Raw genomic sequence first — 103,507 nt, forward strand, 5'->3', positions numbered from 1 at the left:
CACCCCGGCCGCCGCCGCGGTGACGGCCACCTCCGTCACCCTCGGCTGGACCGCGTCCACCGACAACGTCGGGGTCAGCGCCTACGACGTCGTACGGGTCGCGAGCGGCACCGAGACCCGGGTGGCCACCGCCACCACCAACACCGCCACGGTGTCCGGGCTCACCGCCGACACCGCGTACACCTTCGCCGTCTACGCCCGTGACGCGGCCGGCAACCGCTCGGCCCGCTCGGCCACGGTGACCGTCACCACCGCCAAGGCGCCGGTCCTCGCCTGCTCCGTCGGCTACCGGATCGTGGGGGAGTGGCCGGGCGGCTTCCAGGGCGAGATCACCATCGGCAACACCGGTGCCACCGCCATCAACGGCTGGACCCTCGCCTTCGCCTTCGCCGACGGCCAGACCGTCTCCACCATGTGGGGCGGCACGCCCAGCCAGAGCGGCGGTGCCGTCACCGTCACCCCCGCTTCCTACACGAGCAGCATCGCCGCCGGCGGCAAGGTCACGGTCGGCTTCATCGCCGCCAAGGGGTCCACGAACACCGCGCCGACCGCCTTCACCCTCAACGGCAGTACGTGCACGACGAGTTGACGCACCGGCTGCGCAGTGCCGGGCGCCTCACTCGGTGCTGCGCAGTGCCGTCCAGGTGCCGTGGTCCACCACGCCGTCGGCGTCCAGGCCCCGGGCGCTCTGGAAGTTCTCCACGGCGGCCTCCGTATCAGCGCCGAAGTAGCCGTCGACGCCCGAATCGCCCACGCTGTAGCCGCGTTCGGTCAGCATGCACTGGACCTGGAGCACGCGTTTGCCGCTGTCGCCCTCGCTGGTGCGGCCGTAACCGGGGTAGTAGGCGCACTCCGAGTTCCAGGGCGCGTCCCCGGGGGTGGCGGCGGGCGAATCGCTCGGCGACGGGCTCGCGGCGACGGTGGCGGGGGCGCTCGGGTCGGCGCCCGCGGCGGAGGCGGTGGCGGGCCGGCCGGCGCCGGTGCTGCCGGCGGCTTCGGTGCCGCCCGGGACGGCGGCACCCGAGGCGTTGCCGTCGACGCTCGTGCCGGACGCGGCCGACGCGCGGCCCGAGGCGCCGGGGGCCAGGGGGAGGACGGAGGTGCCGGACGTGGCGCCGGCCGTGGTCCGGGAGCCGGGGGGCGACGCGGTGGCGGGGGCGTCCTCGCGACCGAGTACGACGGTCCCGGCCACCACGCACACGACCACGCCGGCGGCGACGGCCAGCACCGGCTTCCTCCGCATCCACACCCGGGCGCCGCCGGCGGCCGAGGGCGCCGCCCCGCTGATCTCGTCCTCCTCGGATAAGTGCGCGGCGACGGGCTGTCGAGCCGCCGGTTCGTGGCCGGTGTCCGGCTCGCCGGTCGCCGGACCGCCCTGCCCGGGCTGCGGGCCGCCCTCCGCCCCTCGCGGCGCCCGCACCCGCTCCGGCGGCAGACTGCGCAGCACCTCGAACGCCCGCTCCCGTTCCGCCACCCGGGCGCGCAGCGCCGGGGGCCAGATGGCCGGACCGGTGTGCTCCGCGGCCGCGTTGACGAGGTCCTGCGCCGTGGGCCGCCGCTCGGGCTCCTTGGCCAGGCACGCCGACAGCAGCGCGCCCAGCTCCGTGTCGAGCGTCGCGACCTCGCCGAGGAGGTCCGCGTCGGGCTCCTCGAAGGCCACCCGGTGCATCACGTCCACGCCCGTGCCGTCGCCGAACGGGGCCCGGCCCGTCACCGCGTAGACCAGCGTTCCGGCCAGGGAGAACACGTCCGACGCCGTGGTGCACCGGCCCGTCCGCAGATGCTCCGGCGACATGTAGGCCGGTGTGCCCACCCGGTTGCCCGTGCCGGTCAGGGCGCTGGCGTCGACCGCCTTCGACAGACCGAAGTCGATCACGTAGGCGCCCCAGGGCGACAGCAGCACGTTGGACGGCTTCAGGTCCCGGTGCACGATCCCCGAGGCGCCCAGTTCCACGAGCGCCCGGCCCACGTCCGCCAGCAGCCGCCACGCCGCGGCCGGTTCGACCGCCCCGTCCTCGCGTACGGCCACCGCCAGATCGAGGCCGGGGACGTACTCGGTGGCCATCCACAGCAACTCGTCCTGGAATCCCGTGCCGCGCAGCTTCGGCGTGTGCGGCGTGCGCAGCCGGCCGTGCACCGACGCCTCGCGCTCGAAGCGGCGCCGGAACCCGGGGTCGTCGGCGTACTCCGGCCTGATCACCTTCACGGCGACCAGCAGCGGGCTGCCGTCGACGGGGCGCGCGAGATAGACCCGGCCCATGCCGCCGCTGCCGAGCAGCGCCAGCGCCGCGTACGGGCCGATGCGGCGCGGGTCGCCGTCGCGCAGGGGTGAGGCGCCGGTCTGCCGCAGCGCGGCGGCCTCACTGGCCGCCGAGTCCGCCGGTCCCGGCCGGTGTTCTGACACGGATCCCCCGAAGTTCTTTTCGTCGCACGCAAGTTCGCCAAAGGGGAAGACGAGGCTAACCCAGCGGCGGCCCGCGGTCACGATGTCCGGCACTTCCGTCGCACGCAGTAGGCGCCGACCCCGGCGGGACGGGCCCGGACGGGCCAATCGCAGGCCCGCACGGAACGGTCCGCGCCCCGGGAGCCGTCAGGCCGGCGGCGCGCCCGTGCTCGACCTGACCACCAGCCGCGTCGGCACCAGGTCCGTGCCCGGTCCGCAGCCGCCGCCCGTGCGGATCTGGTCGAGGGCCTTGCGCACGCAGCGGCGCCCCACCTCGGCGAAGTCCTGGTGGACGGTGGTCAGCGGCGGGACGAAGTACGCGGCGTCGGGGATGTCGTCGAAGCCGACCACGCTGACGTCGGCGGGGACGGAGCGGCCGCGTTCGTGGAAGGCCCGCAGCAGCCCCAGCGCCATCTGGTCGTTGGCGGCGAACACCGCCGTGCACCCGGGGACGCCGGCGAGCGTCAGGCCGGCCTCGTATCCCGACTCGGCCGACCAGTCGCCGTGCAGCGGCGCGGGCACCGGACGACCGGCCTCCTCGAGGACCCCGCGCCAGGCTTCCGTCCGGCGCTGGGCCGCGAACGACTCCTGGGGGCCGGTGACGTGCCACACCGTCCGGTGCCCCAGGTCGAGCAGGTGCCGCACGGCCGTGCGGGCGCCCTCGACCTGGTCGGTGTCGACCACGCCGTAACGGTCCCCGGCGTCGGAGTCCACGACCACCACGTGCACGCCGGGCGGCAGTTGGACCGTGCCGGTGTCGAGGAGGTGGATCTCCATGATGACGATGACGGCGTCCACGGCGAGTTCGCCCATGCGCGTGAAGGCGCCGAGCACGTTGTCCTGGGTCGGCACGTCGATCGGGATCAGCGTGATCGCGTACCCTTCGGCCGCCGCGTGGGTGGCGATCGCCTCCACGGTGCGGCTGTTGCCCGTGGAGGAGAGGCTGAACAGGATCACGCCGAGGGTGTTGAACTGCCCGTACCGCAGGGCGCGCGCCGCGCTGTTGGGCCGGTAGCCCAGCTCCCGCATCGCCGCGAGGACCTGCTGACGCGTCGAACCGACCACACCGGGACGGCCGTTGGACACCCGGGAGACCGTCTGCGAGGAGACCCCCGCGAGCCGGGCGACGTCCGCCATGGAGACGCGCTGCTTGCGGCGGTCGCCGGGCACGCCCGAACCGCCGCGCCGCGCACCGCCCTCGGGCGCGGAAAGCCCCTGCTCCCGGTCGTTCAGGTCCCTCACCCCCGGCGTCGTGCGACCGATGGTACGTGTGGAAAGCGTTGACGGGCGCCGGGGCGGATGCCACGATTCCGGCGCCTCGAAGTTTACGTAAACATCGCCCGGGGGCAGCGTCACAGCTCTGCGGGGCGGCCTCCGGACGCGGCGTCCGCGCGCCGCTTCATCCAGGGGATGTTTACGTAAACACGGCGACCGAGCCGCCATCTCCCGAAAGGCACAGCCGATGCGCAAGTCCCCGGTCAGCGTCCGCCCCGTCTCCCGTCTGCGCGCCGCCCTCGTGGCGGTCGCCGTCGCCGCGGTCGGCGGCGCCACCCTCGTCGGCAACCCGGCCTCCGCCGCGCCGGCCACCGACACCACCCAGTTCAGGGGCGTCAACTGGGCCGACCCGCGCGACAACTTCGCCGACGACGAGCTGCGGCTCTCCGGCCTGTCGACCTCCGACACCTACGCCCAGACCTACGCCAAGGCGAGCCGGATCATCTCCGCGTTCCGCGCGAACCTGGGCGCCAACACGGTGCGACTGCCGATCAACCCCTACACGGTCGACGGCGCGTACTGGAAGTCCTACCGCGGGGTGATAGACGCCGCGACGGACAAGGGCTTCAAGGTGATCGTCTCCTACTGGGAGGGCACCGGCGACCGCAAGGACGGCTTCATCGACGACGAGGCCACCTTCTGGCCGATGTGGGACACCGTGGTCAGGACCTACCACGGCAACCCCCGGGTCTACTTCGAGCCGATGAACGAACCCCACGGCTACACCGACACCGCGTGGGCCGACATCGCCGCCCGGTGGCTCGCCACCTACCCCGCCGTCCCCCGCGACCGCGTCTTCGTCAGCGGCGCCGGCTACAACGACCACGTCACCTCGGTCTGCGCCGACCCGCGCCTGAAGGGCACCTACCTGTCGCTGCACCACTACGGCTTCTGGAAGGACTACGCCTCCTACGACCAGTGGGTGTCCGACCTGAAGGAGCGCATCGGCACGTGCGCGAACCGGACCGTCATCGACGAGTTCGGGGCGCCGATGACCACCGGTCTCGACTACGACCACCCGGCGCCCGACAACAACTACGTCAACTTCATCCAGGCCGAGACCGACACCGCGCGCGAGCTGAGGATGGGCTCGGTCTACTGGCCGGGGCTGCGCACCGACGACACCTACTCGCTGCAGAAGCTGACCGGCACCGCCGACCGGCCCTGGCTGGCCACCACCAACCAGTCCGGCGCCGACCGGCTGGCCTGGGGCTGGGGCCGCGGGAAGCCCGTGCAGTCCTGACTGCGGGGCCCGGACCGAACGGCCGGCCGTGCTGCCCGCGGCACGGCCGGCCGTTCGCCGACCGCGTACGCCCGAACGCCTCGCCCCGCCCTGCAACGGTGTAAGCATGTAATCCAGGCGCAGGCAACGGCGAACGCCTCAGGCAACGGCGAAAGGTCGCCCCCGTGACCGAGACCCTCTCGGAGCCCGACCGCCCCGGCAAGGAGCAGGCCGCGCTCGACTCCTACTCCCAGATCGTCACCTCCGTCGCCGCCGAGCTCACCCCCAAGGTGGCCGCCCTGAACGTCTCGCACCGGCGCTCGGGAGGGCGCTTCGTGCGGGGCACCGGTTCGGCCGTGGTGTTCACCGGCGACGGCTTCCTGCTCACCAACGCGCACGTCGTCGGGCGCTCGGACGCCGGCACGGTGTCCTTCGCCGACGGCACGACGACCCCCTTCCACGTGATCGGCGCGGACGCGCTGTCCGACCTCGCGGTGGTCCGCGCCGACGGGCCGACACCGCCGCCCGTCCGGCTCGGCGAGGCCGGCGCGCTCCGGGTCGGCCAGCTGGTGGTCGCCGTCGGCAACCCGCTCGGGCTGGCCGGCAGCGTCACCGCCGGTGTCGTCAGTGCCCTCGGCCGGTCGCTGCCCACCAGTGCCGGCGCGGCGACCCGGGTGGTCGACGACGTGATCCAGACCGACGCCACCCTCCACCCCGGCAGTTCGGGCGGGGCGCTCGCCACCGCCGACGGCCGCGTGGTCGGCATCAGCACCGCCATCGCCGACGTCGGACTCGGCCTCGCCATCCCGGTCAACGGCACCAGCCGGCAGATCGTCGCCGCCCTCCTCTCCGACGGCCGGGTCCGCCGCGCCCACCTCGGCCTCGCCGGCATCCCCGCGCCGCTGCCGCCGCCCCTGCGCGACCGCACCGGCCAGGCCGTCGGCCTGCGGATCGTCGAGGTCGTGCCGTCCTCGCCGGCCGCTCGCGCCGGACTGCGCGCCGGCGACCTGCTGCTCACGGCCGGCGGCGAGCCGGTCACGGGCGCGCAGGCGCTGCAGCGGCTGATGCTGGAGGACGCCATCGGCCGTCCCCTGGCCATGACCGCCCTGCGCGGGGGCGCCCTGGTGGACGTGATCGCCGTTCCGGCGGAGCTGCGGGCCGAGGACTGAGACGGCCGGAAAACGTCGGAGCAAGCGCCGAAGCGGGCCGTGCAGCAAGGCTTTGCACGATCCCCCTACTTCGATATCCCTGCACAGGGGGTTGTCCTGACATTCCTCGGCCCCTAGGGTCACCTCGGAGAGCAAGCGCTTTCTCCATGTTCTTGGTCGCCGGCACCCCAGGAGGACCGCATGCCCCCACGTCCAGCCCGCCGCCGCGTCGCCGTCGTCGGCACCGGCGCCATCGTCAGCGGCAGCCATCTGCCCGCGCTCAGAGCCCACGCCGACCGCGTGGAACTGGTCGCCGCCGTCGACATCGACGAGGGCCGGCTCGCCGACTTCCGGCAGCTGGCGGGCGAGCAGGTCACCGGCCACACCTCCGTCGAGGCGATGCTGGACGCCGTACGCCCCGACCTGGTGCTCATCGGCACTCCGCCGTCCCTGCACCGGGAGCAGACGGTGGCCGCGCTGAAGGCGGGCGCGTGGGTGCTGTGCGAGAAGCCGCTGACCCTCTCCCTCGCCGAGTACGACGAGATCGCGGCGGCCGAGGAGGCCTCCGGCGCGTACGCGGCCGTGGTCTTCCAGCACCGCTACGGCTCCGGCGCCGTGCACGCCCGCGAGCTGATCGCGGGCGGCGAACTGGGCGCCCCCCTGGTCGCGCACTGCCAGACCACCTGGTACCGCAACGCCGCCTACTACGCCGTACCGTGGCGCGGCACCTGGGCCAGTGAGGGCGGCGGCCCCACCATGGGACACGGCATCCACCAGTACGACCTGCTGCTGCACCTGCTCGGCCCGTGGACGGAGATCCGGGCCATGGCGGCCCGCCTGGTCCACGACACCGAGAGCGAGGACGTGTCCACCGCCCTGGTGCGCTTCGCGAGCGGCGCGCTCGCCACCGTCGTCAACAGCGTGCTGTCCCCGCAGGAGGTCAGCCGCATCCGCGTCGACTGCGCGGACGCGACCGTGGAACTCACCCACCTGTACGGCCACCGCAACGAGGACTGGGTCTACACCCCGGCCCCGCACGTCCCGGCCGAGCGCGTGACCGCCTGGCGCACTCCCGCCTCCGACGTGCCCAGCTCGCACGCGGCGCAGCTCGGCGCCCTCCTCGACGCGTACGACGCCGGGGTACGGCCCCCGGGCAGCGGCCCGGACGCCCGCGCCACCCTCGAATTCGCCGCCGCGCTCTACAAGTCGGCGTTCACCGGGCAGCCCGTGCACGCGGGCGAGATCGGCCCCGGCGACCCGTTCTACGCGGCCATGCACGGCGACCACCCCCACTGGGCCCCCACCAAGGAGCGCGCATGAGCATCCGCGTCAGTCACGTCCACGGCGAGCACATCGCGGTCGAGACGGCGGACGGCACCGAGATCCTCCGCTACGTCTACCGCCCGGACCCGGAGGCGTTCGAGGCGCGCAAGCCCTATGCCCACCCGATCCGCACGCTCGCCGGACGTACGGTCACCGGCTACCGGCCCAGCGACCACCGCTGGCACAAGGGCCTGCAGATGACCGCCAGCCATCTGTCGGGGCAGAACTTCTGGGGCGGCAACTCCTATGTGCACGGCCAGGGTTACCTCGTCCTGCCCGAACGCGTCGGCTCCATGCGGCACGACGCGTTCGCCCGCTTCACCGTGGACGAGGACCGGCTCGCCGTCACCGAGGAGCTCACCTGGGTGGAGAACGGCGGCCAGGAGTGGGCGCGGGAGGAGCGCGGGCTGACCGTGCACTCCGTCGACGAGGACGCCGGCGCCTGGGCGCTGGACTGGTCGATCCGCCTCACCAACATCCGTGACGCGCCCCTGGTGTTCGGCTCCCCGACCACCGAGGGCCGCGAGATGGCCGGCTACACCGGCCTGCAGTGGCGCGGCCCGCGCGACTTCACCGGCGGCACCGTCTTCGCCCCAGGCACCGAGGCGGACGCCGGCAAGCTGATGGGCACACAGGGGCCCTGGTTGGCGTACACCACCGAACACGACGACGTCGACGGGCACTCCACGATCGTCTTCGCGCACGCGCCGGAGAACCTCGACGAGGAGCGGGCGATCCACGAGTCGCACTGGTTCGTGCGCGCCGAGCCGATCCCGACGGTCGCGTTCTCCTGGGCGTTCTTCGAGGAGTTCGAGCTGCCGCCGGGCGAGTCCTTCGGCTACCGCTACCGGATGGTCTTCGCCGACGGCGCCTGGGACGCCGACCGTGTCGCCGCCCACCTCGCGGGCCTGCCGTGGTGAGCGCGTCCGAGCCCGCCCTCCCGCACCCGCTGCCCGGCGCCGTCGGCCTGTCCCATCTCAGCGCCTACGACTGGGAGGCCGCCGACGGTGTGTGCGGCGGCAGCCCGCATCTGCACCTGGTGTGCACGGAGGCGTACATCGTCACCGGCGGCCGGGGCGCGGTGCAGACGCTCAGCCCGGACGGCTACCGGGACATCCCGCTTCAGGCCGGGTCCGTCGCCTGGTTCACGCCGGGGACCGTGCACCGGATGGTGCAGGGCGGCGACCTGCGCATCACCGTGCTGATGCAGAACAGCGGACTGCCCGAGGCCGGGGACGCGGTCTTCACCTTCCCGCCCGAGGTGCTCGCCGACCCCGAGCGGTACGCGGCCGCGGCCACGCTCCCGTCCGGTACGGGAGCCGAGGCGGAGCGTGCCGCGCGCCGGCGCCGGGACCTGGCCGTCGAGGGGTATCTGGCGCTGCGCGAGGCGCTCGTTGCCGGGGACGCCGGACCGTACCGGGAGTTCCAGCGCGCCGCCGCCCGGCTGGTGCGCGCGAAGGTGCCCGGCTGGCGGGAGCTGTGGCGGGCGGGGGCGCTGGCCACCGCGCAGCGCACGGGCGCCCAGCTGGAGGCGCTGGAGGCGGGCGCACCGGACTACCTCGGCGAGGCGACCGCGTACCAGGCCGCGCCGACCCGGCTCGGCGGCTTCGGCATGTGCGGCCGCCGCGACGAGTACGCGCTGCCGGGCACGACACTGCCGTACCAGGGGGAGTAGCCGCACCACCGCGAGGGGGGACCTCAACCCGACTCCGAGGAGAGACGAGGTGACCTCGGCATGCCCGGACACAGGACGAAGGGGTTCTGCGCGTCGGCCGTCGCGTTGGCGTTCTGCGCCATGCTGGCCGGCTGCGGCGGATCCGGGGAGACCGCCGGTGGCGGCAAGGTCGTGCTGCGCTACACGTGGTGGGGCAACCCCGACCGCGCGGCACGCACCGAGCAGGCCGTCGCCCTGTTCGAGAAACAGCACCCGAACGTGCGCGTGCAGACGTCGTTCTCCGGCTACGACGCCTACAAGCAGAAGCTCGCCATCCAGGCCACGGGCGGCGACGCGCCGGACGTGATGCAGCTCGACTACCGCCAGATCGACCAGTACGCCTCCGGTCACGTCCTGCTCGACCTCGCCAAGGTCAAGGGCGTGCTGCGCACCGGCGAGATCGACGCCGGACTGCTGGCGACCGGCCGGGTCGACGGCAGACAGTACGCGATCCCGCAGGGCCGCGGCACCGAGACGGTCGTCTACGACGTCAAGGCGTGGAAGGCCGCCGGCGTCCCGCTGCCCCGCCAGGGCTGGACCTGGAGCCAATGGGCCGACAGCATGCGGGCGTTGGCCAAGAAGACCGGCAAGCCCGGGGCCACCGATCCCGGCCAGAGCGAGGACGCCTTCGAGGTGTGGCTGCGCGGCCAGGGCAAGGCCCTCTACACCGAGTCCGGCGAACTCGGCTTCACCGCCGCCGACCTGACGCGCTGGTGGACCTTCACCGACCGGCTCCGGCGGGAGGGCACCGTCTCCCCGGCCGAGCAGACCACCCAGCTCGACGGCTCCGTCGAGAATACCCCGCTCGGCCGCGGCAAGGCCACCGCCGACTTCAACTGGGACGCCCCGTCCAGCGGTTACCTCGCCCTGGTCCCCACCGGAGTCGCCCTCGCGCCCATGCCGTCCGGCGCGGACGGCACACCCGGCCAGTACTTCAAACCGTCGATGTTCCTCGGCGTCGGCGCCCACACCGGGCACCCGAAGGAGGCCGCCGCGCTCGTCGACTTCATGATCAACGACCCGCGGGCGGCGAAGATCCTCGGCGCCACCCGCGGCATCCCCGTCAACGAGACCGTCCGCGAGCAGACCGCCGCCCAGCTCAAGGACTTCGACAAGACCGTCGCCGACTTCCAGTCCTCGCTCGAAGGCACGCTCAAGGATCCGCCGCAGGCCCCGCCCTCCGGCGACAACGCCCTGCAGACCACCTTCCAGCGCGACTACGACCAGGTGTCCTACCAGCGCATGTCGCCCCGCGAGGCGGCCGAGGACTATGTCACCGAGGCGAAGGCGGAGCTGAGGTCATGACGACGACACAGACCCCCGCCGCCCCGGCGCTCCCGGTGGCGGCCACCGCGGGGCGCCGCCCCGCACGCGAGCGCGAGGGCGCCGCCTGGGTGTTCCTCTCCCCATGGGTGCTCGGCGCCACGGTCCTGACCCTGCTGCCGATGGCCGTCTCGCTGTACCTGTCGTTCACCGACTACGACCTGTTCAACCCGCCCCACTGGGTGGGCCTGCGCAACTACACCCAGATGTTCACCCAGGACCCGCGGTACTGGCGCTCGGTGCTGACGACGCTGACGTACGTCGCCATCGCCGTACCCCTGCAGCTCGCGCTCGCCCTGGTCGTCGCCCTCGCCCTGAAGACCATGAAGCGGGGCAAGGGCTTCTACCGCTCCGCCTTCTACGCGCCCTCGCTGCTCGGCGCCTCCATGTCCATCGCCCTGGTGTGGCGGGCGCTGTTCAACGACGGCGGCACGGTCGACCACCTGACCGGCACCGGCGGCTGGATCAACAAGCCCGGCTGGGCGCTGCTCGCCGTCGCGCTGCTGACGGTGTGGCAGTTCGGCGCGCCGATGGTCATCTTCCTCGCCGGACTCCAGCAGATCCCCGGCGAGCTGTACGAGGCGGCGGCCGTCGACGGGGCCGGCAGATGGCGGCAGTTCGTGTCCGTCACCGTGCCGATGCTGTCGCCCGTCCTCTTCTTCAACCTCGTCCTGCAGACCATCCAGGCCTTCCAGGTGTTCACGCCCGCCTTCGCGGTCAGCGCCGGGAAGGGCGGCCCCGCCGACTCCACCCTCGTCTACACCCTCTACCTCTACGACCGGGGCTTCGTCGCCTCCCACATGGGCTACGCCTCCGCCATGGCCTGGGTGCTCCTCGTCGTCATCGGCGCCGTCACCGCGGTGCTGTTCCGCACCTCGCGCTCCTGGGTCTTCTACGCCTCCGAGGGGGACCGATGACCACCGCGTCGACCACCGCCGCCCGTAAGCCCGTTCGCTGGGGACGCGTCGGCGTGCACCTCGGCTGCCTGGCCGCCCTGCTGGTGATGCTCTACCCGCTGGCCTGGCTGCTCGCCACCTCCCTCAAACCGGCCAACGAGGTCATCGCCAGCCTTGACCTGCTGCCCAGCCACCTGGAGTGGTCGAACTACGAGACCGCCTTCGACGGCGTCAACGACGTGTCCGTCTGGCGGCTGCTCGGCAACTCGCTGCTGATCGCGGGCGGCGCCGTCCTCGGCAACGTCGTCAGCTGCTCGCTCGCCGCCTACGCCTTCGCCCGGCTCCGCTTCCGGATGCGCGGCCCGCTGTTCGCCTTCATGATCGCCACGATCATGCTGCCGCACCACGCGGTGCTCATCCCGCAGTACATCATCTTCAACAAGCTCGGCCTGGTGAACACCTACTGGCCGCTGATCCTGCCCAAGTTCCTCGCCACCGAGGCGTTCTTCGTCTTCCTCATCGTGCAGTTCATGCGCGGTCTGCCGCGCGAGCTGGAGGAGGCGGCCCGCATCGACGGCTGCGGCCCGTTCCGCAGCTTCTTCCGGGTGATCCTGCCGCTGACCCGTCCCGCGCTGATCACCACCGCCATCTTCACCTTCATCTGGACGTGGAACGACTTCTTCACCCAGCTCATCTACCTCTTCGACCCGGACAAGTTCACGCTCACCCTCGCCCTCAGGTCCTTCGTGGACGCCTCCAGTCAGTCGGCGTTCGGCCCGATGTTCGCCATGTCGGTCATCGCGCTGCTGCCGATCGTGCTGTTCTTCCTCGCCTTCCAGCGGTTCCTGGTGGAGGGCATGGCCAGTTCGGGACTGAAGGGGTGAGCGGGATGAGCGGGATGCGCACCCGGGAGGCGGGCGAGCTGTTCGGCCCGCGCATGACCCTCTTCGCCGACGTGCTCAGCATCGGCCTCGCCACCGCCGCGGCCTGTCTGCCGCTGGTGACCGCACCGGCCGCGCTGTCGACGGCCTGCGCGGTGCTGCGCGGCGCCGGCGAGGACCGACCGGCCACCGCGGGACGGTACGGGGCGCTGCTGCGGCGCCGCATGCGCACCGGCGACCTGACCGCGGGGGCGGTCGCCCTCGCCGGGACGCTGCTGCTCGCCGCCGACCTCGCGCTGGCCGGGGCCGGACTGCCGGGCGGGCCGCTGTTCGCCGCGCCGGCCGCGGCGATCGGGGCGACGGCCCTGGTGGTGGCGCTCAGGGCGTGCGCGCGCCCCGAGTCGCTCACCGACTGGCCGGCCGCCGTGCGCCAGGCCGCCCGCGACACCGTACGGGACGCGGGCGGCAGCGCCCTGGTGCTGCTCGCGGTGGCCACGGCCGCCCTGTGCGCCTGGATGCTGGTGCCCCTGGCGTTCCTGGCCCCGGGCCCGCTGGCCCTCGCCCTGACCGCCGTGGACGTACGCCACGCGCGGCGCTGAGTCAGCGCCGGTGCAGGGTCTCCAGGGCGGCGGCCAGCACATGCGGGTCGTGGTGCCCCTTGTACACCGCCGGCGGCCGCCGGTCGAGCCCGAGCAGCTCGGCCACGGCCGTCCAGGCGGTGCGCACGGAGTACTCGACGGTGAAGACGACGTCGTCGGGCACCTCCGCGAACTGCCCGATGAAGGCGAGGTTCACCGACCCCTCGGGCACCACGCGCGGCCGGTCCTCCCGGCGCCGGGCCAGGAACTGGCTGGTGATGTACGGCATCACGCAGGGCACGACCGTGGAGGTCTGCAGGACGCGGGCGGTGAGGGCCTCGTCGAAGTGCAGGTGCCCCAGCACCTCTTCGAGGATCTCCCGGCCCGAGCACATCGTCATCGGCTTGGGCGTGTGGTTGCCGGGCCGGGCGGGGAAGAGGCCGTAGCCCCACCAGACCGAGACGCCCTCGGGCTGGTCCCGGTAGACGGGCTGGCGGTTGGCGACGATGGTCAGCAGCCAGTTCGACTCGGTGAACGTCATCAGCCCGCCCCGGCCCGTCTCCCGGCCGCTGAACCGCGCGAGCGCGTCCAGGAAGGCCGGGTCCTTCGTGGTGACCGTGAAGGACTCCCACCGGGACTCCTTGACCCGCTTGTCGAAGGCGCCCGGATTGCCGAACTCCTCGCGCCCGCGGGCCAGTCGGTGCCACAGCAGCCACGCCTCGGAGCGGCCGCGCGACGGCGGCGGAGGGGAGGTGTGGGTGCCCAGGCTGGAGCCGTCCGTCATGGAGCCGTTGGTGACCAGGACCAGGTCCTCGGGCCTGACGGCGATCTTCTCGTCCCGCCCCCGCCGGTCGAGGTGGATCGACTCCACCGTGCCGCTGTGCAGCCCCGGCGTGAACCCGAGGTCGGTGACCCGGCAGCCGGTGTGCACGACGACCCCGCGGGCGCGCAGCCAGGCCACCAGCGGCCGCACGATCGAGTCGTACTGGTTGTAGCGCGTGCGGTGGATGCCCGACATGGAGGCGAACTCGGGGAAGAGATGGACGAAGCGGCGCAGGTAGCGGCGGAACTCGATCGCGCTGTGCCAGGGCTGGAAGGCGAACGTCGTGCACCACATGAACCAGAAGTTCGTGGTGAAGAAGTGCTCGCCGAAGCAGTCCGTGATCCGCTTGCCGTCCAGGTGGCCCTCGGGGGAGGCCAGACAGCGCACCAGCTCCAGCCGGTCGCGCTCGGAGAACCCCATCGACGTGGTGTCGACGATCTGCCCCTTGCCGTCGACCAGCCGCGCGATGTCGTCCCAGCCGGACTCCTCGTGCCCGGCGAGGATCTCCTGCGTCACCGAGACCGCCGGGTCGTCGAGCGAGGGGATGCCGGAGAGCAGGTCGTAGGTGCAGCGGAACTCGGCCTCGAACATCCGCCCGCCGCGCATGGTGTAGCCGGCCTCCGCCGAACCGCCCGCGTCCAGACTGCCGCCGAGCTGCCGCTGTTCCTCGAAGAGGTGGATGTCCGCCCCCTCGAAGCCGCCCTCGCGGATCAGGAACGCGGCCGCGGCCAGGGCGGCGATCCCCCCGCCCACCAGGTAGGCCCGGGCCATCACGCGGCTCCCTGCTCCTCGACGGTGCCCGGCAGCCACAGGTCGGGGCCGAACACCTCGTAGCGGATCCGGCGGGCGGGGATGCCGGCGTCGAGCAGCTGCCGGCGCGCCTCGCGCATGAAGGGCAGCGGACCGCACAGGAACACCGTGGCGTCGTGCGGGAGTTCCACGCCGGACAGGTCCATCAGGCCATCCCCGGCGTCCGGTTCCTCCGCGCCGGGGCGCTCGTACCAGAACTGGGCGCGGGCGCCTGCGAGTTCGCCGACCAGCGCCCGGGTCTCGGTGCGCAGCGCGTGGTCGGCGGGGGAGCGGTCGGCGTGCAGGACGAGCACCGGACGGGTCGAGGAGGTGGCCGCCAGGTGGGCCAGGATGCCCGTCATCGGGGTGCAGCCGATGCCCGCCGACACCAGCACCAGCGGGCCGGACTCGTGCGCCCTGCCGTCGAGGAAGACGTCACCGAAGGGCGCGGACAGCGTCAGCCGGTCGCCCACCCGGACCTGGCTGTGCAGCAGGTTGGAGACCTCGCCCTGCGGCGCGACGGCCGTGCCGGTGACCCGCTTGACGGTGATGCGGCGCAGCTCCCGGCCCGGGTCCGAGGAGAGCGTGTACTGCCGCAGCTGGTGCACCCCGTCGGGCATCCGCACCCGCACGCTCACGTACTGGCCCGCCCGGGCCCGCGGAGCCGGCCTGCCGTCCGCCGGGCGCAGCAGGAACGACACCGTGTCCGGCGTCTCGGCGCGCCGCTCGACGACCGTCCAGGGCCGCCACACCTCACCGGCCGCCACCCCCGCGTCCTGGTACAGGCGGGCCTCCCGGGCGATCAGCGCGCCCGCCATCAGCCAGTACACCTCGTCCCAGGCGGCCGCCACCTCCGGGGTGACCGCCTCGCCGAGCACCTCGGCTATCGCGCCGAACAGGTACTTGTGGACGATCGTGTACTGGTCGTCGGTGACCCCGACGGCCGCGTGCTTGTGCGCGATCCGCTCCAGCAGCGCGTCCGGCCGCACCTGCGGGTTGTCCAGCAGCGCGGTGGCGAACCCGGCGATCGACCCGGCGAGCGCGCGCCGCTGGGCGCCGCTGGCCTGGTTGCCCCGGTTGAACATCCCGTCGAGCAGCTCCGGGCGGTCGCGGAACATCGCGCCGTAGAAACACGTCGTGATCTCGTCGAGCGTGCCCGCAACGGCGGGCAGCGTGGCACGGACCACGGCGGCGGATTCTGCGGACAGCATGAGGCCTCCCGGGCAGGAACGAGGGGAAGAACGCCGCACCCAAAGCGCGCGGCGGACTTCTGTGTAGCAGTCCCCGCACCCGCTGTCCGCCCTGTTCAGGGGCCCTGGAGCCAAGAGGGGCCGGCCGGCCCGGGGATCGGGGCGCACCGGCCTCGCGGCCCGCCCGGTCCCAGGGCCGACCGGCCCCGCCGAGTCCCCCCTTACGGCCCTACGGCTTGATGCCCACAGCGGTCCACAGGCTGACCTCGGCGTCCGAGGCCACGGGCTCGCTGTCCGGCCGCCAGCGGTGGCCGACGGCCACGCCCGGGTCGAGCAGGTCGAGGCCGTCGAAGAAGCGCGCCACCTCGTCCTTGGAGCGGACCTGGACCTGGGTGCCGGAGTTGATGTAGATCTGGCACAGCTTCTGCCAGGTCTCCGGGTCGAAGTCGGGGGTGCAGTGGCTCAGCGCCAGCGCGCTGCCCGAGGGCAGGGCGTCGAGCAGCCGGGCAACGATGTCGTACGGGCCCCACGCGTCCGGGATGAAGTGCAGCAGGGCGTTGAGGGACAGCGCCACCGGCCGGTTCAGGTCCAGCGCCTCGGACAGCTCCGGGGCGTTCAGGATCGTCTCCGGCTCGGTGAAGTCCGCGTGGATGTACGTCGTGCGGCCCTCCTTCGAGCTGCGCATGAGACGCTCCGCGTACTTGAGCACCAGGGGGTCGTTGTCGGCGTACACCACCTTGGCGTCGGGCACCACGGACTGCGCCACCTGGTGCAGGTTCGGCTCGGTGGGAATGCCGGTGCCGATGTCCAGCCACTGCCGGATGCCGTACTCGCGGGCCAGGACCCGGGTGGCCCGGTGCATGAAGGCCCGGTTCTCCCGGGCGCACGTGAAGATGGCCGGGAACGTGGCGGCGACCTGCTCGCCGGCCCGCTCGTCGACCTCGAAGTGGTCCTTGCCGCCGAGGTAGTAGTCGTACATGCGGGCGGAGTGGGGCTTCGTGGTGTCGATGTCCCGTGAAGCGTGCGAGTTGGTCATCCTGTCCCTTTCGGTGGTCTGCGTGGGGGTGTCGGGCAGGTCGTGGCCAGGTCCGGCCCGGGGCCTTCCCGGTCGGAATCCTGGGTCAGCCGGTGGCGAGGTGGTCGGCGAGGCCGCGCTTGACGCCCGCGACGAACGCGGCGATCTCCTCCGGTGTGTAGATCAGCGCCGGGCCGGCGGGGTCGGTCGACTGCCGCAGCGCCACACGGCCGTCGGCCAGTTGCTTGGTCTGCACGCACTGGCCCCCGTTGGGGCCGCTCCACGGAGACTCCCAGCCCTGCTCGCCGAGGTCGGTGGCGGGCATGCCGTTGTAGACGTGACGACAGTCGATGGTGGTCATGAGTACTCCTTGCGCATGCGGTTCAGGAGTGCCCTGCTGTCCGCGTCCGAGGTCAGCAGGGACATGCGGTTGTGCGCCTCCAGGTGCGCCACGACGTCGGAGCGCTGGTCCAGGTACATCGCGCCGGACAGGACCTCGCTGTAGACGATGTCCGGCAGCTCGGGCTCCTCGAAGCGGAAGTAGGTGAAGGGGGCGCAGGCGCCGACATGGGCGCCCGCGGTGAAGGGCACGACGTCGACGCTGACGTGCTCCAGCTCCGAGACCTCGAGCAACCGCTCGATCTGCTCCCGCATCACCTCGGGGCCGCCCACCACCCGGTGCAGCACGGCCTCCTCCATCACCACCCACAGCGTGGGCGCGTCGGGTCTCTCCAGCAGGCTCTGCCGGCGCAGCCGCAGCTGCACGCGCCGTTCCAGGTCCTGGTCGGTGTCGTCGGGGAAGCCCCCGCTGAGGACCTCGCGCGCGTAGCGGTAGGTCTGCAGCAGTCCCGTCACGTAGTGCGGCTCGTACGTGCGCAGCGTCTTCGCGCCGGTCTCCAGACTCACGTACGGGCCGAACCAGTTGGGCACCACGTCGCGGTAGGTGTGCCACCAGCCGGGCTCGTTGGCGCGCTCCGCGAGGGCGACGAACTCCTCGATCTCCTGCCGGTCGGCCCCGTAGGTCTCCAGCAGCTTCTCGACGTAGAGGGGCTTGAGCGCGACCTCCGCCTTCTCCAGCCGGCGGATGGTCAGGGACTTCACCCGCAGCGCCCGCGCCGCGTCCTCCAACGAGGCGCCCGCCTCCTGCCGGCGCTCCTGCAGCCGCCGGCCGAGAACCATGCGCAGAACGGTGGGGGCACTCGTGGTGCCCGCTGCCGAACGGCCTTCGCTCACGCCCGTACCTCCTGAGGGACTGTCACCCGCATGAGTCTGACAGCGACTTGGCGACGCGACCAGACGGATACCGGCTCGCTGAAATTATCAGGAGGTCGGTTGCAAGTTGAACTTGGGTGCGAGCATAGTTACTTGCGTTATCCGTGTTCCCCGCCAGGCTGCCGCCCGCCCCCCACGGAAGGCCAACTTCGTGTACCCCCACACGGCTTCGCCCCCTCAGCTGTTAAACCTCGACGACCCCGAGCGCGCACACTGGCTCGAACTGCCCGCGCACCGCTCCAGCGTCGCCCTCGCCCGCCGCTCGCTGGGCGCCCGGCTGGCCGGCTGGCGCCTGCCGGCCGACCTGTGCGCGGACGCGGTGCTGCTCGTGTCGGAACTCGCCACCAACGCCGTGCGGCACACGCTCAGCGCGCGGTTCCTGTGCGGCATCGGTCTCGTCGCCGACGGCTGCCTCCGGCTGGAGGTGCACGACCACGACCACACGGGCCGGGAGCTGCCCCGCTGCGAAGCCGGCCCCGACGACGAGGGCGGGCGCGGACTGCTCCTCGTGGAGCACCTCGCGGACGCCTGGGGGGTCGACCGCTCCAACCTCACCGGCGGCAACGCCGTGTGGGCGACCCTGACGGTCTGAGGGGGGTGTCAGTGGCCGGCCGGAGTCAGCTCGGCGAGCAGCAGGGTGCGGTCGTCCGCGCCGGAGGGGGCGCCGAGCAGACTCCGGCACAGCGTGGGCAGCGGGTCGCGCCGGGCGGCGGCCGCGTCCAGCGTGCGGGCGAGCCGGGCGATCTCCTGGTCGATGTCGGCGTCGCGGGACTCCACCAGGCCGTCGCTGTAGAGGACCAGCAGGGACGGCTCCGGCACGCTCAGCACGGTGGGCTCGTAGGCGCCCGTGCCCAGGCCCAGGGGGAGGCCGGCGCCGGCCAGCGCGACGGGTGCGGTCGGGCCGTCCGGGCCGCGCAGCAGCGGGGGAGGGTGGCCGGCGCCGACCAGGGTGCAGGTGCGCTCGCGGGGGTCCCACTCGGCGTAGATGCAGGTCGCGAAGGAGGCGCCGGGGGTGTCGTTGGCGAGCGCGTCGAGCCGTTGCACGAGATCCACGGCCGGGATGTCGAGAGCCGCCAAGGTGCGTACGGCGGTGCGCAGTTGAATCATCGCCACGGCCGACTCCGGGCCGTGCCCCATGGCGTCCCCGACGATCAGGCTGACCCGGTCACCCGGCCGTCTGAGCACGTCGAACCAGTCCCCGCCGATGACGGTGCCCTGTCCGGCGGGCACCGAGCCGTGGGCGATGCGGCAGCCCTCGACCTCCTGCACGCTGCCCGGCAGCAGACTGCCCCGGATGGCCAGCGCCGTGCGGCGCTCGCGCTCGTAGCGCCGGGCGTTGTCGAGCGCGATCGAGGCCCGCGCGGCCAGCGACTCCACCGCCGCCACCTCCGCGGTCGAGAACGGCCCCCGCTCCGGCCCGCGCGAACAGGCGACGAAACCGATCGCGCCCCCGCGCAGCCGCAGCGGCACCACGAGGAACGAGCCCGCCTTCAGCAGCTCCTCGATGCGCGGATCGCCCTTGGCGGAGGCGAGCAGCCGCTCAATGGTGTGCGCGTCGAACGCGTCCAGCAGCTGCGCGTGCCCGTCCATCAGCGCCCGGGCGTACGGCGTCTCGCGTGGGAAGACCATCACCTCGCCCAGCGGCAGCACGGCCTCCCACTCCTCGGGCGCGTCCGTGCCCACGCGCACCGCCAGGCGGCGCGCCTCGATCTGGAACGGATCGGCGGTGACGTACGCCGTCTCCTCGCGGCGCCAGCGCTCCAGCAGGTGGACCGACGCCGCGTCACAGAAGTTGGGCGTCAGGGCGTGCACGACATGGCTGCCGGTCAGCCGGAGATCGAGTTCCGATCCGATGGCGTCGGCGGCGGGCGAGAAGACGGCGCGACGGGGCGGCAGCGGGACGACAGGGGTGGCGTCGGTCCGGCCGCGCGGTTCGTTGCGCAGGGTCCTGGTGCCTTTCCGGGTGGGGGTCCGGGCGCGCACGGCGAGGACAACGGATCACCGCGCATCGTCGGCAACTATATGATGAGGTGTCAAGTCCGCTGGTGGAAAGGGACGTTGTAGTGGCCGACAGCGAGGGCCTGCCGCCCGGAACCGATCCCGACAAAGCGAGCGTCGCGCGGATGTACGACGCGATGCTCGGCGGAGAGCACAACTTCGCCATCGACCGCGAGGCCGTGGCCGCCGTCACCGCCATCGACCCCCAGGTGCGCACGCTCGCCCGGGCCAACCGCGCCTTCCTCGGCAGGGCGGTGCGCTTCCTGGCCGGCGCCGGGGTGCGGCAGTTCGTCGACCTCGGCTCGGGCATCCCGACCCAGGGCAACGTGCACGAGGTGGCCCAGGCGGTGAGCCCCGGGGCCCGGGTGGTCTACGTGGACCGGGACCCGGTGGCCGTGGCCCACAGCGCCGCCCTGCTCGCCGACAACCCGGAGGCGGACATCGTCGACGCCGACATCCGGCGGCCCGAGGAGGTCCTGGCCTCGCCGAAGCTGCGCAAGCTGATCGACTTCGAGGAGCCGGTCGCCGTCCTGATGGTGGCGATCCTGCACTTCGTCACGCCCGAGGAGAACCCGGCCGGCATCGTCGCCGCCTTCCGCGACGCCCTGCCCGACGGCGGCTGGCTGGCGCTGACGCACGCCACGAACGACGACCGCCCGCAGACCGCCGACGCCGTGAGCCGGCTGTACAACGCCCGCTCCACCTCGTCCGTCGCGATCCGCTCCCGCGAGGAGATCCTCGGCTTCTTCGACGGCTTCGACCTGGTGGACCCGGGCCTGGTGCACGTACCGGTGTGGCGCCCGGATCCGGGCGAGACGGTCCCGGACAACCCCTCGGAGTACTGGGTGTACGCGGGAGTGGGCCGGAAGCAGGGCTGAGCCCGGCGGGGGACGCGCCGCCCACGGGCACGCGGCGGACGACCCACGTGCGACCGCGGCCCGGCCCGGCGGGCGTCCCCCTGGCGCGGACACCGGTTCCGGCGGGGGGACGGGGGAACCCCTCGCACAGGCCGTCGTCGGTGTCCGCGCCTGATCCAATGATCATCCGGCGCGGGCGGACCCGGCAGGGCCGAGCGGCCCGGGACCGGGTCCGCCCGGCCCCTTGCAGCATCGGTGTGCTCAGGCCAGCGCGGCCCTGAGGACGTCGAAGGCGGTCTTCGGGTCGGCGAGGGCCTGGTGGATGCCCGGGATCTCCAGGTCCAGGCCGAGCAGGCCGTACACGGCGTGCATGGCGCCGCGCACCGAGTACTCGACGGTGAAGACGACGTCGTCGGGGATCTCCGTGAACTGGCCCAGGAAGGCGAAGTTCGCGGCCCCGCGCGGCAGCACCGGCGGCCGGTCCTGGACGGTGCGCGGGGCGAACTGGCTGGTGATGTACGGCATCATCACCGGGATGACCGTCGTGGTCATCGCCACCCGCTGCTCGATGTCCGACATGCCGAGGTGGCCCAGGAGTTCGGTGAGGATCTCGCGGCCGGTCGCCTCGGCCATCGGCTTCGGGACGAAGTCCCCCTCGGCGTCGACGAACAGACCGTACCCCCACAGCGTGTACACGTCCTCGGGCTGCCCCGCGAAGTGCGGCGGGTGCGGAACGACCACGGACATCAGCCAGTGGGAGTCCTTGAAGGTCATCAGGGCGCCGGTGCCGGGCAGGTTGCCGGACAGCTCCTCGATGCGGTGCAGCAGCAGCGGGCTGCGCATGGTGAGGGTGAACGACTCCCACTTCGCCTCGTCCACGTTGCCGTGGAAGGCGGCGGGCCGGCCGAAGTCCGCTCCCTTGCCGGCGATCGCCTCCCACAACCGCCAGCCCCCGTCACGCCGTTCGCGGACCAGCTCCGGCGGCCGGTCGTCGCTGCCGTAGGCGGCGTCGGCGGTCATCGACCCGAGGGTGAGGAACGCCAGGTCGGCGTCGCCCAGTTCGTACGTGTCCGGCCGGCCGTCCCGCAGGAGGTGCAGCCGCCGCACCCGCCGGGCGCCCCGCCCGTCGGTGTCGAAGTCGGCGTCCACCACCCGCACCCCGTGCTCGAAGCGCACGCCCCGCGCCTCCAGCCAGGCCCGCAGCGGCCGGATGACCGAGTCGTACTGGTTGAGGCGGGTGCGGCGCACCCCCGACAGGGTGTGCATGCGCGGGAACTCCTGTAGGAAGCGCAGGAAGTAGCGCTTGAGCTCGATGGCGCTGTGCCAGTTCTGGAAGGCGAAGGTGGTGCGCCACATCGTCCAGAAGTTCGTCTCGAAGAAGTGCGGCGAGAAGAAGTCCTGGATGCGCCGGGCCCCGATGACCTGCTCGGGCAGCATCAGCAGCCGCGTCAGCTCCAGCCGGTCGCGGGCGTCCAGACCGTAGTCGGAGGCGTCCAGGACCGTCCCGCCCTTGCCGATCAGCCGGGCCTTGGCCTCGGTGGGCCACTTGGCGTTGAACGCGCGGATCTCCTCGCGCACCGACACCGACGCGTCGGTCAGCGTCGGGATCGTCTCCAGCAGGTTCCACAGACAGGTGTACGCCTCCTCCTCCAGCATCCGCCCGCCCCGGGTGACGTAGCCGGCCGGCTCGTCGCGGCCGTCCATGGAGCCGCCGGCCACCGGGAGTTCCTCCAGGACGCGGATGTTCTCGCCGGGCAGGTGGCCGTCGCGGACCAGGAAGGCGGCGGCCGCCAGCGAGGCGATGCCGGAGCCGACGAGGTAGGCGCGGGGGTGCAGCGGAGCGTCTGCCATGACGTCCCTCCGTTTCTCCGCCCGGGTGCGACGGGCGGTGACCGTGGTCGAGCGTGGGTGCCCGTGCCGTCAGCCAAGCCGGGCGACAGGAGGGACGGCAGGGGCCGGATGTCCCGGCCGGCGCGCCGACGGGCCCCGAAGGCCGGGTCAGCGCGGGCGCCGGCCCTCGGCCAGACGGCGCATCCTCTCCCGGTAGGCGTCGGCGTCGATCCCCCCGCGCAGCCGCCGCGCCACCAGCCGCCGCTCGGCCGCCTCCAACGCGGCACGGTGCCGGGCGCCGCGCTGCGCGGCCGGTGACATCAGACGGGCGGTGTCGTACCACGCGCCCGCGAGGATGAGCAGGTGCAGCAGCACGGCCACGGTGACCATCATCCGGCCTCGCTCCCGTCCACGGCCTTGAGGACGGGCAGCTCGGCACAGTCGGTGGGGCGCACCACGTACCGCAGCACGGCCCCGAACAGCCACGGCATGCCCCGGACACCGTCCGCGACGGGCACGAGCCGGGGTGTGCCCAACTCCAGCCACTCGCCCCCCAGCCGCATCCGGCACCGGCCCGCGGCCTCGATGTTCCGCAGCCAGTCCGTCTCCCGCCCGAAGTTCACCCCGACCACGACGGTGTCTCCCGTGCGGAAGGCGCGCAGCGGCGTGTGGCGCACCGCGCCCGTGCGGCGGCCCACGTGTTCGAGGTCGGCGAAGGCGAGGTGACCGGCCGACCGCAGGGCCGTCCGGTTGACGCGGCCGCGCAGCCGGCGGCCGAGCGATCGGGGAAAGGGCACGGGAACCACCGCCCGGGTTGTCGTGACGCCGCCTCGAAGGGGTTCTCCCCCTCGGTCTCGCCGGCTCTCGTCCCCAGTGCAGCGCGGCCGGCGCGGCGCGGCGAGGGACCGTCGGGGGCCGTTCGGGGACGTTCGGCCCTGGGCGCGGACACGGACGGCGCCACGCAGGTGGACATACCCCGGTGGGTACCGGTCCCGGGACCATCGGCCCCTGACCGCGCACCAGCTCCCGCACCACTGTGGAGCCATGGCCACACACATCGTGATTCTCGGCGGCGGAACCGCCGGCACCATGACCGCCAACCGGCTGCGCCGCGCGTACGACGAGAGCGAGCTGCGGATCACGGTCGTCGACCAGGACGACACCCACGTCTACCAACCCGGCCTGCTCTTCGTGCCGTTCGGCCTGGCGCAGCCGCACGCGCTGGTCCGCTCGCGTCCGCACCAGCTCCACCACGGCATCGACTACCGCCGCTGCCGCATCGACCGCGTCGACCTGGACGCGCGGACCGTGCACTTCGCGGTCGGCGGCTGGCTCGCCTACGACGTCCTGGTCGTCGCCACCGGTGCCCGGCTGCTGCCCGAGGAGACCGAGGGCCTCACCGGCCCCGGCTGGGACGAGTCGGTGTTCACCTTCTACGACCTGCCCGGAGCCATCGACCTCCAGCACGCGCTGGAGCACTTCGACGGCGGCCGGGTGGTGATCGACGTCGCGGACCTGCCCGTCAAGTGCCCGGTCGCGCCACTGGAGTTCGCCTTCCTCGCCGACTGGTACTTCCAGCGCTGCGGCATCCGCGACAAGGTCCGGCTGACCCTCGCCACCCCGCTCGACGCCGCCTTCACCCGGCCGGTCGCGGCCCGGACCCTGGGCGGGCTGCTGGAGCGCAAGGGCATCGAGCTGGTCACCGAGTTCACCCTCGGCAGCGTCGACGCCGACCGGCACGGCGGGCGGCTGGTGTCCTACGACGGGCGCGAGGTGCCCTTCGACCTGGCCGTGGTCGTGCCCCTGCACGGCGGCGCCGGGTACGTCGACCGCTCCGCGGGCCTCGGCGACGACCTCGGCTTCGTGCCCGTCGACCCGCACACCCTCCAACTCCCGGGCCGCCCCGAGGTGTTCGCGATCGGAGACGCGGCCGGCCTGCCCGCCTCCAAGGCCGGTTCGGTGGCCCACTTCGAGGGCGAGGTGCTGGTGCGCAACATCGGCCGCCACCTCGCCGGACAGCCCCTGGACGCCTCCTTCGACGGACACGCCAACTGTTTCGTGGAGACCGGCTTCCACAAGGCCCTGCTCATCGACTTCAACTACGACACCGAACCGCTGCCCGGCCACTTCCCCGGCAGCGTCGGCCTGCCGCTGCTGACGGAGTCCCGCGCCAACCACCTCGGCAAGCTCGCCTTCGAGTGGCTGTACTGGCACAGCCTCCTGCCCGGCCGCGACCTGCCCGGCGTCGGCTCGGCGATGCCCGAGCGCGGCAAGCACCCCACCCACGCCTGAAGGAGGCCGCACCATGACCACCGCCGTGTACGACGGCACGCCCGTCCCCGTCGACGAGGAGGGCTTCTTCACCGACCCGGCCCGCTGGAGGGAGGCGATGGCCTCGCAGATCGCCGCGGAGGCCGGCATCGACACGCTGACCGACCGGCACTGGACCGTCATCCGCTTCATGCGCGAGCAGTACGCGGCCAAGGGCACCGGACCCACCGTCCGCGTGCTCGGCAAGACCTCCGGCGTGAGCGTCAAGGAGCTGTACCAGCTCTTCCCCAAGGGACCGGCGAAGACCGCCGCGAAGATCGCCGGCATTCCCAAGCCCCGCGGCTGCATCTGAAGGAGCGCGAGCCGTCATGGCCGACACCGCCACCATCCAGAAGGTCTCGATCATCGTCTCCAAGGGGTCCCTGGAGGGGATCTACCCGGCCCTGATCATGGCCAACGGCGCCCGCGCCGAAGGCATCGAGGCCGATCTGTTCTTCACCTTCTTCGGGCTGGACGCGATCACCAAGAAGCGCTGGGAACACATCAAGCTCGCCACCGTCGGCAACCCCGGCCTGCACCTGCCGACCCTCCTGGGCGGCCTGCCCGGCGTCCCGGACCTGGTGACCCGGTACATGGAACGCAAGATGGAAGGGCTCGACATCCCGCCCATCCCCGAGTTCATCGAGATGATCGCCGACACCGGTGCCGGCATCTACGCCTGCAAGGCCTCCGTCGACCTCTTCGAACTCGCCAAGGACGACCTCGTCGACCAGGTCCAGGGCGTCATCACCGTCGGCGAGTTCTACGCGCACGCGGCCGGCGGGCAGATCATCTTCACCTGAACGCCGTGTGGTTGACCACGGCCGTGCTGTACCAGTCGGTCTTCCGGACCGCGGACCTGCCCCCGGGCGAGCGGTTCGAGGCGTGGACACAGCGGCTGGGCCGCGCCCACGCGCCGATGGAGCCGGCCGGCGACCGCGCCGCGGACCACCGCGGATCCGAGCGCGTCATCCAGCGGGGCGAGGCGACGGTGTGGCCCGCGGTCTCCGACCCCCTCGTCTTCCGCCGCACCCCCAAACCCGTCCGCCGCTCCGATCCCGAGGTCCACCACCTCTCGCTGCTCAGACAGGGCGAGGGAGCCGCCAACTGGCAGCGCTGCCAAGTCGTCTACGGCGCCGACGACATCCACACCAACAGCTGCTCGACGGAGTACGAGATCCGCACCGGCCGCGACCCGTTCGGCATCGTCGGAGTGGAGCTGCCGCGCACGCAGGTGGCCCTGCCCGCGCGGCGGGCCGACGAGGCCGTCGGGCGGGTCGTCTCGGGGCGCGAGGGCGTCGGCGCGCTGCTGGCGCAGTTCCCGATCCAGCCGGCGGCGGACGTCACGCCGTACCGGCCGCAGGACGCGGCCCGGCTGGGGACGGTCCGCCGACCTGGTCACGGCCGTCTTCGCGCACGCCGTGGAGGCCGGCCGGGGTGAGCCTCCCGCCGGAGACCCGGGCCCGCACCCTGACCGTGCGCGTCAAGGCGTACATCCGCCGCCACCTGGCCGACGACGAGCTCACCCCGGCCCGGATCGCCGCCGTCCACCACATCTCCCGCAGCCGGCTGTACCGCCGCTTCCAGGCCGAGGGCGTCACCGTCTCCGCGTACCTCCGCGAGCGGCGGCCGGCGGGCGCCCCGCCGCGACCTCGCCGACCCCGCGCTGCGCGCCACCCCCGGTCCACGCCATCGGCGGCCGATGGGGCTTCCCGCGCGCCGCGGAGTTCACCCGGGCCTTCCGCACGGTCTACGGCGAGCCCTTGGGCGAGTTCCGTGGCCGGTTGGCGAAGTAGTGGACGCTGTGCCAAGCAGCTGTGGACCCGTTGCCAACGACAACCCGGCGCCGCCTGCGCATTCTTGTGATCGCCGCTGGTCACACGCGAGCGGCCGAGGCCGGGCCAGGATCGCCGGGGAGTCCTGGCCCGGCCCCCACGACACGGCTGAACGCCCACAGCTCGGGACTGGGTGCAATCGAGCGGCCGGCACCTCCGTGACCGCCGTCCCGGAAATCCTCGCGCGTGAGGGCGATGGCCTCCGTGTCCACGTCGCTGACCGGGCGCGGTCTGACCCTCACAGGAACGGCGTACCCGGCTCCAGCCCCGACAGGACGCGCCCGTACAGCTCCAGGTTGGTCGTCGGATTGACGAAGGAGTGCAGGTTCAGGGCGTGCAGATCCCGCAGGGCCCGCTGCACGGGGACGTCCCGGTGCAGGGAGGAGGCCCCGGAGGCGGAGGCGAGCAGATCGACGGCCTCCTTGCACAGGCGGGCCGTGTAGCCGCTCTGCGCCCGGATTCTGGCCCGCACCTCCTGCGGGAACGGCCCGCCGGCCTCGATCCGGGCGACGAACTCCCGCGTCAGCCCCTCGGCGCAGGAGATCTTCATCGCCGCCTCGGCAGCCTGTAGATGCGTGACCGCCGCCTCGTGCTGGTGCTCGTGGAAGGTGTACGTGATCCCGCGCCGGTGGATGCGCTCGGTGAACTCCTCCAGCGCCGCCCGCGCCGGGCCGAGCGCGTTGGGCGCCGTCCACGCGCAGAACAGCATCAGCACCGGCATCCGGTAGAAGGGGTCGTCCGCGTTGGCCTTGGAGGGGAACTCCCCGGCCAGCAGCGGCCCCACCGGCAGCACCCGGTGCGCGGGCACGAAGACGTCCCGGGCGACGACACTGTTGCTGCCGCTGCCGGCCAGCCCCGACACGTACCAGTCGTCGAGGATGTCGAGGTCCTTCATGGGCACGGCGGTCCACAGCACCTCGGGCGGTCCGTCGCCGGAGGCGACCCGCGCCGTCAGCAGGTGCCAGTCGGCGTGCCGGCAGCCGGTGGCGAAGCGGCAGGTGCCGCTGACGAGATAGCCGCCGTCGGCCGCGACCGCGGTGGCGTCCGGGATCAGGGTGCCGCCGACGCGCACGTCGGGGCTGGTGAAGATCTCGTCCTGCGCCTCGTCGGGGAAGAGCGCGGCGATGAAGGAGCACCCGGCCTGGATCAGCGTCGCGAAGCCGGTCGAGCCGCACGCCGCGGCGATCTCGCTCAGCGCGTCGACCTGGGTGTGCAGCGCCGTCTGGTAACCGCCGTAGCGGCGCGGGACGTTCATCCGGTGGATGCCCGCCTCGGTCAGCGCCGCGACGACCTCGGCCACCACCTCCCGCTCCTGCTCGGTGCGCAGCGCGTGGGCGCGGACGAAGGGACCCAGCTCCCGTAAGCGGTCGACGAGATCCACATCGGTGGGCGGTGCTGACGACGCAGCCATGACGACCTCCGGTCACGACGGGTCCTCACCGTCACGCGGATCGCATGCCATGTCAACACCGCCCGGGGCGCCAGCAGTTGACGGCGCCGGCGGTTCAGGAGCGCCCCCGTCGGCGCCGTACCAGGTCGGCCGCCGCCCCCGCCCAGTCCGGCCGCCCGAACTCGAAGCCCGCCTCCAGCAGCCGGCCGGGCACCACCCGACGGCTCTTGAGCAGCAGTTCGGTGTCCGAGCGCAGGACGAAGGCGCCCAGCTCGGCCATCCACCGCGTCGCGGGCAGACCTGCCGGAACGCCCCAGGCCGCCCGCAGCCGTCGCATGAACACGCGCTGCGGCAGCGGGCCGGGCGCGGCGAGATTGACCGGTCCGGCGAGGTCCTCCCGCTCGATCAGGAACCGGACCGCGTCCGCGAAGTCGGCGTCGTGGATCCAGGACACGTACTGCCCGCCGCCCGCGACCGGACCGCCCAAGCCCAGGCGCGCCAGCCACGACAGGTAGTCGAAGACGCCCCCGCGGTCCGGACTCATCACCATGGCGGACCGCAGGGCCACCTTGCGGGTGTGCGGGGTGTCCGCCTTCTCCTGCTCCGCCTCCCAGTTCCGGGCGATCTCGACGCTGTAGGACCAGTAACCGGGCACCCCGGGCTCGTCGCCCCCGATCACGCCGGTGGCCTCGTCGTTGGGGGCGTCGAAGCGGTGGGCGTAGAGGGTGGCGGTGCTCATCTGCAGCCAGACGCGCGGCGGCCGGGCCGCCGCCGCGATCGCCTCGCCCACGACCCGGGCCGAGTGCACACGCGAGTCCATCATCGCCCGCAGGTTGTCCGGGGTGTAGCGGCAACTGACGCTGCGCCCGGCCAGGTTGATCACCACGTCGCTGCCGTCGACCACCTCCGCCCAGGCGCCCAGGCGCCCGCCGTCCCAGGCGATCTCGCCCGGCCGTGCCGGCCGTCTGCTCAGCACCACGACCTCGTGGCCGGCAGCGGCCAGCGCGCGCCGGAGCACCGTTCCCACCTGCCCGCTGCCCCCGGGAATCACGACCTTCATCGCGGCAGCCCCCCTTTCGGCTCGGGGCCACCCTACCGCGAAGTTGAACGCGTTCAAAAACAGTGGGGGGCGTGGTCCTAGGGGTGCGTCGGCGGGTGGTACGGCCTGGGCAGCCGCATCCCGCGGTCGGCCATGATCTGGCGTACGTGGTTGGGGTAGTTGGTGATGATGCCGTCGACGCCCATGTCCATCAGCGCCTCGACGGTGGCCGGGTCGTCGCAGGTCCACGGCACCACCTTCAGTCCCCTGGCGTGCGCCTCCTGGACCATCGCCCGGTCCGAGTAGAACCGGAAGCCGGGATCGCCGACCTTGCCGGCCTGCGGGAAGCCGTAGTTGGGGGAGAGCGCCCTGACGCCGGGGATGGTGGCGGCCGCCCTGACGAAGTCGCCGCCGTAGTCGTCGGCGTCGATCCCGCCCAGCCACGGGGAGGCGCCGGGCTGGCCGACCTGCAGGAAGTCGTAGTTGGTGAGGGCGACCAGCGGCCACTTCGGTGCCAGCCGGTGCATCACCTTCAGCGCCCCCCAGTCGAAGGACTCGATGGTGACCTGGTCCTCGATGCCGGAGCGGTGGATCTCCTCGTAGACGCGGCGCACGAACAGCTCGCGCGGCGCCGTCTGTTCGGGGGCGCCCGCCTCGACCTTCGTCTCGATGTTCAGCTTCAGCTGCCGGGCGTGATAGCTCTTGACCAGGTTCAGCACGTCCTTGAGCTCCACCATCCGGAAGCCGTGCACCACCTCCTGCTCGGGGAAGCCCGGCAGCTGCTGGTAGCCGCAGTCCATGGTCTTGATCTGGGCGAGCGTCAGATCCTTGATGTACTTGCCGACGTACGGGTACATCGGATCGCCCGGGGTGACCGGGCCGGTGTCCCTGCACTTGACGGAGCTGATCTGGCGGTCGTGGTTGACGACGACCTTCTCGTCCTTGGTGATCTGCGTGTCCAGTTCCAGCGTGGACACCCCGAGCCGCATCGCCTTGCCGAAGCCCTCCAGCGACTCCTCGGTGGTCATGCCGATGCCGCCGCGGTGGGCCTGGAGGTCGAAGCGGGCCTGGTGCGCCGGGACGCCGAAACCGGCGCCGGCCGCCGCGTGGGCCGTCGCCGGGAAGGCGAGCAGTGAAGCCAGCGTCAGGCCGGCGAGGGCATGTCTTGCGGACATAGGAACCTCACTCGTGTCGGATCGGACCGGCTCCCGACGCTAGTCCGGCCGGGCCCGCGCTCAACCGCCGCGACCTGACGGCGCCGTGAATGGTCCGAGAACGCCCCGGCGGTCGGCCGGAACGATTCGGTTGGTCCCGCCTGCGTCGTTCCGCTGCGAGTGGCACTCTTGACAACGTGCGTACTGTTTCGCGACGTTTGAGCCGCCGGGGGGTAGGTACATGGGTCGGCGGAACGCGGAAGCGGCGGGTGCACGAGCCGGGTCGGCAGGCGCGGACCGGCTCATACTGGAAAGACGTGGCAGGACGCGGACAGCGCGTCACGGGGGGAGCGGTCACTGATGGACGTCACGATCCACAGAGTCGACGAGCTGAGCCAGTCCCTGCGTGAGGCGTGGCACGCGGCGATGGACGCGTCGCCCGAGTACGCCAACCCCTTCCTGTCACCGGAGTTCGCCACCGGCGTGGGCCGGCACCGCGGCCGGGTGCGGGTGGCGGTCCTGCGCGAGCGCGGCGAACCCGTCGGCTTCCTCCCCTACGAGCGGAACGCCCTCGGCGTCGGCCGGGCCGTCGGCCTCGGCCTCTCCGACTGCCAGGCCCTGGTGCACCGGCCCGGCGTCACCTGGGACACGCAGGAACTGCTGCGCGCCTGCCGCCTGTCCGTCTTCGAGTTCGATCATCTCGTCCAGGAGCAGAGGCCGTTCGGCAGATACGTCACCGGCACCTTCGCCTCCCCGGTGATCGACCTCAAGCCCGGCGACGGCGACTACGCCGAGTGGCTGCGCGGCGCCTACCCGGGCCTCGCCAAGACGACCCTGAAGAAGGAACGCCGCCTGGGGCGCAACGTGGGCGAGATGCGCTTCGTCTACGACGAACGCGACCCCCGGGTGCTGCGCCAGCTCATGCGGTGGAAGTCCGCCCAGTACCGCAGGACGGGACGTATGGACCGGTTCTCGCGGCCGTGGATCGTCGCCCTGGTCGACCACCTCTTCCACGTCCGCGAGGAGCACTTCACCGGCGTGCTGTCGGTGGTGTACGCGGGCGACCGGCCGGTGGCCGCGCACTTCGGGCCGCGGTCGAGCACGGTGTTCGCGGCCTGGTTCACCGCCTACGACCCCGAGTTCCGCTACTACTCGCCCGGCCTGATGATGCACCTGCGGATGGCCGAGGCCGCGAGCCGGGACGGCGTGACGCTGATGGACTTCGGCCGCGGCGACAAGGAGTACAAGGACTGGCTCAAGACCCGGGACCTGCGCGTCGGCGAGGGCTTCGCCACCCGCCCGCACCCGGTGGCCGCGGCACACCGGCTGTGGCGCCGGCCGGTGCGGGGCCTGCGCAACACCGTCCTGGCCCACCAGAGGCTGCGCGACCCGGCCGACGCGCTGCTGAAGACCATCGGCTCGCTGCGCACGGGAGACCGGGCACGCTGATCGTCATAGCGGGCCGTACGTCCACCGCCCGCCCGTCATCGTCGCGTACACCGGCATCTGGCGCAGCGTCCGCGCGTCGGCCACCGCCGGATCCACGTCCACGACCACCAGGTCGGCCACGTCCCCGGCCCGCACCCGCGTACGCCCTCGCGCCGACGCGGCCAGCGCCGCGCGCACCGGCACACGCTGCTCGGGATGCCAGGGGGGCCGCTCGTCGCCGGTGCGGTGGACGGCCGCGGCGATGCCGAGCCACGGATCGAGCGGGGAGACGGGCGCGTCGGAGCCGAACTCCAGCCGGGCACCGGCCGCCAGCAGATCGGCGTAGGGGTAGGCCCGCCCGGTGCGTCCGGCCCAGTGGCGGTCGGCCACGTCCCGGTCGTCGACGGCGTGCGCGGGCTGCACACTCGCCGTGACGCCCAGCCGCGCGAACCGCGGCACGTCGCCGGCGGTGAGCAGCTGGGCGTGCTCGATCCGCCCACCGCAGGCGGCCTCCTCGAAGGCGTCGAGGGCCAGCGTGTTGGCCCGGTCGCCGATCGCGTGCACGGCGGCCTCGACGCCGTGCGCCGCCGCATGCCGTATCAGCCGGACCAGTTCGGCGTACGACGTCTCCTCGACGCCGTACGCCCGTGCCGTGCCCTCCAGTCCCGGATACGGGTCGCGGCACAGCGCGGTGCGCGTGTTGAGGGAGCCGTCGGTGAACAGCTTGAGCGGGCCGACCCGCACCATGCCGTCCGTGCCCGGCACCACGTCCCCGGTCCTCAGCCCGCGCCCGATCACCTCCGCCAGCCCGGCCGGGTACACGGCCGCCCGCACCCGCACCGGGAGCGGCTCACGCGCGGCCCGCCGCGTCCACTCGGCGATGTTGTCGGCGAAGTGGAAGTCGACCACGCCCGTCACGCCCCGCCCGGCCGCGTCCCGGCAGGCGTCGGCCACCCGGCGGTCCAGGGCCCCGGCGGGCGCCTCGGGCAGCGCGCCGATCACCTCGAAGCACGCGTGCTCCCGCAGCACCCCCGTCGGATGCCCGGCCCGCCCCACCAGCGCAAGACACGCCGAGTTCAGCCACACGGCGTGCAGATCCGCGCTGATCAGCGCGACGGGCCGATCCGGACAGACCGAGTCGAGCAGCGACCGGTCCGGCGCATCGGGCCACAGCCCGTCCCGGAAGCCCTGTCCGACCAGCACCTCACCCGTGCCCGCCCCGCCCGCCCACCGCCTCACGGCGTCGGCGACGGCCCGGGCGGAGCGGAACCCCGCCAGATCCATCCGTCCCCCGTTGCCGGCCCACTGCGCGACATGCGCGTGGGCGTCCCACAGCCCCGGCAGGACGGTGCGCCCCTTCAGGTCGAGCGCCGGAGGTCCGAGGTCGCCGTCTCCCACGGCGGTGATCCGGCCCCCGGCGACCCGCACCGAGCCGAGCGGACCGCCCGGTCCCAGACGCACGTGGCGGAGCGTCACCGCCGGCGACGGCTCAGCCAAGCGCCTTGTCCAGGTTGAACGCCGCGCTGATGAGGGCGAGATGGGTGAACGCCTGGGGAAAGTTGCCCTGTTGCTCGCCGGTGTGGCTGATCTCCTCGGCGTACAGGCCGAGATGGTTGGCGTACGTGAGCATCTTCTCGAAGGCCAGGCGGGCCTCGTCGATGCGGCCGGCGTGCACCATCGCCTCGACGTACCAGAAGGAGCAGATGGAGAACGTGCCCTCGTCGCCGCGCAGTCCGTCGGGGCTGGCCAGGGGGTCGTAGCGGTAGACCAGGGAGTCGGAGACCAGGTCGTGGGTGAGCGCGTCCAGCGTGGACAGCCACTTGGGGTCGGTGGGGGCGATGAACTTCGTCAGCGGCATCATCAGCACCGCCGCGTCCAGCACGTCGCCGCCCTCGTACTGGACGAAGGCCTGCCGCTTCTCCGACCAGCCCTTGGTCATGATCCGCCGGTAGATCGTGTCCCGCACCCCGCGCCAGCGCACCTGGTCGGCGGGGAGCCCGCGCCGGTTGGCCATGCGGATGGCCCGCTCGATCGCCACCCAGCACATCAGCCGCGAGTACAGGAAGGTCTTGCGGCCGCCGCGGGTCTCCCAGATGCCCTCGTCCGGCTGGTCCCAGTTGTCGCACACCCAGTCGACCAGCGCGCAGACGTCGTCCCACTGGGAGCTGGAGATGGGCTTGGCCCACTTGTCGTAGAGGTAGATCGAGTCGATGAGCGCGCCGTAGATGTCGAGCTGGAGCTGCTCGGCGGCGGCGTTGCCGATCCGCACCGGCGCGGAGCCCTGATGCCCTTCCAGGTGGTCGAGTTCGAGCTCGGTGAGGTCGGTGCGGCCGTCGATGCCGTACATGATCTGCAGCGGTCCCGAGGGGTTGCCGTCGCCCGGGCTGACGTGCCGGGTCACGAAGTCCATGAACGCCTCGGCCTCACCGGTGAACCCGAGCCGCAGCAGCGCGTAGACGCAGAAGGCGGCGTCGCGCACCCACACGTAGCGGTAGTCCCAGTTGCGCTCGCCGCCCAGCTGCTCGGGCAGGCTCGTCGTCGGCGCGGCCACGATCGCGCCGGTGGGGGCGTAGGTGAGCAGCTTCAGGGTGAGCGCGGAGCGGTGCACCATCTCCCGCCAGCGGCCCCGGTACTTGGACTGCGACAGCCAGCGCCGCCAGTACGCCACCGTGGAGTTGAACTGCTCCTCCGCCTCCAGCCGGGCGCACCGGCGCGGTTCGACGCTCCCGCCGACCTGGTCCAGCGCGAACACCGCGGTCTCACCCTCGGAGAGCTTGAAGTCCGCCCGCGCGTCCGGGCCGTCGACCTCCAGCGGCACGGTCGCGGTCAGCGCTATCGACAGGTCGGAGGTCTGGAAGACGGCCGCCCCGCCGATCATGCGCACGGTGTGCGGCCGGGTGCCGTAGTCGAAGCGCGGCGCGACCCGGGTACGGAACGGGATCGAGCCGCGCACGCACACCACGCGCCGGATCAGCCGGTGCCGCTCGGACTCGACCGACTCGCCGCTCAGCGGCATGAAGTCCTGCACCTCGCCCACGCCGTCCTCGGTGAAGAAGCGGGTGATCAGGACGTTGGTGTCCGGGAAGTAGAACTGCTTGGTCTTGGCCGGCACGGTCGCCGCGAGCTCGAAGCGGCCGCCGCGCTCCGCGTCCAGGATGGAGGCGAAGATGCTCGGCGCGTCGAAGGCCGGGCAGCAGTACCAGTCGATCGTGCCGTCGGTGCCCACCAGGGCCACGCTGCGCAGATCGCCGATCAGCCCGTGCTCGGCGATCGGCAGATACCGGGCCGCGGCCCCGGACGCTTCCCCGTCGAACGCTTCCGTGCCCATCGCAGCCTCCCAGCCCCGACCCGCATCCCCCGTATCCGCTCCAGCTTAGGGCGAATCACCAGCCACGGCTCGGGGGTCGGAGATGTGATCAGGCGCACTCCGCTCCCCGCCCACACGGCGTGTCCGGATGCCGTAGGACGCGACGGGCGGGCCCGGGAGGTGTGCCGCCCGCTCAGACCGTCACCACCGTCAGCCCGGCCTCCTCGAACCGTCGTACGGTCTCCGGGCTCGCGGCCGTGTCCGTCACCAGCGTGTCCACCGCCTCGGCCGCGCAGATCCGCGCGAAGGCCCGCCGGCCCAGCTTGCTGGAGTCCGCCGCGACCACCACCCGCTCGGCCCGCTCGCACAGCAGCCGGTTGATCGCGGCCTCCGCCTCGTCGTGCGCGGCGGCCCCGTGGGTGACGTCGAAGGCGACGACGCCGAGCACCGCCACGTCGAGGGTGATCTGCCCGAGCACCCCGTCGGCGAGCGGCCCGATCAGCTCGTACGACTGCGGACGCGCGACCCCGCCCGTCACCACGATCTTGAACTGGGGCCGCACGGCGAGTTCGTTGGCGATGTTGAGCGCGTTCGTCACGACGGTCAGCGCGGGCGAGCCGGTGGCCAGATCGCCGCGCACGGCCAGCGCGCGCGCCACCTCGGTGGTGGTCGTGCCGCCGGTGAACCCCACCGCCTCGCCCGGCGCGATGAGACCGGCCACCGCCGTGGCGATGCGCTGCTTCTCGGAGGCGTGCCGGGCGGTCTTGTAGCGCAGCGGCAGTTCGTACGACACCCCGTGCACGACCGCGCCGCCCCGGGTGCGTACGAGCATCTGCTGCTCGGCGAGCCGGTCGAAGTCACGCCGGATCGTCGCGGCCGAGACCTCCAGCTCGGCGGCCGCCTCCTCGACGTCCAGCCGGCCGCGCTCCACGAGCAGCTCCAGCAGCGCCTTCCAGCGGGCGTCCCGCGACATCCGCGGCCTCCGTTCCTCGATCTCCGGCGACCCTAGCGCACCCGGACCGTGTGTGATTGCTTGATTGTGCTCGAAAGGTGGCTATATCTTGCAAGAACAATCACTCCAGGGAGGGGTGCGGCATGACCCATGTCGAGGACGAGCTGACCAGTCAGCCCGAGTGCTGGACCCGCGCCGCGGCGGAGGCGGCGCGGCACGGCGGGGCGCTTCCGGCGCCGGGGGAGCGGGTCGCGATCGTCGGCTGCGGCACCTCGTACTTCATGGCCCAGGCGGCCGCCGCGCTGCGCGAGGGCGCGGGCCAGGGCGAGACGGACGCGTTCGCCGCCTCCGAGTTCCCGCCGGGGCGGTCCTACGACCGTGTCGTCGCCCTCACCCGGTCCGGCACGACCACCGAAGTGCTGGACCTGCTGGGCCGGTTGCGGGGCCGCACCCGCACCACCGCCGTCACCGCCGACCCCGGCACCCCCGTCATGGACGCCGCCGACGAGGTCGTCGTCCTCGGCTTCGCCGACGAACGCTCCGTCGTGCAGACCCGGTTCGCGACCAGCGCGCTGACCCTGCTGCGGGCCCACCTCGGCCTGCACACCGAGGCCGCGGTCGCCGACGCCCGCACCGCGCTCGCCGCCCCGCTGCCCGAAGGGCTCGTGGAGCGCACGCAGTTCACCTTCCTGGGCCGGGGCTGGACGGTGGGCCTGGCCAACGAGGCCGGGCTGAAGATGCGCGAGGCCGCGCTCGCCTGGACCGAGGCCTACCCGGCGATGGAGTACCGCCACGGTCCGATCAGCATCACCGCCGAGACCACGGCCACCTGGATGTTCGGCGAGGCACCCGAGGGTCTGGCCGAACAGGTCCGGGCCACCGGCGCGTTGTGGATCGCCGGCGACCTCGACCCGCTCGCCGAACTGGTCCGCGCCCAGCGCCTCGCCGTCGCGGTCGCCGCGGCCCGCGGCCTCGACCCGGACCGCCCCCGCCACCTCACCCGCTCGGTGATCCTCGCTCCCTGACGATCCGAAAGGCAGCAGCCGTGCCCCTGGTCACCACCGCCGAGCTCGTCACCCGCGCCGCCGCGGCCCGCTCCGCCGTCCCCGCCTTCAACATCATCACGCTGGAGCACGTCGAGGCGGTCGTCGCCGGCGCCGAGGCCGCGCAGGCGCCCGTCGTCCTCCAAGTCAGCGAGAACGCCGTCAAGTTCCGCTGCGGCCGGGTGCTCCCGCTGGCCCGCGCGGCCGTCGCCGCCGCCGAACGCGCCGCCGTCCCCGTCGCGTTGCACCTCGACCACGTCCAGAGCGACGACCTGCTGCGCCAGGCCCCGGCCGCCGGCTTCAGCTCGGTGATGTACGACGCGGCCCGGCTGCCCTACGCGGAGAACCTCGCCGCGACCCGGGCGGCCACCGACTGGGCGCACGCCCAAGGGCTGTGGATCGAGGCCGAGTTGGGGCAGATCGCCGGCAAGTCCGGCGCACCGCCGCTGGACGCCCACGCACCCGGCGCCCGCACCGACCCCGCCGAGGCCCGCGCCTTCGTCGCCGACTCCGGCGTGGACGCCCTCGCCGTCGCCATCGGCAGCGTGCACGCCATGACGACCCGTACCGCGACCCTCGACCACGACCTGCTCAAGCGCCTGTCGGCCGCCCTGGACGTGCCGCTCGTCCTGCACGGCTCCTCCGGCGTCCCCGACGACGAACTGGCCGCGGCGGTCGCGGGCGGCATCGCCAAGGTGAACGTCGGCACGGCCCTCAACATCGCCCTGACGGGAGCGATCCGCGAGCACCTCGCCGCCCACCCGGAAGCGGTCGACTCCCGCACGTACCTGAGCGCGGGACGGGAGGCGATGGCACGGGCGGTGACCGGGATCATCCGGACGCTCGCCTGATCACCCCCGCGGGCGGTCCCTCACCGCTTGACGGCCTTCAGCACCACGAACTTCGGGTCACCGGCCACCAGTTGGCTGTTGCCGAACAACCGGCGCAGCTTCACGTGGTAGCCGAGGTGCCGGTTGCCGACCACCCACAGCTCCCCGCCCGGCCGCAACACCCGCTTCGCCCCGGTGAACATCCGCCACGCCGTCGCGTCGGTCGTCGCCTGGTGCGAGTGGAACGGCGGATTGCTGAGCACCAGGTCGGCACTGCCGGCCGCCACCCCGGCCAGCCCGTCGCCGACCCGGAACTCGGCGTGCCCCGGCACCCCGTTCGCCTTGAACGTCGCCTCGGCCGAGGCGACGGCCTGGAACGACTCGTCCACGAACAGCACCTCGGCCCCGGGGTCGGCGACCGCCATCGCCGTACCGACGATCCCGTTGCCGCAGCCCAGGTCCACCACCCGCCGGCCGTCCGGGGCGGGCAGGTGCCGCAGGAAGAAGCGGGTGCCGATGTCGAGCCGGTCGGCGCAGAACACGCCCGCGTGGTTGACGACGGTGCGTCCCGAGACCGGGCCGATGCCGTCGGGCAGGGCGTAGGCGTACGGCCACGGGTTGACGGGCCGCTCCAGCGCGGGATCGGGCGTGCAGAAGATCAGCCGGGCCTTCTTCACCGCCAGGGAGGTGCGGGTCGGTCCGATGATCCGTTCGAACAGCCGGAGCGTGGAGGTGTGGATCTCCTTCACCATGCCGGTGCCGACGACGACCGTCCCCGCGTGCACCGCGGGCGCCAGCCGCAGCAACTGGTCCTCCAGCAGCGCCAGGCTCTTGGGCACCCGTACGAGGAGGACGTCGACGTGCTCGGGCGGCGGGTCCTGCGTGGTCAGCAACCCCACGGCGCCCGGCTCCACCCCGGCCCGCGCGAGGTTCGCCCGGGTCGCCTCCCGGGTGAGGAACGAGTCGGTGATCTGCACGGGCCGGTGCGCGGCGAGCGCGGTGACCAGCGCGCCCCACCGGTCCCCGACGACGGCGACCGTGCCCGACAGCGGCACCTGAGCCTCGGCGAGATGCCGCAGCAGATACTCGTCGGAGGCGTCCCAGGCACGCAGCCGGTCACGCGGGTCCTCGGGGAAGCGGGCGAGGTCGAACTCACCCCAGGGCGTCTTCATACGGTCGTCCATCGTGCGTCCAGGCTAGCGGAACCGCAGCTCAGGGCAGGTCGGATGCCTACAACCCCACACGCCGCGCCCTTTCCCCGAGCCCGGCCCGCCCACCGGACCGAACACCACACACGGCCGCACACACCGCGAGCCGGCCCGACCCGCTCTGCCGCGCCGCGCACCGCCCCCGACGCCGTTGCTGCCGCCGACGTCACCCACCGCCCCCAGCGCCTCACCGCGGATACCGCCGATGTCGTCCCGCGCGCCGGGCACTCCCACCGTCGATGCCGCCGATGTCGTCCCGCGCCGGGCACTCCCACCGTCGATGCCGCCGATGTCGTCCCGCGCGCCGGGCGCCTCGCGTTGCTGCCGTCGTGTCGCCTCGCGCGCCGGGCGTCTCGCCGTCGATGCCGTCGATGCCGCCGACGTCTCGACCCGCGCGCCGAGCACCCTCACCGTCGTTACCACCCCGGGCGCCGGGCGCCGGGCGTCTCGCCGTCGATGCCGCCGACGTCTCGACCCGCGCGCCGGGCCCGGCGTCGTCGTCCCCGTCCGTGTCGAGCCGCGCGGTCGGTGTTGTGGGTCGGTGGGCGGTAGGCCGAGGTGTGGGCGGATCATGGGAGACTCGCCCTCATGAGCGGCAAGGCGGACACCACCTCTAGGACGCGGTTGGACCGGGGGCGCGGTGCGCTCGGGCCCGCGTTGGAGCTCGTGCACACCGGTCGCGCGCCCACCCGGGCCGTGCTCACCGCCGAACTCGGGGTGACCCGGGCGACAGCCGGTGCCGTCGCCGCGGAACTGGAGGCGCTCGGGCTGATCCGGGTCGACGCACGGCCCGGCGTGGCGGCCGGCTCGCAGGGCCGGCCCTCGCACCGGCTCGCGATCGCCGAGGACGGACCGGTCGCCCTCGCCGCCCAGGTGCACTCCGACGGCTTCCGCGCGGCCCTGGTCGGCCTGGGCGGGCGGATCGTCGCCACCGCGCCCGGCTGCGACCCCGTGGAGGCCGACCCGGCCAAGGTGCTCGGCTCGGTCGTCGAGGCCGGCGCCCGGCTGCTGCGGGAGACCGGCCTGCGCTGCGTCGGCGCCGGTCTCGCCGTACCGTCCGCGGTCGCCGAACCCGAGGGCCTCGCGCTCAACCCCCTGCACCTGGCCTGGCCGGTGGGCGCCCCCGTGCGGCGGATCTTCGAGGAGTGCGTGCGCGCGGCCGGGATCGACGGCCCGGCGTTCGCGGCCAACGACGTCAACCTCGCCGCCCTCGCCGAGCACCGGCACGGCGCGGGCCGCGGCGCCCGGGACCTGCTGTGCGTGGCCACCGGTCACCGCGGCGTCGGCGGCGCCCTGGTCCTCGACGGGCGCCTGCACACGGGCAGTTCGGGCCTGGCCCTGGAGGTCGGCCACCTCACCGTCAACCCCGAGGGCCGCCCCTGCCACTGCGGCAGCCGCGGCTGCCTGGACGTGGAGGCCGATCCGCTGGCCCTCCTCACGGCCGCCGGCCGCGACCCGGGCCCCGAGGTGTCGCTGCTGCGGCAGGCCGACGACCTGGTCCGCGACCACTACGACGACCCGGTGGTCCGCACGGCCGCCGAGGCCCTCATCGACCGCCTCGGCCTGGGCCTCGCGGGCCTGGTCAACATCCTCAACCCCGACCGGATCATCCTCGGCGGCCTGCACCGCACCCTCCTCGACGCCGACCCCGGCCGGCTGCGTGCCGTCGTCGCCGACCGCAGCCTGTGGGGCCAGAGCGGCGGCGTGCCCATCCTCGCCTGCTCCCTCGACCACAACAGCCTCGTCGGGGCGGCCGAGTTGGCGTGGCAGCCCGTCCTCGACGATCCCCTGGCGGCGCTGGGCGCCTGAGCACGTCGTACGCTCGGACCATGCGGATCTCCGTCTCCTCCGACATGGACGAACCCGTGGCCCGCGCGCTGCTGGCCGCACTGCGCGAGCGCGGCCACGACGTGGTGCCGCACGGCGCGCTGGCCCCGGGCGACGACCCGCAGTGGGCCGCCTGCTCCGAGGCCGCGGCACGGGAGGTCGCCGCCGGGACGTCGGACCAGGCCGTCGTGTGCTGCTGGACCGGCACGGGCGCGTCCATCGCCGCGAACAAGGTGCCGGGCGTACGGGCCGCCCTGTGCACGGACGCCTACACCGCGGACGGCGCCCGCCGCTGGAACGACGCCAACGTGCTGGCGCTGAGCCTGCGGCTGACGTCCGAGCCGCTGCTGAAGGAGATCCTCGACGCCTGGTTCGCCGCCGAGGCGAGCCAGGACGCGGAGGACCGCGGCAACGTGGACCGCATCGAGCGGCTCGACCTGGGCCGCGCCGGGGCCTGAGTCACCGGCACAGACTCCACAGCGCGGACACCAGCGGCCGCCGCAGATCGGCCCGCCGCACGCACAGCCCGATCGGGAACGGCTCCGGCGCCGGATCGGCCGGCACCACCGCCAGCCGTTGCCGCACCGCGCTGTGCTCCAGTACGAGGCGGGGGACCACGCCGGTGCCGCAGCCCAGAGCGACCAGGGCCAGCAGCCCCTCGTGGCCGTCCGGTTCACAGGCCACCTCGGGTGCCGTGCCGCGAGCGCGGAACCAGCGGTCGGCGGCCTCGCGGACCAGCCCGCGGTGGGGGAGGACGAAGGGGCCGTCCAGGCCGGGATCCGGGCGGTCCCGGGCGGTCACCAGGACCAGGTCGGTCACCGCCACCGTCCGGCTCACCAGCCCCTCCGGCAGCCGGGCCGGGACACCGGCGACGGCCACGTCGACCTCGCCCTCGTCCAGCCGCGCCAGCGCCGCCGCCGCGTCACCGGTGCGCAGATCGAGGCGGACCTGGGGGTGCGCGGAGCGGAAGGGGGCCAGCAGGCCGGGCAGCAGCGCCTGGCACGCGGTCACCGTGGCGAACAGGGCGAGACGGCCGGTGAGTTGGGCCGGGTCGGGGTGCTCCTCGCGGTAGGCGCGCCACAGCTCCAGCGCCTGGACGGCGTAGTCACGGAAGCGATGGCCCTCCGCGGTGAGCGCGACCCCGCGCGGGCCGCGCTCCAACAGCCGGTGCCCGAGGTCCGCCTCCAGCCGCTGGACCGTGCGCGTCAGCGTCGCCGGGCTGACATGGCAGTCCAGACTCGTCCGGCCGAAGTTGAGCGTCTGCGCCAGATGCAGGAAGAGCCGCAGCTCCCGATGGTCGTCTCGCACCGCTCACCTGCACCTTTCACTTCGCGCAACACAGCGCTGCGCAAGTTGCGCTTGCTGCAACGCTCGCCCGGAGCCTACAACTCGACCATGACCGAGACCACGTACGCCTCCCGCGTCTTCGCCCTCGACACCATGGACGTCCCCGGCGGCACCGAGACCATCCTGCGCGGCGGCCGGCACCTCTTCCCGCTGCTGCCGCGGGCCTTCGCCGGGGTCCGCCGCGTCGGCGTCCTCGGCTGGGGACCGCAGGGCCGCGCGCAGGCCCGCAACCTGCGGGACTCACTGGCCGGTACGGACATCCGGGTGAGCGTCGGACTGCGCCCGGGCTCCGCGTCCGCCGCCGACGCGCGCGGCCACGGCTTCACGGAGGAGGACGGCACCCTCGGCGACTGGCTCGCCGTCGCCGCCGACAGCGACCTCGTCATCCTGCTGATCGCGGACGCCGCGCTCGCCGCCCACCACCAGGAGATCTTCGCCGCTCTCGGGCCCGGCGCGGTGATCGGCCTCTCGCACGGCTTCCTGCTCGGCCACCTGCGCGAAACGGGCGGCGACTTCCCGCCCGGACACGGGGTGATCGCCGTGTGCCCCAAGGGCATGGGCGATTCCGTGCGCCGGCTCTACGAGCAGGGCGCCCAGGTCAACGGCGCCGGGATCAACAGCAGTTTCGCCGTGCACGCCGACCCCGACGGCCGGGCCACCGACCTCGCGCTCGGCTGGTCGGTGGCGCTGGGCTCGCCGTACACCTTCCGCACCACCCTCGACAGCGAGTACCGCTCGGACATCGTCGGCGAACGCGCCGTCCTGCTCGGTGCCGTGCACGGCATCGTCGAGAGCCTCTACACGCGCTTCCGGCTCGCCGGGGACGACGAGGTCACAGCCTACGAGCGGGCCTGCGAGAACATCACCGGCCCGATCGCCCGCACCATCTCGCGGGCCGGGCTGCGCGCCGTCCGCGACACTCTCGACCCCGCCGCCCGGGACGTCTTCGACCGCGCCTACACCGCGACCTACACCCCGGCCCGGGAGATCGTCGCCGAGATCTACGACGAGGTCGCCGACGGCACCGAGCTGCGCAGCGTGATCCTCGCCGAACGCCGGCTCGGCAACCGCCCGATGAACGAGATCGGCGGTTCCCCGATGTGGACGCACAGCGACGCGGCCCACGCCCGCCGCGCCCGGCACGCCCTGCCCGTCGACCCGTTCACCGCCGGCGTCTTCGTCGCCACCCTGACCGCCCAGATCGACGAGTTCGCCGACCGCGGCCACCCCTGGTCGGAGATCGTCAACGAGTCCGTCATCGAGGCCGTCGACTCACTGCTGCCCTACATGCACGCCCGCAACGTCGCCCACATGGTCGACAACTGCTCGTGCACGGCCCGCCTGGGCGCCCGCCGCTGGGGTCCCCGCTTCCAGTCGGCCTACGAGCAGATCGCCTACCCCGCCGCCGAACGCCCCGCGGACCCGCACCTGTTGGCGGCCTTCAACGCCAACCCCGTCCACGAGGCCCTGTCGGCGGCGGCGAAACTGCGGCCGCCGGTGGACATCTCGGTGGCCTAGGAGGCGCGGGCGCCGTGCGCTATCCCCGCCACTCCACGGCGAAGGCGCGGGCCGGGTTGTCCGTGAAGACGCGGTCCACCGCTTCCGTGCCGAGGGCGAGCTCCAGTCGCGGTCGCACCCGGCGCAGCAGATACGGCATTCCCGGGCCGCCGTCGACCGAGCGGGCGGCGGCCGTGGTGGTGTCGCCGCCCAGGAGCAGGCGATCGGCGTAGCCGGCGTCCGCGAGGGCGCGGACGGCGTCCGGCATGCGCCAGTCCGTGGGGTGGTTCGCGCGGGAGGGGCCGTCGAAGGCGAGGTAGGCGCCCGAGCGGGCGGCCTGCTGGTGGAGTACCGGATCCGGGTTGCGGTTGAGGTGGCCCAGGATCACCCGGTGCGGCGGGACCCCCAACTCCCCGCACAGCAGGTCCAGTACGTCGAGGACGCCGGTGCCCAGCTCGTGGTGGACGGCGATGGGCGCGCCCGTGGCGTGGTGCGCCTCGGCCGCCGCCGTCATCGTCCACCGGGCGTGCGCGTCCAGCGCGTGGAAGCCGCCGGCGACCTTGATCAGCCCCGCCCGCACCCCCGACGTGCCGATGCCGCGGGTCAGTTCGGCGACGAACACCTCGGCCAGCCGCCCGCGCAGCCCGGCGAGGGTGTCCTCGTCGTAGTGGACGTCCTGGTGCAGCCCCGTGGCGGCCACCACGTGCACCCCGGACTCCCGGGACAGCGGCGGCAGATCGGCCGCGCGCCGCCCCAGCCCGTACGGTGTCCACTGCACGACCGCCGAGCCGCCCTGGTCCCGGAACGCGGCCAGTTCCGCCCGCGCCGCCGGCACGTCCACCAGTTCCTGGCCCGGGAGCCGGGGGCTGGAGAAGAACAGGTGGTCGTGCGCGTCGCACACCCCCAGCGCCTCGGGAGCCACGTCCCCGAGGACGGTCCGCACCGCGCTCACCACTGGCGCCCCCGGGGCAGCCGGTCCCGCTCCGGCGCCGACATGTGCAGCACCCGGAACACCTCACCGTCCGCCTTCGGCGTCTCGTGCTCCCACAGGGAGAAGCGGACCAGTTCCCAGCGAGCGGTGTCCACGGCGGCCGCCGCCAGCACCGCCCCGTCCAGCGCGGCCAGCCGCGCGGTCTCCCGCGCCACGTCCGCCATCACCTCGGCCAACTCCACACCGTCCGGCACCGGTTGACGCTCCCGCACGGCGCACCGGGCCGCCGAGCCCGCGGCGGCTCCCTCCTCGTAGGCCACCCCCGACCACTGCCGCACCGACGGCCGCCCGAAGTCGTCGCTCAGCCTCTGGAAGGCGCCTCCCCACAAGAAGGCGTTCATGCCCTCCAGGGTGTTCCACAGGTAGAACGGCGCGTACTGGTTCACCGGCGAGCCGTGCACCCCGCGCTCGCGCAGCAGATACGTCTTGAAACCGAGGCCGTCCCAGTCGTCGAGCAGATGCCCGACGCGGGCGACACGGGCGCGGATGATCCCCATGTCGTAGTCGGCGGGCAGGGTGAGTTCGTACTGCATGGCGTGCACGGATGTCTCCTCGCTGTCCTCGGGCGGGGTCAACTCCTCAGCAGGGAAAGCAGCCCCCGGACACCGGCGTCGAAGGCCGTCGGGGAGCCGGCGGCACGGGCGAGGACGTAGCCGCCCTGGACGGTGGCGAGGACCGTCGCCGCGATCTCCTCACCGTCCAGCGAGGGCGCGAACTGCCCCTGCTCCTTGCCCTCCTCGACGATCTGGGCGATGAGCTCCCGGATCGCGTCGAGCGTCTCGTCGACCGGCGCCCGCAGCTCGTCGCTGGCGACGACGTCCGGGTCCATCGTCAGCCGCCCGACCGGGCAGCCGCGCAACACGTCACGCTCGCGCAGCAGATACGCCTCGATGCGCTCGTACGGCGTTCCCGGGCCGCCCAGTACTCCCTCGGCGGTAGCCCGCAGCTCCTCGGCCGTACGCCGGATCGCGGCCAGCGCGAGATCCGGCTTGCCCTTGAAGTGGTGGTACATGCTGCCCTGTCCGGCCCTCGCGCGCTCCAGGATCGCCTTGGGGCTGGTGCCCACGTAACCGCGCTCCCACAGCAGCTCGCGGGTGGACTCGATCAGCCGTTCCGGGGTGCTCATGCACTCACTGTACATACTAGTAGGTACAGAAGTCGAGGTGCCAGGGGAGCAGCGGTGACGGGCGCTCGTACTCCCCGGGAGGTACGCGTACTGCCGCTGGCCGTACGACGACCGCACCCCCCACCCGGCGCGAGTCTCGAAGCATCACACCGACACCCGCAGAACCGTCTGGGAGATGACGACGATGCAGACGCTCGCGCACTGGGACGGCGGCCCCGGCCCGTGGATCCTGTTCTTCCCGCTGATCTGGGCGGCCGTGGTGGTCGGCGCCGTGACCGTGCTGCGCCGCACGGCGTGGCGCGGCCGGGGCGGCCCCTGGCGGCCGGCCGTCCAGGACGGCTCCCCGATCGCCGTCCTCGGCCGCCGCTTCGCCGCCGGCGAGATCGACGAGGACGAGTACTGGCGCCGGCTGTCCGTCCTGGACGAGCAGTTCGGCCGCAAGGGCGGTGCGGCATGACCACCGCCCCCACCACCGTGCGGACGGCCGCCCGGGTCGTCGACGCCGTGAAGGTCTACGGCCGCGGCGACACCAGCGTGCGGGCCCTGGACGGGGTGAGCGTCGACTTCCCGGCCGGCCGCTTCACCGCGATCATGGGCCCGTCGGGCTCCGGCAAGTCCACCCTCATGCACTGCGCGGCCGGCCTCGACACGCTCACCTCGGGCGCCGCCTACATCGGCGGCACCGACCTCGGCGCCCTGGACGACCGTCGTCTGACCCTGCTGCGCCGCGACCGCGTCGGCTTCGTCTTCCAGGCGTTCAACCTGGTGCCGACGCTCACGGTCGCCGAGAACATCACCCTCCCGCTCGACCTCGCCGGCGCTCCCGGCGACCGGGAGTGGATCGAGGCGCTGATCGACGTCGTCGGTCTGCGCGACCGCCTGCGTCACCGGCCCGCCGAACTCTCCGGCGGCCAGCAGCAACGCGTCGCCGTGGCGCGGGCGTTCGCCGGACAGCCGGACGTCGTCTTCGCCGACGAGCCGACCGGCAACCTCGACTCCCGCGCCGGCGAGGAGGTCCTCGGCCTGCTCGGCCGCGCGGCCCGCCAGACCTCCCGCACTGTCGTCATGGTCACCCACGACCCGGTCGCCGCCGCCCACGCCAACGCGGTCGTCTTCCTGGCCGACGGACGCCTGGTCGACCGGATGGCATCCCCGACCGCCGACAAGGTCCTGGACCGCATGAAAGCCTTCGAGGTGCCTTCATGAACGCCGCCGTCCGCCTGAGCGCGGCTTCCCTGCGCGCCCACAAACGCCGCTTCGCCGGCACCTTCCTCGCCGTGTTCCTGGGCGTGGCCTTCCTGGCCGGCACCCTCGTCATGGGCGACACCCTGCGTGCCGGCTTCGACACCATGTTCGGCGACGCGACCAGCGGCACGGACGCCGTCGTCCGCAGCGCCGACGCCATCACCACCCCCGGCGAGAGCCAGGGCGTGCGCCGGCCGGTCCCCACGGACCTGGTGAACGCCATCGAGAAGACGCCCGGCGTCGCGGCCGCCGCACCGGACATCCAGGGCGCAGGCCAACTCGTGGGCGCCGACGGCGAACCCATCGGCGGCAAGGGCCCGCCGACCCTGGCCGGCAACTGGATCACCGACCCGAAGCTCAACCCCTACCGGCTCGCCGAGGGCCGCACACCCCGCAGCACGGGCGAGGTCGTGATCAACCGCGGCGCCGCCAGGAAGGGCCACCTGAAGATCGGCGACACGACGACCCTGCGCACACCCGACCCCGTCAGGGTGACGGTCGTCGGCCTGGCGACCTTCGGCGGCGAGGACGGCATGGCCCAGGTGACCTTCACCGGCATGACCCAGGCCGACGCCGAGAAATACCTCACGGCCAGGCCCGGCGAGGCGGCGAGCATCCAGGTGCGGGCGGCCTCCGGAGTGGGCCAGCGCGAACTGGTGGACCGCCTGACCCCGCGCCTGCCCAGGGGAGTCGAGGCCATCACCGGTCAGGAGTCGGCCCAGGAGAACACCGACATGGTCTCCAGCCAGTTCCTGACCCTCTTCACCACCTTCCTGCTGGTCTTCTCCGGCATCGCCCTGCTGGTGGCGACCTTCTCCATCCACAACACCTTCGCGATCGTGGTCGCCCAACGCACCCGTGAGAACGCCCTGTTGCGCGCCCTGGGCGCCTCCCGCCGCCAGGTCACCGCGACGACCCTCACCGAGGCCACGGCGGTCGCCGTGACCGCCTCCGCGGCCGGTCTGGCGGGCGGCATCGGCATCGCGGCCGGTCTCCAGGCCCTCTTCCCGGCCATCGGATTCCCCTTCCCCGACGGGGACCTGGTGATCAGCGCCCTGTCGATGACCCTGCCCCTCGCCGTCGGCACCCTGGTCTGCCTGGGCTCCGCACTCCTGCCCGCCGTACGCGCCGGCCGCACCGCCCCGCTCGCCGCCCTGCGCGAGACGGCCGTCGACCACTCCGGCGCCTCCCGCACCCGCGCGGTCACCGGCCTGGGCCTGGCCGCCCTCGCCGTCGCCGCGACGCTGAACGGTGTCCTGGTCTCCCCGTCCCTCTGGCTGGCGGGACTCGGCGCGCTCCTCGCCCTGGTCTCCTTCGTGGTCCTGGGCCCGGTGGCCGCCACCACGGCCGTACGGGTCCTCGGCAGCCCCCTGCACACCCTGCGCGGCGTCACCGGCGCCCTGGCCCGCCGCAACGCCCTGCGCAGCCCCAAGCGCACCGCGGCCACCGCCGGGGCCCTGATGATCGGCGTGGCGGTCGTCTCCCTGTTCACCGTGTTCGGCGCCTCCCTCAAGGCGACCATGGACCAGACCGTCTCCCGCTCCTTCGCGGGCGACGTGGCCGTCAGCACCCCCTCCTTCGGCGCGGGCGGCAGCGGCCTGAGCCCCCGTCTGGCCCCGGCGGTCCAGCGACTGCCCGAGGTCGACATGGCCGTGGGACTGGGCAAGGGCGTGGCCGAAGTCAACGGCCACGGAAGGCAGCTGACCGTCACCGACCCGATCGCCCTGAAGCGCACCTTCGACCTCGGCAGGATCGACGGCTCCCTCACCGCCCTCGGCACCGACGGCATCGCGATCACCCGCAAGGAGGCGGCCGACCAGCACCTCACGATCGGCGACGGGGTGCGCCTCACCTTCACCGACGGCCGGCAGCGGACCTTCACGGTGCGCGCCCTCTACGGCCGGTCGGAGCTCGCCGGCGACTACGTCATCACGCGCGCCGCCTGGGCCCCGCACCGCACCCAGGACGCCGACACCCTCGTGGCCGTCACCTTCAGAAACGGCGTGGACCCCGCCACGGCGAAGAAGGCCGTGGAAAAGGTCGCCGCCCGCTACGGCAACCCGTCCGTACAGACCCGCGACGAGTACGCGCAGTCCTCGGCCGGCGGGATCGACATGATGCTGACGCTGGTCTACGCCCTGCTCGCCCTGGCCGTCCTGATCGCCCTGCTGGGCATCGCCAACACCCTCACCCTCGCCGTCCACGAACGCACCCGGGAACTGGGCCTGTTGCGTGCCGTGGGCCAGACCCGCTCCCAACTGCGCGCCATGGTCCGCTGGGAGTCCGTCCTGATCGCCGCCTTCGGCACGACCGGCGGCCTGACCCTGGGCGCGTTCCTGGGCTGGGTCCTGGTCAGGGCGTCGGACGGAGCGAGCGACAGCGCCTTCGCCTTCGCGGTTCCCCCGGCCCAGCTGGCCGTCGTCGCACTGGTGGGTCTCGTGGCAGGCGCCCTGGCGGGCCTGCGCCCGGCACGCCGGGCAGCCCGCCTGGACGTCCTGCGCGCGATAGCCACGGAGTGACAAGCGGCGGCACCCCAGCCGCGCACGCCCCCCCTCACCGCCCGGTCAGCCCACAACGGCCGACCGGGCGGGAGCATGAGCACCCCTGTGCCTGTCGAGCGCCGGCTCGGGCTCGACGAACCGCCGCCCCGGCTTCTCCACCACCCGCCGCGACGGCCGACCGGACGTGGCGCCCGACGGCGCGGTGGGCAGGGTGAACCACACGACCTTGCCCGCCTCCCCGTCCGGCCGTACGCCCCAGCTCTCGCTGACGGCGGCCACCATGGCGAGCCCGCGCCCGCTGGTGGCGGAGGGGTCCACGTCCCGCACCTCGGGAAGGCGGGGGTCGTGGTCGCGGACCGAGACCACGAGCCGGTCCAGCAGCAGCTCGATCTCGACGGTGCACACCTTGTCCGGCTGGGCGTGCCGGTGGACGTTCGACAGGAGTTCGGTCAGACCGAGCGTGGCGCGGTCTATGAGGGGGTCGAGATGCCAGTAGCGCAACTGCGCCGAAAGGATTCTGCGGACCTGGCCGATCCGCGACGGCAGAGCCTGGAGCTCGACCGTGCAGTGCCTGCTTGGGTGACTGATCACTGCTGCGACTCCCCGACTTGAGAGGTCCGGAAGAACACGGAGTACGGAACCAGCGGCGAGCCTTGCGTGAGAACGGCCTGCTGCTGTCGTGCCCGGCGGGCTGGTTCGCAGCGTTATCGCCGGTAAACCCAGAGTGACGTGAGACCAGCGTGACGCAGGGGGTGCGTCACCGCAACTCGCGTGACTCAGTCGCCGCGCCCCGCCGCCTTCCGCACGGCCTCGATGAACCGGCGTGCCGCGGGCGGCCCCGGCTCGCCCGGTGCGGGGTCGTGGTCGCCCAGCGTCAGCAGGTACCGCTTGCCGTTGAGGTCCGCCAGCGCCCGGTCGTCCGGCGCGAACCAGGGCTTGGTCGCGCGCACCGCCTGCACCGGCGCGCTGTCGATCTCGGTGCCGTAACTGGTGAGCAGCGCGAGCCTGCCGTCGCTGATCCGGACCTGACCGGCCCGGGTGAGCGAACGCATCCGCTTGCCGATCCGCACGCCGGTGGCCGTGAACTCCGGCTCGGCCATGGCGTCCCACCCCCTCGTACCCGTCGGGTGCGCTGGACCGTGCGCCTGCCTGGGGCGTGATCCAGCTCGTGTCGTGATCCGTCCCCCCGTGACCCGGTGTCCTCCGTGAGCCGGCGGCCACCGTGATCCGCTGTCCCCGCTCCGGTGCAGTCTGCCCGCACCCGGCGTCGAGCACCAGTGCGCACAGGTCCCTGGACAGGGGCGACCGGAGCACTCGCCGTAATGCGCCCCCACCCGTGCGCACACCGCGCCCCCAGGCTGTGCTTTGGGGGGCTCAAAGGTGTGTTTATGCAGGTGAGAAGCGTGCGGAAGGTGTTTATGATCGAGGCGACGGCCGGCCCCGACCGCCGCCCGGCCCAGCGTGAGGAGCACCGCCGTGAGCACCGTCCAGCATGATCCGACCGGCGTGACCCTCGACGTCGACCGCACCGACGCCGCCTACCGCGACTGGCTGAAAGAGGCGGTCCGCAAGGTCCAGGCCGACGCCAACCGCTCCGCCGACACGCATCTGCTGCGCTTCCCGCTGCCCGAGAAGTGGGGCATCGACCTGTATCTGAAGGACGAGTCGACCCACCCGACCGGAAGCCTCAAGCACCGGCTCGCCCGCTCCCTCTTCCTCTACGGCCTGTGCAATGGCTGGATCCGGCCGGGCCGCCCGGTGATCGAGGCGTCCAGCGGTTCGACGGCCGTCTCCGAGGCGTACTTCGCCAAGCTGATCGGCGTGCCCTTCATCGCCGTCATGCCGCGCACGACCAGCGCCGAGAAATGCCGTCTGATCGAGTTCCACGGCGGGCGGTGTCACTTCGTGGACGACTCGCGCCGCATGTACGAGGAGTCCGCACGGCTGGCGGTGGAGACGGGCGGTCACTACATGGACCAGTTCACCTACGCGGAACGGGCCACGGACTGGCGCGGCAACAACAACATCGCCGAATCCATCTTCCGGCAACTGGAGTTGGAGCGGTTCCCGGAGCCCGCGTGGATCGTCGCCACGGCCGGCACCGGCGGCACCTCGGCGACCATCGCGCGGTACGTGCACTACATGCAGCACGACACCCGCATTTGTGTCGCCGATCCGGAGAACTCGTGTTTCTTCGAGGGCTGGACCACCGGCGATCCGGACGTCACCTGTGACTGCGGCTCGCGCATCGAGGGGATCGGCCGCCCCCGTATGGAGCCCAGCTTCGTGCCCGGTGCCGTGGACCGCATGATGAAGGTGCCGGACGCGGCCAGCGTCGCCGCCGTGCGCGCCCTGGAGCGCGCGATCGGCCGCAAGGCGGGCGGCTCGACCGGGACGGGCCTGTGGAGCGCGCTGAAGATCGTCGCCGAGATGGTGGCGCAGGGGCGGCAGGGGAGCGTGGTGACCCTGCTGTGCGACCCGGGGGACCGGTACCTGGACAAGTACTACTCCAACGCGTGGCTGGCCGAGCAGGGCCTGGACATCACGCCGTACGCCTCGGCGATCGACACGCTGCTCAAGACGGGCGTCTGGCCCGGCTGACCAAGAAGGCGGGCGGACCGCCGGTCAGCCCGCGAGCCGCCGGTCCAGTGCGCTCACCGCGTCCCGGAACGCCCGTCCGAGCCCCGGGCGCGCCGCCTGCACGACCAGGCGGAACAGCGCCGTGCCGTCCGCGCCGAAGGTCCACTGCACGTGCGTGCCCGTGCCGGACGGCGTCAGCCGCCACTCCTCGGCGAGGGCGCGGGCGCCCGGCGCGTTGGTGACGTCCACGCGGTAGGCGTACACCTCGGCCGCCTTGGCCGCGATGACCGTCTCCCGGAAGCGTCCGCCGCCCTTGAGGCGGATGTCGCGTCCCGCGCCGTCGTCCAGCGACCGGGCGTGGGTGACCGCGGCGAACCACTCCGCCCAGCCCGGCACGTCGTCGTTGAGGGCGTGGAAGACCGCGTCGGGGGACGCGGACATCTTCCGCGCGAAGACGAGCCGTACCGGCGCGCTCTCGACGAAGTCGAGGCCGACGGGGCGCAGACGGTGGGCCATGGACACGAACCCCCTTGCGGAGGAGGGCGGTTGACCGGGCAGCGTCACGATAACCGCCGGACCGTCAGATGTCTGCCCCGCCTCGACGCCACCCGCGCGGTCACGCCTCCGGCTCGCCCGCCACCACCAGCCGCCGCAGGTGCTCCGAGACCTCCGCGCGCGCCGAGGACGCCAGCCCCGCGTCCGTCACCAGCGTGTCGACCTGCTCCAGCGCGGCGAACGAACTCAGGCCCACCACACCCCACTTGGTGTGGTCGGCGACCACCACGACCCGCCGCGCCGACTGCACCAGGCGCCGGTTGGTCTCGGCCTCCGCGAGGTTCGGCGTCGACAGGCCGGCCTCCACCGATATGCCGTGCACGCCGAGGAAGAGCACGTCGAAGTGGAGCGCCGCGATCGCCTGGTCGGCCACCGGCCCCACCAGCGAGTCGGACGGTGTGCGCACCCCGCCGGTCAGCACGACCGTCGCCGCGCCCTGACGCGGCCCCGTGGTGCGCTGCGCCGCGTGGAAGACGTCGGCCACCCGCACCGAGTTCGTCACCACGGTCAGGTCCGGCACGTCCAGCAGCTGGTGCGCCAGCGCGAAGGTCGTCGTACCGCCCGACAGGGCGATCGCCGTGCCCGGCGTCACCAGATCGGCCGCCGCCCGCGCGATGTCCTCCTTGGCCGACAGCTCCAGACCCGACTTGGCCTCGAAGCCCGGCTCGTGCGTGCTCGCCTCCACGACGGGCACCGCGCCGCCGTGCACCTTCTCCAGAACGCCCTGCCGGGCCAGCGCGTCCAGATCACGGCGCACCGTCATGTCCGACACGCCGAGCTTGCGCGTCAGCTCGTTGACGCGGACCCCGCCCCGGCGCCGTACCTCGTCCAGGATCAGGGCGCGCCGCTGCTCCGCGAGGAGGTTCTGATTCTCACTCACGTACGCTTCGGTCCCTTCGTCTCCAGCAGTCCGCACCGCCCTGCACACCTTCCCCCAGGTCCCCGGCTTGGCTCAAGCCCGCGGTCACCCCCGTCGACCAGCGCATTCACCACGGCTGTGGTGCACAGGCGTCCCATCCTCGCACGGGTGGGCACCTCCGGCGCCACCCGCCGTCTCGTCGCGCGCATGTCACCAACGCCTCATCCGTCCCCCGCACGTCACCCGGATCGGGGAGATTCCGTGACGAGGGGTGTGCGGTCCGCCCCCACCGGAGATCCTGGTCCCCGCACGGACACACAGTCCGACGGTGCGTCACGGGGGAAGTGCGAACAGTGGAACGTGCGCGGGAACGTACCTCGACAACCGGCTCGGCGCCGGAGCCGCGGGCCGCCACACCGGCCCTGGAACTCCTGGTCCACGGCGTGGGCGGCACCACGCCCGAGAAGATGCTCGACGATCCGCGCACCGTGCGGATCACCGGCGACGACACGGCGGCCGTCTTCCGGCGCGCCGAGGACGTCGACGCCGAGGAGCACCCCGACGAGCACCGCGGCCGGCCGGTCCCGGAGGCGTACGTCTGGTGCAACCTGACCTCCGGCAACAGCGCACGGGCCCTGTGGCTCCTGCTGCTGCCGTTCATGGTCGTCAACCTCGCGCACTGGATGCGCCCCACCGCCCGCGGCCGCGACCGCACGGTGCGTTTCTACGGGCTGCTGGTCCGCCTCACCGGCCTGACCCTGACGGTGCTGCTGGTCGCCGCCGCCTGCGAGGTCGCCCTGGACCTCGCGGCCTGGCAGTGCGCGGGCACGCGCGCGTGCGCCGAGCGGCACTCCTGGCTCGGCTTCCTGTCGCCCGCCGTGTCGAACGACGGCTGGTGGAGCCACCCTGGCCGCCGCCTCGCGCTGGCCGCCCTGGTGCCGACCGCGCTCACCGGCCTGCTGTGGTACCTCTCCCGCCGCACCTGGAGCGCCTACGAGTCCGTCCAGCCGATGACCCACGCGCCCGAGCCCGAGGAGGAGACCGGACGCACCGCCCTGGGCCGCCCCGGTTTCTGGTACGGACGACGCCTCGTCGCCCGCCTGCGCGCCGCCCACACCGCGGCCGGGCTGCTGACGGTGGCCGCCGCCCTCGCCTCGGCCGCGGCCCGCTTCGACCGCGCACCCGGCGGCCCGGCCCTCCTCGACACGCTGGGCCGCCTCCTGCTGGCGGCGATCACCGCCGCCCTGGCCCTGGTGCTGGCGGTGGTCTGCCGCCGCGGCCGCACCGAGAACCGCATCGACCACAAGCTCGACCGGCATCTCGTACGACGACTGCCGCTCGCCGCCCTCGTGCTGCTCGCGCTCGCCGCGGTGTACGCCGGCTGGGAGCGTCCCGGCTGGAACTCGACCGGACTGCTGCCCGGCGGCGGCACCACCTTCGGCGCCCTCGCCCTCGCCCAGGGCCTGCTCGTGATCGTCCTCGCCGTCGTCGCCCACCTGCTGCACCGCACCCGCCCCGACCCGCGCGCCGCCCTGCGGGGCCTCGCGGGACCGGCCGTGGCGATGCTGGCCTGCGCGCTGGGCGGGGTGATGTCGGGCGGCGTGTCGCAGCGGGTGTCCGACTGGCTGGACGGCACCGGCGCCACCATCGACGGCCCGCCGGCCCTGCTGACCTGGCAGGCGTCGGTGATCCCGGTGCTGCTCCTCGTGCTGCTGGTGCTGTGCGGCTGGCTGGGCCGGCAGGCCTGGCGGCTGCGCCGCACCGAACTGGGCGAGGTGGAGCCGGACTACCCGGACCAGCCGGAGGACGCCGCCCGCACCCGCCGTATCGCCACCACACGCGCGATGGCCACCCTCACCGACCGCGGCCCCCTCCTCGTCGCCGTCGTCTCCGCCACCACCCTGGCCCTGGGCGCCGGAGCCCTGATCGGCGCGTACCTCACCCACACCACGCCCGCCGACGCCGCCGAGCACGCCCAGGCGTTCGTGCACGGCGCCGCGGACACCGGCCAGGCGCTGGGCTCCTGGCTGATCGGCTTCGGCTTCCTGCTCTTCGTCACCTGGGGCCGGCGCGCCTACAAGGACGCCTCCGCCCGGCGCACCATCGGCATCCTGTGGGACGTCGGCACCTTCTGGCCGCGGGCCGCCCACCCCTTCGCCCCACCCTGCTACGCCGAGCGCGCGGTGCCCGACCTGACCTGGCGGATGGCCACCTGGACGAGGGCCACCGGCGGCCGGCTGGTGATCTCCGGGCACTCCCAGGGCAGCGTGCTCGCCGCCGCCGCGGCCTGGCAGCTGGGGCCGGCCGAACGCCGACGCGTCGCCCTGCTGACCTACGGCTCCCCCCTGGAGCGCCTCTACGGCCGCTGGTTCCCCGCCCACTTCGGACCGGCCGCGCTCAGCAGCCTGCACCAGGAGGTGGACTGCTGGCGCAACCTCTACCGGCTGACCGACCCCATCGGCGGCCCGGTCCGGCTGCCCGGCGACTGCGGCCCCGAGGTGGACCACCCGCCGCTGAAGGACCCGCTCGCCTACGGCCGTACCGCACGGCATCCGCTGCCCGCGCCGATCCTCGGCCACTCCGACTACCAGGCCGACCCCGTCTTCGCCGAGGAACGGCAGCGGCTGCTCGCCCGGCTCCAGCCGGACGTCCCGGCGCCGCGCCCTCAGGGCAGCTCGGGCAGGTCCTCGGGGTAGAGGAGGGTCAGGTCGTCCTTGGTCGGCTCCTCCAGCTGGGCGACCCGGCTCGCGTGGCGCTCGACCATCGCCTCGAAGGTCTGGCGGGCGGTCCGGCCGTTGCCGAACGCCGGGCCCTTCGGGATCGCCGTGAAGTACTCCAGCAGCGCCTCTCCGGTGCCGGCGGCCAGCCGGTACTCGTGCTCCTCGGCCTGCTGCCCCACGATCCGCAGGAGCTCCACGGGGCTGTAGTCGCTGAAGGTGATCGTCCGTGAGAAACGGGACGCCACACCGGGGTTGACCGAAAGGAAGCGTTCCATCTCCGCCGTGTAGCCCGCGACGATCACGACGACCGCGTCCCGGTGGTCCTCCATCAGCTTCACCAGCGTGTCGATGGCCTCCTTGCCGAAGTCCCGCCCCGCGTCCTCCGGCGAGAGCGCGTACGCCTCGTCGATGAACAGCACCCCGCCGCGCGCCCGGTCGAAGGCCTCCTGGGTGCGGATCGCCGTCGAGCCGATGTGCTCGCCGACCAGGTCGACGCGGGAGACCTCGACCAGATGCCCCTTCTCCAGGACGCCGAGGGAGGCCAGGATCTCGCCGTAGAGGCGGGCGACCGTCGTCTTGCCGGTGCCGGGGGAGCCGGTGAAGACCAGGTGCCGCTTGACCGAGGCCGCCTTCAGGCCCGCCTCCTGCCGGCGCCGGCCCACCTCGATCATGTCGGTGAGGGCGCGCACCTCCCGCTTGACGCTCTCCAGGCCCACCAGCGCGTCGAGTTCACCGAGCACGGCCTTCGACGTCCGCGCGGGCCGCTCCGGCTCCGCCGGCGCGACCAGCGGCTCCTGCTCGGTCGTGCGCTGACCGGGAATCGCGCCCAGCAGGCCGGGGGACTGCGGGGTCGTCTGTACGGCGGTCTCGCGAGCCGTCGGCGGCCGCAGCCCCGCGCTCTCGTCGCTGGTGCAGTCCTCGACCACGGGACCCGTGCCGCTGCCCGCGTCCGGGCCGCCGTCCGCGAACTCGTACCCGCCGCGCGCGCACCGCTCCGTGCGGCACTTGCGCAGCGTCGTACGGCAGCCGTCGATCACGTGGAAGCCGTAGCCGCCGCTGCCCGTCACCCGGCAGCCCAGGAAGGTGCCGCGGCCGCCCGCCGAGACGTAGAAGCCGGCTTCGGCGGGGGAGTCGACCGTGCACCGTTCTATGGTGGGGTCGGCGCCCTTGGTGACGATCACGCCGGTCTGCGTGCCGTCCACGGTGCAGTTGTTCAGCGTGCCGCCGCTGCCGTGGTCGCGGAACCAGGCGCCCGTCGCCGCGTCCCGGATGCGGCAGTCGTCGAGCTGGGCGGTCGCGCCGTCGCTCACCGACACGGCCGTGTTGCGCACCTGCGAGATGTCGCTGTCGACGACGTCCGCGCGCGAGCCGCGGTCCAGGACGAACAGGGCGTCCGGCACGTCGCGCACCCGGCAGGAGTCGAGAACGGCGGTGGCGCCGTCGCTGACCCACACCGCCGGGTAGTCGCCGGTGCTGTCGAAGATCTCGCACTGGTTGGCGTCCACGCGGGTGCCGGGGTCCCACACCGACAGCCCGTTGCGCCCGAACTGGCGGACCGTCGTGCGGGTCAGCGTGAGCACCGAGCGCGAGCGCAGGTCGACCGCGTTCTCCGGGATGTCGTGGATACGGCAGTCGGCGAGCGTGAGCACCGCGTCCGTGTCGAGCGTGACCCCGTCCGCCGTGGTGCGGTGCACGTCGCAGTCCGTCAGGTGCGCGGTGGCGCGGCCGGTGACCCGCACGCCGCTGCCGCGGACCTCGTAGACCTCACAACCCACCGCCTCCAGCGCGGAGTTCTCCCCGGTCGCCGTCAGTCCCGAGCCGGAGGAGTGGTGCAGGCGGCAGCGCTCCAGCCGCGGGTGCCCGCCGCCGCGCACGGCGACGGCCTCCTGGCCGGCGGCGACGACCTCGCACTCCTCGAACACCCCGCCCGCGCCGTCGAGTACGGCGATCCCGATGCCCGCCGGATTGTCCACGGTGCACCGCCGCACGGTCGGCCGCGCGGCCCCGCGCACCTCGATCCCGGCCGCGGACCGCGTCACGATCCGCAGGTCCGTCAGCTCGGGCGTGCCCTCCTCGACGAGCAGCGCGGGGGCGGCCGCGTCCTGGCCCTCGACATGCAGGTCCTGCACCACCGCGGAGGCGCACACGGTCAGCGGCACCCCGTCCGCCGGCGCGATCCGCACCGAGCCGGGGGAGCCCTCGGGGCCGCGCAGGGTCACCGCACGCTGCACGACGAGGTTCTCCCGGTAGGTGCCGGGGGCGACGGTGAGGACGTCACCGTCGGCCGCGGCCTCCAGGGCGGCGGCGAGCGAAGCGTACTCACCTGTGCGGCGCCGCCACCGCGATGTGCCGGTGTGCGTCACCTGGACCGTGCCCTGTGCCATGGCGTTGCTGTGCCCCCACCTCGTAGTACGCGGGTTGGTGCCGAAGAGTTCGGACGGTCCACCGTAGCGTGCGCGCGGGTGGTGGGTTGACCAGAGCCGGAAGGCCGTCAGCTGCCGGTGCCGGTCCGGCCCCAGTCCGGGCCCGCGCGGTCCCACGCCTGGTCCCAACGGGCGTACCGGCGACGGACCATGCGCCAGACGATCAGCCGCCGTGTGCCCTCAACGGCTCCCGCGGCGAGCATGGCGGCGCCGAAGCCGGCCAGCACGGCGTGGGTGGTGGCCGTGGCGGAGTCCAGCGGGCGGGCGACCAGGTCGCCCCGCTGGTCGGTCCATATCGCGAAGTGGTCGCCCGCGTGCGGGGACTTGAGGTCGGTCAGGGTCGAGCCGTGGTGTGCGGAGCCGTCCGGGGCCCTCCAGTCGGCGAGGACGCGGCTGCGCAGGTCCCGGGCGGAGGTGGCCTCCGGGTCGGCGTCCAGCGGGGAGCGGTCCAGTTTGCGCACCACGGTCGCCGTCACCAGGTGGCGGGTCCTGTGCTGGTCGCGCACGGACTGCTGCAGGGCGTCCTGGGCGACACCGCCGACGAGGGCGCCGATCACGGGCGCGGCGACCAGGATCAGCAGCAGCGCCACCAGGGCGACCCAGGCCTCGACCAGATCGGTCGTGCGCCGCAGCGGATTGCGCCGCCAGCGCCACAGACCGCCGATAGCTCGCACCGTCCGCAACCCCCTTCCCGCTCCGTGATAACCCCTCCAGGAGCCGTCCACGCGCGAGCCCGGTCAAAGAGAGAGGGAAATCACCTGGTGACCGGGGTCTCTCATGAACTTCTCACGACGCTCAACGCGCGGGCCCCCGGCGCTGGTTCCCGCAGCTCGGGCCTTGTCCGGATCTTTGCCCCAGGTCCTGCGCCCGGCGCCTACGCCAGGATCGTGACCGGGTCGCCGACGCGCAGGGTGCCGCGGCCGAGGGGGACGAGGTTCTGGCCGAAGACCAGCCTGCCGTCGATACGGCGGTGGCGTCCCAGGGCGCGCAGCGGCTCCCGGCCCCGCTCGGCGGTCTCCTGGTCGGTGGTGGTCACCACGCACCGTCCGCACGGCTTGGCGACCCGGAAGACGACCTCCCCGATCGCCAGGCGCGTCCAGCCGTCCTCGGCCCAGGCGTCGGCGCCCTCCACCACCACGTTCGGCCGGAAGCGGTTCATCGGCAGCGGTCCCTCGTCCGCGTTGTCGCCTTGCCCGATGAGGGAGTTGAGGGCGTCGAGGGAGGCGGTGGAGGTCAGCAGCAGCGGGAAGCCGTCGGCGAAGGTCACCGTCTCGCCCGGCCGCGCGAACTCCGGGTCGACGGGCCGGCGTCTGGCGGGGTCGTCCATGAACACCAGGCGCACCCGGACGCCGAGGTAGTCGCTGCACCAGGCGTGCGCCGCCTCGTCCCCGGCCGGGACGCCCTCGACCTTGTCGCGGAAGATCTCCACGGGGACCGTGCCGCCGGGGCGGGGGACCGGCACGGACAGCGGGTCCATTCCGGGGGCGGACAGACGGACGCCGCCGCCGGGCAACAGCTCGGCGGCGGCCAACGCCAGGCGCGGCGACTGACGTTGTGTGACGACCTTTCCCCCGTCGTCGATCAGTGCCCAGCGCCGGTCTCCGGCCAGCCCCCAGGGCTCCACGACGGCCTCCCCGGGCGACAGCGCCCGGAACGCCTTGACCGGATGGACGTGAATCGACCGCAGCAGCGCATTCCCCATACGGCCATCGTGCCAGGTGGCTCCGACGACCGCGGCGGGGGACTCAGTAGCCGCGGTACTGCTGCTGGTTGTTGTAGGGGTCCTGGTAGGGAGTCTGCGGCGGCCGCGGGGCCGCGGGGCGCATCGCCTCGTACCCCATGCCGGTGGCGGGCACCGGTCGCGGCGGCTGCGGCTGCTGCATCTGCTGCGGGCCGGGATAGCCGCGGGGCGCGGAGGCCTGCTGCGGGATGTAGGCGGCCGGCGCCTGCTGCAGCGGAGCCGGCTGCGGCGCCTGCGGGTAGCCGTAGGAGGGCTGGGACGGGGCCGCCGGCAGGGCGGGCAGTGCCGACGGCAGCGCGGGCAGGTGGCTGCCCGGCGTGTCGTAGGCGGCGGGGACCCGGATCGGGGCGATCTGCGGAGTACCGCGCTCCTTGACGAGCGAGTCGTAGATCGGGGTGTCCGGGAAGGAGGCGGAGTAGTAGCCGCCGCCATAGGTGGAGCGGGGGGAGGTCATGGCACATAAGTTAAGCCCACGATGTGCTGGTTGGGGAGACCGATAAGAGGGTTGTTTTCCGTGTCGGCAGTGGCTCTGGATCCCCAATGCGAGCGAACGCGGCAAAAAGGGGCGCCGAGCAGCGTTCGAGGCCGGTAAAGCCCGAGTTCCGGGCGTGTTACCAGGGGTTGGCGGACGCTCTTGCCGTGCCCTTCATGGGAGTTCGCCGCCCCGGGGAATAGGTTGGCGGGTAGACAACGCGAGAGCTGCCGGAGCGCGGCCGGCACCGTGATATCTGAATGGGGGCGGACATGTCCATGCCGAAAGGGTCGAACACCGCGGTGCCGACGACGGCGCTGCGCGTCGAACTGGGCTGGCGTTCCGGACCCGGGGTGCCGGACGCGGACGCCTCGGCGCTGCTGCTCGTGGGCGGAAAGGTCCGCTCCGACGGCGACTTCGTCTTCTACAACCAGCCGGTGCACACCTCCGGCGCGGTCCGGCACGAGGGCAAGCGCGCGGGCGCCGGCCGGGTCACCGACACCCTGCTCGTCGACCTCGCGCGCGTAGAGCCCGCGATCGAGACGATCGTCCTCGTCGCCTCCGCCGACGGCGGCACGTTCGGGCAGGTACCGGACCTGTACATCGAGGTCCGTGACGCGGGCGGCGACACCGCGGTCGCCCGTTTCGACAGCACCGGCGCGAGTGTCGAAACCGCTTTCGTGCTCGGCGAGTTCTACCGCCGGCAGGGCGCCTGGAAGTTCCGCGCCGTGGGCCAGGGATACAGCAGCGGCCTGGAGGGACTGGCGACGGACTTCGGCATCACGGTCGACGAGCCGCAGCACGCCGCGCCGCCGGCCCCGCCCGCGCCCCCCGCGGCGCCTCCGGCCGCCCCTCCGGTGACGATGCCGCCGCCCGTCGCACCCCCGGCCAGCATGCCCCCGCCGGCCGGCCCCCCGGCCGCCATGGCGCCGCCGCCCTTCCCGCCGCCCGCCGCGCCGGCCACCCCCGCCGCCCCCGTCCGCCTCACCAAGGTGACGCTCACCAAGGCCGCTCCCGCCGTCTCGCTCACCAAGCAGGGCGGCACCTCGGGCACCATGCGCGTGAACCTCAACTGGCAGGTGCGCAAGCAGTTCTCGGGCTGGGGCAGCAAGCGGGGCCGGGCCGTCGCCCTGCACGCCGACCTCGACCTGGACCTGTGCGCCCTGTACGAACTCACCGACGGCAGGAAGGGCGTCGTACAGGCCCTCGGCAACGCCTTCGGCTCCCTGCACCAGCCCCCGTACATCCACCTCGACGGCGACGACCGCACCGGTGCCGTCGAGAGCGGCGAGAACCTCACCGTCAATCTCGACCACAAGCAGGACTTCCGGCGCATCCTCGTCTTCGTGACCATCTACGAAGGCGCCCGGTCCTTCGCCGACCTGCACGCCACGGTCACCCTTCAGCCGCAGTACGGCGCCCCGATCGACTTCTCGCTCGACGAGTGCACGGTCCCCTCGACCGTGTGCGCACTGGCGCTGATCACCAACACCGGCAGCGACCTGGTCGTCCAGCGCGAGGCCCGCTACCTGGTGCCCGAGCGCGGGGTGAGCCCGCAGCGGACCGTCGACCACGCCTACGGGTGGGGCATGAACTGGACCCCCGGCCGCAAGTAGCGCTCACCCCTCGTCGGGCACGGTGTCCGGACGCGTGTAGGTGCGGCCCTTCCAGGCCGCCCCGCGTCCCCGGTAGTGCTGCACCGCCGAGTCGACCGTCATCAGCAGGTACAGGAACGCGGTGAACGGCAGCAGCGGGGCGAGCCACAGCGGCTGGCGGTAGTAGCGGAGCATCGGGACGTACGTCCCCGTCATCACCAGCCACGCCAGGCCCCCGAGGGCCGCCGCTGGCGCGTTCCCGGCGACCAGCCCCGCGACCAGCGCCAGGGGCGGCACCAGATAGACCAGGGCCAGCCCCGCGACCGTGCCGGCCAGCAGCAGCGGGTGGTGGCGCAACTGCGCGTACGCGCTGCGCGAGACCATCCGCCACAGGTCGTGCAGCCGCGGATACGGCCGCACGCTGTCCACCCGCTCGGCCAGCCCCAGCCAGATGTGCCCGCCGCCGCCCTTGACCGCGCGGGCGAGCGCCACGTCGTCGATCACCGCGTGCCGGATGGCGTCCGGGATGCGGGCCCGCTCGGCGGTCTGCGCGCGCAGCAGGACGCAGCCGCCCGCGGCGGCGGCCGTGCGCGCGTGCTTCCTGCCGATGCGGCGGAACGGATACAGCTGCGCGAAGAAGTAGACGAAGGCGGGCACCACCAGCCGCTCCCACAGGCTCTCCACCCTCAGCCGGGCCATCTGGGAGACCACGTCGAAACCGCCCGTGCGCGCGGCCGCGACCAGCTCCCGCAGGCTGTCGGGCGCGTGGGCGATGTCGGCGTCCGTCAGCAGAAGGTACTCGGGCCCCCGCGCGCGTGCCTGCGCGATGCCGTGCCGTACGGCCCACAGCTTGCCGGTCCAGCCGGCCGGGGGCTCGCCGGGGGAGGAGACGGTCAGGGGCAGCCCGCCGTGCCGCGCGGCCAGGTCGCGGGCCAGCTCCCCGGTGCCGTCCGTGCTGCCGTCGTCGACGAGGAAGATCTCCGCCCGCCCCGGATAGTCCTGCGCGAGCAGCGAGGGCAGGCTCGCGGGCAGGACGGCGGCCTCGTCGCGCGCGGGGACGACGACACAGACCGACGGCCACTCGCCGGGCGCGGCCCGGGGCGGCAGTCTGACGTCCGTACGCCAGAAGAAGCCCTGGCCGAGCAGCAGCCACAGCCAGGCGGCGAGGGATACGGCGGCGGTCCACGCGATGGCGCTCACCCGCGCAGTCTGCCCCATCGGCCGGGCCGCGCGGGCTCATCGTCTATCGTGGCCGGGTGAAGATCGCGCTCTTGGACTCCGGAATCGGTCTGCTGGCGGCGACCGCCGCGGTACGGCGTCTGCGACCCGACGCACATCTCGTGCTCTCCCTGGACCCCGACGGAATGCCCTGGGGCCCGCGCACCCCCAAGGACATCACCGGGCGCTCCCTGGCCCTGGCCGAGGCCGCCGCCGCGTACCGCCCCGACGCGCTGATCGTCGGCTGCAACACCGCGACCGTGCACGCCCTGCCCGCCCTGCGCGCCCGCCTGGAGCCCGCGCTGCCCGTCGTCGGGACCGTCCCCGCGATCAAGCCGGCCGCGGCCGGCGGCGGCCCCCTCGCGATCTGGGCCACGCCCGCCACCACCGGCAGCTCCTACCAGCGCAACCTCATCGCCGAGTTCGCCGGCGGAGTCGACGTCACCGAGGTGCCGTGCCACGGACTGGCCGAGGCCGTCGAGCACGCCGACGAGACGGCGATCGACGACGCCGTCGCCGCGGCCGCCGCGCTCACCCCCGACGGGGTGAGGACCGTCGTCCTGGGCTGCACCCATTACGAACTCGTCGCCGAGCGCATCCGCGCCGCCGTGCAGCGCCCCGGCTCCCCGCCGCTCGTGCTGCACTCCTCCGCGGGCGCCGTCGCCGCCCAGGCCCTGCGCCGCCTCGGTGAGCAGCCCGCCCCCGACGCCGCCGCCTCCGGCACCCTGACCGTGCTGCTGAACGGACGCGAGGCCGCACTGCCCGCACCCGCCCTCGCCTACGAGGAGGGCCGGCTGCTCCAGGCGGTCACCCCCGCCGGCTGACCCGCGGTCACCGTCCGCACGCCCTCGCGCTCGGGCCGTCCGGTCGGCCGAGTCACTCTCCGCGACCTGGTACCAGCACAGGGAAACCTGAGTAACCTCGTGTGTATGAGGGACCACCCCCACGGCAACAGCGCCAAGCACCCCGACGTCTGGACCGGACGCGCCACCAACCGGGTCCAGTGGCTGCCGGCGCTCGGCGGAGCGGCGTGCATGGCACTCGGCATCGAGCTGGCCGTCGACTCCGCGTGGACGTCCGGCGTCGCGCCGCTCGTCATGTCCGTCGTCGGCTGCATCGCCGCCGGGCTCCTGGTCCTGTTCGGCACCCTCGCCTTCGTGCACGTGGACCTCAAGCTCGACAGGGAGTCCCTGGAAGTGCGCTGCGGCCACATCGGCCTGCCCCGCCGCCGCATCCCCCTCTCGCATGTCGCCGGCGCCGAGTTCGACGCGCACGTCACCCCGCGCCAGTGGGGCGGCTGGGGCTACCGCTGGCGGCCCGAGAAGGGCACCGCCGTGGTGGTACGCCGTGGTGAGGGCGTGGTGCTGCGCCTGTGGGACGGGCACACGTTCACCATCACCGTGGACGACGCGGAGGCCGCCGTGCGGGTCATCCGGGACCGGCTGCGGCCGGGCGAGCCCGGCCCCGCGCACTGAATCCCCGGCGTCACCCCGTCACCGCGTGGGCGTCGTCCGTCTCCCGCTGGTGTCTGTCGTCGGTCAGCGGGCGTGCCGTCGCCATGCCGGCGAGCAGCCCCGCGCCCACCGAGACCGCGGTGAAGCTCAGCGCGTTGCCGACCGCGGCGATCCCCGCCAGCGCCGTCAGGGCCGCGCCCGCGGTCAGCGCGACCGGCGTGGGGCGCGGTGAGCGCCACAGGGTGTACAGCATCCAGCAGAACGCCAGCCCCAGCAGGACCACCCCGACGACGCCCTGTTCCGCGGCCTGCTGCAGCGGCGCCGAGTGCGGCTTGCCGTCGGACAGCAGCGTGCGGGTCGCCGTGCCGCTCAGCTCGCCGAAGCGCTCCGGCCCCACCCCGAGGGCGGCGTTGTCGCGTGCCAGGCGCAGGGCGTCCCGCCACAACTCGATCCGGTGCCGGGTCAGCTCGCCCTCCAGCGACTCGGCCAGCCCGCCCGGCACCGCGTTCCCGGCGACCGCCCAGGTCAGACCGGTCATGACGGTCGCGCTCAGCACCAGGCCCACGATGCCGAGGCCGCGATGGCGCATCCGGCCGGCCGCCAGGGCGCACAGCAGCACGGCCGTGCAGGCCACGAACCCCGTGGTCGAGCCCACCAGGGCCGCGGTGACCGTGATGGCCGCCGCCAGCGCGCCGAGGGCGAAGCGCAGGGCGGGGGCGCCGGCGGCCCAGGCGGCGCAGCACGCGGCACCCGCCGACAGCGTGAGCACGGCGGCGGTGGCACCGGTGTGCCCGAGCGGTTCGACGATCTGGGGGCCGGGCGCGAGCTGCGGTACGGCGACCGTGAGCCCGACCCCGGCCAGCGCCCCGGCGGCGGGCGCGGCGACCGGCAGCAGCGCCCCGCAGATCCGGCCGGCCGCGTAACCGGCGGCCACGGCCAGCACCGCGAGCAGCACACCCTCGGGGCGGCCGTCGTGCACCCCCGCCGTGATCAGCGACCAGGCGGCACAGGCACCGAGCACCACCACGCCCGCGGCATCAGAAACGTTTCGTCTCTCGCCGTCCTCCCCAGGACCGGCCACAGACGTCACCCCCGTGGAACGCACTCCGCCCCCCGACGTCGTACACCTCGCGCCACCCGGCCGTGATCGGCCGACGACCAAGGCTGCGGCAACCGTAACGGCTGAGGGACGTTTTGTGGATGAGTTGGACCGAGATGCGCAGGAACGGTGCGGCGGCTGTGGCCCGTGCCGCCCCGCGGACCGCGCTGTCCGCGCCAAGGTCACCCGCCGTACACTCCCGGAGTGACCGTCACCGCAACATCCGTGGACCAGTCGGACGAACTGCGTCCGCCGGGCGCGCCGGCCTCGCGCGCCGCGCGGCTCGTCCGCCTCGTCCCGGCCCTCGTCGCCGCGCTCAGCGGAGTGCTGCTCTACGTCAGTTTCCCGCCGCGCACCCTGTGGTGGCTGGCCCTGCCCGCCTTCGCCGGCTTCGGCTGGGTGCTGCGGGGACGCGGCTGGAAGGCGGCCCTGGGCCTGGGCTACCTCTTCGGCCTCGGCTTCCTGCTCCCGCTGCTGGTGTGGACCGGCGTCGAGGTGGGCTCGGTGCCGTGGCTGGCGCTGGCGTCGATCGAGGCGGTCTTCATCGCCCTGGTCGGCGCGGGGGTCGCCGCGGTGTCCAGACTGCCGGCGTGGCCGGTGTGGGCGGCGGCGGTGTGGATCGCGGGAGAGGCGGCACGCGCGCGTGTGCCGTTCGGCGGCTTCCCCTGGGGCAAGATCGCGTTCGGCCAGGCCGACGGTGTCTTCCTGCCGCTCGCCGCGGTGGGCGGCACACCGGTGCTCGGCTTCGGGGTCGTCCTGTGCGGCTTCGGCCTGTACGAGGCCGTGCGCCTGGTCGTCGAGGGACGCCGCACCCGGGCCGTGCGGCGGTCGGCGGCGGCAGCGGCGCTGCTCAGCGTCGCCGTGCCGGTCGTCGGCGCGGTGGCCGCCCGCACGCTCGTCAGCGACAAGGCCGAGGACGGCTATGCCACCGTCGCGGTCATCCAGGGCAACGTGCCCCGCTCCGGGCTGGAGTTCAACGCCCAGCGGCGGGCCGTGCTCGACTACCACGCGCGCGAGACGGAACGCCTGGCCGCCGAGATCAAGGCGGGCAGGACCCCCAAGCCCGACTTCGTGCTCTGGCCGGAGAACTCCTCCGACGTCGACCCCTTCGCCAACGCCGACGCGCGGGCCGTCATCGACGGCGCCGCCAAGGCGGTCGGGGTGCCCATCTCGGTCGGCGGCGTCGTCGAGCGCGACGGCAGGCTCTACAACGAGCAGATCCTGTGGGACCCGGTGAAGGGACCCACCCAGACCTACGACAAGCGCCAGATCCAGCCGTTCGGCGAGTACCTGCCGCTGCGCTCGCTCATCGGCGCGATCAACAGCGACTGGACCTCGATGGTCCGCCAGGACTTCAGCCGGGGCACCAAGCCGGGCGTGTTCACCATGGGCCACGCCAAGGTCGGGCTCGTCACCTGCTACGAGGCTGCCTTCGACTGGGCGGTGCGCTCCGAGGTCACCGACGGCGCGCAGCTGATCTCCGTACCGAGCAACAACGCGACCTTCGACCGCAGCGAGATGACCTACCAGCAGCTCGCCATGTCCCGCGTGCGCGCCGTCGAGCACAGCCGGACGGTCACCGTGCCGGTCACCAGCGGCGTCAGCGCGATCATCATGCCGGATGGGAGGATCACGCAGAAGACCGGCATGTTCGTGGCCGACCACCTGGTGCAGAAGGTGCCGCTGCGCTCCTCCGAGACGCCGGCCACCAAGCTCGGCGTCCTCCCGGAGATCGCCCTGGTGCTGGTCGCCGCCGGCGGTCTGGGCTGGGCGATCGGGGCCGGTCTGCGCGGGCGACGCGCCGGCGGCGCGTAGCCGTACGGCGGGAGAACCACGGCGGCGGGGCGCGGGCGGCCGGTTAGGGTCGGCCCATGGCTACTCCTGACTTCATCCGCGACCTGCGCACCTCCATCGGACATCAGCTGCTGTGGCTCCCCGGCGTCAGCGTCGTCGTCTTCGACGACCAGGGCAGAGTGCTGCTCAACCGCCGGTCCGACTCGGGAAAGTGGTCGCTGATCGGGGGCATCCCGGAGCCGGGGGAGCAGCCGGCGGCCTGTGCCGTGCGCGAGGTCCACGAGGAGACCGGGGTGCACTGCGTGGTCGAGCGGGTGATCGTCGTCCAGGCGCTCAAGCCCGTCACCTACGACAACGGTGACACCTGCCAGTACATGGACATCTCCCTGCTGTGCCGCGCCGTCGGCGGCGAGGCGCGGGTCAACGACGACGAGTCGCTGGAGGTGGGGTGGTTCGAGGTGGACGCCCTGCCGGAGCTGAACGAGTTCGCCCTGCTGCGGATCAAGCAGGCCATGTCGGACGCACCCACATGGTTCGACCCCACGACTTCCGGCTGAAGTATGGGGTGTCACCACATGTGGCGGGACGGGCGGCCTGCTTAGGGTCGAGCCATGACCCCGCCCAGCGCATCGCACGCCCCCCACACCCCGCCGCCCCTCGACCTCGGCGGCCGCACCGCCCTCGTCACCGGTGCCGCCGGCGGCATCGGCCGCGCCTGCGCGCTGCGGCTGGCCGCCGCCGGGGCCAAGGTCAGAGCGGTCGACCGGGACGCGGCCGGCCTGGAAGCGCTCGCCGAGCAGGCCCGGGGGCTCACGGGCGGCATCGAGGTCCAGGTCCTCGACCTCACCGACCTCGACGCGGCCGAACAGGCCGCCGCCGGCACCGACGTGCTGGTCAACAACGCCGGACTCCAACTGGTGCGCCCCATCGAGGAGTTCCCGCCCGAGGTGTTCCACACCGTGCTCACCGTGATGCTGGAGGCACCGTTCCGGCTCATCCGCGGCGCCCTGCCGCACATGTACGGGCAGGGCTGGGGCCGCATCGTCAATGTGTCCTCCGTCCATGGTCTGCGCGCCTCCGCCTACAAGGCGGCCTATGTGGCCGCCAAACACGGCCTGGAGGGCCTGTCCAAGACCGCCGCCCTCGAAGGCGCCCCCCACGGCGTCACCTCGAACTGTGTGAACCCCGGCTATGTGCGCACCCCCCTGGTCGAGAAGCAGCTCGCCGACCAGGCGCGGGCGCACGGCATCCCCGAGGAACGCGTCCTGACGGAGGTGATGCTGCAGGACAGCGCCGTCAAACGACTGGTCGAGCCGGAGGAGGTCGCCGAGGCCGTGGCCTACCTGTGCGGGCCGCAGGCCTCCTTCGTCACCGGCACGTCGCTGGTCCTCGACGGTGGCTGGACCGCGCACTGAGCCGGCCCGGACCGGCGGCCCGGGGACTTTTCCACAGGGCTGACCGGCCGGTGGCGCGATGAGGAATCCTGTGAGCATGTCCAGCGATCACGTGCAGTCCGCAGAGCGCCCGGCCGCCCAGGCCGAGGCGCCGTTCCTGGAGCTGCTGGCCCGGGGCGCCTCGGCCGAGACGTACGAGCAGCCGGTGCTGCTGGCCCGCGCCGAGGGGCAGCCCGCCGAGCGGATCGCCGCGCTCGAACGGGCCAAGCTGCTCGCGCTGCGGGTGCGCGCGGAGCTGGAGGGCCGCCGCCGGCGCGAGGCCGAGCTGTCCGCCCTGTTCGAGACCGCCCACGACCTCGCGGGCCTGCGTGACGTGGACGCCGTGCTGCAGGCGATCGTGCAGCGCGCCCGCTCCCTGCTCGGCACGGACGTCGCCTACCTCAGCCTGAACGACCCGGCGCACGGCGACACCTACATGCGGGTGACCGAGGGCTCGGTCGCGGCCCGCTTCCAGCAGCTGCGGCTCGGGATGGGGGAGGGGCTCGGCGGACTGGTGGCCCAGACGGCCCGTCCCTACGTCACCGACGACTACTTCAAGGACGACCGCTTCCAGCACACCCTCACCATCGACACCGCCGTGCGGGACGAGGGGCTGGTCGCCATCCTCGGCGTGCCGCTGATGCTGGGCCACCACGTCATCGGCGTCCTGTTCGCCGCCGACCGGCGGGCCCGGGTCTTCGAGCGGGAGCAGATCGCGCTGCTCGGCTCGTTCGCGGCGCTGGCCGCGGCCGCCATCGACACCGCCAACCTCCTCACCGAGACCCGCTCGGCCCTCGCCGACCTGGAGCGGGCCAACGAGATCATCCGGGACCGCAGCGCCGTCATCGAGCGCGCCTCCGACGTCCACGACCGGCTCGCCGAGCTCGTCCTGCGCGGCGGCGGGGTGCACGACGTGGCCGCCGCCGTCTCCCAGGTCCTCGACGGCACCGTCGAGTTCACCGAGGCCGACGCCACCCCGGCCGACGCCCTGGAAGCCTCCCGCGCGGAGGGACACGCCGTCCGCCACCAGAACGACTGGATCGCCGCCGTGACGGCCGGCGGCGAGCTGCTCGGCGCGCTCATCCTGCGCGGCCACCCCGGCCTCGACCCCGTCGACCAGCTCACCCTGGAGCGCGCCGCGATGGTCACCTCCCTGCTGCTGCTGGCCCGGCGCACGGCCGCCGAGGCCGAACAGCGCGTCCGCGGCGAGCTGCTGGACGACCTCCTCGACGCCCGCGACCGCGACCCGCGCCTGCTGCGCGACCGCGCCTTCCGGCTGCACGCCGACCTCGACGCCACCCACACCGTCCTGGCCGCCCGCCTCGACGGCCCCGCCGCCGACGCCGACCAGGAGGCGGACGCCCGCCGGCGCCTGTGGTCCGCCGCCTCCCACCTCGCCGCCACCCGGCACGGCCTGGCCGCCGCCCGCGACGGCGGCACGGTCCTGCTGCTGCCGCTGGCCCCCTCCGACACCGCCACCGACCTCGCCCGCCGCACCGCCCGCGACCTGGGCACGGCCGTCCACGAGGCGGTCACCGTCGGCGCCTCCGCACCCGTCGCGGACCTGGCCAACCGCCCCGACAGCGTCGCCGCCGCCTATGAGGAGGCCCGGCGCTGCCTGGACGCCCTGCGGCTGCTCGGCCGCTCCGGCGACGGGGCCGCGGCCGAGGACTTCGGCTTCCTCGGGCTGCTGCTCGCCGGCGAGCGGGACATCGCCGGCTTCGTCGAGCGCACCATCGGCCCGGTCGTCGCCTACGACCGGCGCCGCGGCACTGATCTGGTGCACACCCTCGACGCCTACTTCGCCTGCGGGATGAGCCCCGCCCGCACCAAGGACCAGCTGCACGTCCACGTCAACACGGTCGCCCAGCGCCTGGAGCGCGTCGCCCGCCTCCTGGGCGACGACTGGCAGGACCCGGCGCGCACGCTGGAGATCCAACTCGCCCTGCGGCTGCACCGGTTGTCCGGCCGGCACTGAGGCCCCCGCGCGCCGGGGCGCACGGGGGCCGGTCACCGTCGGCTCACACGGTGCGGGCGTCCGCCGCCCGCGCCGCCGCCGGCGCGCCCTCGGCCGACGGCTCGACGTCCGCCAGGTCGCGGTGGCGCGTCTCGCGGGCTGCGCCCACGGCGATCAGCGTCAGGACGGCCGCGCCGATGACGTACAGGGCGATCGGGGTGGAGCTGTCGTAGTCGGACAGCAGCGCCGTGGCGATCAGCGGGGCGGGGGCGCCCGCGGCGACCGAGGCGAACTGGGCGCCGATGGAGGCGCCGGAGTAGCGCATCCGGGTTGCGAACATCTCCGAGAAGAAGGCCGCCTGCGGCGCGTACATCGCCCCGTGCAGCACCAGGCCCACGGTCACGGCGAGGATCAGGTTGCCGAAGCCGCCGGTGTCGATGAGCGCGAAGAACGGGAACATCCACAGACCGACACCGGCCGCGCCCAGCAGGTAGACGGGACGCCGGCCGATCCGGTCCGACAGCGCGCCCCAGGCCGGGATGACCGCGAAGTGCACGGCCGAGGCGATCAGCACCGCGTTGAGGGCGGTCTGCTTGGAGACACCGGCCGAGGTGGTGGCGTAGACGAGGATGAACGCGGTGATGACGTAGTAGCTGATGTTCTCCGCCATGCGCGCGCCCATCGCCACCAGCACGTCCCGCCAGTGGTGGCGCAGCACGGAGACGAGGGGCAGCTTCTCGGCCTCGGCCGCACGGTCGGCCTTGCGGGCCTCGGCCCGCGCCAGCGCCTCCTTGAAGACGGGCGACTCGTCGACGGACAGACGGATCCAGAGGCCGACGGCGACCAGCACCCCGGAGAGCAGGAACGGTATCCGCCAGCCCCAGGAGCCGAAGGCGTGGTCCGACAGGACGGCCGTCAGCAGCGACAGCACACCGGTGGCGAGCAACTGCCCCGCGGGCGCGCCGGTCTGCGGCCAGGAGGCCCAGAAGCCGCGCCGCCGCGCGTCGCCGTGCTCGGACACCAGCAACACCGCGCCGCCCCACTCGCCGCCGAGCGCGAAGCCCTGCACCAGGCGCAGGGTGGTCAGCAGCACGGGGGCGGCCGTGCCGACCGTCGCGTGCGTGGGCAGCAGGCCGATCGCGAAGGTGGCCCCGCCCATCAGCAGCAGGCTCAGCACCAGCAGCTTCTTGCGGCCGATCCGGTCGCCGTAGTGCCCGAAGACCAGGGCGCCGAGCGGCCGGGCGGCGAACCCGACGGCGTAGGTGAGGAACGACAGCAGCGTGCCGACGAGCGGGTCGGAGTCCGGGAAGAACAGCTTGTTGAACACGAGCGCCGCGGCGGAGCCGTAGAGGAAGAAGTCGTACCACTCGATGGTGGTGCCGATGAGGCTGGCGGCGACGATGCGCTTGAGGTTGCCGGGCGTCGGGGGAGTGGATGCTGCTGCGGAGGCCATGTTCGCCACTTCCTCGTGTGCGATGGGGACGGGTACGTGTCGGCATACCGTAGAAACACGCAGGTCAGGCGCACATGTGGTGGGCCTACATAGTTCGGGGCGCGGCTATGCGTCGGACCACCATGCCCGCTCGTGGACGGGCGGCTGAGAGGGTGGGAGACGGAGGAAATCAGTGTCGTCCGGGAAGCGTAGGTGGGGGTGCTTTGGTGATGGCGTGCCGACTCCCGGGCTGCCTTGGTGCTGACTACGCTCCGTAGAACTCGGGCATCGGAGGCGGATCGGGCCCAGAGCTGCGCTGCATGAGGGCAAGCCCCGAATCGCCCGAGACGCATCGAGGCAGGCCGGCTGCTTGCCGTTGCAGCCGGTGGGCGCGGGCGCAACGGACGGCAGGGGCCGGCTGGTCAACGGTATTGGCGCAGGCTCAGGTCAGTCCGCCAGCTACGGCGGCCGGGCGGCCCGGGGCAGCGGGGCGCCGCGGCGGAGGTGGACCACCGCCGCGGCCATCAGCAGGGCGAGGCATGTCCCGGCGGCCACGCCCAGCGGCATCCAGGTCAGACCCGCCAGCGGTCCGGCGGCCCCGGGCACTTCCAGCGCGCCGACGACGCGATAGAGCCGTACCGGCATGCCCAGATGGCCGCCGCCTGGCGCGTGAACGGCACCGCGGCGAGCGCTGTTGTCATGCGGTGGTCCTGCCCTTGCGGCGCTCCTCGCCCAGGCGGGCGTAGTAGTCGATGAGGTCGGGGGCGTCCACCGCGGCCGGATGGACGACCTGCTCGACCGGGGCGCCCTGGAGCAGGCGCTTGATCGGGACCTCCAGCTTCTTGCCGGTGCGGGTGTGCGGGATGCCCGGCACTTCGAGGATCTCGTCGGGAACGTGGCGGGGTGAGGCGCCGGTGCGGACGGCGTCGCGGATCTTCTCGCGCAGGGTGTCGTCCAGGGTCACCCCGGCGGTCGGCACCACGAACAGCGGCATCCAGTAGCCGCCGTCGGGTTCCTCCGCGCCGATGACCAGGGCCTCGGCGATCTCGGGGAGGCGTTCGACGACGTCGTGGATGTCGGCGCTGCCCAGCCGGACGCCGTTGCGGTTGAGCGTGGAGTCGGAGCGGCCGTGGACGATGACCGAGCCGTGGCCGGTGAGGGTGATCCAGTCGCCGTGTCGCCACACGCCGGGGTAGGGGGAGAAGTAGGCGTCGCGGTAGCGGGTGCCGTCGGGGTCGTTCCAGAAGGACAGCGGCATCGACGGCATGGGGCGGGTGACGACCAGTTCGCCGACCTGGTCCACCACCGGGAAGCCTTCGCTGTCGTACGCGGCCAGCGCCACGCCCAGGTGCGGTGCGGACAACTCCCCGGCCCACACCGGGGTGTTGGGAGCGCTGCCGGCGAAGCCGGAGACGACGTCGGTGCCGCCGCTGATGGAGGCCAGCAGCACGTGGTCGCCGACGTGGTCGCGGACCCAGGGATAGGCGGAGGCCGGCAGGGCGGAGCCGGTGCAGCCGACCACGCGGATCGAGGACAGGTCGTGGACGGAAGGGTCGATGCCGAACTTGGCCATGCCCAGCAGGTATTGGGGGCTGGTGCCGAAGACGGTCACCTGGTGGCGGGCGGCCAGCTTCCACAGGAGGTCGGGTTCGGCGAGGGGTGCCGGGCTGCCGTCGTAGGTGCAGGTCGTAGCGCCGGTCAGCAAGGTGGAGGCGAGCAGGTTCCACATCATCCAGTGGGTGGTGGTGTACCACAGGAGGCGGTCGCCGGGGCCGAGGTCGGAGTGCAGGCTCAGGGTTTTGAGGTGTTCCAGCAGGACGCCGCCGTGGCCGTGGACGATGCCCTTGGGCAGGCCGGTGGTGCCGGAGGAGAACACGACCCACAGCGGGTGGTCGAAGGGGACCGGCACGCAGGTGAGTGACTCGGTGCGGGTGGAGGCGTCCTCCCAGGGGAGGACCAGGCAGGGGTAGGGCTGCGAGGGCCAGGGCAGGCCCACGTGGTCCACCAGCATCGTCGCCTTCAACGTCGGCAGGGCGTGGGCGAGTTCGAGGGTGGCGTCGCGGCGGTCGTGGGTGGTGGCGTTGAAGAGGTAGCCGTCGGCGGCGATCAGGACGGTGGGTTCGAGCTGGACGAAGCGGTCGGCGGCGGCTTTGGGCGCGTAGTCCTGTCCGCACACCGACCACACGGCGCCCAGGCTCGCGGTGGCCAGGAACGCGACGATGGCGTGCGGGGTGTTGGGCAGATAGCCGACGACCCGGTCGCCCTGGCCGACGCCCAGGTCGCGCAAGGTCGCGGCGACGGAGGCGACCTCGGCGCGCAGCCGCCCGCCGGTCACCTCGTACCCGGCGCCTGTCTCGTCGAGGGCGATGATCGCCACGTCGTCGTCGGCGAGGTTACGAAGGGCGTGGTGGGCGTAGTTGAGGGTGGCGCCGGGAAACCAGCGGGCACCCGGCATCCGCTCCTCCGCCAGGACCTGCTCGTAGGGGGTGTCTGCGTCGATGTCGAAGTACTCCCACACCGCCGCCCAGAAGCCCTCCAGGTCGGTGACCGACCACTGGTGCAGGGCGGCGTAGTCGTCCGGGTCGATGCCCTGGAGCCGGGCGAAGTCCGCGATGCGACTGGCGGTCGCCGTCTGCGGATCGGGGGTGAAGAAGGGCGTGCTCATCGCGTCGTACTCCTCAACAGGCTTCGGGAGGCCGTCCGTGCGGCGGGAACAGGGCTTCGGGTGGTGTGCAGCAGGGAGGCCCAGGCGGCGGTCGACGTGAAGTCACGGCCGCCCGACGGGACGACATCCATCACCACGCGATCGGGCCGCAGCAGGACCGCTTCCGCGTGTCCGGCACGCAGCCAGGCGGCCAGGGTGCCGTCGTCGGCGAGACCGGTCACGGACATCGCGTGTACGCCGAGGCCGTGGGCGAGCGCGGTCAGGGAGGGGCCGGGGTCGCCGGCGGTCAGGACGGCGAAGGAGTCGCCGAGCAACTCGTCGAGGCGGATACGCCGTCCGCCGACGCTCACCCACGGCTGCGGGCAGTGCGTGCCCACCAGCCCCCGGCGGACTCCGCGCCGTACCAGCGGTCCGGCGGTGAGGGACGGGCTGAGATCGCGGCCGGCCAGTTCGGTCAGGCCGGGTATGCGGCAGGCCGCGGCCAGGAGCCGGCGGCGGAGCGCGGCGGCGCCGTCCTGGCCGCCGGTCATGGCCCAGCCCATCGCGACCGCGAGGCGGATGACATGCCGGGCGTGTGGCTTGCGTTCGCTCTCATAGGTGTTCAACAGCCGTTCGTCGCCGCCTTGTCGGAGGACGCGGGCGAGTTTCCAGGTGAGGTTGTAGGCGTCGCGCAGGCCCGCGCACAGGCCCTGTCCGATGAACGGCGGGGTGAGGTGGGCGGCGTCGCCGAGGAGGAAGACCCGTCCGCTGCGCCATCGGTCTGCGACGCGGGCCCGGAAGGTGTACTGCGTCTGGCGGACGATCTCGAAGTCCCCGTCGTACGAGGGGGGAAGCCACGGGGCGATCAGCTCGCGGACCGGCTCCCGCCCGTCCCGGAGCCGGAACTCCCAGCGGTAGCGGTCCTCGCCCACCCGCATGAAGGTCCCCGGCCGGTGCGGATCGCAGACCTGGTCGACGCCCTCCCAGCAGCGGACGTCGGCCGTCGTGCGGACGTCGATGACGCTCCAGCGTTCCTCGAAGTGCAGGTCCTCCCAGAGGCCGCCGATGGCTTCGCGGGTGAGGCTGCCCGCGCCGTCGCAGCCGAGGACCGCGTCGGCCCACAGCTCGTGCTCGCGATCGTCGTCGCGGTAGGTGACGCGTACGGGGCCGGTGGTGTCCGGGCCGATGCCGGTGACCTCCACGCCGCCGCGCAGTTCGCACTCCGGGCGCCGGGCCAGGGCGTCGCGCAGCACGCGTTCCAGCTCGGGCTGGTCGAACATGCTGGTCTGCGGGTAGCCGTGCAGGCCGTGTCCGGTGCGGCGGAACTCGGCCATCACCCGGTGCCGGGAATCCAGCAGCCGCAGCCCGTTGGCCGGGCGGGAGATGGCGGTGAACTCCTCCTCCACGCCCGCGGCTTGGAGGATGCGGCGCACCTCGTCGTCGGTGGCGACGGCGCGTGGCAGGGGGTAGACATCCCGGTGGCGTTCGAGGACGACACTGCGGATTCCGCGCCGGGCCAGGAGGAGGGCGGCGGTCACGCCCACCGGTCCGGCGCCGACGATCACGACGGGCACCCGTACGGCTTCATCGACGGTCATGTGCGGCTCACCCCGGGTGTCAGTGCGCGGCCGTGACGGGCGTGCGTTGCTCGCCGAGGTCGATGCGGCCGTCGGGGGTCGAGATCGTCGCCGTGATCACGTCTCCCGGGTTCAGGTAGTGCGGGTTCTTCGCCTGGCTCTTGAAGAACGCCTTCCACTTCACCGCGGGCGGCAGCAGCGCGCCGATCTTCTCCACCGGCTTCGGCGGGGCCTTCAGGGCCGTGCCGCCGGGGGTCCCGGTGAGCAGCAGGTCGCCGGGGTCGAGGGTCTGGAAGCGGGCCAGCAGAGTGAGCGCCTGGGCCGGGCGGACGATCATGTCGGCGAGGGTGCGGTCCTGACGCAGCTCGCCGTTGACGCTCAGCTTCAGCCGCAGGTCCAGGAGATGGGGGAAGTCCTCCGGCTCCAGCAACGACAGGTACGGCCCGGTCGGGGTGAAGGTGGGGTACGACTTGCTCTCGTAGAACTGCGTCTTGGTCAGCTGTATCTCACGGGCGCTGACGTCGTTGGTGATCACCAGTCCGGCGACGTAGGAGGGCAGGTCCCGCTCCTCGACGAGGGTGCCGACGGGCAGGGACGCGCCCATGACGAGGCCCAACTCGATCTCGTAGTCGAGGAACTTCACGTGCGCCGGGCGCACGACGGCCTCGCCGGGGCCGCTGACCGAGCCGGACGCCTTGCGGAAGAAGGCGGGCGGGATGTCGCCGGTGAAGCCCGAATCGCGGGCGTGGCTGCGGTAGTTGACCATCTGAGCGACCACCCGGCAGGGCGTGGTGACCGGCGAGAGCGCGACCAGGTCGGCCACGGGCGTGCCCGGCTCGCCGGAGGCGGCGGCCTCCCGGACGGCGTCCCGGTCGGCGATCAGTTCGGCGGTGGTGGCGGCCTTGGTGGCGACGGGGACGGCGCGTTCGCCTCGAACGACCCACCAGCCGTCGGCGGTGCGCAGGACATTCGTGCTCATGTCAGTGCCTTCGTGAGGGGATTCAGGTGCGGGGGTTCAGGAGTTGACGGCCTTGAGCAGGCCGAGGAGTCGTGCCGGGTCCATTTCGTTGTCGCCGCGCAGGGCCTCGATGACGTCGCGCAGTCGCTGCGGGGAGGGGCTGGCGCCGAGGAAGTCGCGGGTGGCGGGCGGGCCCCACTGGGCGAGGCCGCTGGTCGACATGGGCGCCCAGCCGGGCTCGACGTCGCAGGAGAACAGGTCGCCGTCGGCGAAGTGCTCCAGCATGAAGCGGTCGGGGTCGCGCCAGTAGTCGAACAGCTGGCTGCCCTGGATGTGCCGGCCGATGCCCCAACTGCGCTGGTATCCCCGCTCCTTGAGGTACTCGCCACCGGCGGCGATGGAGTCGAGGTCGGTGACCTGGTAGGCGGAGTGGACGTACCCCGTGCCCGGCCCCAGGTGCATCGCGAGGGTGTGGTGATCGGCCGGCACGCTGCCCAGGTCGCAGCGGATGAACGCCATCGTCGGACCCCGGTCGCGCTGCCCGTCGAGGAACAGGAAGTCGGACACGATCATGCCGAGCGTGTCCAGGTACCAGTCCAGGGCGCGGGCGAACACGCGGGTCTCCAGCACCACGTGGCCCAGGCGCTGGATGCGGGACGGCTCGCGCGGCGGGCGCTGCGTGGCGTTCGTACGACGGTGACGTGTGCCGAAGTTGAGCAGCAGCGGCTGCTGTTCCGGCAGCGCGGGGAGTTGCTCGCCGCAGTGCACCACCCGCACCGGGAAGCCCGAGGGGTCGAGCAGGTCGACCACCGTGCCACCACCCGGAACGTCGGCCTCGCGCACGTCCCTGCCGGTCGCCCGGGCCAGCCGGTCCAGGTCGGCCCGCTCCGCTGCGCGGAACGCCGGGCCGATGAAGCGCGAGGTCCGCCCGCGCCGGATCACCATGCAGGGCGTACCGGCGAAGGTGCCGCGCAGCCACAGCTCCCGCTCGGTGCGGGCGGCGACGGCGAACCCGAAGTCGCGGGCGAAGACCTCGGCCCGGTCCAGGTCGGGCTTTTCGAACTCCAGCCAGGCCAGGTCGGCCACCTTGATCACGGGGTTCCGGGAGCGGCCGGGGTGTTCGCCGCGCAGGGCGCCCTGCGCGCTGTGGAGGTCCTGGTGGGCCGTGATGACGCCGACCCCGTCGACGCGGGTTTCAGACATGGTGCCCTCCGAGCAACATCGCCGTAATGAGGAAATCATCAAGTGTGACAGTTCTGTCGTCAAGGTGTTCGCCGCAGGAAATGATGAATTCATCAGGACTGCGATCTGTGTGCGGTGACCGTTAGACTTCTGCGCATGTCTACGTCAGCCCCGCCCAGCAACCGGTTCGAGCGACGTCGCGCCGAGACCCGGAAGGCACTCATCCGTGCGGCCCGGCAGATTCTGGCCGAGACCGGGGACACCAGCGCGAGCATCCAGGCGATCGCCGAACGCGCGGACGTGGGCTTCGGCTCCTTCTACAACCACTTCGAGTCCAAGACGGAGCTGTTCGAAGCGGCCGTGGTGGACGCCATGGAGGAGTACGGCCAGGAATTCGACGAGCGTCTGACGGGGATCGACGACCCGGCGGAGTTGCTCGCGGCCGGCTTCCGGCTCAGCGCCCGCATGGCCGACTCCCACCCGGAGCTGATGCAGGTCCTGCGCCGCCGCGGCCTTGCGCACATCCACTCCGAGAACGGACTGGCCCGACGGGCGCTGCGTGATCTCCAGGTCGGGATCGCCTCCGGCCGCTTCACCCCCGTCGACCCCGTGGTCGCCCTGTCCGCGCTGGGCGGAACCCTGCTGTCCCTGGTGGAGCTGCGGTTCGCCCGCCCCGAGGTGGACGGCGACGAGGCCGCCATCAACCTCGCCGAGATGGTCCTGCGGATGCTGGGCCTGCCCGCGGACGACGCCCACGAGATCGCCCGACGCCCCTTGCCTGACGCCAGCTGACCTCACGCGGACGACGAGTCCGGGCGGAACGTGACCGAGCGGCCTGTGAAGCGGGCGCCGATTCCGTCCTCGCTGGTGGTGACCGACCGCAGACGGAGCCGATCGGGCACGTTCCGCAGCGGAACGGGCTCGCCCAGGGCCTGGTCGAGCAGTGATTTCAGCGGAGGGAGCAGTTCACCCTGCTCCGCGCGTACGTCCCCGAAGGCGATGCGGTTGCCGCCGGCCGCCGGGACGGCCGCGCTCACGGTCACGTCGCCGACGAGCGGCAGACTCGCGGTCGCGTCGTCCCGGCCGGACCCGTCCCCCTGTGACACCCGCACGCCCAGCGCGCTCGACACGTCCGCGTACGACAGGAACGCGGTCGCTGTGACGCCGTCCGCGTGAGCCTCGTCGGCGCTCCCCGACGTCTTCAGCCCGTCCATCCCGACCGTCAGCTTCGTCACCGGGAGGGGTCGGGTGCTGCCGTGGGCCGGAATCTCGTGGGCGGTCAGGTCGACATGGTCCAGGCTGCCCGCAGCCAGTTGGTTCAGTACGGGAAAGCCCCTGACGTGCACCGACTGCCGCTCGGCGGTTCCCACGCCGTCCTGGAACGCCTTGGCCGTACGGCTCTCCACGCGAACAGCGGCGATCCGGTCGACCGCGACTGCGCCGGCCAGCACGGCCACCAGGGACACAGCGGCGATGATCATGCGCCGCCTGGTCCGGGTCGGGGGGCTCGCGTACACGGAGCCGTCGCCGTAGGGCCACGTCGCCCGCGTGCCGGACAAGCCCGTGAAGGCACGCCGCGGCGCTGTCTGCGGCCACGCCCATCGCGATCAGGGCGGTGGTCGCGGTGCCGGTGCCGTCGTCGCCCCAGACCCCACTGTTCACGCAGTCCAGAAGCCCTAGCAGACACCCCTCCAGGGCCCGGGGCAGGACGAGCGGGGGACGCCGGTCTGGAAGGCGCCCTGCCGTTGCCCCCGGCCGATGATCGCCTCCGCCATGTCCCGCGCGGGAGCCAGGACTTCTGCCAGCCGATCGGCCCCGAGGTCCTGGGGAGCGAGGCGGAGCAGGATGCGGTAGCGGTCTCCGACAGGCCGCAGGGCGAGGACGAAGCGCGCCGGCTCCGTGACGGCAACCGCCACCGGTGCGCGCGGGACCGCGAGCGCCTGCCGCAAGGCCCACGTGGCCTCCTCCACCAGCCCCTCCACCAGTGCGGCCCGGCTGTTGAAGTGGCCGTAGACCGTACGGCGCACCACCCCTGCCGCCTCGGCGATGTCACCGAGGCTCGCGTCGGGGTCACGGTCGCGTTCCTGCCGGGCCGCCTCCAGGGTGCGGGTGCGCGTGAGCAGGGTGCGGCTGCGTTCGGCGGCGGCTGTCACGTGTGCGTGGATCACGTCGAACCTCCGGTCGACGGGGGAGGGCGACTCGATAGTTGCACATCGACGAGCAATAAACTAGCCTGCACATCAGTGAGCAATTAATTGCTCTCGATGCCGGGCCTCCTCGTGGCCCCGCGTGCACCGATCCCGTCGATTCCGCACCCCCGAAGCCTGCGCTTCCCTCCTGCCGAGGAGCCTGACGATGCCGCTCTTTCCGAACACACCCGTCGAGAAGATGACCGAGCCCTATCCCCGCCGCTGGTGGGCCCTGCTGGTCCTGTGCCTGAGCCTGCTGATCGTGGTCATGGCGAACACGTCACTGGTCGTGGCCGCCCCGGACATGACCAAGGACCTGGGGCTGTCCAGCAGTGACCTGCAGTGGGTCATCGACGGCTACACCGTCCCCTACGCCGCGCTGATGCTCGTGCTCGGCGCGATCGGCGACAAGTACAGCCGCCGCGGCGCCCTCGTCCTCGGCCTGCTGATCTTCGCCGGAGGTTCGGTGATGGGCGGCCTGGTCGACGAGACGAACCTCGTCATCACCGCCCGCGCGATCATGGGCGTGGGTGCCGCCGTCGTCATGCCGGCCACCCTCTCCTTGCTGGTCGCGATCTTCCCGCGCGCCGAGCGCGCCAGGGCCGTCACCGCCTGGTCGGCGACCTCCGGCCTCGCCATCGCCGCCGGTCCGCTGGCCGCCGGCTGGCTGTTGGAGGACCACGCCTGGGGCTCCACCTTCCTGATGAACGTCCCCGTCGCCGTCCTCGGCGTCGTCGGCGCGCTGCTGCTGGTGCCGCCGTCGAAGGCGGAGGGCATGGGCCGCATCGACTACGTCGGCGGTCTGCTGTCGATCGTGTCGGTCGGCTCCCTGGTCTACGCGACCATCGAGGGCCCGCACTTCGGCTGGGGCGCCGGCCCGATCACCGCGGCCGTCGTCGCCGGCGTGGGCCTGCCGGCCTTCGTCGCCTGGGAGCTGAGGCACCCCAACCCCATGCTCAACGTGCGCAAGTTCACCGAGCGTCCCTTCAGCGGCTCCATGATGGCGGTGCTGTTCTTCTTCTTCGGCACCTTCGGCTCGATCTACTACTCCACCCAGTTCCTGCAGTTCGTCCTCGGCTACGACGCCCTGGAGACCGGCATCCGCCTGCTGCCGCTGGCCGGTGCGGTGTTCGTCGGCGCCGCGGTCACCGGCAAGCTGGCTCCGAAGCTGGGCGTGAAGCTGGTCGTGGGCACCGGCATGGTGATCGGCACTGCGGGCGTCTTCCTGCTCACGCAGGTCGAGTCGGGCTCGACCTACACCGACTTCCTGGCGCCCCTGCTGCTGCTCGGGTTCGCCATCGGCCTGAGCCTGTCCCCGGCCACCGACACCATCATGGGCTCCTTCCCCGAGGACGAGCTGGGCGTCGGCGGCGGCGCCAACGACACCGCGCTGGAACTGGGTGGCGCCCTGGGCATCGCCATCCTCGGCTCGCTGCTGGCCACCTCCTACAAGGACAAGCTGACCGACCTGGTCGGCGGCCACCTCCCGGCCGAGGCCATGGACACCGCCAAGGACTCCGTCGGCGGCGGCATCGCGGTCGCCGAGCAGGTCGCCAAGAACCCCCAGGGCGGCGCCGAGCAGGCCCAGACCCTGCTCGGAGCGGTCCACGAGTCCTTCGCCCACGCCATCGCCCACACCAGCCTCATCGGCGGCATCATCATGGCCGCCGGCACCCTGATCGTCATCGCCGTCCTGCCCGGCCGCAAGCACACCACCCAGCACGGTGAGGCAGAAGCGACGCCGGCCACCGAGAAGCAGACCGAGACCGTGGACGCCGGCTGAGCCACACGCGTCCCCCGAGAACGGGCCGTGCCTTGAGCGGCGCACGGCCGTTGGCGGCGGCCAGGGTCTCGACGGCGGGCGGAAGCGGACGTCCGACGCGGGTGAGGACCTTGGCGGCCACGCGGGCGGCCGCGCCGGTGAACTGCAACCAGCACCACTCCATGGCCATCGCCAAGGGGCCGCACACCTCCCTGCACCGCATCTCCTTCGAGATGCGCGGCATCGACGAGTGCATGCGCGGCACCGGCCGACTGCTGCGCGCCGGGTGCACGAGGTCTGGGGCCCCGGCCGCCACTGCGCGGCCGACCAGTGGGGCACGGCCAACCCCATGAACGGACTGGTCGCCAAGGAGTTCTTCAACGCCCCCGACCGCGGCTGCTTCATCGCTCCGCCGGTCTGATCCTCCCTACTCCGGGGCGCGGCGATGCCCCGCTCATGGCCCTGGTGCCCGCCGCGCCCCCGGCCCGGCCCCTTGGAGCCCCCATGCGCTTCGCCACGTACGCGTATCAGGGCCGCCGCCACTGCGGCGTGAGGGACGGTGCCGCCATACGTCCCTTCACCGACGGCATGACGCTGCTCGACCTGATCTGCTCCGGCCTCCCGCGAGCGGCAACCGACCTCGCCCCGGTCGAACGAGGTGTCGTACCACTCGATGGCGGTGCCGACGAGGCCGGCGGCGACGATGCACTTGAGGTTGCCGAACGGCTCAGGACACGGCCCCGCCGTGTGCCGCGCGCCAGGCGGCGGGGGGCAGGGCGGCCTGACGCCGGAAGAAGGTGGTGAAGTTGCCGACGTCCCGGAAACCGAGGCGGTGGGCGCAGGCGGCGACCGGCAGGTCGGTGTGGGCGAGCAGTCTCCTGGCCTCCAGCAGGATGCGCTGGTCGAGGAAGGTCTTGGCGCCGATGCCGGCGGCGGCACGGGTCGCCCGCGTGAGGGTGCGCACGTCGTATCCCAGGGCCCGCGCGTAGTCGGCGACCTGGTGCCAGTCGGTGAAGTGGTCCTCGACGGCGGCCCGGTAGGCGCGGAACACCTGCGTGGACCGGTCGCCGGCCGGGGCGGCGTCGGCCGGGGCCGGTGTGTCGGGCAGGGCCCGCAGGAGCAGGGCGGCCAGCAGGTGGGAGAGCAGGGCGGCGGACGCCAGGCGCGGTGTGGTGGCCGCCGCGTCGTGCTCGCGGGCGAGGTGCCCGGCCGCGAGCAGGGCGAGGTCCCGCTGCTGCGGGCCGAGGTGCCAGCAGGCGGGGGCGGTGGCCTCGGCTTCCGTGAAGCCGGGCAGGAAGCCGGGCCGGAAGAGGACCAGAGGGCCGTCGCAGGCGTCGACGTCGCTCCAGCGGTGCACCATGCCGGGCCGGATCCACACCGCGCTTCCCTCCGTCAGCCGGTAGCGGTGGAAGTCCGCCTCGTGGCCGCCGGTGCCGGACGCGACCAGGGCGAGGACGTGGAAGTCGGGGCGCTGCGGCCGGACCCGGTGGCGCTCGGTGTCCATGGCGCGCAGTGCGTTGAAGTCGAGGACCTCCACGCCGTACGGCGATCCGACGGCGGGCAGGTAGCGCAGCTGCCGTACCGCGGCGTGTCCGTTTTCCACAACAGCCGGGTCTCTTTTCACCGGGGGACCGACCTGCCTCCTCATACCGTCGAACGTGCGCCTGGCCAGCATGCCAGGTCATTCGACGAAAGGCGTGATCATGACGGAAACCACAATCCGGGTGCCCGTGGCGGGCGGGGTCCTGGACGCGCGTGTCGGCGGCCGGAGCGGCCCGGCGCTGGTGTTCGCCCACTACTGGGGCGGCTCCGCCGACACCTGGAACGGCGTGCTCGGCCACCTGCCGCCCGAGCAGGCGACGGTCCGCTTCGACCAGCGCGGCTGGGGCACCTCGCGGGCGCTGCCCGGGCCCTACCACCTCGACCAGCTGGCCGACGACCTGGCCCGCGTGGCCGAAGCGTGCGCGTTGGGGCCGTATGTGCTGGTGGGGCACTCGATGGGCGGCAAGGCGAGCCAGCTCGTCGCGGCCCGCAGGCCCGCCGGACTGGTCGGCCTGGTGCTCGTCGCGCCCGCGCCGCCGCGGCCGCCCGCCACGGTGACCGAGGAGTACCGCCAGGGCCTGTCCCACGCGTACGACTCGCCCGAGACGGTCGCCCACGCCCTCGACCACGTCCTGACCGCTACGCCGCTGCCCGAAGCCGTCCGCGCGACGGTGCTGCGGGACAGCCTCGCCTCCGGCGCCGAGGCCCGGCGGGAGTGGCCGTTGCGCGGCATCGCCCACGACATCACGGACGCCGTACGCGCCATCGACGTACCCGTGACCGTGCTGGCCGCGGAGCACGACGTGGTCGAACCGCCGTCCGTCCTGCGCGAGCACCTCCTGCCGCATCTCCCGCGGGCGACCCTGACCACGGTCCCGGCGGCCGGCCACCTCCTGCCCGCGGAAGCCCCCGAAGCCGTCGCCAAGGCCCTGCGGGACCTCCTCGCGCACCCCCGGACCTGACATCCCGCACCCCCGGACCTGACATCCGCGCATGGCGTGCGCCCCTCGGGTAACCCGCACCCCATGACGGAGCACGACCACAACCCCGAGTCCGACATCAGCAAGGCCGAGGAGGAACGCGCGGCGGCGCGGCCGTTCGACTACCCCTATCCGGAACGGCGGTCCAACGTGCGCGCGACCCGGCACATCTCCCGCGAGGAGGCGGACGCCGACAGCGTGCCCGGTGTGCCCGGCGGCTACGGGACCACCGGCGGCGGCCAGCCCAGCCGCACCGGCAGCGGCCCCGACGAGGCCGACCCCGACCAGCACTGACCCCCCACCGGGAACGAGAGGAGTCGTCATGACCGTGCCCGAGGAGAACCGGCCCAAGACGGAGACCACGGACGACGTCCTGGCCGAGCGGCAGGCCGCCGAGAACACCTCGCAGGGAGGGACGGGACGCACCGTCCGCGAGGCGATGGAGGAAGCCGGCGTGAGCCCCGAGGACTTCGAGGAGAAGTGACCCGGGGGACGGCGTCTTGGGACTGCGTGACAAAGGCGCCACCGGGAGCTGAGTCTTTGTGAGCACCGCCGGATCGCACGGACCCCGCGGTCCTACGGTCCGGCCATGGACACGAGTCACAGCACACGAACCGGCACAGCAAGCGGCAGGCAACGCATCAGCAGGCCCGGCGCGTGGCGCGGCACCGCGCTGGCCGTGCTGCTGACCGCCGGCGCGCTCACCGCGGCCGCGCCCGACGCGCGGGGCCAGGACGCGCGCGGCGAGACGGTCGTCGGGACGACGGGCGGGGTGACCGAGTCGGTGGTGCGGGTCAGGGTGCCGCTGCCCGCCTCCTTCGGAGCCCGCCCGGCGGCCTGCGACTGGCTGTCGTACCTGCGCTACCGCGCCTCCGACGGCCCCCGAACGTCCGCCGACGCGGACCGGGTGCTCCTCGCGCAGCCGGGCATCCTGGAAGGCGCCGGCGCCTTCGACAGCGTCGCCCGCAACACCGTCGCCCGGGCCGCCGAGCAGGGCCTGCACGTCGAGTTCTGGGCCCTGGACCGGCGCTCGAACTGCCTGGAGGACCGCACCGGCATCGCCTCCGGCGACCAGCACACGGCCGTCGACTACTACTACCGGGGCAAGCGGGTCGACGGGCGCACCTTCGCCGGGTACGCGGGCAACGGGCAGCTGGGATGGCTGGCGAAACTCGGCATCGAGCAGACGGTCCGGGACGAACACGACCTGCTCACGGCCGAGTTGCCCGACCCGGGCGTACGCAAGCGGAAGGTGCTGTGCGGCGGGCACTCGCTGGGCGGTGTGATCACCGGCTACTTCGCGACCGCCGACTTCGACGGGGACCCCGCCACCACCGCCGACGCCGGATACAACCAGTGCGCGGGCTACTTCGCCCTCGACACCACCGTCTCCACCTCCCTGGCCGACCTCGGCGGCAGCCTGCCCGACGACACCGGCCTGCCCGACGTCGGCCTCGGCTACACGGCCGTACAGGCCGGGCTCGACAGCGGGGTGCTGCCGCGCGCGCTGTCCGCACCCGTCCTGCTCAACCCCGAGACCATGACCCTGCTCGCCATCGCCGGCCTGGGCGCGCTACGGGACCCCGACGGCGAGGCGGACCTGCCGGGTTATCTGCCCGTCAACGCCAACATAGAGGCGACCAACCGCTTCCTGTTCTCCAAGGACACCACCGCGTTCGTCACCGGCACCCCCGCCGTCAAGGACTTCCGCCTCACCAACGACGCGGTGCTCGGCGCGCTCATGGACGACAACTCCGTACCCCTCGCCTTCCTCCAGACCAGCGTCGGCTTCTTCGACGGCGGCCCGATCGCCGACAAGAACTTCCCCGTCGCCAACGGCGGCGGACAGCAGCCCGCGCTCTTCGGTGTCGCGTACAAGGCGATCCCGGGCCGGCCGCACGGGCCGCTCTACACATGGCGCGATTACGACCGTGTCGGCGACGCCGACGACCCCGGCTACCGGTCGGCCGACGGCACCCCGTTCACCGACGCGGGCAAGGAGGTCACCGACATCCGGGAGCTGGCCCGCAGCCTGGCCGAGCAGCCGCTGGACTTCACCGAGCAGTACTTCCCGACCAAGCTGGTCACCGACCTGGAGTTCGCCGCCTCGCCCCAGATCAGGCAACTCGTCGTCCACCCGCAGGGGTTGACCGCCGACCCCACGCTCACGGTGCTCGCCGGCGACGGACTGCTCGCCGGCCGCATCCCGTCCGACCTGCACCCCGTGGTCGCCGACGGCTACCAGCACCTGGACGTGCTCACCGCGGCACCGGTCCAGAACAACGGCCTGCCCGAGCCCGTCTCCACGAACCTCGCCCGCTTCGCCGGATCACCGCGGCAGCCGTAACGCCGAAGGGCCCGGGAGACGGACTCCCGGGCCCAGACGTGCTCGTGACGCTGCGTCAGACCTTGCCCGCGGCGAACGCGGCCGCCGCGTCGGCGTCGGCGGTGTAGCCGAGGTGCGCGAGGACGTCGGTGCCGCCGCTCTGGCAGATCGGGTCGCCCTGGGCGCAGAAGTCGATGGTGCGGCTCTGGTAGGTGCCGGTCACGCTCTTGCCGAGAGCGCGGATCGGGTTGCCGAACAGCAGCACCGCGGCCACCCTCGGCTCGACCGTGGCGGGCAGCGTGGCCACGATCGGGCTGCCGACCACCGCGCCGTCACTGCTGATGCCGAGGGAATTGTCGACCACGTTCGCGCCCTGCGAATAGCCGACGAGAACGAAACGCTGACTCGGGCAGGCGGCCGCCTGGCTGTTGACGTGGTTCACCAGGTCCGCATTGCCCTGGGCGGCGGAGGTGAGGGAAAGGTCCGCGGGATAGTTCACGGCGTAGCTGGAGAGACTGCGGCCCGTGATTCTCTTCTGCAGCGCGGAATAGACCGGGTCGCCGACGATCGCGCCGAGGGTGCCCGGCTCGAAGGTGCCGCGAGCCGCGACGACCTGGATGTCCGAGCAGGTGGCGGCCGAGGCGGTGGGGGAGGAGAGGGTGGCCAGTCCGGCCCCGCCGGCCAGCGAGAGCGCGGCGAGGCACAAGCGGATACGCATGGGGGATCCTTCGCGGGTCGGGCGCGTGGTGCGCCTGCGGAAAAGGACGCCCTGAACGTAAGCGCGGGAGCGGGTCGGGTGTGATGGACGGAAATTCAGAAAACCCGCGAGTTTTGTTGCCGGAGTGAGCCCCGGATTCCGGCGCGGACCGGCTCCGGTGAAATGCCTACGCGGTCGGCCTTTCCGGCCCCCGCAGTGCCTGGGCGCGCAGCGCCAATATCAACTCCAGGCGTGCGTCCGGATCGTGCAGGGCCTCGCCGAAGAGCTTCTCCAGCTGGCGCAGCCGGTAGCGGACCGTCTGCGGGTGGATGTGCAGACGGGCGGCGACGTCGGGCACGTTGCCGCCGCTGAGCAGCCAGGCCAGCAGCGTCTCGGCCAGCCGGGCGCGCTGCGTCTCGGAGACCCGCTCCAGCGGCGCCAGCGCCCGGGCCTCGACCTGGGCGAGCAGCGGTTCGTCGCTGTGCAGCAGCAGCGTGGAGAGGTGATCGGCGCAGCGCACCACGCCGTGCCGGGGCAGGATCCCGCGGCCCATCAGGCCCAGCGCCCGCGCGGCCCAGCGCAATGACTGCGCGGCCTCGGCGAGCGGGACCGTCGGCCCGATCGCGGCCGGCCGGCCGCGCAGCGCGAGGGCGAAGGCCCGGTCCCCGAAACGGCCGCTGCCGTCCGGATCGGGCACCAGCATCCGCGGCGGCCGGGACTCCATGTCCACCAGCGCCCCGGCCGCCGCCAGCGGCCGGTCCTCCTCGCGCGCGTCCGGCGTGGCCGCGAGCGCCACGACGGCCACCTGCCGCGGCACCGGCCAGCGGGCGCCGTGCGCCAGGTCCTGCACCGCCTCCCGGGACACCGGACCGTCGTCCAGCAGCAGGTCGAGCAGCCGTCTGCGCCGGCGCTCCAGCTCGTCCGTGCTGCGCAGCCTGGCCTCCGCGTACCCGGCCGCGGCGGCCTCGGCGACCTCGTGCACCGTCCGGAACGCCAGCTCTCCCAGGGCCGCCACGACCGTGGTCTCCAGCCCCAGCTCCTCCGCCGTGCGGCCCATCAGCCGCCAGGCGTGCAGCCCGCCGATCCGCAGCGCCGACTGCAGGGCGTCCAGACTGCGGCCCTCCAGGGCCTCGCCGCGGCCGAGTTCGTAGTACGTCGCCGCGATCGCGTCGCCCTGTCCGCGCGGGTCGGCGATGTGGTCGACGAACAGGGTCAGCGCCTGCACGACGCCGGCCCGCAGGTTGCGCCGGTAGGTGCCGTCGGCGGGGCGGGCGTACTCGGGGACCTGTCTGCGGACCTCCTCCTCCACCTCGTCGGCGACGGTCTCCAACCGGGTGCGCAGCAGTTCGGCGAGGTCGGGCGGCACCGGCAGGGCTGCCGGACCGTCCGGCACACCCTGCGGGGTGGGGACGGCCATCGCGGACACTCCTTTCACCCGGAACCGGCTCACCCGCGCGCTGTTGCCCGTGGGGCGAGCGGGGTGTCCCGTGTTGGACGGACGACCCCTGCGCCCCGTTCCGTGCCCCCACGGCACCGACATCACGCCGGCACCCCCAGGGCACCGGCGAGCATAGGCCAGGAGGCGGCGAACTCACCCTTCCAGTACGCCCAGCTGTGTCCTCCCCCCGCGTAATAGTGCGTGGTGACCGGGATGTCCAGCCGGGCGAGGGTGTCGGTGAAGCTGTGCGCCGACGGCCACAGGGCGCTCTCCAGTGCCTCCGGCAGCAGGTCCCCGGCGCCGCCGGCCAGCCCGCTGCCGCTGGAGACGTACAGGGCGGTGCCGCGCAGCCCCGCGGCCCGGGCCTGCGGATCGAAGTCGCGCCAGGTGAGCAGGTTCAGCACCGGGTTGCCCCACAGGGACAGGGGCGAGAGGTTCTCCCGGGCCACGATGGCGTCGACGATCGTGGGCACGCCGGGGAAGAGGGTGTCGAGGATGCCGCTGTAGGAGGCCGCCGTGGTGAACGCGCCCGGGTGGCGGGCCGCGTGCGCCATGGCGCCGTAGCCGCCGGTGGAGACCCCGGCGACGGCGCGCACACCGGAGGCCCGGTAGTCGCGGGCGAGCAGCGCCGGGACCTCCGTGAGCTGGAAGGTCTCGTAGTCGGGGCCGCCGCGCCAGGCGGTGGGGATGCCGGTGGGCCCGGCGTCGGGCATCGCCACGATCAGGTCCCGGCCCGCGGTGAAGGCCTCGATGTCGGTCTCCCGGGTCCAGGAGGTGTAGTCGTCGTGGGCGCCGTGCAGCAGGTACAGGACCGGGTAGGTCCGGCTGGACCGGGCGTCGAAGTCGGACGGCAGGATCAGCCGCACCGGCGCGGTACGGCCCAGCGCAGTCGACGGCACGGAGACGTCGAAGGTGCGCGGGCCGAGCTGGGTGGCGGCCCGGGCGGAGGCCGCGGCGCGCGCGCCGAACACGGCGGTCAGGCCGGCGGCCGCGGCGGCCCTGGTGACGGCGCGTCGGGACACTCGGGCGGTGCGGTGGGTCATGGCGGCTCCTCGGATCGGGTGTTCGGTGGGCGCACCCGCGCCCACTCGGCATGCGGATGGGCCCTGCTCTCGCACGTCCCTGGTCGCGTCGGCGTGCGCCTCAGCGGTCCCGCTCGGCGAACTCCCGCAGATGCGCGGCGATCTCGTCGACGTGCGGCGGATCGAGGAGCGAGAGGTGGTGCCCCGCGACCCGTACGACGGTCAGGTCCGGGCACACCTCGTCCCAGCCGAGGGTGTCGTCGTCGCGCTCGTAGGCGGGGTCGCGCACGGTGTGCGGGGCGGGCTCGGCGGCCCGGTACAGGACCACCGGTCCGTCGTGGCGGCCCGGCCGGTGCGCCTCGCCGATCCTGAGGTCCAGGTAGGAGGAGCGCTGGTGCTCCAGGGCGGCGGCCGGCACGTCGGCGGCCTCGCGCAGCACGCTCAGCACGGTGTCGATGCGCTCGCCGTCGTCCTGCGTCGCCACCAACGCGTCGTACGGCAGCTCCAGTCGGACTCCGTAGGCGTCGGCGACGTGCCGGGCGAAGCCGGTGAGGTGGTCGCGGACGCGGTCGGCCGGCGTGCGGCCGGGCTGCGGCAGGGGCCGCACGGAGTCGACGAGCACGACGAGCGGCACCTCCCGCCCGGCCGCGGTCAGTTGCCGCGCGGTCTCCTGGGCGAGGAACCCGCCGAAGGACCAACCGCCCAGCAGCAGCGGCCCGTTCGGGTGGCGGGAGGTGATGGCCTCGGCGTAGCGGCGGGCCTTCTCGGTCACCGTGCGGGCGTCGTCGATCCGTTCCAGGCCGTACACCGGCCGGTCGCCGCCGAGCCGGTCGACGAGGGCCCGGTAGACGTCGGTGGTGCCGCCGGCGGCGTGGGCGAGGAAGAGCGGGGGGAGCGAGCCGGTGTCGCGCAGCACGCGCAAGGGGGAGAGGGCCCGGTCCACCCGCGCGGCCACCTCGCCCACCGTGCCGGCGCCGAGCAGGTCGCGCAAAGACAGGTCGACGCCGAACTCGCCCTCCAGGGCGGTGCGTATGCGGACCGCCATCAGGGAGTCCAGGCCGAGGCCGGTCAGCGCCGTGGCCGGGGTGACGCGGGCGGGCGGATGGCCGGTGACGGCGGCGATGTGGTGGCACAGGCGGGCGGCGACGGAGGAGTCCCGCGGTGGCGCGGGTGCCTCGGCCGGCGCCGCCGACCGCCCGTCCGTCCACCAGTGCCGCCCGTGCCGCCAGCGGGGCAGCGGCAGGTCGGCGACCGCGCCGTGCGGCAGCGGCAGGCGCTGTCCCGCCGCGTACAGGGCGCCCACCTGGGCGAGGAACGCGGCCGGGTCGTCGGCGTCCCGGCGCAGCGTGCCGACGGCGAGGGCGCCGGGCGCGGTGTCGGTGACGGCCCGGGTCAGGACCGGGTGGGGCGAGATCTCGACGAACGCGGTGTGACCGTCGGCGGCGGCCGCGGCGACGGCCCGGTCCAAGCGCACCGGCCGGCGCAGGTTCGCCGCCCAGTGCGCGGCGTCGAAGAGGCTCTCGCCGCGCGGGTCGTCGAGGACGGTGGAGTAGACGGGGACGAGCGGCCGGCGGCCCCGCACGTCGGCCAGGGCCTCGGCCAACTCCGGCAGCAGCGGGTCGACGTGAGGTGAGTGGCCGGCGCCGGAGACACGCAGGGCGCGGGCCGGTCTGCCCCGGCGCTCCCACTCCGCGACGAGCCGGGCCACCTCGGCCTCCTCGCCGGTGACGACCTTCTGCCGGGGGGAGGAGTGCACGGCGACCTGGATGCCGGGGAAGTCGCGCACCACCTCGTCGAGTTCGGCGTCGTCGACGTCGACGACGGCCATCGAGCCGCCGCGCAGCCGGTCGAGCAGCCGGGCGCGTGCGGTGACCACCCGGGTCGCGTCCGGCACGTCCAGGGCGCCCGCGCACACCGCGGCGGCCACCTCGCCCACCGAGTGGCCGATGACGGCGGCGGGTTCGACGCCGTGGGCGCGCCACAGCTCGGCGAGCGCCACCTGCACGCCGAACAGGACGGGCTGGGCGACCTCCAGCCGGTCGAGGGGGCCGCCGCGGGCCAGATGCTCGTACAGGGACAGCCCGCACGCCGCGTCGATCTTCTCCACCGCGGCGGCGAAGGCGGGTTCCTCGGCCAGCAGCCGGCGCCCCATGCCCACCCACTGGCTGCCGTACCCGGAGAAGATCCACACCGGTCCGTGCCCCACCAGCTCACGCTCGCCACTCACCACCCGCGCGTCGGGCCGTCCCTCGGCCAACGCCCGCAGTCCGTCGGCGAGTTCGTCGCGGTCCCGGGCGACCACGGCGGCCCGCACCGGCCCGCGCCCGGCGCGCCCGGCGAGCGTGCGGCACACGTCGGCCGGGTGCGCGGCCCTCCCCTCGGGCGTGTCCAGCCAGTCGGCGAGCCGGGCGGAGGTGTCCCGCACGCGCGCGAGGTCGACGTCGGACAGCGGATACAGGCGGGCGGCGGGCTCCTCGGTCGCGGGCGGCGGCAGGACGCCGGGCCGCCATTCCTCCAGCACCACATGGGCGTTGGTGCCGCCGAAGCCGAACCCGGAGACACCGGCGGTGGCCGTGCCGGCGTAGCGCGGCCACGGCTCGGGCTCGGTCACCACCCGCAGCCGTACGTCGTCCACCGCGCCGCGCCCCGAGCAGTGCAGCGTCGGCGGCACGACGTCGTGGTGCAGCGCCAGCACCGTCTTGACCAGCCCGGCGATGCCCGCGGCGGCCTCCAGGTGGCCCAGGTTGCTCTTGACGGAGCCCAGCAGCAGGGGCTGGTCCGGATCGCGGCCGGCACCGAGCACGGCGCCCAGCGCGCCCGCCTCGATCGGGTCGCCCAGCGGGGTGCCGGTGCCGTGCGCCTCGACGTGGTCGACGAGGTGCGGGGCGAGCCCGGCGCGCAGATAGGCGGTCCGCAACAGGGCTTGCTGGGCTGCGGGGTTGGGCGCCAGGAGGCCGTTGGAGCGGCCGTCGGAGTTGACGGCCGTGGCGCGGATGACGGCGAGGACGCGGTCGCCGTCCCGCTCCGCGTCGGACAGCCGCTTCAGCAGCACGGCCGCGCACCCCTCGCCCCGCCCGATGCCGTCGGCCGCCGTCGAGAACGGCTTGCACCGCCCGTCCGGCGCGAGCGCACCCGCCCGCCGGAACGCGACGCTCACCGCGGGCGACAGCAGCACGTTGACCCCGGCCGCGATCGCCGTGGCGCACTCCCCGGTGCGCAGACTCACGCACGCCTGGTGCACGGCCACCAGCGACGAGGAGCACGCCGTGTCCACCGCCATGCTCGGCCCGCGCGCGTCCAGCACGTACGACAGCCGCCCGGCGGCGGCACTGAGCGCGGCGCCCGCCGGGGCCCACGGGTCGACGGCGGCCGGGTCCCCGCCGGTCAGCTGGCCGTACTCGGGCGCCGAGACGCCGACGAAGACGCCGGTGTCGGTGCCGGCGAGGGAGGCGGCAGGGACGGCGGCGTGGTCGAGGGTCTCCTGGACGACCTCCAGCAGGATGCGCTGCTGCGGGTCCATGACGGCGGCCTCGCGCGGGGTGAGGCGGAAGAAGTCCGCGTCGAACCCGGCGATGTCGTCGAGGTAACCGCCGTAGCGGGGCGCGTCGGCGGGCGGGAAGGCGGTGAAGTCGCGCCACCGGTCCTCCGGGACCCGGCGGATCGCGTCGGTGCCGTCCACCAGCAGCCGCCAGAAGTCGCCCGGTCCGTGCACGCCCCCGGGCAGCCGGCAGCCGACCCCGACGACGGCCACGGGTTCACCCGGCGACCCCGGAACCGACGGCGCCTCGGGGGAGGGCTCCGGCGCCGGCCGGCACAGGTGCGCCACCAGGGCGTCACCGGTGGGCGCCTCCCACAGCAGGGTCGCCGGCAGCTCACGGCCGACGGCGGCCGACAGGTCTCCGGCCAGCACGACGGCGTCCCGCGAGGACATGCCGAGGTCCGCCAGCGGCCGGTCCATCGGGACGTCCCCGGCGGCGCGCCCGCTCCAGGTGGCCACCCGTTCGGCGATCAGCCGGCGCAGTCCGTTCGCGTCGGCGGCGCTCACGGCGCGCTCACCGCCGGGTACGCGCCCGCCAGGTACCGCTCCCGGGTCAGTGCCCGTGACACCTTGCCGCTGGAGGTGCGCGGCACCGTGCCCGGCGGCACCAGCACCACGTCGGCCAGCCGCAGCCCGTGCCGGGCGGACACGGCCGCGCGCACCGACCGCACCAGGGCTGGTACGTCGATCTCGGCCAGGCTGGTGGAGCGGGCGTGCTCGGCCACGACGACGACCCGCTCGCCCGCCTCGCCCGGCACCCCGAAGACGGCGAGCCGGTCGCGCCGCACCGCCGGGTGCGTCTCCTGGACGGTGGCCTCCACGTCCTGCGGGTAGTGGTTGCGGCCGTCCACGACGACGAGGTCCTTCAGCCGGCCGGTGACGATCAGCTGCCCGTCCAGCACCGTCCCCAGGTCGCCCGTGCGCAGCCAGCCGTCCTCGAAGACGCGCCGGCCGAGCTCCGGCTGGCCCCAGTAGCCGCGCCCGACGTTGGGCCCCTGCACCCGGATCTCGCCGACCTCGCCCTCGGACAGCTCGGCGCCGCTGACGGGATCGGCGATCCGCACCCGCTGTCCGGCCGGCGTGCCGCATCCCGCCAGCAGGACGGCCCTCGGATCGTCGGGCCGGGCCGGCAGCGCCTTGCCGGCGGCCAGGGCGTCCCGGTCGAGCGCGAACCGGCGCAGCGGCTGTCCCGGCCGTGCGGCACTGACGAAGACCGTCGCCTCCGCCAGCCCGTACGACGGACAGTGCGTGACCGGCGCGAGCCCCTGGGCGGCGAAGGCGGCGTGGAAGCGGTCGGCGGTGCCGGGGCGCACCGGTTCGCTGCCGTTGATCAGCGCGGTGACCTTGTCCAGCCGCAGACCGGCCTTGTCGGCCTCGGGGACGGCCGAAGCGCAGTAGTCGTAGGCGAAGTTGGGGGCCGCGCTCACCGCGCGCGGATGTGCGGCCAGCAGCCGCAGCCAGCGCACCGGCTCGTGCAGGAAGTCCACCGGGTCCATCAGCACCGACAGCAGCCCCCGCACCACCGGGGCGGCCACGCTCAGCACCAGCCCCATGTCGTGGTACAGCGGCAGCCAGCCCACACAGGTCACCGGGTGCGCGTCGGCCCCGTAGGCGGTCAGCGCCTGGCGGGCGTTGGCGACGACGTTGGCGTGGGTGATCTCCACACCGGCCGGGGTGCGGGTCGAGCCGGAGGTGTACTGGAGGTAGGCGACGGCCGACTCGTCCGGGGTGACCGGGTGCCCGACGCCGGCGGCCGCGTCGGGCACCCGGTCGGCGACCACGATCCGCGCCGAGGAGCCCCGGCACAGGGCGCGCACCTCCTGTGCGGCCCGGCTCGTCGTCACCACCACCGCCGGGCGCGCGTCGGCGAGGACCGCCGTGAGCCGGTCCCCCTGCCCGGGCAGACCGGGCGGATACAGCGGTACGGCGACCAGGCCGGCGGCGAGCGCCGCGAGGAAGGCGGTGACGTACTCCGTTCCCTGCGGGCACAGCAGCGCGACCCGCTCCCCGGGCCCGGCCTCCTCGGCGAGCCGCGTGGCCAGTGCCCGCACCCGCACGTCGAGACGGTGCCAGGTGAGGGTGCGGTGGACGCCGCGCGAGTGCGGGGCGGGGTGGTCGACGACGGTGAACGCCCGGCGGTCCGGGGTGCGTTCGGCCCAGTGCCGCACGTAGTCCGAAAGGCTCCGGTACGCGGGCGCGAGCAGGGGGCGGCGGCTCTCCATCGAGGGTGGCTCCTCACGTCACGGACAGGGGCGGATCAGAGCGGGATGTTGCCGTGCCGGCGCTCCGGCATCGGGGCGCGCTTGCCGCGCAGCGCCCTGAGCGCGCGGCAGATCTGGTCGCGGGTCTCGTGCGGGGCGATCACGGCGTCGACGTAGCCGCGCTCGGCGGCGAGGTAGGGGGTGCCGTGTGTGCGCTCGTAGGCGGCGACGAGTTCGGCGCGCAGCGTCTCGGGGTCGGCCGCGGCGGCCAGTTCACGGCGGTGCAGGATGCCGACCGCGCCCTCGGCGCCCATGACGGCGATCCGGGCGGTGGGCCAGGCCAGGTTGACGTCGGCGCCCAGGTGCTTGGAGCCCATCACCGCGTAGCCGCCGCCGTACGCCTTGCGCACCACCACGGTGACCTTCGGGACGGTCGCCTCGGCGTAGGCGTAGAGGAGTTTGGCGCCGCGCCGGATGATCCCGGCCCGTTCCTGGCGTACGCCCGACAGGTAGCCCGGCACGTCGGCGAAGGTCAGCAGGGGGATGCCGAAGGCGTCGCAGAACCGAACGAAGCGGGCCGCCTTCTCGGAGGCGTCGATGTCCAGGACGCCCGCCGCGTGCAGCGGCTGGTTGGCGACCACGCCGACGCTGCGTCCCTCCACGCGGGCCAGCGCGCAGACGATGTTCGGCGCGAACAGCTCGTGCACCTGGAGCAGTTCGCCGTCGTCCACGACCGCGCGCAGGATCTCGCGCATGTCGTAGCCCTGTCCGAGCCGCTCCGGCACCACCTCGTCCAGCCGGATGCCGGCGGGCGGGGGCGCGGGAGCGTACTCGGGTGGCCGGTCGAGGTTGTTGGCGGGCAGGTACGACAGCAGGTCGCGTACGGTGTCGAGGGCGTCCTCCTCGTCGGCGGCGAGGAAGTGGGCGTTGCCGTTGACGGTGTTGCTGGTGCGGGCGCCGCCCAGGTCCTCGGCGGCGGCGCGCTCGCCGGTCACCGCCTCGATGACGTCGGGTCCGGTGACGAACATGTGCGAGGCGCCCTCGACCATGACGGTGAAGTCGGTGATGGCGGGCGAGTAGGCGGCCCCGCCCGCGCACGGTCCGAGGACGACCGAGATCTGCGGGACGACACCGGAGGCCCGCACGTTGCGGCGCACCAGTTCGGCGTAGAGGGCGAGCGAGGCGACGCCCTCCTGGATGCGGGCGCCGCCGCCGTCGTTGAGGCCGACGACCGGGCAGCCGATCTTGAGGGCGAGCTCCATCAGCGCCACGGTCTTCTCGCCGAACGCCTCGCCCATGCTGCCGCCGAAGACCGTGGAGTCCTGGGCGAACACGCACACCGGCCGGCCGTCGACCGTGCCGTGCCCGGTCACCACCCCGTCGCCGTACGGGCGCCCGGAGCCGTCCCCGGTGGGCCGGGCCCGGACCAGCAGGCCGGTCTCGGTGAAGGAGTCCTTGTCGAGCAGCAGGGCGATGCGCTCGCGCGCGCCGAACCGCCCACGTCTCCTCGGCCCGCCGGGAGCCACTGCCCGCGCCCGGCGCCGGTCCAGGTCGGCGATGCGGTCGGACACCCGTGTCGCCGTGCCCCGCGTCGGTGAGGTCGTCGCATCTCGCGTCACAGCCACCTCCGAAGTGGCTTTCGAATATGGCAGCGACCGCGAGGCGGAACAGGAGGCTCGGCGTTCTGTTTGCGGGAGGTGAGTCCCGCGACGGGCACGTTGCTCCGGCCGTGACAAGGACGCGGGAGGGGGGATGGCCGGTGCTGTGTGAGCGGCGTGCTCCGTGGCCGCGGTCACGGAGCACGTTCCCGGCTCGTTCCGTCAGGCGACGGGCCCCGTGCGGATCGCGGCGATGTCGAATTGCAGGCGCACTTTCTCGCTCACCATGGCCCCGCCTTCCGCGAGACGGGCGTTGTAGGTCAGGCCCCATTCGGAACGATTGATGGTGGTGGTCCCGTCGAATCCCACCCGCTCGTATCCGAAGGGATCGGTGACGTGCCCTATGTAGGTGAGTTCCAGCACCACCGGGCGCGTGGCGGCTTTGATGGTGAGATCGCCGGTCATGCGATAGACATCGTTGCCCATGAGTTCGACGGCGGTGCTGGAGAACGTCATACGGGGATACGTCCTGGCATCCAGGAAGTCGCGGCCGACGAGATGCGCGTCGCGCTGTTCCACACCGGTGTCGACGCTGGCGGTGGACAGCACGATCTCGGCCCGGGAACGGGAGGGATCGCGTCCGTCGAAGCGCAGCCTGCTCTCGTACTCGGTGAACGCCCCGCGGACCGTGGTCACCATGGCGTGGCGGACGGAGAAGCCGATCCGGCTGTGCGCCGGGTCGATCATCCAGTCTCCGGTGAGCGCGGCCAGAGCGGGGTCGTGATCGTGGGAGCCGGTGGGAGCGAAGACCGGCGGGTGTGTGGGGGATTGTGGAGCGGCGGGGGGAGCCGGGCGGCGCAGGGACGCAGCGCGGGTGAACAAGTTCATGATTCACGTAGTTACTTCATGAGAGTTTTTGCCGCAAGCATGCTTCAAGCCCCGCACCGGCCCGAACATAATCCCCACATATTCGCCACGGAATCGGCGCCGTGTGCGTATGCGGACGCAGGGCGACAAAGCCCGATGCGCAATATCCGTCAGGGCTCGCGGTGTTCGTGTGCCGCTTGCTCCAGTTCCTCCGCCTCCGCCTCGGCCAGCCGCTGTTCGGCCTCGACGTCGATGGAGCGGGTCAGCCACCAGTACAGGACGGCGGAGACCGGAAGGCCGACGAAGAGGGAGATGTCGGCGCCGTCCAGCGCGTCGGCGACCGGGCCGGTGTACAGGGTGCCCACGGAGAAGAAGGGGATCATCACGGCGAAGCCCACCAGGTAGGCGATGATGCCGTGCCAGCCCCAACGGCCGTAGATCCCGCGCGGGTTGAAGATCTCTGCGATGGCGTAGTGGCCGCGGCGGACGACGTAGTAGTCCATGAGGTTCACCGCGGTCCACGGGATGAACAGGTAGAGGATCAGCAGCAGGAAGTTCTCGAAGTTGTCCAGGAAGTTCGACGTGGCGGCCAGCGCGCCGACCACCGAGAGCGCCGCGGTCAGACCGATGGTCACCAGGCGCACGCCCAGCGTGGGACGGACGCGTTTGAAGGAGTCGATGGCGCTGATGAGGGTGAGCGAGCCGCCGTACATGTTCAGCGCGGTGACCGACACCAGGCCCAGCGCGGCGAACAGCAGCACGATCGCGCCGAATCCGCTGAACACCTTGTCGCCGGCCGCGTTGATCGACGCGATCGTCTCGAAGTCCTTGCCCGCCCAGGCCGCGAGCAGTGTGCCCAGCACCATCAGCCAGATGCCGCCGAGGGCCGAGCCGAAGTAGGTCCAGTAGAACGTCTTGCGGACCGTCACGCCCGGCGGGAGGTAGCGGGAGTAGTCGGAGACGTAGATGGCCCAGCTGATCTGGTAGCCGGCGACCACGCCGAACTGGGCCAGGAACGGCGTCCACTTGAAGGCGCCGAGGTCGAAGGAGCCGGCCGGGTAGTGCAGGGTGACCAGCACGCCCACGGTGAAGACGCCGAAGATCACCAGGAAGGTGTACGTCAGGAACTGTTCGGCCTTGTGGATGACGTCGTAGCCGACCAGCGCGATGACGAGCGCGACCACGGTGACCACGACCACCCACAGCTTGACCCCGCCGTGCACGGTGGTGTGCATGGCCTCGCCGGCCAGGATGCTGTTGAAGACGTTGAAGCCCGCGTACTGCACGTACGCGAACAGCCACACCAGCAGGGCCCCGACATAGCCGAACTGCGGCCGGGACTGGATCATCTGCGGCAGGCCCAGCTGCGGGCCCTGGGCCGAGTGGAACGCCATGAAGAACGTGCCGAGGACGGTGCCGGCGACGATGGCGATGAGCGACCAGATGAGGTTGCCGCCCGTGGTGATGCTGATCAGACCCACCGCCAGGGTGGCGATCTGCGCGTTCGACATGAACCACAGCGGGCCCAGATGCCACAGCTTCCCGTGGCGCTCGTCCAGGGGCACGTAGTCGATGGAGCGGACCTCCAGGCCCGAGAGCCGGGGTTCGGATGATGTGGTCACGGCGCCTCCAGCGTGCGGATCCACCCCTGTGGCCACATTCATGCCCCGCAAACGCCTGGTCAAGCGGTCGGCACGACCGCTTGACCAGACATTTGTACGCCAGGCGCGGGATCAGACCGCCGGACTCGGGAAGGTCGGGTACTCGACCCCGGAGACGTGCTGGACGACCCGGATGACCTGGCAGGAGTAGCCGAACTCGTTGTCGTACCAGAGGTAGAGGATCGCGTTGTCGCCCTCGACCTTGGTGGCGCCGGCGTCGACGATGGAGGCGTGCCGGGAGCCGATGAAGTCGCTGGAGACCGCGTCGGGGGCGGTGATGAAGTCGATCTGGCGGCGCAGCGGCGAGGTCAGCGACACCTCGCGCAGGTAGTCGAGGACCTCTGCGCGGGAGGTCTCCCGGGCGAGCTGGAGGTTCAGGATCGCGATCGAGACGTCGGGGACCGGCACCCGGATGGAGCTGCCGGTGATCCGCGCCTTCAGGTCGGGCAGCGCCTTGGCGACGGCGGAGGCGGCACCGGTCTCGGTGATGACCATGTTCAGCGGCGCCGAACGGCCGCGGCGCTCGGACTTGTGGTAGTTGTCCAGCAGGTTCTGGTCGTTGGTGAACGAGTGCACGGTCTCCACGTGGCCGCGTCGCACGCCGAACTCGTCGTCCATCGCCTTCAGCGGCGGCACGATCGCGTTGGTGGTGCAGGAGGCGCAGGACAGGATCCGCTCGTCCGGCTTGATCGTGTCGTGGTTGACGCCGTGCACGATGTTGGGGACGTCGCCCTTGCCGGGCGCGGTCAGCACCACCTTGTCGATGCCGGGGCGCAGGTGCTGCGCGAGACCCTCGCGGTCGCGCCACTTGCCGGTGTTGTCGACGAGGATGGCGTCCTTGATGCCGTACGCGGTGTAGTCGACCTCGGACGGGTCGTTGGCGTAGATCACCTTGATCGCGTTGCCGTTGGCGAAGATCGTGCTGCCGGCCTCGTCGACCGTGATCGTGCCCTGGAACTGGCCGTGGATGGAGTCCCGGCGCAGCAGCGAGGCGCGCTTGACGATGTCCTGCTCGCCGCCGCCGCGCACCACGATCGCGCGCAGCCGCAGGCCGTTGCCGGAACCGGCCTTCTCGATCAGCAGCCGGGCCACCAGGCGTCCGATGCGGCCGAAGCCGTAGAGGACGACGTCGCGGCCCTCACCGCCCTCGATCTTGTTGGCGCCCGTCGCGCCGGCGACGGCCTCGGCGGTGAACTCCTCGACCGTCAGACCCCGGTCGTCGCTCTTGTACGTCGCCGCCAGCATGCCGATGTCGATCTGCGAGGGACCGAGGTCGAGGGCGGCGAGTGCCTTGAGGAAGGGCAGCGTCTCGGTGACGGAGAGCTCCTCGCCGGCGATCTGCCGGGCGAAGCGGTGGGTCTTGAGGATGCTGACCACCGACTTGTTCACCAAGGAGCGGCTGTGCAGCAGGACGGTGACGTCCCGCTCGCGGTGCAGCTTCCCGATGATCGGGATCATCGACTCCGCGATCTCCTCGCGGAACTTCCAGTTGGTGAACGAGTCGTCCTTGACAGTCACAGGTCCATCTTTCGAGCTAGGAGGCGCTCATATGTTAAACCCATGCCGGTTCGGTCTCTCGAACGGGGGTACGTCAGGCGCCGGCACCGGGTGGTTCAGGAGTCCAGATCGTCGGCGAAGTGCCGGAAACCGCGCCGCTCGCGGTGCAGGGACCACAGGGTCTGCGCCAGCACCGCCGGGTCCTTGCGGGGGTGACCGGGGACGATCGCCCCGGGAATGATCAGCTGCGCCACGTGGACGCCCCCGGCGGCGAGCGTGTCGTGCAGCATGCGGCCGTACGCGCTCTCCGCGGCGAACGCGACCGACGTGCCCGCGCGCTCGGGGTGCGGGACGACGGCGGTGCCGCCGTTGACGAACAGCACGGTGCCGCGGCCCCGCTCGCGCATGCCGGGGAGCACCTGCCGCACGGCCGTCACGGCGCCGTACAGGGAGAACTCGACCGGACCCACGAGGTCCTCCGCGGCCGTGTCCAGGACCGGACGCATGAAGTCCCGGTGCGGCACCGGGCTGTACTGCAGCACCTCGACGGGCCCAGGGCCCCGGACGCCGCCTCCAGCGCCCCGGCGAGGCTCTTCGGCTCCCGCACGTCGGCCGGGAAACCCCGCGCCGTCACGCCCTCGGCGGTCAGCTCCCCGGCGAGCGCGTCGAGCCGCCGCTCGTCCCGGGCGACGAGGGCCACGGCGTGCCCCTCGCGGCCGAAACGGCGGGCGACGGCGGCGCCCAGACCCGGGCCCGCTCCGATGATGGCGATGGTCGTCATGGTCTCTCCACGTCTGGGGTGCGCACGGTGGCCTCCACCGAAGCCTCGCACTCCTCGCCGCCTCCCGGCGCGCCCGGCATCGAGACGATCCGGCCCCCTTCCCGTACT

At 73.1% G+C, this 103,507-nt stretch carries 90 protein-coding genes and 2 pseudogenes (1 of these 92 cut by a window edge); 41 read left to right on the forward strand and 51 right to left on the reverse strand.

The genetic code is table 11. The features are described from left to right. A protein-coding gene (locus ACYF6T_RS04570) for a cellulase family glycosylhydrolase (RefSeq protein ID WP_461693582.1) crosses the window boundary here: on the forward strand, window positions 1–589 show its 3' end. Its footprint begins 1,073 nt before the window's first position; 589 of the gene's 1,662 nt are visible here — the last part of the coding sequence; its start codon lies beyond the left edge, outside the window; its stop codon occupies window positions 587–589. A 27-nt stretch (window positions 590–616) separates the two neighbouring features. Here ACYF6T_RS04570 and ACYF6T_RS04575 read toward each other — a convergent pair whose 3' ends face one another. Together ACYF6T_RS04575 and ACYF6T_RS04580 are read right to left on the reverse strand one after the other, a co-directional pair. Further along, complete coding sequence (locus tag ACYF6T_RS04575; RefSeq protein ID WP_461693583.1) at window positions 617–2,404, reverse strand: protein kinase domain-containing protein; 1,788 nt, start codon at window positions 2,402–2,404, stop codon at window positions 617–619. 186 nt (window positions 2,405–2,590) lie between these two features. Beyond that, complete coding sequence (locus tag ACYF6T_RS04580; protein WP_461693722.1) at window positions 2,591–3,580, reverse strand: LacI family DNA-binding transcriptional regulator; 990 nt, start codon at window positions 3,578–3,580, stop codon at window positions 2,591–2,593. Between the two features lie 325 nt (window positions 3,581–3,905). On the opposite strand from ACYF6T_RS04580, the gene ACYF6T_RS04585 reads away from it, so the two are divergent. The 9 genes from ACYF6T_RS04585 to ACYF6T_RS04625 all read left to right on the forward strand — a co-directional run bounded on the left by ACYF6T_RS04585 (window position 3,906) and on the right by ACYF6T_RS04625 (window position 12,824). Beyond that, window positions 3,906–4,961: a glycoside hydrolase family 5 protein gene (locus ACYF6T_RS04585; protein WP_461693585.1), complete on the forward strand. Its 1,056-nt coding sequence runs from the start codon at window positions 3,906–3,908 to the stop codon at window positions 4,959–4,961. Between the two features lie 164 nt (window positions 4,962–5,125). Beyond that, window positions 5,126–6,109: a S1C family serine protease gene (locus tag ACYF6T_RS04590; RefSeq protein ID WP_461693587.1), complete on the forward strand. Its 984-nt coding sequence runs from the start codon at window positions 5,126–5,128 to the stop codon at window positions 6,107–6,109. 180 nt (window positions 6,110–6,289) lie between these two features. Next, window positions 6,290–7,408 carry a Gfo/Idh/MocA family protein gene (locus ACYF6T_RS04595; RefSeq protein ID WP_461693589.1) on the forward strand — a complete coding sequence of 373 codons (1,119 nt, stop codon included), beginning with the start codon at window positions 6,290–6,292 and terminating at the stop codon, window positions 7,406–7,408. Then, the gene (locus tag ACYF6T_RS04600; protein ID WP_461693591.1) at window positions 7,405–8,331 is read left to right on the forward strand and encodes a DUF6807 domain-containing protein; all 927 of its coding nucleotides are present in this window, start codon (window positions 7,405–7,407) and stop codon (window positions 8,329–8,331) included. The genes ACYF6T_RS04595 and ACYF6T_RS04600 overlap by 4 nt, the downstream gene beginning before the upstream one ends. Continuing rightward, window positions 8,325–9,086, forward strand: a complete 762-nt coding sequence (locus ACYF6T_RS04605; RefSeq protein ID WP_461693592.1) for a cupin domain-containing protein — start codon at window positions 8,325–8,327, stop codon at window positions 9,084–9,086. The genes ACYF6T_RS04600 and ACYF6T_RS04605 overlap by 7 nt, the downstream gene beginning before the upstream one ends. Before the next feature lie 60 nt (window positions 9,087–9,146). Next, entirely contained in the window at window positions 9,147–10,430 is a 1,284-nt protein-coding gene (locus ACYF6T_RS04610; protein ID WP_461693593.1) for an ABC transporter substrate-binding protein, read from the forward strand. Beyond that, the gene (locus tag ACYF6T_RS04615) at window positions 10,427–11,365 is read left to right on the forward strand and encodes a carbohydrate ABC transporter permease (RefSeq protein ID WP_461693595.1); all 939 of its coding nucleotides are present in this window, start codon (window positions 10,427–10,429) and stop codon (window positions 11,363–11,365) included. The genes ACYF6T_RS04610 and ACYF6T_RS04615 overlap by 4 nt, the downstream gene beginning before the upstream one ends. Next, window positions 11,362–12,228 carry a carbohydrate ABC transporter permease gene (locus ACYF6T_RS04620; RefSeq protein WP_461693597.1) on the forward strand — a complete coding sequence of 289 codons (867 nt, stop codon included), beginning with the start codon at window positions 11,362–11,364 and terminating at the stop codon, window positions 12,226–12,228. Before ACYF6T_RS04615 ends, ACYF6T_RS04620 begins: the two co-directional genes overlap by 4 nt. Window positions 12,229–12,233: 5 nt before the next feature. Beyond that, on the forward strand, window positions 12,234–12,824 hold the full coding sequence (locus ACYF6T_RS04625; protein WP_461693599.1) for a hypothetical protein: 591 nt from the start codon (window positions 12,234–12,236) through the stop codon (window positions 12,822–12,824). Window position 12,825: 1 nt separating this feature from the next. Here the strand turns inward: ACYF6T_RS04625 and ACYF6T_RS04630 are convergent, their stop codons facing one another. The 5 genes from ACYF6T_RS04630 to ACYF6T_RS04650 form a co-directional block, all read right to left on the reverse strand. Beyond that, window positions 12,826–14,397 carry an oleate hydratase gene (locus ACYF6T_RS04630; protein ID WP_461693600.1) on the reverse strand — a complete coding sequence of 524 codons (1,572 nt, stop codon included), beginning with the start codon at window positions 14,395–14,397 and terminating at the stop codon, window positions 12,826–12,828. Then, window positions 14,397–15,626, reverse strand: a complete 1,230-nt coding sequence (locus ACYF6T_RS04635) for a globin domain-containing protein (RefSeq protein ID WP_461693601.1) — start codon at window positions 15,624–15,626, stop codon at window positions 14,397–14,399. The genes ACYF6T_RS04630 and ACYF6T_RS04635 overlap by 1 nt, the downstream gene beginning before the upstream one ends. A gap of 208 nt (window positions 15,627–15,834) precedes the next feature. After that, window positions 15,835–16,641 (reverse strand): SAM-dependent methyltransferase, encoded by an 807-nt coding sequence (locus tag ACYF6T_RS04640; RefSeq protein ID WP_461693602.1) that lies wholly within the window; start codon window positions 16,639–16,641, stop codon window positions 15,835–15,837. A gap of 85 nt (window positions 16,642–16,726) precedes the next feature. Next, complete coding sequence (locus ACYF6T_RS04645) at window positions 16,727–16,981, reverse strand: DUF397 domain-containing protein (RefSeq protein ID WP_461693604.1); 255 nt, start codon at window positions 16,979–16,981, stop codon at window positions 16,727–16,729. Next, window positions 16,978–17,853: a helix-turn-helix domain-containing protein gene (locus ACYF6T_RS04650; RefSeq protein ID WP_461693605.1), complete on the reverse strand. Its 876-nt coding sequence runs from the start codon at window positions 17,851–17,853 to the stop codon at window positions 16,978–16,980. The genes ACYF6T_RS04645 and ACYF6T_RS04650 overlap by 4 nt, the downstream gene beginning before the upstream one ends. Before the next feature lie 190 nt (window positions 17,854–18,043). On the opposite strand from ACYF6T_RS04650, the gene ACYF6T_RS04655 reads away from it, so the two are divergent. After that, the gene (locus ACYF6T_RS04655) at window positions 18,044–18,484 is read left to right on the forward strand and encodes an ATP-binding protein (protein ID WP_461693607.1); all 441 of its coding nucleotides are present in this window, start codon (window positions 18,044–18,046) and stop codon (window positions 18,482–18,484) included. An 8-nt stretch (window positions 18,485–18,492) separates the two neighbouring features. Here ACYF6T_RS04655 and ACYF6T_RS04660 read toward each other — a convergent pair whose 3' ends face one another. Beyond that, window positions 18,493–19,875 carry a PP2C family protein-serine/threonine phosphatase gene (locus ACYF6T_RS04660; protein WP_461693608.1) on the reverse strand — a complete coding sequence of 461 codons (1,383 nt, stop codon included), beginning with the start codon at window positions 19,873–19,875 and terminating at the stop codon, window positions 18,493–18,495. Window positions 19,876–19,955: 80 nt separating this feature from the next. Between ACYF6T_RS04660 and ACYF6T_RS04665 the strand changes: the two genes are divergently transcribed. Then, window positions 19,956–20,768 (forward strand): SAM-dependent methyltransferase, encoded by an 813-nt coding sequence (locus tag ACYF6T_RS04665; RefSeq protein WP_461693609.1) that lies wholly within the window; start codon window positions 19,956–19,958, stop codon window positions 20,766–20,768. Between the two features lie 240 nt (window positions 20,769–21,008). Here ACYF6T_RS04665 and ACYF6T_RS04670 read toward each other — a convergent pair whose 3' ends face one another. From ACYF6T_RS04670 to ACYF6T_RS04680, 3 genes are all read right to left on the reverse strand, one after another. After that, window positions 21,009–22,598, reverse strand: coding sequence for an oleate hydratase (locus ACYF6T_RS04670; protein WP_461693610.1), 1,590 nt, complete (start codon window positions 22,596–22,598; stop codon window positions 21,009–21,011). A gap of 147 nt (window positions 22,599–22,745) precedes the next feature. Further along, window positions 22,746–22,970 carry a hypothetical protein gene (locus ACYF6T_RS04675; protein ID WP_461693611.1) on the reverse strand — a complete coding sequence of 75 codons (225 nt, stop codon included), beginning with the start codon at window positions 22,968–22,970 and terminating at the stop codon, window positions 22,746–22,748. Continuing rightward, the gene (locus ACYF6T_RS04680) at window positions 22,967–23,374 is read right to left on the reverse strand and encodes a nitroreductase family deazaflavin-dependent oxidoreductase (RefSeq protein ID WP_461693613.1); all 408 of its coding nucleotides are present in this window, start codon (window positions 23,372–23,374) and stop codon (window positions 22,967–22,969) included. Before ACYF6T_RS04680 ends, ACYF6T_RS04675 begins: the two co-directional genes overlap by 4 nt. Before the next feature lie 247 nt (window positions 23,375–23,621). Here ACYF6T_RS04680 and sqr point away from each other — a divergent pair, with 247 nt between their 5' ends. Genes sqr through ACYF6T_RS04700 form a run of 4 tightly spaced genes read left to right on the forward strand, consistent with a single transcriptional unit; the run spans window position 23,622 to window position 26,328 of the window. Further along, a complete protein-coding gene (gene sqr / locus ACYF6T_RS04685) occupies window positions 23,622–24,869 on the forward strand; it encodes a type III sulfide quinone reductase, selenoprotein subtype (RefSeq protein ID WP_461693614.1) in 1,248 nt (415 codons plus the stop codon). Between the two features lie 13 nt (window positions 24,870–24,882). Next, window positions 24,883–25,200, forward strand: coding sequence for a TusE/DsrC/DsvC family sulfur relay protein (locus tag ACYF6T_RS04690; protein ID WP_461693616.1), 318 nt, complete (start codon window positions 24,883–24,885; stop codon window positions 25,198–25,200). Window positions 25,201–25,216: 16 nt separating this feature from the next. Continuing rightward, a complete protein-coding gene (locus ACYF6T_RS04695) occupies window positions 25,217–25,690 on the forward strand; it encodes a DsrE/DsrF/DrsH-like family protein (protein ID WP_461693618.1) in 474 nt (157 codons plus the stop codon). A gap of 5 nt (window positions 25,691–25,695) precedes the next feature. After that, the gene (locus ACYF6T_RS04700; RefSeq protein WP_461693619.1) at window positions 25,696–26,328 is read left to right on the forward strand and encodes a hypothetical protein; all 633 of its coding nucleotides are present in this window, start codon (window positions 25,696–25,698) and stop codon (window positions 26,326–26,328) included. A 632-nt stretch (window positions 26,329–26,960) separates the two neighbouring features. Here the strand turns inward: ACYF6T_RS04700 and ACYF6T_RS04705 are convergent. The 3 genes from ACYF6T_RS04705 to ACYF6T_RS04715 form a co-directional block, all read right to left on the reverse strand. Beyond that, window positions 26,961–28,133: an acyl-CoA dehydrogenase family protein gene (locus ACYF6T_RS04705; RefSeq protein ID WP_461693620.1), complete on the reverse strand. Its 1,173-nt coding sequence runs from the start codon at window positions 28,131–28,133 to the stop codon at window positions 26,961–26,963. A 94-nt stretch (window positions 28,134–28,227) separates the two neighbouring features. Next, window positions 28,228–29,172 (reverse strand): epimerase, encoded by a 945-nt coding sequence (locus tag ACYF6T_RS04710; protein WP_461693621.1) that lies wholly within the window; start codon window positions 29,170–29,172, stop codon window positions 28,228–28,230. A gap of 77 nt (window positions 29,173–29,249) precedes the next feature. Next, window positions 29,250–30,326: a glycerophosphodiester phosphodiesterase family protein gene (locus tag ACYF6T_RS04715; protein ID WP_461693623.1), complete on the reverse strand. Its 1,077-nt coding sequence runs from the start codon at window positions 30,324–30,326 to the stop codon at window positions 29,250–29,252. Window positions 30,327–30,665: 339 nt separating this feature from the next. On the opposite strand from ACYF6T_RS04715, the gene ACYF6T_RS04720 reads away from it, so the two are divergent. Next, complete coding sequence (locus ACYF6T_RS04720; protein WP_461693625.1) at window positions 30,666–31,754, forward strand: GNAT family N-acetyltransferase; 1,089 nt, start codon at window positions 30,666–30,668, stop codon at window positions 31,752–31,754. 3 nt (window positions 31,755–31,757) lie between these two features. On the opposite strand, the gene ACYF6T_RS04725 is transcribed toward ACYF6T_RS04720, so the two are convergent. The 3 genes from ACYF6T_RS04725 to ACYF6T_RS04735 all read right to left on the reverse strand — a co-directional run bounded on the left by ACYF6T_RS04725 (window position 31,758) and on the right by ACYF6T_RS04735 (window position 36,013). Then, the gene (locus tag ACYF6T_RS04725; protein ID WP_461693626.1) at window positions 31,758–33,194 is read right to left on the reverse strand and encodes an amidohydrolase; all 1,437 of its coding nucleotides are present in this window, start codon (window positions 33,192–33,194) and stop codon (window positions 31,758–31,760) included. A gap of 28 nt (window positions 33,195–33,222) precedes the next feature. Further along, a complete protein-coding gene (locus tag ACYF6T_RS04730) occupies window positions 33,223–35,061 on the reverse strand; it encodes a glycoside hydrolase family 15 protein (RefSeq protein ID WP_461693627.1) in 1,839 nt (612 codons plus the stop codon). A 172-nt stretch (window positions 35,062–35,233) separates the two neighbouring features. Continuing rightward, window positions 35,234–36,013, reverse strand: a complete 780-nt coding sequence (locus tag ACYF6T_RS04735; RefSeq protein ID WP_461693629.1) for a DeoR/GlpR family DNA-binding transcription regulator — start codon at window positions 36,011–36,013, stop codon at window positions 35,234–35,236. Window positions 36,014–36,135: 122 nt separating this feature from the next. Between ACYF6T_RS04735 and ACYF6T_RS04740 the strand changes: the two genes are divergently transcribed. Further along, the gene (locus ACYF6T_RS04740) at window positions 36,136–37,017 is read left to right on the forward strand and encodes an SIS domain-containing protein (protein WP_461693631.1); all 882 of its coding nucleotides are present in this window, start codon (window positions 36,136–36,138) and stop codon (window positions 37,015–37,017) included. A gap of 20 nt (window positions 37,018–37,037) precedes the next feature. After that, window positions 37,038–37,886: a ketose-bisphosphate aldolase gene (locus tag ACYF6T_RS04745; RefSeq protein WP_461693632.1), complete on the forward strand. Its 849-nt coding sequence runs from the start codon at window positions 37,038–37,040 to the stop codon at window positions 37,884–37,886. Window positions 37,887–37,906: 20 nt separating this feature from the next. Here ACYF6T_RS04745 and ACYF6T_RS04750 read toward each other — a convergent pair whose 3' ends face one another. Further along, the gene (locus ACYF6T_RS04750) at window positions 37,907–39,037 is read right to left on the reverse strand and encodes a methyltransferase (protein WP_461693724.1); all 1,131 of its coding nucleotides are present in this window, start codon (window positions 39,035–39,037) and stop codon (window positions 37,907–37,909) included. A 624-nt stretch (window positions 39,038–39,661) separates the two neighbouring features. Here ACYF6T_RS04750 and ACYF6T_RS04755 point away from each other — a divergent pair. Together ACYF6T_RS04755 and ACYF6T_RS04760 are read left to right on the forward strand one after the other, a co-directional pair. Then, a complete protein-coding gene (locus tag ACYF6T_RS04755; RefSeq protein ID WP_461693633.1) occupies window positions 39,662–40,882 on the forward strand; it encodes an ROK family protein in 1,221 nt (406 codons plus the stop codon). 20 nt (window positions 40,883–40,902) lie between these two features. Continuing rightward, window positions 40,903–41,358, forward strand: a complete 456-nt coding sequence (locus ACYF6T_RS04760) for an RpiB/LacA/LacB family sugar-phosphate isomerase (protein WP_461693635.1) — start codon at window positions 40,903–40,905, stop codon at window positions 41,356–41,358. A 1-nt stretch (window position 41,359) separates the two neighbouring features. Here the strand turns inward: ACYF6T_RS04760 and ilvY are convergent, their stop codons facing one another. Next, entirely contained in the window at window positions 41,360–42,208 is an 849-nt protein-coding gene (ilvY, locus tag ACYF6T_RS04765) for an HTH-type transcriptional activator IlvY (RefSeq protein ID WP_461693636.1), read from the reverse strand. Window positions 42,209–42,295: 87 nt separating this feature from the next. Here ilvY and ACYF6T_RS04770 point away from each other — a divergent pair, with 87 nt between their 5' ends. Further along, a complete protein-coding gene (locus ACYF6T_RS04770) occupies window positions 42,296–43,765 on the forward strand; it encodes a ketol-acid reductoisomerase (RefSeq protein ID WP_461693638.1) in 1,470 nt (489 codons plus the stop codon). Window positions 43,766–43,784: 19 nt separating this feature from the next. Here the strand turns inward: ACYF6T_RS04770 and ACYF6T_RS04775 are convergent, their stop codons facing one another. Genes ACYF6T_RS04775 through ACYF6T_RS04785 form a run of 3 tightly spaced genes read right to left on the reverse strand, consistent with a single transcriptional unit; the run spans window position 43,785 to window position 45,876 of the window. Further along, window positions 43,785–44,696, reverse strand: a complete 912-nt coding sequence (locus ACYF6T_RS04775) for a phosphotriesterase family protein (protein ID WP_461693639.1) — start codon at window positions 44,694–44,696, stop codon at window positions 43,785–43,787. Continuing rightward, window positions 44,693–45,277 carry a DUF4865 family protein gene (locus ACYF6T_RS04780; RefSeq protein ID WP_461693641.1) on the reverse strand — a complete coding sequence of 195 codons (585 nt, stop codon included), beginning with the start codon at window positions 45,275–45,277 and terminating at the stop codon, window positions 44,693–44,695. Before ACYF6T_RS04780 ends, ACYF6T_RS04775 begins: the two co-directional genes overlap by 4 nt. Before the next feature lie 29 nt (window positions 45,278–45,306). Then, window positions 45,307–45,876 carry a TetR/AcrR family transcriptional regulator gene (locus ACYF6T_RS04785; RefSeq protein WP_461693643.1) on the reverse strand — a complete coding sequence of 190 codons (570 nt, stop codon included), beginning with the start codon at window positions 45,874–45,876 and terminating at the stop codon, window positions 45,307–45,309. A gap of 169 nt (window positions 45,877–46,045) precedes the next feature. On the opposite strand from ACYF6T_RS04785, the gene ACYF6T_RS04790 reads away from it, so the two are divergent. The 3 genes from ACYF6T_RS04790 to ACYF6T_RS04800 are packed head-to-tail and all read left to right on the forward strand — an operon-like array spanning window position 46,046 to window position 49,625. Next, window positions 46,046–46,318, forward strand: coding sequence for an SHOCT domain-containing protein (locus ACYF6T_RS04790; protein WP_461693726.1), 273 nt, complete (start codon window positions 46,046–46,048; stop codon window positions 46,316–46,318). Continuing rightward, window positions 46,315–47,067, forward strand: coding sequence for an ABC transporter ATP-binding protein (locus tag ACYF6T_RS04795; protein WP_461693644.1), 753 nt, complete (start codon window positions 46,315–46,317; stop codon window positions 47,065–47,067). The genes ACYF6T_RS04790 and ACYF6T_RS04795 overlap by 4 nt, the downstream gene beginning before the upstream one ends. Beyond that, window positions 47,064–49,625 carry an ABC transporter permease gene (locus ACYF6T_RS04800; protein WP_461693645.1) on the forward strand — a complete coding sequence of 854 codons (2,562 nt, stop codon included), beginning with the start codon at window positions 47,064–47,066 and terminating at the stop codon, window positions 49,623–49,625. The genes ACYF6T_RS04795 and ACYF6T_RS04800 overlap by 4 nt, the downstream gene beginning before the upstream one ends. 45 nt (window positions 49,626–49,670) lie before the next feature. Here ACYF6T_RS04800 and ACYF6T_RS04805 read toward each other — a convergent pair whose 3' ends face one another. Continuing rightward, the gene (locus ACYF6T_RS04805) at window positions 49,671–50,198 is read right to left on the reverse strand and encodes an ATP-binding protein (protein ID WP_461693646.1); all 528 of its coding nucleotides are present in this window, start codon (window positions 50,196–50,198) and stop codon (window positions 49,671–49,673) included. A gap of 185 nt (window positions 50,199–50,383) precedes the next feature. Continuing rightward, entirely contained in the window at window positions 50,384–50,707 is a 324-nt protein-coding gene (locus ACYF6T_RS04810; protein ID WP_461693647.1) for a hypothetical protein, read from the reverse strand. Between the two features lie 376 nt (window positions 50,708–51,083). Here ACYF6T_RS04810 and cds1 point away from each other — a divergent pair, with 376 nt between their 5' ends. Next, window positions 51,084–52,208 carry an L-cysteine desulfhydrase Cds1 gene (gene cds1 / locus ACYF6T_RS04815; RefSeq protein ID WP_461693648.1) on the forward strand — a complete coding sequence of 375 codons (1,125 nt, stop codon included), beginning with the start codon at window positions 51,084–51,086 and terminating at the stop codon, window positions 52,206–52,208. A 24-nt stretch (window positions 52,209–52,232) separates the two neighbouring features. Here the strand turns inward: cds1 and ACYF6T_RS04820 are convergent, their stop codons facing one another. Both ACYF6T_RS04820 and ACYF6T_RS04825 read right to left on the reverse strand, forming a co-directional pair. Continuing rightward, a complete protein-coding gene (locus ACYF6T_RS04820) occupies window positions 52,233–52,703 on the reverse strand; it encodes an SRPBCC family protein (protein ID WP_461693649.1) in 471 nt (156 codons plus the stop codon). A gap of 100 nt (window positions 52,704–52,803) precedes the next feature. Then, window positions 52,804–53,622, reverse strand: a complete 819-nt coding sequence (locus ACYF6T_RS04825) for a DeoR/GlpR family DNA-binding transcription regulator (protein ID WP_461693650.1) — start codon at window positions 53,620–53,622, stop codon at window positions 52,804–52,806. 332 nt (window positions 53,623–53,954) lie between these two features. Between ACYF6T_RS04825 and ACYF6T_RS04830 the strand changes: the two genes are divergently transcribed. Then, on the forward strand, window positions 53,955–56,297 hold the full coding sequence (locus tag ACYF6T_RS04830; RefSeq protein ID WP_461693652.1) for a hypothetical protein: 2,343 nt from the start codon (window positions 53,955–53,957) through the stop codon (window positions 56,295–56,297). Here the strand turns inward: ACYF6T_RS04830 and ACYF6T_RS04835 are convergent. The 4 genes from ACYF6T_RS04835 to ACYF6T_RS04850 form a co-directional block, all read right to left on the reverse strand. Next, the gene (locus tag ACYF6T_RS04835; RefSeq protein WP_461693653.1) at window positions 56,267–58,705 is read right to left on the reverse strand and encodes a right-handed parallel beta-helix repeat-containing protein; all 2,439 of its coding nucleotides are present in this window, start codon (window positions 58,703–58,705) and stop codon (window positions 56,267–56,269) included. The two genes, ACYF6T_RS04830 and ACYF6T_RS04835, sit on opposite strands and share 31 nt — an antisense overlap. A gap of 107 nt (window positions 58,706–58,812) precedes the next feature. Beyond that, complete coding sequence (locus tag ACYF6T_RS04840; RefSeq protein ID WP_461693654.1) at window positions 58,813–59,418, reverse strand: Rv1733c family protein; 606 nt, start codon at window positions 59,416–59,418, stop codon at window positions 58,813–58,815. A gap of 200 nt (window positions 59,419–59,618) precedes the next feature. Next, window positions 59,619–60,446, reverse strand: a complete 828-nt coding sequence (locus tag ACYF6T_RS04845; RefSeq protein ID WP_461693655.1) for an MOSC domain-containing protein — start codon at window positions 60,444–60,446, stop codon at window positions 59,619–59,621. Window positions 60,447–60,489: 43 nt separating this feature from the next. Continuing rightward, window positions 60,490–60,939, reverse strand: coding sequence for a DUF6643 family protein (locus ACYF6T_RS04850; RefSeq protein ID WP_461693656.1), 450 nt, complete (start codon window positions 60,937–60,939; stop codon window positions 60,490–60,492). 296 nt (window positions 60,940–61,235) lie between these two features. Between ACYF6T_RS04850 and ACYF6T_RS04855 the strand changes: the two genes are divergently transcribed. Further along, window positions 61,236–62,573 carry a TerD family protein gene (locus ACYF6T_RS04855; RefSeq protein ID WP_461693727.1) on the forward strand — a complete coding sequence of 446 codons (1,338 nt, stop codon included), beginning with the start codon at window positions 61,236–61,238 and terminating at the stop codon, window positions 62,571–62,573. Between the two features lie 3 nt (window positions 62,574–62,576). On the opposite strand, the gene ACYF6T_RS04860 is transcribed toward ACYF6T_RS04855, so the two are convergent. Next, window positions 62,577–63,770: a glycosyltransferase gene (locus ACYF6T_RS04860; RefSeq protein ID WP_461693657.1), complete on the reverse strand. Its 1,194-nt coding sequence runs from the start codon at window positions 63,768–63,770 to the stop codon at window positions 62,577–62,579. 38 nt (window positions 63,771–63,808) lie between these two features. Here ACYF6T_RS04860 and ACYF6T_RS04865 point away from each other — a divergent pair, with 38 nt between their 5' ends. Further along, on the forward strand, window positions 63,809–64,594 hold the full coding sequence (locus ACYF6T_RS04865) for a glutamate racemase (protein WP_461693658.1): 786 nt from the start codon (window positions 63,809–63,811) through the stop codon (window positions 64,592–64,594). Between the two features lie 105 nt (window positions 64,595–64,699). After that, window positions 64,700–65,245, forward strand: a complete 546-nt coding sequence (locus ACYF6T_RS04870; RefSeq protein ID WP_461693659.1) for a hypothetical protein — start codon at window positions 64,700–64,702, stop codon at window positions 65,243–65,245. 10 nt (window positions 65,246–65,255) lie between these two features. Here ACYF6T_RS04870 and ACYF6T_RS04875 read toward each other — a convergent pair whose 3' ends face one another. Then, window positions 65,256–66,305, reverse strand: a complete 1,050-nt coding sequence (locus tag ACYF6T_RS04875) for an O-antigen ligase family protein (protein ID WP_461693661.1) — start codon at window positions 66,303–66,305, stop codon at window positions 65,256–65,258. A 222-nt stretch (window positions 66,306–66,527) separates the two neighbouring features. Between ACYF6T_RS04875 and lnt the strand changes: the two genes are divergently transcribed. From lnt to ACYF6T_RS04895, 4 genes are all read left to right on the forward strand, one after another. Next, the gene (lnt, locus tag ACYF6T_RS04880; protein WP_461693663.1) at window positions 66,528–68,138 is read left to right on the forward strand and encodes an apolipoprotein N-acyltransferase; all 1,611 of its coding nucleotides are present in this window, start codon (window positions 66,528–66,530) and stop codon (window positions 68,136–68,138) included. Window positions 68,139–68,194: 56 nt separating this feature from the next. Beyond that, a complete protein-coding gene (locus ACYF6T_RS04885; protein WP_461693664.1) occupies window positions 68,195–68,674 on the forward strand; it encodes an NUDIX hydrolase in 480 nt (159 codons plus the stop codon). 54 nt (window positions 68,675–68,728) lie between these two features. Then, on the forward strand, window positions 68,729–69,532 hold the full coding sequence (locus ACYF6T_RS04890; RefSeq protein WP_461693665.1) for a 3-hydroxybutyrate dehydrogenase: 804 nt from the start codon (window positions 68,729–68,731) through the stop codon (window positions 69,530–69,532). A 76-nt stretch (window positions 69,533–69,608) separates the two neighbouring features. Next, window positions 69,609–71,528 (forward strand): helix-turn-helix domain-containing protein, encoded by a 1,920-nt coding sequence (locus ACYF6T_RS04895; protein ID WP_461693666.1) that lies wholly within the window; start codon window positions 69,609–69,611, stop codon window positions 71,526–71,528. Between the two features lie 43 nt (window positions 71,529–71,571). Here ACYF6T_RS04895 and ACYF6T_RS04900 read toward each other — a convergent pair whose 3' ends face one another. From ACYF6T_RS04900 to ACYF6T_RS04925, 6 genes are all read right to left on the reverse strand, one after another. After that, the gene (locus tag ACYF6T_RS04900) at window positions 71,572–72,960 is read right to left on the reverse strand and encodes an MFS transporter (protein WP_461693668.1); all 1,389 of its coding nucleotides are present in this window, start codon (window positions 72,958–72,960) and stop codon (window positions 71,572–71,574) included. A 438-nt stretch (window positions 72,961–73,398) separates the two neighbouring features. Beyond that, window positions 73,399–73,584, reverse strand: coding sequence for a DoxX family protein (locus ACYF6T_RS04905; protein ID WP_461693669.1), 186 nt, complete (start codon window positions 73,582–73,584; stop codon window positions 73,399–73,401). Between the two features lie 52 nt (window positions 73,585–73,636). Then, window positions 73,637–75,604 (reverse strand): acetoacetate--CoA ligase, encoded by a 1,968-nt coding sequence (locus tag ACYF6T_RS04910; protein ID WP_461693670.1) that lies wholly within the window; start codon window positions 75,602–75,604, stop codon window positions 73,637–73,639. After that, window positions 75,601–77,181, reverse strand: coding sequence for a bifunctional 3-(3-hydroxy-phenyl)propionate/3-hydroxycinnamic acid hydroxylase MhpA (gene mhpA / locus ACYF6T_RS04915; protein ID WP_461693671.1), 1,581 nt, complete (start codon window positions 77,179–77,181; stop codon window positions 75,601–75,603). Before mhpA ends, ACYF6T_RS04910 begins: the two co-directional genes overlap by 4 nt. 19 nt (window positions 77,182–77,200) lie before the next feature. Further along, the gene (locus ACYF6T_RS04920) at window positions 77,201–78,139 is read right to left on the reverse strand and encodes a fumarylacetoacetate hydrolase family protein (protein WP_461693672.1); all 939 of its coding nucleotides are present in this window, start codon (window positions 78,137–78,139) and stop codon (window positions 77,201–77,203) included. Between the two features lie 36 nt (window positions 78,140–78,175). Next, window positions 78,176–79,321: a VOC family protein gene (locus ACYF6T_RS04925; protein WP_461693673.1), complete on the reverse strand. Its 1,146-nt coding sequence runs from the start codon at window positions 79,319–79,321 to the stop codon at window positions 78,176–78,178. Window positions 79,322–79,456: 135 nt separating this feature from the next. On the opposite strand from ACYF6T_RS04925, the gene ACYF6T_RS04930 reads away from it, so the two are divergent. Then, on the forward strand, window positions 79,457–80,092 hold the full coding sequence (locus ACYF6T_RS04930) for a TetR/AcrR family transcriptional regulator (RefSeq protein WP_461693675.1): 636 nt from the start codon (window positions 79,457–79,459) through the stop codon (window positions 80,090–80,092). Window positions 80,093–80,094: 2 nt separating this feature from the next. Here ACYF6T_RS04930 and ACYF6T_RS04935 read toward each other — a convergent pair whose 3' ends face one another. Then, entirely contained in the window at window positions 80,095–80,781 is a 687-nt protein-coding gene (locus ACYF6T_RS04935) for an LmeA family phospholipid-binding protein (RefSeq protein WP_461693677.1), read from the reverse strand. Between the two features lie 195 nt (window positions 80,782–80,976). Then, window positions 80,977–81,468 (reverse strand): TetR/AcrR family transcriptional regulator, encoded by a 492-nt coding sequence (locus ACYF6T_RS04940; protein ID WP_461693679.1) that lies wholly within the window; start codon window positions 81,466–81,468, stop codon window positions 80,977–80,979. Between the two features lie 187 nt (window positions 81,469–81,655). Between ACYF6T_RS04940 and ACYF6T_RS04945 the strand changes: the two genes are divergently transcribed. Together ACYF6T_RS04945 and ACYF6T_RS04950 are read left to right on the forward strand one after the other, a co-directional pair. Next, window positions 81,656–83,272, forward strand: coding sequence for an MFS transporter (locus ACYF6T_RS04945; protein WP_461693681.1), 1,617 nt, complete (start codon window positions 81,656–81,658; stop codon window positions 83,270–83,272). Between the two features lie 146 nt (window positions 83,273–83,418). Then, window positions 83,419–83,672, forward strand: a pseudogene (locus ACYF6T_RS04950) (VOC family protein); the annotation flags it as partial. Between the two features lie 306 nt (window positions 83,673–83,978). Here ACYF6T_RS04950 and ACYF6T_RS04955 read toward each other — a convergent pair. Continuing rightward, window positions 83,979–84,854: an AraC family transcriptional regulator gene (locus ACYF6T_RS04955; protein ID WP_461693683.1), complete on the reverse strand. Its 876-nt coding sequence runs from the start codon at window positions 84,852–84,854 to the stop codon at window positions 83,979–83,981. 100 nt (window positions 84,855–84,954) lie between these two features. Here ACYF6T_RS04955 and ACYF6T_RS04960 point away from each other — a divergent pair, with 100 nt between their 5' ends. From ACYF6T_RS04960 to ACYF6T_RS04975, 4 genes are all read left to right on the forward strand, one after another. Then, window positions 84,955–85,755 carry an alpha/beta fold hydrolase gene (locus tag ACYF6T_RS04960; RefSeq protein WP_461693684.1) on the forward strand — a complete coding sequence of 267 codons (801 nt, stop codon included), beginning with the start codon at window positions 84,955–84,957 and terminating at the stop codon, window positions 85,753–85,755. 63 nt (window positions 85,756–85,818) lie between these two features. After that, a complete protein-coding gene (locus tag ACYF6T_RS04965) occupies window positions 85,819–86,067 on the forward strand; it encodes a hypothetical protein (RefSeq protein WP_461693685.1) in 249 nt (82 codons plus the stop codon). 28 nt (window positions 86,068–86,095) lie between these two features. Further along, the gene (locus ACYF6T_RS04970; RefSeq protein WP_461693687.1) at window positions 86,096–86,257 is read left to right on the forward strand and encodes a hypothetical protein; all 162 of its coding nucleotides are present in this window, start codon (window positions 86,096–86,098) and stop codon (window positions 86,255–86,257) included. 195 nt (window positions 86,258–86,452) lie between these two features. After that, a complete protein-coding gene (locus tag ACYF6T_RS04975) occupies window positions 86,453–88,120 on the forward strand; it encodes a hypothetical protein (protein ID WP_461693729.1) in 1,668 nt (555 codons plus the stop codon). 55 nt (window positions 88,121–88,175) lie between these two features. On the opposite strand, the gene ACYF6T_RS04980 is transcribed toward ACYF6T_RS04975, so the two are convergent. The 10 genes and pseudogenes from ACYF6T_RS04980 to ACYF6T_RS05025 all read right to left on the reverse strand — a co-directional run bounded on the left by ACYF6T_RS04980 (window position 88,176) and on the right by ACYF6T_RS05025 (window position 103,399). Beyond that, entirely contained in the window at window positions 88,176–88,817 is a 642-nt protein-coding gene (locus tag ACYF6T_RS04980) for a cutinase family protein (protein WP_461693689.1), read from the reverse strand. Window positions 88,818–88,983: 166 nt separating this feature from the next. Further along, entirely contained in the window at window positions 88,984–90,213 is a 1,230-nt protein-coding gene (locus tag ACYF6T_RS04985) for a PucR family transcriptional regulator (RefSeq protein WP_461693691.1), read from the reverse strand. A gap of 122 nt (window positions 90,214–90,335) precedes the next feature. Then, entirely contained in the window at window positions 90,336–91,277 is a 942-nt protein-coding gene (locus ACYF6T_RS04990) for an alpha/beta hydrolase (RefSeq protein WP_461693693.1), read from the reverse strand. 100 nt (window positions 91,278–91,377) lie between these two features. Beyond that, a complete protein-coding gene (locus ACYF6T_RS04995) occupies window positions 91,378–95,301 on the reverse strand; it encodes a beta-ketoacyl synthase N-terminal-like domain-containing protein (protein WP_461693695.1) in 3,924 nt (1,307 codons plus the stop codon). Then, the gene (locus ACYF6T_RS05000) at window positions 95,298–97,016 is read right to left on the reverse strand and encodes a fatty acyl-AMP ligase (RefSeq protein WP_461693696.1); all 1,719 of its coding nucleotides are present in this window, start codon (window positions 97,014–97,016) and stop codon (window positions 95,298–95,300) included. The genes ACYF6T_RS04995 and ACYF6T_RS05000 overlap by 4 nt, the downstream gene beginning before the upstream one ends. Window positions 97,017–97,051: 35 nt before the next feature. Further along, window positions 97,052–98,614, reverse strand: a complete 1,563-nt coding sequence (locus tag ACYF6T_RS05005; protein ID WP_461693697.1) for an acyl-CoA carboxylase subunit beta — start codon at window positions 98,612–98,614, stop codon at window positions 97,052–97,054. A gap of 201 nt (window positions 98,615–98,815) precedes the next feature. After that, window positions 98,816–99,481, reverse strand: a complete 666-nt coding sequence (locus ACYF6T_RS05010; protein ID WP_461693699.1) for a YceI family protein — start codon at window positions 99,479–99,481, stop codon at window positions 98,816–98,818. Between the two features lie 149 nt (window positions 99,482–99,630). Beyond that, window positions 99,631–101,082, reverse strand: coding sequence for a purine-cytosine permease family protein (locus tag ACYF6T_RS05015; RefSeq protein WP_461693701.1), 1,452 nt, complete (start codon window positions 101,080–101,082; stop codon window positions 99,631–99,633). A 111-nt stretch (window positions 101,083–101,193) separates the two neighbouring features. Then, window positions 101,194–102,639: a glyceraldehyde-3-phosphate dehydrogenase gene (locus tag ACYF6T_RS05020; protein ID WP_461693702.1), complete on the reverse strand. Its 1,446-nt coding sequence runs from the start codon at window positions 102,637–102,639 to the stop codon at window positions 101,194–101,196. Window positions 102,640–102,734: 95 nt separating this feature from the next. Then, window positions 102,735–103,399, reverse strand: a pseudogene (locus ACYF6T_RS05025) (SDR family NAD(P)-dependent oxidoreductase). Window positions 103,400–103,507: the final 108 nt, after the last annotated feature.

It is taken from the genome of Streptomyces sp. 7R007, assembly GCF_054850255.1.

What these genes read in the sequence shown, in the direction of transcription:
- ACYF6T_RS04620 (WP_461693597.1), top strand. Translation starts at nt 11,362, where the DNA reads ATGACCACCGCGTCGACCACCGCCGCCCGTAAGCCCGTTCGCTGGGGA.
- ACYF6T_RS04755 (WP_461693633.1), top strand. Translation starts at nt 39,662, where the DNA reads ATGAGCGGCAAGGCGGACACCACCTCTAGGACGCGGTTGGACCGGGGG.
- ACYF6T_RS04770 (WP_461693638.1), top strand. Translation starts at nt 42,296, where the DNA reads ATGACCGAGACCACGTACGCCTCCCGCGTCTTCGCCCTCGACACCATG.
- ACYF6T_RS04810 (WP_461693647.1), bottom strand. Translation starts at nt 50,707, where the DNA reads ATGGCCGAGCCGGAGTTCACGGCCACCGGCGTGCGGATCGGCAAGCGG.
- mhpA (WP_461693671.1), bottom strand. Translation starts at nt 77,181, where the DNA reads ATGACCGTCGATGAAGCCGTACGGGTGCCCGTCGTGATCGTCGGCGCC.
- ACYF6T_RS04580 (WP_461693722.1), bottom strand. Translation starts at nt 3,580, where the DNA reads ATGGCGGACGTCGCCCGGCTCGCGGGGGTCTCCTCGCAGACGGTCTCC.
- ACYF6T_RS04845 (WP_461693655.1), bottom strand. Translation starts at nt 60,446, where the DNA reads ATGGGGAATGCGCTGCTGCGGTCGATTCACGTCCATCCGGTCAAGGCG.
- ACYF6T_RS04750 (WP_461693724.1), bottom strand. Translation starts at nt 39,037, where the DNA reads ATGAAGACGCCCTGGGGTGAGTTCGACCTCGCCCGCTTCCCCGAGGAC.
- ACYF6T_RS04945 (WP_461693681.1), top strand. Translation starts at nt 81,656, where the DNA reads ATGCCGCTCTTTCCGAACACACCCGTCGAGAAGATGACCGAGCCCTAT.
- ACYF6T_RS04585 (WP_461693585.1), top strand. Translation starts at nt 3,906, where the DNA reads ATGCGCAAGTCCCCGGTCAGCGTCCGCCCCGTCTCCCGTCTGCGCGCC.
- sqr (WP_461693614.1), top strand. Translation starts at nt 23,622, where the DNA reads ATGGCCACACACATCGTGATTCTCGGCGGCGGAACCGCCGGCACCATG.
- ACYF6T_RS04885 (WP_461693664.1), top strand. Translation starts at nt 68,195, where the DNA reads ATGGCTACTCCTGACTTCATCCGCGACCTGCGCACCTCCATCGGACAT.
- ACYF6T_RS04985 (WP_461693691.1), bottom strand. Translation starts at nt 90,213, where the DNA reads ATGGCCGTCCCCACCCCGCAGGGTGTGCCGGACGGTCCGGCAGCCCTG.
- ACYF6T_RS04705 (WP_461693620.1), bottom strand. Translation starts at nt 28,133, where the DNA reads ATGGCTGCGTCGTCAGCACCGCCCACCGATGTGGATCTCGTCGACCGC.
- ACYF6T_RS04730 (WP_461693627.1), bottom strand. Translation starts at nt 35,061, where the DNA reads ATGGGCACGGAAGCGTTCGACGGGGAAGCGTCCGGGGCCGCGGCCCGG.
- ACYF6T_RS04640 (WP_461693602.1), bottom strand. Translation starts at nt 16,641, where the DNA reads ATGACCAACTCGCACGCTTCACGGGACATCGACACCACGAAGCCCCAC.
- ACYF6T_RS04800 (WP_461693645.1), top strand. Translation starts at nt 47,064, where the DNA reads ATGAACGCCGCCGTCCGCCTGAGCGCGGCTTCCCTGCGCGCCCACAAA.
- ACYF6T_RS04965 (WP_461693685.1), top strand. Translation starts at nt 85,819, where the DNA reads ATGACGGAGCACGACCACAACCCCGAGTCCGACATCAGCAAGGCCGAG.
- ACYF6T_RS04760 (WP_461693635.1), top strand. Translation starts at nt 40,903, where the DNA reads ATGCGGATCTCCGTCTCCTCCGACATGGACGAACCCGTGGCCCGCGCG.
- ACYF6T_RS04720 (WP_461693625.1), top strand. Translation starts at nt 30,666, where the DNA reads ATGGACGTCACGATCCACAGAGTCGACGAGCTGAGCCAGTCCCTGCGT.
- ACYF6T_RS04900 (WP_461693668.1), bottom strand. Translation starts at nt 72,960, where the DNA reads ATGGCCTCCGCAGCAGCATCCACTCCCCCGACGCCCGGCAACCTCAAG.
- ACYF6T_RS04670 (WP_461693610.1), bottom strand. Translation starts at nt 22,598, where the DNA reads ATGGCAGACGCTCCGCTGCACCCCCGCGCCTACCTCGTCGGCTCCGGC.
- ACYF6T_RS04735 (WP_461693629.1), bottom strand. Translation starts at nt 36,013, where the DNA reads ATGTCGCGGGACGCCCGCTGGAAGGCGCTGCTGGAGCTGCTCGTGGAG.
- ACYF6T_RS04675 (WP_461693611.1), bottom strand. Translation starts at nt 22,970, where the DNA reads ATGATGGTCACCGTGGCCGTGCTGCTGCACCTGCTCATCCTCGCGGGC.
- ACYF6T_RS04870 (WP_461693659.1), top strand. Translation starts at nt 64,700, where the DNA reads ATGAGGGACCACCCCCACGGCAACAGCGCCAAGCACCCCGACGTCTGG.
- ACYF6T_RS04740 (WP_461693631.1), top strand. Translation starts at nt 36,136, where the DNA reads ATGACCCATGTCGAGGACGAGCTGACCAGTCAGCCCGAGTGCTGGACC.
- ACYF6T_RS04895 (WP_461693666.1), top strand. Translation starts at nt 69,609, where the DNA reads ATGTCCAGCGATCACGTGCAGTCCGCAGAGCGCCCGGCCGCCCAGGCC.
- ACYF6T_RS04820 (WP_461693649.1), bottom strand. Translation starts at nt 52,703, where the DNA reads ATGGCCCACCGTCTGCGCCCCGTCGGCCTCGACTTCGTCGAGAGCGCG.
- ACYF6T_RS04860 (WP_461693657.1), bottom strand. Translation starts at nt 63,770, where the DNA reads ATGGGGCAGACTGCGCGGGTGAGCGCCATCGCGTGGACCGCCGCCGTA.
- ACYF6T_RS04980 (WP_461693689.1), bottom strand. Translation starts at nt 88,817, where the DNA reads ATGCGTATCCGCTTGTGCCTCGCCGCGCTCTCGCTGGCCGGCGGGGCC.
- ACYF6T_RS04690 (WP_461693616.1), top strand. Translation starts at nt 24,883, where the DNA reads ATGACCACCGCCGTGTACGACGGCACGCCCGTCCCCGTCGACGAGGAG.
- ACYF6T_RS04795 (WP_461693644.1), top strand. Translation starts at nt 46,315, where the DNA reads ATGACCACCGCCCCCACCACCGTGCGGACGGCCGCCCGGGTCGTCGAC.
- ACYF6T_RS04835 (WP_461693653.1), bottom strand. Translation starts at nt 58,705, where the DNA reads ATGGCACAGGGCACGGTCCAGGTGACGCACACCGGCACATCGCGGTGG.
- ACYF6T_RS04710 (WP_461693621.1), bottom strand. Translation starts at nt 29,172, where the DNA reads ATGAAGGTCGTGATTCCCGGGGGCAGCGGGCAGGTGGGAACGGTGCTC.
- ACYF6T_RS04935 (WP_461693677.1), bottom strand. Translation starts at nt 80,781, where the DNA reads ATGATCATCGCCGCTGTGTCCCTGGTGGCCGTGCTGGCCGGCGCAGTC.
- ACYF6T_RS04925 (WP_461693673.1), bottom strand. Translation starts at nt 79,321, where the DNA reads ATGTCTGAAACCCGCGTCGACGGGGTCGGCGTCATCACGGCCCACCAG.
- ACYF6T_RS04910 (WP_461693670.1), bottom strand. Translation starts at nt 75,604, where the DNA reads ATGAGCACGCCCTTCTTCACCCCCGATCCGCAGACGGCGACCGCCAGT.
- ACYF6T_RS04930 (WP_461693675.1), top strand. Translation starts at nt 79,457, where the DNA reads ATGTCTACGTCAGCCCCGCCCAGCAACCGGTTCGAGCGACGTCGCGCC.
- ACYF6T_RS04785 (WP_461693643.1), bottom strand. Translation starts at nt 45,876, where the DNA reads ATGTACAGTGAGTGCATGAGCACCCCGGAACGGCTGATCGAGTCCACC.
- ACYF6T_RS04600 (WP_461693591.1), top strand. Translation starts at nt 7,405, where the DNA reads ATGAGCATCCGCGTCAGTCACGTCCACGGCGAGCACATCGCGGTCGAG.
- ACYF6T_RS05010 (WP_461693699.1), bottom strand. Translation starts at nt 99,481, where the DNA reads ATGAACTTGTTCACCCGCGCTGCGTCCCTGCGCCGCCCGGCTCCCCCC.
- ACYF6T_RS04610 (WP_461693593.1), top strand. Translation starts at nt 9,147, where the DNA reads ATGCCCGGACACAGGACGAAGGGGTTCTGCGCGTCGGCCGTCGCGTTG.
- ACYF6T_RS04960 (WP_461693684.1), top strand. Translation starts at nt 84,955, where the DNA reads ATGACGGAAACCACAATCCGGGTGCCCGTGGCGGGCGGGGTCCTGGAC.
- ACYF6T_RS04595 (WP_461693589.1), top strand. Translation starts at nt 6,290, where the DNA reads ATGCCCCCACGTCCAGCCCGCCGCCGCGTCGCCGTCGTCGGCACCGGC.
- ACYF6T_RS04920 (WP_461693672.1), bottom strand. Translation starts at nt 78,139, where the DNA reads ATGAGCACGAATGTCCTGCGCACCGCCGACGGCTGGTGGGTCGTTCGA.
- ACYF6T_RS04645 (WP_461693604.1), bottom strand. Translation starts at nt 16,981, where the DNA reads ATGACCACCATCGACTGTCGTCACGTCTACAACGGCATGCCCGCCACC.
- ACYF6T_RS04615 (WP_461693595.1), top strand. Translation starts at nt 10,427, where the DNA reads ATGACGACGACACAGACCCCCGCCGCCCCGGCGCTCCCGGTGGCGGCC.
- ACYF6T_RS04905 (WP_461693669.1), bottom strand. Translation starts at nt 73,584, where the DNA reads ATGCCGGTACGGCTCTATCGCGTCGTCGGCGCGCTGGAAGTGCCCGGG.
- ACYF6T_RS04790 (WP_461693726.1), top strand. Translation starts at nt 46,046, where the DNA reads ATGCAGACGCTCGCGCACTGGGACGGCGGCCCCGGCCCGTGGATCCTG.
- ACYF6T_RS04695 (WP_461693618.1), top strand. Translation starts at nt 25,217, where the DNA reads ATGGCCGACACCGCCACCATCCAGAAGGTCTCGATCATCGTCTCCAAG.
- ACYF6T_RS04990 (WP_461693693.1), bottom strand. Translation starts at nt 91,277, where the DNA reads ATGACCCACCGCACCGCCCGAGTGTCCCGACGCGCCGTCACCAGGGCC.
- ACYF6T_RS04625 (WP_461693599.1), top strand. Translation starts at nt 12,234, where the DNA reads ATGAGCGGGATGCGCACCCGGGAGGCGGGCGAGCTGTTCGGCCCGCGC.
- ACYF6T_RS04635 (WP_461693601.1), bottom strand. Translation starts at nt 15,626, where the DNA reads ATGCTGTCCGCAGAATCCGCCGCCGTGGTCCGTGCCACGCTGCCCGCC.
- ACYF6T_RS04850 (WP_461693656.1), bottom strand. Translation starts at nt 60,939, where the DNA reads ATGACCTCCCCCCGCTCCACCTATGGCGGCGGCTACTACTCCGCCTCC.
- ACYF6T_RS04715 (WP_461693623.1), bottom strand. Translation starts at nt 30,326, where the DNA reads ATGTCCGCAAGACATGCCCTCGCCGGCCTGACGCTGGCTTCACTGCTC.
- ACYF6T_RS04970 (WP_461693687.1), top strand. Translation starts at nt 86,096, where the DNA reads ATGACCGTGCCCGAGGAGAACCGGCCCAAGACGGAGACCACGGACGAC.
- ACYF6T_RS04630 (WP_461693600.1), bottom strand. Translation starts at nt 14,397, where the DNA reads ATGGCCCGGGCCTACCTGGTGGGCGGGGGGATCGCCGCCCTGGCCGCG.
- ACYF6T_RS04890 (WP_461693665.1), top strand. Translation starts at nt 68,729, where the DNA reads ATGACCCCGCCCAGCGCATCGCACGCCCCCCACACCCCGCCGCCCCTC.
- ACYF6T_RS05000 (WP_461693696.1), bottom strand. Translation starts at nt 97,016, where the DNA reads ATGGAGAGCCGCCGCCCCCTGCTCGCGCCCGCGTACCGGAGCCTTTCG.
- ACYF6T_RS04855 (WP_461693727.1), top strand. Translation starts at nt 61,236, where the DNA reads ATGCCGAAAGGGTCGAACACCGCGGTGCCGACGACGGCGCTGCGCGTC.